101 protein-coding genes, 1 rRNA gene, 4 pseudogenes and 1 riboswitch are annotated in these 87836 nt (G+C 70.5%); of the genes and pseudogenes, 29 read left to right on the top strand and 77 right to left on the bottom strand.

What is annotated here, in order from left to right; translation table 11 throughout:
- Positions 1 to 188: 188 nt before the first annotated feature.
- The 31 genes from AC067N_RS36425 to AC067N_RS36275 all read right to left on the bottom strand — a co-directional run bounded on the left by AC067N_RS36425 (position 189) and on the right by AC067N_RS36275 (position 18472).
- Entirely contained in the window at positions 189 to 578 is a 390-nt protein-coding gene (locus AC067N_RS36425; RefSeq protein ID WP_478683231.1) for a hypothetical protein, read from the bottom strand.
- Positions 579 to 634: 56 nt separating this feature from the next.
- A complete protein-coding gene (locus tag AC067N_RS36420; protein ID WP_478683230.1) occupies positions 635 to 961 on the bottom strand; it encodes a hypothetical protein in 327 nt (108 codons plus the stop codon).
- A gap of 85 nt (positions 962 to 1046) precedes the next feature.
- Positions 1047 to 1589 (bottom strand): hypothetical protein, encoded by a 543-nt coding sequence (locus AC067N_RS36415; RefSeq protein ID WP_478683229.1) that lies wholly within the window; start codon positions 1587 to 1589, stop codon positions 1047 to 1049.
- A gap of 42 nt (positions 1590 to 1631) precedes the next feature.
- On the bottom strand, positions 1632 to 2036 hold the full coding sequence (locus tag AC067N_RS36410) for a hypothetical protein (protein WP_478683228.1): 405 nt from the start codon (positions 2034 to 2036) through the stop codon (positions 1632 to 1634).
- A 13-nt stretch (positions 2037 to 2049) separates the two neighbouring features.
- The gene (locus tag AC067N_RS36405; RefSeq protein ID WP_478683227.1) at positions 2050 to 2289 is read right to left on the bottom strand and encodes a hypothetical protein; all 240 of its coding nucleotides are present in this window, start codon (positions 2287 to 2289) and stop codon (positions 2050 to 2052) included.
- The gene (locus tag AC067N_RS36400; protein ID WP_478683226.1) at positions 2286 to 3650 is read right to left on the bottom strand and encodes a replicative DNA helicase; all 1365 of its coding nucleotides are present in this window, start codon (positions 3648 to 3650) and stop codon (positions 2286 to 2288) included. The genes AC067N_RS36405 and AC067N_RS36400 overlap by 4 nt, the downstream gene beginning before the upstream one ends.
- Positions 3651 to 3694: 44 nt before the next feature.
- Complete coding sequence (locus AC067N_RS36395; RefSeq protein ID WP_478683225.1) at positions 3695 to 4306, bottom strand: DnaA ATPase domain-containing protein; 612 nt, start codon at positions 4304 to 4306, stop codon at positions 3695 to 3697.
- Positions 4290 to 5141: a hypothetical protein gene (locus AC067N_RS36390; protein WP_478683224.1), complete on the bottom strand. Its 852-nt coding sequence runs from the start codon at positions 5139 to 5141 to the stop codon at positions 4290 to 4292. The genes AC067N_RS36395 and AC067N_RS36390 overlap by 17 nt, the downstream gene beginning before the upstream one ends.
- Positions 5142 to 5223: 82 nt before the next feature.
- Positions 5224 to 6012: a hypothetical protein gene (locus AC067N_RS36385; RefSeq protein ID WP_478683223.1), complete on the bottom strand. Its 789-nt coding sequence runs from the start codon at positions 6010 to 6012 to the stop codon at positions 5224 to 5226.
- Positions 6009 to 6650 (bottom strand): HNH endonuclease, encoded by a 642-nt coding sequence (locus tag AC067N_RS36380; RefSeq protein ID WP_478683222.1) that lies wholly within the window; start codon positions 6648 to 6650, stop codon positions 6009 to 6011. Before AC067N_RS36380 ends, AC067N_RS36385 begins: the two co-directional genes overlap by 4 nt.
- A complete protein-coding gene (locus AC067N_RS36375; protein ID WP_478683221.1) occupies positions 6647 to 8431 on the bottom strand; it encodes a DNA cytosine methyltransferase in 1785 nt (594 codons plus the stop codon). The genes AC067N_RS36380 and AC067N_RS36375 overlap by 4 nt, the downstream gene beginning before the upstream one ends.
- A complete protein-coding gene (locus tag AC067N_RS36370) occupies positions 8431 to 8688 on the bottom strand; it encodes a WhiB family transcriptional regulator (RefSeq protein ID WP_478683220.1) in 258 nt (85 codons plus the stop codon). The genes AC067N_RS36375 and AC067N_RS36370 overlap by 1 nt, the downstream gene beginning before the upstream one ends.
- Positions 8685 to 9536, bottom strand: coding sequence for a hypothetical protein (locus tag AC067N_RS36365; RefSeq protein WP_478683219.1), 852 nt, complete (start codon positions 9534 to 9536; stop codon positions 8685 to 8687). The genes AC067N_RS36370 and AC067N_RS36365 overlap by 4 nt, the downstream gene beginning before the upstream one ends.
- Positions 9533 to 9712 (bottom strand): hypothetical protein, encoded by a 180-nt coding sequence (locus AC067N_RS36360; protein ID WP_478683218.1) that lies wholly within the window; start codon positions 9710 to 9712, stop codon positions 9533 to 9535. Before AC067N_RS36360 ends, AC067N_RS36365 begins: the two co-directional genes overlap by 4 nt.
- Positions 9712 to 10098, bottom strand: coding sequence for a hypothetical protein (locus tag AC067N_RS36355; protein WP_478683217.1), 387 nt, complete (start codon positions 10096 to 10098; stop codon positions 9712 to 9714). The genes AC067N_RS36360 and AC067N_RS36355 overlap by 1 nt, the downstream gene beginning before the upstream one ends.
- 60 nt (positions 10099 to 10158) lie before the next feature.
- The gene (locus AC067N_RS36350) at positions 10159 to 10932 is read right to left on the bottom strand and encodes an ATP-binding protein (RefSeq protein WP_478683216.1); all 774 of its coding nucleotides are present in this window, start codon (positions 10930 to 10932) and stop codon (positions 10159 to 10161) included.
- An 11-nt stretch (positions 10933 to 10943) separates the two neighbouring features.
- Positions 10944 to 11771 (bottom strand): PD-(D/E)XK nuclease-like domain-containing protein, encoded by an 828-nt coding sequence (locus AC067N_RS36345; protein WP_478683215.1) that lies wholly within the window; start codon positions 11769 to 11771, stop codon positions 10944 to 10946.
- Positions 11768 to 12478 (bottom strand): 3'-5' exonuclease, encoded by a 711-nt coding sequence (locus AC067N_RS36340; RefSeq protein ID WP_478683214.1) that lies wholly within the window; start codon positions 12476 to 12478, stop codon positions 11768 to 11770. The genes AC067N_RS36345 and AC067N_RS36340 overlap by 4 nt, the downstream gene beginning before the upstream one ends.
- The gene (locus AC067N_RS36335; protein ID WP_478683213.1) at positions 12475 to 12729 is read right to left on the bottom strand and encodes a hypothetical protein; all 255 of its coding nucleotides are present in this window, start codon (positions 12727 to 12729) and stop codon (positions 12475 to 12477) included. The genes AC067N_RS36340 and AC067N_RS36335 overlap by 4 nt, the downstream gene beginning before the upstream one ends.
- A 137-nt stretch (positions 12730 to 12866) precedes the next feature.
- Complete coding sequence (locus tag AC067N_RS36330) at positions 12867 to 13292, bottom strand: hypothetical protein (protein WP_478683212.1); 426 nt, start codon at positions 13290 to 13292, stop codon at positions 12867 to 12869.
- Positions 13289 to 13645 (bottom strand): DUF6197 family protein, encoded by a 357-nt coding sequence (locus AC067N_RS36325; protein WP_478683211.1) that lies wholly within the window; start codon positions 13643 to 13645, stop codon positions 13289 to 13291. Before AC067N_RS36325 ends, AC067N_RS36330 begins: the two co-directional genes overlap by 4 nt.
- A 151-nt stretch (positions 13646 to 13796) precedes the next feature.
- On the bottom strand, positions 13797 to 14837 hold the full coding sequence (locus AC067N_RS36320) for a DUF5131 family protein (RefSeq protein ID WP_478683210.1): 1041 nt from the start codon (positions 14835 to 14837) through the stop codon (positions 13797 to 13799).
- On the bottom strand, positions 14834 to 15190 hold the full coding sequence (locus AC067N_RS36315) for a hypothetical protein (RefSeq protein WP_478683209.1): 357 nt from the start codon (positions 15188 to 15190) through the stop codon (positions 14834 to 14836). Before AC067N_RS36315 ends, AC067N_RS36320 begins: the two co-directional genes overlap by 4 nt.
- Positions 15187 to 15414 (bottom strand): hypothetical protein, encoded by a 228-nt coding sequence (locus tag AC067N_RS36310; RefSeq protein ID WP_478683208.1) that lies wholly within the window; start codon positions 15412 to 15414, stop codon positions 15187 to 15189. Before AC067N_RS36310 ends, AC067N_RS36315 begins: the two co-directional genes overlap by 4 nt.
- On the bottom strand, positions 15411 to 15995 hold the full coding sequence (locus tag AC067N_RS36305; RefSeq protein ID WP_478683207.1) for a hypothetical protein: 585 nt from the start codon (positions 15993 to 15995) through the stop codon (positions 15411 to 15413). The genes AC067N_RS36310 and AC067N_RS36305 overlap by 4 nt, the downstream gene beginning before the upstream one ends.
- Positions 15992 to 16600 carry a hypothetical protein gene (locus AC067N_RS36300; RefSeq protein WP_478683206.1) on the bottom strand — a complete coding sequence of 203 codons (609 nt, stop codon included), beginning with the start codon at positions 16598 to 16600 and terminating at the stop codon, positions 15992 to 15994. Before AC067N_RS36300 ends, AC067N_RS36305 begins: the two co-directional genes overlap by 4 nt.
- Positions 16597 to 17322 carry a hypothetical protein gene (locus tag AC067N_RS36295; RefSeq protein ID WP_478683205.1) on the bottom strand — a complete coding sequence of 242 codons (726 nt, stop codon included), beginning with the start codon at positions 17320 to 17322 and terminating at the stop codon, positions 16597 to 16599. The genes AC067N_RS36300 and AC067N_RS36295 overlap by 4 nt, the downstream gene beginning before the upstream one ends.
- Entirely contained in the window at positions 17319 to 17582 is a 264-nt protein-coding gene (locus tag AC067N_RS36290) for a hypothetical protein (protein ID WP_478683204.1), read from the bottom strand. Before AC067N_RS36290 ends, AC067N_RS36295 begins: the two co-directional genes overlap by 4 nt.
- Positions 17579 to 17860 (bottom strand): hypothetical protein, encoded by a 282-nt coding sequence (locus AC067N_RS36285; RefSeq protein WP_478683203.1) that lies wholly within the window; start codon positions 17858 to 17860, stop codon positions 17579 to 17581. Before AC067N_RS36285 ends, AC067N_RS36290 begins: the two co-directional genes overlap by 4 nt.
- Before the next feature lie 90 nt (positions 17861 to 17950).
- Positions 17951 to 18232: a helix-turn-helix domain-containing protein gene (locus tag AC067N_RS36280; protein WP_478683202.1), complete on the bottom strand. Its 282-nt coding sequence runs from the start codon at positions 18230 to 18232 to the stop codon at positions 17951 to 17953.
- Positions 18233 to 18235: 3 nt separating this feature from the next.
- Positions 18236 to 18472, bottom strand: a complete 237-nt coding sequence (locus tag AC067N_RS36275; protein WP_478683201.1) for a hypothetical protein — start codon at positions 18470 to 18472, stop codon at positions 18236 to 18238.
- A gap of 268 nt (positions 18473 to 18740) precedes the next feature.
- Here AC067N_RS36275 and AC067N_RS36270 point away from each other — a divergent pair, with 268 nt between their 5' ends.
- The 3 genes from AC067N_RS36270 (at position 18741) to AC067N_RS36260 (ending at position 21121) form a co-directional block, all read left to right on the top strand.
- A complete protein-coding gene (locus AC067N_RS36270) occupies positions 18741 to 19199 on the top strand; it encodes a hypothetical protein (RefSeq protein WP_478683200.1) in 459 nt (152 codons plus the stop codon).
- 157 nt (positions 19200 to 19356) lie between these two features.
- Positions 19357 to 19806: a hypothetical protein gene (locus AC067N_RS36265; RefSeq protein ID WP_478683199.1), complete on the top strand. Its 450-nt coding sequence runs from the start codon at positions 19357 to 19359 to the stop codon at positions 19804 to 19806.
- A gap of 16 nt (positions 19807 to 19822) precedes the next feature.
- Entirely contained in the window at positions 19823 to 21121 is a 1299-nt protein-coding gene (locus AC067N_RS36260; protein WP_478683198.1) for a tyrosine-type recombinase/integrase, read from the top strand.
- Between the two features lie 71 nt (positions 21122 to 21192).
- On the opposite strand, the gene AC067N_RS36255 is transcribed toward AC067N_RS36260, so the two are convergent.
- Positions 21193 to 21630 carry a DUF4442 domain-containing protein gene (locus AC067N_RS36255; protein ID WP_478683234.1) on the bottom strand — a complete coding sequence of 146 codons (438 nt, stop codon included), beginning with the start codon at positions 21628 to 21630 and terminating at the stop codon, positions 21193 to 21195.
- 256 nt (positions 21631 to 21886) lie between these two features.
- Here AC067N_RS36255 and AC067N_RS36250 point away from each other — a divergent pair, with 256 nt between their 5' ends.
- The 3 genes from AC067N_RS36250 (at position 21887) to AC067N_RS36240 (ending at position 25438) form a co-directional block, all read left to right on the top strand.
- Positions 21887 to 22891, top strand: a complete 1005-nt coding sequence (locus tag AC067N_RS36250; RefSeq protein ID WP_478683197.1) for a DUF8017 domain-containing protein — start codon at positions 21887 to 21889, stop codon at positions 22889 to 22891.
- Between the two features lie 59 nt (positions 22892 to 22950).
- Positions 22951 to 24000, top strand: a complete 1050-nt coding sequence (locus AC067N_RS36245; RefSeq protein WP_478683196.1) for a DUF8017 domain-containing protein — start codon at positions 22951 to 22953, stop codon at positions 23998 to 24000.
- Between the two features lie 136 nt (positions 24001 to 24136).
- On the top strand, positions 24137 to 25438 hold the full coding sequence (locus AC067N_RS36240; RefSeq protein ID WP_478683195.1) for an MFS transporter: 1302 nt from the start codon (positions 24137 to 24139) through the stop codon (positions 25436 to 25438).
- Here AC067N_RS36240 and AC067N_RS36235 read toward each other — a convergent pair.
- The 3 genes from AC067N_RS36235 to AC067N_RS36225 all read right to left on the bottom strand — a co-directional run bounded on the left by AC067N_RS36235 (position 25400) and on the right by AC067N_RS36225 (position 27893).
- On the bottom strand, positions 25400 to 26245 hold the full coding sequence (locus AC067N_RS36235; RefSeq protein WP_478683194.1) for a spermidine synthase: 846 nt from the start codon (positions 26243 to 26245) through the stop codon (positions 25400 to 25402). The genes AC067N_RS36240 and AC067N_RS36235 overlap by 39 nt on opposite strands.
- A gap of 120 nt (positions 26246 to 26365) precedes the next feature.
- On the bottom strand, positions 26366 to 27547 hold the full coding sequence (tuf, locus tag AC067N_RS36230; RefSeq protein ID WP_478683193.1) for an elongation factor Tu: 1182 nt from the start codon (positions 27545 to 27547) through the stop codon (positions 26366 to 26368).
- 130 nt (positions 27548 to 27677) lie between these two features.
- Entirely contained in the window at positions 27678 to 27893 is a 216-nt protein-coding gene (locus AC067N_RS36225; RefSeq protein WP_478683236.1) for a hypothetical protein, read from the bottom strand.
- A 165-nt stretch (positions 27894 to 28058) separates the two neighbouring features.
- On the opposite strand from AC067N_RS36225, the gene AC067N_RS36220 reads away from it, so the two are divergent.
- Positions 28059 to 28841, top strand: a complete 783-nt coding sequence (locus AC067N_RS36220) for a TVP38/TMEM64 family protein (RefSeq protein ID WP_478683192.1) — start codon at positions 28059 to 28061, stop codon at positions 28839 to 28841.
- A 110-nt stretch (positions 28842 to 28951) separates the two neighbouring features.
- On the opposite strand, the gene AC067N_RS36215 is transcribed toward AC067N_RS36220, so the two are convergent.
- Positions 28952 to 30121 (bottom strand): thiolase family protein, encoded by a 1170-nt coding sequence (locus AC067N_RS36215; RefSeq protein ID WP_478683233.1) that lies wholly within the window; start codon positions 30119 to 30121, stop codon positions 28952 to 28954.
- A 90-nt stretch (positions 30122 to 30211) separates the two neighbouring features.
- Here AC067N_RS36215 and AC067N_RS36210 point away from each other — a divergent pair, with 90 nt between their 5' ends.
- A complete protein-coding gene (locus tag AC067N_RS36210) occupies positions 30212 to 30682 on the top strand; it encodes a winged helix-turn-helix transcriptional regulator (RefSeq protein WP_478683191.1) in 471 nt (156 codons plus the stop codon).
- A gap of 57 nt (positions 30683 to 30739) precedes the next feature.
- On the opposite strand, the gene AC067N_RS36205 is transcribed toward AC067N_RS36210, so the two are convergent.
- From AC067N_RS36205 to AC067N_RS36195, 3 genes are read right to left on the bottom strand one after another with little or no spacing between them, the layout of a single operon-like run.
- Complete coding sequence (locus AC067N_RS36205; protein ID WP_478683190.1) at positions 30740 to 31453, bottom strand: cupin domain-containing protein; 714 nt, start codon at positions 31451 to 31453, stop codon at positions 30740 to 30742.
- Entirely contained in the window at positions 31447 to 32382 is a 936-nt protein-coding gene (locus AC067N_RS36200) for a DUF6807 domain-containing protein (RefSeq protein ID WP_478683189.1), read from the bottom strand. Before AC067N_RS36200 ends, AC067N_RS36205 begins: the two co-directional genes overlap by 7 nt.
- Positions 32379 to 33581, bottom strand: a complete 1203-nt coding sequence (locus tag AC067N_RS36195) for a Gfo/Idh/MocA family protein (protein ID WP_478683188.1) — start codon at positions 33579 to 33581, stop codon at positions 32379 to 32381. The genes AC067N_RS36200 and AC067N_RS36195 overlap by 4 nt, the downstream gene beginning before the upstream one ends.
- Positions 33582 to 33942: 361 nt before the next feature.
- On the opposite strand from AC067N_RS36195, the gene AC067N_RS36190 reads away from it, so the two are divergent.
- Positions 33943 to 34818 carry an undecaprenyl-diphosphate phosphatase gene (locus tag AC067N_RS36190; RefSeq protein ID WP_478683187.1) on the top strand — a complete coding sequence of 292 codons (876 nt, stop codon included), beginning with the start codon at positions 33943 to 33945 and terminating at the stop codon, positions 34816 to 34818.
- Positions 34819 to 35318: 500 nt separating this feature from the next.
- On the opposite strand, the gene AC067N_RS36185 is transcribed toward AC067N_RS36190, so the two are convergent.
- From AC067N_RS36185 to AC067N_RS36175, 3 genes are all read right to left on the bottom strand, one after another.
- Positions 35319 to 35456 (bottom strand): hypothetical protein, encoded by a 138-nt coding sequence (locus AC067N_RS36185; protein ID WP_478683186.1) that lies wholly within the window; start codon positions 35454 to 35456, stop codon positions 35319 to 35321.
- Positions 35457 to 35670: 214 nt separating this feature from the next.
- Complete coding sequence (locus AC067N_RS36180; protein ID WP_478683185.1) at positions 35671 to 37254, bottom strand: ATP-binding protein; 1584 nt, start codon at positions 37252 to 37254, stop codon at positions 35671 to 35673.
- A 223-nt stretch (positions 37255 to 37477) separates the two neighbouring features.
- On the bottom strand, positions 37478 to 37771 hold the full coding sequence (locus AC067N_RS36175) for a hypothetical protein (protein WP_478683235.1): 294 nt from the start codon (positions 37769 to 37771) through the stop codon (positions 37478 to 37480).
- A 181-nt stretch (positions 37772 to 37952) separates the two neighbouring features.
- On the opposite strand from AC067N_RS36175, the pseudogene AC067N_RS36170 reads away from it, so the two are divergent.
- The 3 genes and pseudogenes from AC067N_RS36170 to AC067N_RS36160 all read left to right on the top strand — a co-directional run.
- Positions 37953 to 38090: pseudogene (locus tag AC067N_RS36170) on the top strand (undecaprenyl-diphosphatase); the annotation flags it as partial.
- 160 nt (positions 38091 to 38250) lie between these two features.
- On the top strand, positions 38251 to 38430 hold the full coding sequence (locus AC067N_RS36165) for a hypothetical protein (RefSeq protein ID WP_478683184.1): 180 nt from the start codon (positions 38251 to 38253) through the stop codon (positions 38428 to 38430).
- The gene (locus AC067N_RS36160) at positions 38427 to 39023 is read left to right on the top strand and encodes a chloramphenicol phosphotransferase CPT family protein (RefSeq protein WP_478683183.1); all 597 of its coding nucleotides are present in this window, start codon (positions 38427 to 38429) and stop codon (positions 39021 to 39023) included. Before AC067N_RS36165 ends, AC067N_RS36160 begins: the two co-directional genes overlap by 4 nt.
- 85 nt (positions 39024 to 39108) lie before the next feature.
- On the opposite strand, the gene AC067N_RS36155 is transcribed toward AC067N_RS36160, so the two are convergent.
- Positions 39109 to 39849, bottom strand: coding sequence for a glucose 1-dehydrogenase (locus tag AC067N_RS36155; protein WP_478683182.1), 741 nt, complete (start codon positions 39847 to 39849; stop codon positions 39109 to 39111).
- Between the two features lie 359 nt (positions 39850 to 40208).
- Here AC067N_RS36155 and AC067N_RS36150 point away from each other — a divergent pair, with 359 nt between their 5' ends.
- On the top strand, positions 40209 to 41399 hold the full coding sequence (locus tag AC067N_RS36150; protein ID WP_478683181.1) for a serine hydrolase domain-containing protein: 1191 nt from the start codon (positions 40209 to 40211) through the stop codon (positions 41397 to 41399).
- A gap of 31 nt (positions 41400 to 41430) precedes the next feature.
- On the opposite strand, the gene AC067N_RS36145 is transcribed toward AC067N_RS36150, so the two are convergent.
- Positions 41431 to 42057, bottom strand: coding sequence for a DUF4291 domain-containing protein (locus tag AC067N_RS36145; protein ID WP_478683180.1), 627 nt, complete (start codon positions 42055 to 42057; stop codon positions 41431 to 41433).
- A 112-nt stretch (positions 42058 to 42169) separates the two neighbouring features.
- Between AC067N_RS36145 and AC067N_RS36140 the strand changes: the two genes are divergently transcribed.
- Complete coding sequence (locus AC067N_RS36140) at positions 42170 to 42664, top strand: nuclear transport factor 2 family protein (protein ID WP_478683179.1); 495 nt, start codon at positions 42170 to 42172, stop codon at positions 42662 to 42664.
- Between the two features lie 127 nt (positions 42665 to 42791).
- On the top strand, positions 42792 to 44366 hold the full coding sequence (lnt, locus tag AC067N_RS36135; RefSeq protein WP_478683178.1) for an apolipoprotein N-acyltransferase: 1575 nt from the start codon (positions 42792 to 42794) through the stop codon (positions 44364 to 44366).
- Here the strand turns inward: lnt and AC067N_RS36130 are convergent.
- Positions 44278 to 45195 (bottom strand): Gfo/Idh/MocA family protein, encoded by a 918-nt coding sequence (locus tag AC067N_RS36130; protein WP_478683177.1) that lies wholly within the window; start codon positions 45193 to 45195, stop codon positions 44278 to 44280. The genes lnt and AC067N_RS36130 overlap by 89 nt on opposite strands.
- 79 nt (positions 45196 to 45274) lie before the next feature.
- Here AC067N_RS36130 and AC067N_RS36125 point away from each other — a divergent pair.
- Positions 45275 to 45786, top strand: a pseudogene (locus tag AC067N_RS36125) (DinB family protein).
- Between the two features lie 227 nt (positions 45787 to 46013).
- Complete coding sequence (locus tag AC067N_RS36120; protein WP_478683176.1) at positions 46014 to 46508, top strand: hypothetical protein; 495 nt, start codon at positions 46014 to 46016, stop codon at positions 46506 to 46508.
- 124 nt (positions 46509 to 46632) lie between these two features.
- Here the strand turns inward: AC067N_RS36120 and AC067N_RS36115 are convergent, their stop codons facing one another.
- The 12 genes from AC067N_RS36115 to AC067N_RS36060 form a co-directional block, all read right to left on the bottom strand.
- Positions 46633 to 47121, bottom strand: a complete 489-nt coding sequence (locus AC067N_RS36115) for a hypothetical protein (protein ID WP_478683232.1) — start codon at positions 47119 to 47121, stop codon at positions 46633 to 46635.
- A 186-nt stretch (positions 47122 to 47307) separates the two neighbouring features.
- Complete coding sequence (locus AC067N_RS36110) at positions 47308 to 47991, bottom strand: uracil-DNA glycosylase (protein WP_478683175.1); 684 nt, start codon at positions 47989 to 47991, stop codon at positions 47308 to 47310.
- A gap of 215 nt (positions 47992 to 48206) precedes the next feature.
- The gene (locus tag AC067N_RS36105) at positions 48207 to 49787 is read right to left on the bottom strand and encodes an ABC transporter substrate-binding protein (RefSeq protein ID WP_478683174.1); all 1581 of its coding nucleotides are present in this window, start codon (positions 49785 to 49787) and stop codon (positions 48207 to 48209) included.
- Positions 49788 to 50012: 225 nt separating this feature from the next.
- Positions 50013 to 50780: an SDR family oxidoreductase gene (locus AC067N_RS36100; RefSeq protein ID WP_478683173.1), complete on the bottom strand. Its 768-nt coding sequence runs from the start codon at positions 50778 to 50780 to the stop codon at positions 50013 to 50015.
- A gap of 12 nt (positions 50781 to 50792) precedes the next feature.
- Entirely contained in the window at positions 50793 to 51554 is a 762-nt protein-coding gene (fabG, locus tag AC067N_RS36095) for a 3-oxoacyl-ACP reductase FabG (protein WP_478683172.1), read from the bottom strand.
- A 180-nt stretch (positions 51555 to 51734) separates the two neighbouring features.
- Positions 51735 to 52145, bottom strand: coding sequence for a DUF3037 domain-containing protein (locus AC067N_RS36090; protein WP_478683171.1), 411 nt, complete (start codon positions 52143 to 52145; stop codon positions 51735 to 51737).
- Entirely contained in the window at positions 52142 to 52897 is a 756-nt protein-coding gene (locus tag AC067N_RS36085) for a HipA family kinase (RefSeq protein WP_478683170.1), read from the bottom strand. The genes AC067N_RS36090 and AC067N_RS36085 overlap by 4 nt, the downstream gene beginning before the upstream one ends.
- A 178-nt stretch (positions 52898 to 53075) precedes the next feature.
- Positions 53076 to 53369, bottom strand: a complete 294-nt coding sequence (locus tag AC067N_RS36080; RefSeq protein WP_478683169.1) for a DUF7701 domain-containing protein — start codon at positions 53367 to 53369, stop codon at positions 53076 to 53078.
- Entirely contained in the window at positions 53366 to 53833 is a 468-nt protein-coding gene (locus AC067N_RS36075) for a RipA family octameric membrane protein (RefSeq protein ID WP_478683168.1), read from the bottom strand. The genes AC067N_RS36080 and AC067N_RS36075 overlap by 4 nt, the downstream gene beginning before the upstream one ends.
- Positions 53834 to 54014: 181 nt before the next feature.
- Positions 54015 to 54533 carry a hypothetical protein gene (locus tag AC067N_RS36070; protein WP_478683167.1) on the bottom strand — a complete coding sequence of 173 codons (519 nt, stop codon included), beginning with the start codon at positions 54531 to 54533 and terminating at the stop codon, positions 54015 to 54017.
- A 23-nt stretch (positions 54534 to 54556) separates the two neighbouring features.
- A complete protein-coding gene (locus AC067N_RS36065) occupies positions 54557 to 55207 on the bottom strand; it encodes a hypothetical protein (protein ID WP_478683166.1) in 651 nt (216 codons plus the stop codon).
- On the bottom strand, positions 55207 to 56130 hold the full coding sequence (locus AC067N_RS36060; RefSeq protein ID WP_478683165.1) for a toll/interleukin-1 receptor domain-containing protein: 924 nt from the start codon (positions 56128 to 56130) through the stop codon (positions 55207 to 55209). The genes AC067N_RS36065 and AC067N_RS36060 overlap by 1 nt, the downstream gene beginning before the upstream one ends.
- Before the next feature lie 231 nt (positions 56131 to 56361).
- On the opposite strand from AC067N_RS36060, the gene AC067N_RS36055 reads away from it, so the two are divergent.
- From AC067N_RS36055 to AC067N_RS36045, 3 genes are all read left to right on the top strand, one after another.
- A complete protein-coding gene (locus AC067N_RS36055) occupies positions 56362 to 57453 on the top strand; it encodes a hypothetical protein (RefSeq protein ID WP_478683164.1) in 1092 nt (363 codons plus the stop codon).
- 28 nt (positions 57454 to 57481) lie between these two features.
- A complete protein-coding gene (locus tag AC067N_RS36050) occupies positions 57482 to 57871 on the top strand; it encodes a helix-turn-helix domain-containing protein (RefSeq protein WP_478683163.1) in 390 nt (129 codons plus the stop codon).
- 235 nt (positions 57872 to 58106) lie between these two features.
- A complete protein-coding gene (locus AC067N_RS36045; protein WP_478683162.1) occupies positions 58107 to 58592 on the top strand; it encodes a Rieske (2Fe-2S) protein in 486 nt (161 codons plus the stop codon).
- Between the two features lie 52 nt (positions 58593 to 58644).
- Here the strand turns inward: AC067N_RS36045 and AC067N_RS36040 are convergent, their stop codons facing one another.
- A complete protein-coding gene (locus AC067N_RS36040) occupies positions 58645 to 59301 on the bottom strand; it encodes a cysteine hydrolase family protein (protein ID WP_478683161.1) in 657 nt (218 codons plus the stop codon).
- Between the two features lie 107 nt (positions 59302 to 59408).
- On the opposite strand from AC067N_RS36040, the gene AC067N_RS36035 reads away from it, so the two are divergent.
- Positions 59409 to 59876, top strand: coding sequence for a pyridoxamine 5'-phosphate oxidase family protein (locus AC067N_RS36035; RefSeq protein WP_478683160.1), 468 nt, complete (start codon positions 59409 to 59411; stop codon positions 59874 to 59876).
- A gap of 72 nt (positions 59877 to 59948) precedes the next feature.
- Here the strand turns inward: AC067N_RS36035 and AC067N_RS36030 are convergent, their stop codons facing one another.
- Complete coding sequence (locus tag AC067N_RS36030) at positions 59949 to 60854, bottom strand: LysR family transcriptional regulator (protein ID WP_478683159.1); 906 nt, start codon at positions 60852 to 60854, stop codon at positions 59949 to 59951.
- A gap of 75 nt (positions 60855 to 60929) precedes the next feature.
- Here AC067N_RS36030 and AC067N_RS36025 point away from each other — a divergent pair, with 75 nt between their 5' ends.
- Positions 60930 to 61859, top strand: a complete 930-nt coding sequence (locus AC067N_RS36025) for a DMT family transporter (protein ID WP_478683158.1) — start codon at positions 60930 to 60932, stop codon at positions 61857 to 61859.
- 105 nt (positions 61860 to 61964) lie between these two features.
- Here the strand turns inward: AC067N_RS36025 and AC067N_RS36020 are convergent, their stop codons facing one another.
- Positions 61965 to 63296 carry an aminotransferase class I/II-fold pyridoxal phosphate-dependent enzyme gene (locus AC067N_RS36020; protein ID WP_478683157.1) on the bottom strand — a complete coding sequence of 444 codons (1332 nt, stop codon included), beginning with the start codon at positions 63294 to 63296 and terminating at the stop codon, positions 61965 to 61967.
- A gap of 35 nt (positions 63297 to 63331) precedes the next feature.
- Here AC067N_RS36020 and AC067N_RS36015 point away from each other — a divergent pair, with 35 nt between their 5' ends.
- Positions 63332 to 64018, top strand: a complete 687-nt coding sequence (locus tag AC067N_RS36015; protein WP_478683156.1) for a pyridoxamine 5'-phosphate oxidase family protein — start codon at positions 63332 to 63334, stop codon at positions 64016 to 64018.
- Entirely contained in the window at positions 64018 to 64719 is a 702-nt protein-coding gene (locus AC067N_RS36010; protein ID WP_478683155.1) for an FMN-binding negative transcriptional regulator, read from the top strand. The genes AC067N_RS36015 and AC067N_RS36010 overlap by 1 nt, the downstream gene beginning before the upstream one ends.
- A 102-nt stretch (positions 64720 to 64821) precedes the next feature.
- Here the strand turns inward: AC067N_RS36010 and AC067N_RS36005 are convergent, their stop codons facing one another.
- Positions 64822 to 65838 carry an EamA family transporter gene (locus AC067N_RS36005; RefSeq protein ID WP_478683154.1) on the bottom strand — a complete coding sequence of 339 codons (1017 nt, stop codon included), beginning with the start codon at positions 65836 to 65838 and terminating at the stop codon, positions 64822 to 64824.
- 46 nt (positions 65839 to 65884) lie between these two features.
- Positions 65885 to 66394 carry a peptidase gene (locus tag AC067N_RS36000; protein ID WP_478683153.1) on the bottom strand — a complete coding sequence of 170 codons (510 nt, stop codon included), beginning with the start codon at positions 66392 to 66394 and terminating at the stop codon, positions 65885 to 65887.
- A gap of 252 nt (positions 66395 to 66646) precedes the next feature.
- On the opposite strand from AC067N_RS36000, the gene AC067N_RS35995 reads away from it, so the two are divergent.
- A complete protein-coding gene (locus AC067N_RS35995) occupies positions 66647 to 67075 on the top strand; it encodes a type II toxin-antitoxin system Rv0910 family toxin (RefSeq protein ID WP_478683152.1) in 429 nt (142 codons plus the stop codon).
- Between the two features lie 115 nt (positions 67076 to 67190).
- On the opposite strand, the gene AC067N_RS35990 is transcribed toward AC067N_RS35995, so the two are convergent.
- A complete protein-coding gene (locus AC067N_RS35990) occupies positions 67191 to 67841 on the bottom strand; it encodes a PadR family transcriptional regulator (RefSeq protein WP_478683151.1) in 651 nt (216 codons plus the stop codon).
- Positions 67842 to 68164: 323 nt separating this feature from the next.
- On the opposite strand from AC067N_RS35990, the gene AC067N_RS35985 reads away from it, so the two are divergent.
- Positions 68165 to 68974: a PhzF family phenazine biosynthesis protein gene (locus AC067N_RS35985; protein ID WP_478683150.1), complete on the top strand. Its 810-nt coding sequence runs from the start codon at positions 68165 to 68167 to the stop codon at positions 68972 to 68974.
- A gap of 100 nt (positions 68975 to 69074) precedes the next feature.
- Here AC067N_RS35985 and AC067N_RS35980 read toward each other — a convergent pair whose 3' ends face one another.
- Together AC067N_RS35980 and AC067N_RS35975 are read right to left on the bottom strand one after the other, a co-directional pair.
- Positions 69075 to 69875, bottom strand: a complete 801-nt coding sequence (locus AC067N_RS35980) for a CPBP family intramembrane glutamic endopeptidase (protein WP_478683149.1) — start codon at positions 69873 to 69875, stop codon at positions 69075 to 69077.
- Positions 69876 to 70082: 207 nt separating this feature from the next.
- Entirely contained in the window at positions 70083 to 71600 is a 1518-nt protein-coding gene (locus AC067N_RS35975; protein ID WP_478683148.1) for a glutamate-cysteine ligase family protein, read from the bottom strand.
- A 568-nt stretch (positions 71601 to 72168) separates the two neighbouring features.
- Here AC067N_RS35975 and AC067N_RS35970 point away from each other — a divergent pair.
- Together AC067N_RS35970 and AC067N_RS35965 are read left to right on the top strand one after the other, a co-directional pair.
- Positions 72169 to 72753 carry a hypothetical protein gene (locus AC067N_RS35970; protein ID WP_478683147.1) on the top strand — a complete coding sequence of 195 codons (585 nt, stop codon included), beginning with the start codon at positions 72169 to 72171 and terminating at the stop codon, positions 72751 to 72753.
- Between the two features lie 400 nt (positions 72754 to 73153).
- A complete protein-coding gene (locus AC067N_RS35965) occupies positions 73154 to 73360 on the top strand; it encodes a DUF5999 family protein (protein ID WP_478683146.1) in 207 nt (68 codons plus the stop codon).
- Positions 73361 to 73481: 121 nt separating this feature from the next.
- Here the strand turns inward: AC067N_RS35965 and gcvP are convergent, their stop codons facing one another.
- Positions 73482 to 76367 (bottom strand): aminomethyl-transferring glycine dehydrogenase, encoded by a 2886-nt coding sequence (gene gcvP / locus AC067N_RS35960; protein WP_478683145.1) that lies wholly within the window; start codon positions 76365 to 76367, stop codon positions 73482 to 73484.
- 171 nt (positions 76368 to 76538) lie between these two features.
- Positions 76539 to 76635: riboswitch (glycine riboswitch) on the bottom strand.
- A gap of 62 nt (positions 76636 to 76697) precedes the next feature.
- Between gcvP and AC067N_RS35955 the strand changes: the two are divergent.
- A pseudogene (locus AC067N_RS35955) lies at positions 76698 to 76913 on the top strand (PRC-barrel domain-containing protein); the annotation flags it as partial.
- A 140-nt stretch (positions 76914 to 77053) separates the two neighbouring features.
- On the opposite strand, the pseudogene AC067N_RS35950 reads toward AC067N_RS35955, so the two are convergent.
- The 11 genes and pseudogenes from AC067N_RS35950 to rrf form a co-directional block, all read right to left on the bottom strand.
- Positions 77054 to 78587, bottom strand: a pseudogene (locus AC067N_RS35950) (DNA polymerase IV).
- Between the two features lie 117 nt (positions 78588 to 78704).
- Positions 78705 to 79388 carry a MerR family transcriptional regulator gene (locus AC067N_RS35945; protein WP_478683144.1) on the bottom strand — a complete coding sequence of 228 codons (684 nt, stop codon included), beginning with the start codon at positions 79386 to 79388 and terminating at the stop codon, positions 78705 to 78707.
- Between the two features lie 421 nt (positions 79389 to 79809).
- On the bottom strand, positions 79810 to 80283 hold the full coding sequence (locus AC067N_RS35940; RefSeq protein ID WP_028797289.1) for a bifunctional nuclease family protein: 474 nt from the start codon (positions 80281 to 80283) through the stop codon (positions 79810 to 79812).
- Positions 80284 to 80367: 84 nt separating this feature from the next.
- Entirely contained in the window at positions 80368 to 81123 is a 756-nt protein-coding gene (ftsR, locus tag AC067N_RS35935; protein ID WP_478683143.1) for a transcriptional regulator FtsR, read from the bottom strand.
- A 44-nt stretch (positions 81124 to 81167) separates the two neighbouring features.
- Complete coding sequence (locus AC067N_RS35930; RefSeq protein ID WP_478683142.1) at positions 81168 to 82139, bottom strand: FHA domain-containing protein; 972 nt, start codon at positions 82137 to 82139, stop codon at positions 81168 to 81170.
- 61 nt (positions 82140 to 82200) lie between these two features.
- Entirely contained in the window at positions 82201 to 83076 is an 876-nt protein-coding gene (locus AC067N_RS35925; RefSeq protein WP_478683141.1) for a DUF881 domain-containing protein, read from the bottom strand.
- A gap of 5 nt (positions 83077 to 83081) precedes the next feature.
- Positions 83082 to 83414: a small basic family protein gene (locus AC067N_RS35920; protein WP_009343209.1), complete on the bottom strand. Its 333-nt coding sequence runs from the start codon at positions 83412 to 83414 to the stop codon at positions 83082 to 83084.
- A complete protein-coding gene (locus AC067N_RS35915) occupies positions 83411 to 84316 on the bottom strand; it encodes a DUF881 domain-containing protein (protein ID WP_478683140.1) in 906 nt (301 codons plus the stop codon). The genes AC067N_RS35920 and AC067N_RS35915 overlap by 4 nt, the downstream gene beginning before the upstream one ends.
- A 96-nt stretch (positions 84317 to 84412) precedes the next feature.
- Complete coding sequence (locus AC067N_RS35910; RefSeq protein WP_478683139.1) at positions 84413 to 86908, bottom strand: sugar phosphate nucleotidyltransferase; 2496 nt, start codon at positions 86906 to 86908, stop codon at positions 84413 to 84415.
- 115 nt (positions 86909 to 87023) lie between these two features.
- Entirely contained in the window at positions 87024 to 87632 is a 609-nt protein-coding gene (gene clsA, locus AC067N_RS35905; protein ID WP_468099044.1) for a cardiolipin synthase ClsA, read from the bottom strand.
- 109 nt (positions 87633 to 87741) lie between these two features.
- Positions 87742 to 87836 (bottom strand): 5S ribosomal RNA (gene rrf, locus AC067N_RS35900); the annotation flags it as partial.

Raw genomic sequence — 87836 nt, 5'->3', positions numbered from 1 at the left:
GTAGGCGGCGAGTTCGGACTCCAGCCGCTGGGCGCGCGCGTTCAGTCGCTGGTTCGTAGCGCGGGCCACGGCGAGTTCGGCGGTCTCGTGGTTGGTCACAGCTTCTCCTCGGGGATGATCAGGGGGCCGGACGCCGGGACTAGGCCTCCCGGCGGCCGGCGTTCTGGTGTGCGGGGTAGCCGGATGCGTCACACCGCGGGGTCGACCTCGGGATGCGTGAACCGCACGGGCTTGCCCAACTCGCGGGCGTAGTCGATCTCCGCCGTGGTCGAGGCGCCGATGTAGTCCCCGACGACGAGCACCTCGTCGGCGAGCCGGATCTTCGCCCGGTGCAGGTCGTCAAGCGTCGTCTTCAGGCGCTCGGCCTCGACGGGGTCGGCCCACAGGGGGTGCGGGGTCTTCATGTCGCAGCCAGGCTTGACGACGATCCGGCCGGCCGCGGTCTCCTGGAGGTCGGCTTCGGCCATCTCGGGCATGAAGCGGGTGGATCCGCAGATGGCGACGATGGTGGGGATGTTGAGGCGCTTCTTGCCGTCGGTGAGCTTCTCTTCGGGGGTGAGCAGTTCGGGGTAGGTCATGGCTGGGCCTTTCTCGGTGTCGGTGGTGGTGTGGGTGGTCGTCGGGTGATCGCGGGCTACACGACGGGGGCGGTGGGCGCGGGCTTCGGGGTGCGGTGCTCCTCGCACTCCCACTGGGTGCCGATGTGGTCGCGGTAGTGCGTCATCGTGATCAGCTCGGTGGTGAGCCCGGCGCGGTCGGCCTTGGCCCGGTCGCGCTTGGTCGGGTTGAGGTGGCGGTGGGCTTGGTCGGCGGTCGCGAGGACCCAGCCGCTGTCGTCGACGGTCTCCACGACGGCGACGACGGCGGAGACGATGCAGCCGCAGGGCCGTCGTTGGAGCCAGCCGCATTCGTCGAGCGGGACGGGCTGGTCGTTGACGGTGACGGTGAGTCCGGTGGTCATGTCGTGTCCTGTCTGGTTGCCGCCCCACCCTTGGCGAGACGGTGCGGTTCGTGTCGATGGCGGGAGGTCGAGATGGACGGGACCGTCACGCGACGGGGCAGCCGGGGCAGTCGTCGATGTGCTCGGGGTCGTCGCTGTCGTCGGCGACGACGTGCGTCTCCTCGACTGCCTTGAATCCGCCGCGGGCAACAGCGCGGCGCACGGCGGCGGCCTGGTGCTCCCAGTAGGCGCGCTGCCCGTCGTCGATCCGGTCCCAGGCAGGCATGCCGTGAATTACGGCAAACCGCTGATACAGCCAGGCGGGCAGCGTGTCCTCGTCGGCAGGCTGGATGGCGTCCAGTTGGTCGCGGAGGCGGCGGATCTCGGCGATCAGTGCGGCGACGTCTGCCGGTGCGTGGGCGATGAAGCGGGCGTTGGCGTAGGACTCGGTGTCCGTCCGGTCGGCGGTCAGGGTGGCGATGTCGCCGTCGGTGTTCATGCCGGTGGTCGTGGTGCGGGGTCGGGCTTGGATGGTGTAGGTGCCGTTGAGGTCGCGGTGGGTGCCCCATGGGCCGGGGGTGGCGGCTGTGTGGCGGGCTTCGATCTCGGCGAGCTGGTGGTCGGTGAGGGGCTGGGGCTTGGTGTCCACGGTCGGTCCTTTCGGGTGGGGTGTGGTTGTGGTGGGGGCCGGTCACACAGCGGCGGCGGCGAGGCAGGCGGCGACAATCACGACGGTCGGGGTGCTGCCGGGGAACTCGATGACCGCGCCGTTGGGGCAGTCGAGGCCGGAGTCGTCGGACTCGTTGACGACGGCCCAGACGGCTCCGGACGGATGGCGGGCGATGCTGAGCGGCATGTCGTCGTCGGCGGTCCAGCCCGCGGCTTCGAGGGCTTCGAGGACGTCGAGGCGTCCATACCAGTCGCCGGGGCCGGGGCGGTTGATGATCAGGTGCAGGTCGCCGGTCTTGGCTGTGCTGGTCATGGGGTGACTCCTTGGTGGCGGGGCGGGGTGGGTGGCGTTCCACGAGTCGGCGATGCGGGCGGCTGTGGCGTCGTCGATCTCGCCGTGGGCGCGGACGGTGGCGGCGGTGAGCATGGGTCGGGTCCTTTCAGGCGGCGGGGAGGCCGCACTTGGGGCAGGTGCATTTGCCGTGGGTTGGGGTGGGCCCGCTAGGGGCGGTGCCGATGGGCCAGGCGCCGCGGTGGGGGATGACGTAGTCGGGTTCTTCGGGGGCTGCCGCTTCGGCGGGTGCCGGCTTGGGCGGGGGCGTTCCGGTGAGGGAGCGCAGGTAGCTCTCGAGGTCGCCGTCTTTCCGGAGGGCGGCGATGTCCTCCGGACTGAGACTCACGTCTGACTCATGTCTACAAATCGGGCATAGTGCCCTTGGAAGGCGCAGGTGATCGTCGCCGTCGGCCCGCCGCGATGCTTGCCGACGATCATGTCGGCCTCGCCCGCTCGCGGAGACTCCTTCTCGTAGGCGTCCTCGCGGTGCAGAAGGATCACGATGTCGGCGTCCTGCTCGATCGCCCCCGACTCCCGCAGGTCCGAGACCATCGGCTTCTTCTCGGTGCGCTGCTCCGGGCCGCGGTTCAGCTGACACAGGATGATCACCGTGATGCCGAACTCCTTCGCCAGGAGCTTCAGCGACCGGGACAGGTCGGCGATGGCCTGCTGCCGGTTCTCGGCCTTGGCGACCTGCATCAGCTGCAGATAGTCGACAACCACCAGGCGCAGCCCGATCGTTCGCACCAAGTGGCGCACCTGGCCCCGCAGCATCGGCATCGACAGGATCGGCGAGTCGTTGACGTGCAACGGCGCGGCGGCGATGTCCGGGGCCCGCCGGGTGGCACGGGCCATGTCGACGTCGTTGACCTTGCCCTGCTTGAGGTGGTGGTGCGGGATGCGGGCCTCGGCGCACAGGATGCGGTCGGAGAGTTCTTCCTTGCCCATCTCGAGCGATTCGATGAGCGTCGGGATCTTGTTCTTGATGGCTGCGGCCCTGGCGAAGTCCTGTGCCAGCGTGGTCTTGCCCATAGCCGGGCGCGCTCCGACGACAACGAGTTGGCCCGGCGCCCAGCCGCCACACAGGAGACCGTCCAGGTCGATGAACCCGGTCGGGATGCGGTCTTCCGCAGTCGGCTCGGTGATCGCCCGGATCAGGGAGTCGCTGAGGAGTTCGCCGATCGTGGACAGTTCTGACTGCTCGCTCGTGCGGACGACTCCGTCGAGTTCTGCCTGGATGGCGGCGATGTCGTCGTCGGGGTCGAAGGCTGCGGACCGGCCGCGGAGGATCGCGTTGTGCCCGTGGGCGATGAGGCGGGCGGCCACTGCGGCCCGTGTGATCTTTGCGCCGTACCAGGGGGCCGCGCCCGGGTTCGCCGCCAAGTACAGGTCCGCTAGCTGCGGCTCGACCGGCAGGGGGATCGGGAGGTAGCCGGATGCGTGCCAGGCGGCGAGCTGCTTGTGGACGGCCTGCCAGCGAATCTCGCCCTTGGTGAGTGTCTGGCGGATCTCGTCGGTTGCGTGCCAGGTCCAGCGGAGCCAGTCGGTGGTGATGTCGGCGGGGTCGAACTCGGCGGCCATCTCGTCGATGAGGTCGGGGCGGCTCATGGCGGAGGCCACGACTACGTGTTCGGCGTCGAGGTCGGCGGGGCGGGCGGCCTGCTCGGGCTGGTCGTCGAGCGGGGTCTCCCACATGTCGGCGGTCACGCGTTGATCTCCTCAGGGTCGTATGCGGTGGCGGGTTGGGACTGTCAGGCGGCGGCGCGGCGGCGGTCGGCGCCTTGCAGGAGGACGACTCCGCCGCGGCACATTTCGGCAAGGCGGGAACGGACCCGGTCTCCGGTGACTTCGGCGAGCGCGGAGGGCAGCACGTCGCACGTGATGAGCACGGGCCGGCGGTTGATGTACCGCTCGTCGAAAATCTCGAACAGGCGCTCTTGGGTCCACGCCGACGGGCGGGCCGCGGCGAGGTCGTCGATGAACAGCAGGTCCACTCGCTGCAGGTGCTTCACCAGGGCACGCCCGGAGTTGTCGTGGGCGTCGGGTCGCAGAGCGTCGAACAGCGCCGTGGAGCGGTAGGCCTCGACGACGGGGGTGCCGCGGTAGCTGTCGCCGAATTGGGCGTGCACCCACTGGCGTGCTGCCTGCCAGGCACTGTGGGTCTTGCCGACGCCGATGGGTCCGGTGAGGAACAGGCTGGGGCAGTCGGCCCGGCCGGCGGCCCAGGCGGCGATGTGCTGTTCGAGTTCGATGCTCGCCTGGTAGATACCGGGGATCTTGGCGGTGAAGGTGGCGACAGCGGCGTCGCGGCGCTCGGCGATCCAGGACTGTCGGGGGGTGGGCTCGTCAGAACTTGAGGGCATCGCTGATCTCCTCTTCGGTCATTTCGCGGGGTGCGGTGGCGGGGCCTTGGGGTGCACGCTTGCGCTGCTGGGCCAGGGCTTGGCGGCGGAGGGTTTCGTACTTGGCCCGGAGCTTTCCGGGGCTGAGGATGTGCGCCTGCCAGAAGTCGTCGTCGTGGGCCCAGTCGATGGCGGCGATGGCCTGGTCGGCTGTGACGTCATCGACGTCGAGCAGCAGCCGGACGTCGTTGCGCCACGTCTTCGTGATCCGCGGCTTCTTGGTGCCGCCCTTTTCGATGACGGCGGCCAGGTGTTGGCAGACGCGTTCGACGTCGGGGCGGGGTGAGGTTTCGCCGGATGCCGAAGGCTCCGGATTTCCCTCTATTCCTTTTCCCTGCTCCCTGCTCCCTGCTCCCTGCTCAGGGGCGTCATCCTCCGGAGGGCTCTGGAGGTTCTCCGGAGGACTCCGGCGGTCCTCCGGAGTGTCGGAACGTCGCTGGTCAGCGGCCTGCGGGACCTCGTCCGGGGTGGGGAATCGCGGCTTCCGCGGGTGGCTGACTTTCTGGTGCTCGTTCCAGCTGTTGACGTACACGAGAGGCCGTCCGGAGGCCTCGTACAGGGTGATGAGGCGGCCTTCCTGAAGGCTCTGGAGATCCTCGCGAGTCCTCTGGAGGATGTCCGGAGCCTCTTCGAGGGGCCAGATGGCGGCCCGGATGAGACGCGGGTCCGCCTGGCCGACGCCGTTGTCGTCGACGTAGGTCCACAGGCCGATGAAGGTGAGGCGCGCGGACAACGGCTGCTCGGCGATCGTCAGGGAGGTGAAGAACTCCGGCTTGATCGAGCGGATCCGTGCCATGGGGTGGTCTTCTTTCGAAAGCTGCGGATGGGGTGTCGGTGTGTTGCTGGTCAGGGCCGGTCGCGCGGCCGGCGGCCCGCGGTCACGCGGCGGACCGTTGTCGGGCGCACGCATTTCGGCATGACGCGCAGACGGGGATGCCGATGCGGTAGTGGATTGATCGCCCCTTCGGGGTGCCGCACCAGCCGGTCCAGTCGGGGAATGCGTCCGGGTCGTCGATGCGGTCGTCATCCCAAGCGCCGATCGGGGCCCAGCCTCGGGATGTAGCGATCTGCCTGGCTGCTGCCGCCCGCCACGCCGGGACGCCGGCTTCGACGGGATCAACGCGCCAGAGTTCGTCGTACAGGCGACGCGTCGTCTTCAGCGTGGCCACCTCGACGAGGCCACTGACGATGGTCTTTGCGAAGTTGGCGCGGTTCACCTGGATACGTCGGGCCAGCTCTGACTGGGTCCAGCCTGCGTAGACGAGGGCTTGGAGCCGTCGCCGTGTTCCGGTCCCGTCGACTGCTGTCCGGTCGCCGAGGTTGTCCAGGGTCGGTTCGACTGCCAGCAGTTTCAGGGCCGTCTCGGGGCGCACTCGCCGTGATGGGGCGAGGCCGCGTAGCCGGTCGCCGTACAGCAGCTTGGAGACGCCGCCGGTGGAGACGCCGGCGAGCTTGGCGGCGCGCATCCAGCCGATGCCGAACTCGCCGAGCGCCCGGACGTGCTGGCGGACGGGTTCGGCGTCCACAAACGGCTGCCAGCGGCCGTAAGCGATGGCCCGGTAGCGGTTGTTCTCGTAGTCGCGGGCCGCCTGGGTACAGAGGGGGCAGCGGCAGTGTTCGAGGTGGTACTTCGCGTTGCCGTGCGGGCGGGCGGTCGGGGCGCTCATGCTGCGGCCTCGAACTGCGGCTCGGCGTGCCGGTCGATGTCCTCGCCGGTGACGTGGCGCCAGGTCTTTCCGCTGACGATGTTGGTGATCGTGACGCGGCTGACTCCGTAGTCCGCGGCGAGGACGCGGTGCAGTTCTCCGGCTGCCTGGCGGGCCCGTATTTCGGCTACCTGGCTTTCGGTGAGCTTGCTCGCGCCGCTTCGGCTGCCCCGGGGCGACCGGCCTCTGGCCACCATGTCGGCGGAGTTGTCCGCCTTGGTGCCGACGGACAAGTGCGCGGGGTTCACGCAGGGCGGGTTGTCGCAGGAGTGACGGATCACTAGGCCGTCGATGTCCACGCCGGCCAACATCAGAGAGACCCGGTGCGCCTTGACCGTTGGCCCGGAGCGTTGCCCCGCCGGTCGCATCACGCCGTAGCCGTGCTCGTTCGTCGCCGCAGTCCACGGCCAGCAGTCGTCGGCGCCGCGACGCTCGACCTTGGACCAGAAACGGTCGGCGAGCGTCTTCTTCGGCGGATCGTCCGTCGTGCCGGTGCGCTTCAAGCGGCTGTCATGCAACTCGCAAAGCCCGTTACGGCGAACTCGGCGGTCGCAGGTCCCGACGGCGCATACCGTGCTGCTGCCCTTGATGCCCCTCATGCCGCCACCGCCAGGTCCGGCTCGGCGTAGCGATCCAGTTCCTCGCCGGTGATGGCCTCGACGAGGGCCGCGACGATGACCTCGGCGGCTGGCGGAGTAACAGCATTGCCAAGTTGCCTCACCTTCTCCCGCTTGTTGCCGAGCACGATGTACGTGTCGCCGAAGGACATCGCGCGGCCGATCTCGTGGGGTTCGAGCATCCGGAAGAGGACGTCGTTGATGTCGACATCGCCGCTGACCAGGGCGTAGCGGTCGCGGGTCGACAGGGTGCCGACGGGTTCCCGAACGGTGCGGGCCTGGCCGTTGCCGTAGTACGGGACGAGGAGGTGTTCCCAGGTGACGAGCGACTGGTGGCCGGCCGTGGTCATGGTGCGGAAGTACTCGTCGGCGCTCGTGCACATCTGCCCGGCGTCGCCGCGCGGGGTGTTGTTTCGCATCACGAACGCGGGGATGTTCGGGGTGACGAGGCCGTGGTGGTTGCCGTTCGCGGAGACGGTGCCGACGGGCTCCTCGATGGAGCGTCCTCGGAGCTGGTCGCCTCCTCCGCGCATGGTGACCATGAACGGCAGCCAGGCCAGGCCGGTCTCGTTGCGGGCGGTCTGGGTGCGCAACGGGTTGTTCGCGGAGGCGGGCTCCTTGCCATCGCGCCCCTCGACGGGGATGAGAAGGGGCGGTATGGCAAGGCCGTCGTTCTCGCGGGTGGTGCGGCAGGCCATCGGGTCGAGGACGCTGGACGGGTCGTTGCGCCAGGTACCCCCGGCCGGGACCATGAACGGCTCGTAGGCGACGGCCTTGGTGGCGGTGGTCGTTTGGGTGGTGATCGGTGCGTCGACGGGCCAGGTACGGACGCCGGGGCGCCGCTCGAAGGTGTTGCCCGCTGCCTCCAGGGTGATCGGTCGGGCGAACTTGTCGAGGCCGGCCTGGATCCGGGCGAGCGTCTTGTCCGCGAGGGGCTTCGCACGGTCGCCGATCCGCTGCCCCGGCAGGGTCCAGTCGATCGCGACGGCCGCGGGGAGGGTCTCGGGCTCGACGACCTGGTTGCGGCACTTCGTGTTCGGGCAGCGGTAGACGTACTGCTGCCGGTAGCGGCCCATGTCCCGGCCGGGCTGCTTGAACCGCTGCACGGCGCGCACCCACGTGTCGCAGCCGGGGCACCAGGCGCGCGGGCGAAGCCACTTGTCCCAGTCCGGGGTACGGCGCAGGCTCTCGTGCCAGTAGGCGACGTACAGCCGGTCACGGGACTGCGGGGCCTTGTGCACGGTGCGCGGGTCGGCATGCATGCTGTTGAGGGCGATGACCCGCGTGCGGTAGCCGAGCTTGCGGATCTCGCCGAGCCAGCGGTCCCACTGGTCCCAGGCGCGGACGTCGACGACGTTCTCGACGACGCCCGCCTTGACGCCGCGCAGGTACATGGGGACTTCCTCCATGAGGGCGCGGGAGCGCTCGACTTCCTCGCTCGGGCCGAAGCCGTCGAAGAGGTCGCCCTGGAGGGAGGCGTCGAAGTCGCGCTTCTTGCCGCGGGCGTTGGACCACTGCGGGCATTCCGGGGAGGCCCAGAAGATGTCGGTGACGGGCCACTTCTCGACGGGCGCCTCGCGGATGTCGCCGCGGTAGTGGTCGACCTCGGGGAAGTTCGCGGAGTGTGACTCGATCGCCCGCTCCCAGTGGTTGGCAGCGCGGGCCATGCGGACGCCGGGGATGGAGTGCATGCCCTGGCTGGAGCCGCCAGCACCGCAGAACCAGTCCATGACGGACAGCGAGTCGTTGTCGTGGCGGTACATCAGGCGGCTGCCCTTTCGGTTTCGGGGTGGTGGGTGGTGTGTCGCTTCCGTGGGGACACGCCGGCCCACATGCCGTGGAGGCTGATGTCGGCCTGCTGGGCGAGCGTGTCGGCGTGGGCCTCGCATTCGGCCCGGACGGGGCAGCGTTCGCAGATGAGGCGGGCGTCGCGGTAGGTGTTGCCGGGCCCGTCGGGGGTCCACAGGTCGGGGTCGATCTGGGCGCAGCGGGCGTCGGTCATCCAGTCGTAGCGGCTCACGCGGCCACCTCGATCGCGTACTGGGGGTGGTCGCGGAAGGCGTGCTCGATGTACGACTTGCTGACGCCGAGGCGTTCGGCGGCGGCAACCTTGTTGAGGCCGCTGATCCGCATCAGCTCGTTCGCGTCCTGGGCGACGATCTCCCTGCGGGTCACCCCGTACAGGGGCTCGAAGTCGGGGTCGTCGATGACGTCCATCCGCTCGGCCCAGTAGGCGATCGTGGGCCAGTTGTTGCGCTGTGCGCGCAGCCGTGAGCGGTTTGCGGAGGTGGGGCGTACACCGCAACGCTCTGGCCGCTTGCTGCTGAGTTCGTCGTAGAGGTCGGCGATGGCGTCGGCGGTGCGGGCGTACAAGTGGGTCTGCCGCGGCAGTGTGTGCAGCGGCCGGTTTCCGTGCGGCAGGAGCGTGACGAGGTGGGCGTTGGGCCAGCCTGCAGCGTTCAGAGCCTGGACGCGCCGGAGGGATCCGATGGCGTGGGTGACGCCGGGGGTGATGCTGTCGGGGTCGAGGGCGAGGATTTTGGCGGCGACTTCGGGGCGGACTTTGTGCTTGCGGCCGAAGCGTCGGCCGTCGCCGCTGCCGTAGGGGCGGGTGAAGCCAGCGATGGTTTCGACGGCGAGCCCGGTGAGGGTGGAGATGCGGCGCGGGCCGATGTTGGCTGCTGCGAGGAGTTGCAGGTGCTGGCGGACGGGTTCGGCGTCGACGAGGGCGAGGTTGCCTACTCGGTTGCGGCGCCATGCCGTCTGGTAGGCCCTGACCCGGTCGAGGCACTCGACGCGCTTGCAGCCGTAGTGCTTCACGCACGTGACGGTGTTGTGGTGGGGGGCTTCGCGGACGGCGGTCGTCACGGCTTCTCCTTCCGAGTGCGGTTGGCGGGGTGGTTGGCGTAGGGCTCGAGGTGGCGGATGTCGCGGCGGGTGAGGTGCCGGTCTCCGCGGATGGCGTGGGCGACGGCCCAGACGGCGGCGGTGAGCATGGCCCCGGCGTAGGCGAGGGCGGGGAGGGCGGTGATGAGGCGGCCCATCACGCCGCCTTCGGCTGCTTGGCGCGGGCGGCGCGGCGGTCGGTGATGAACTTCCGGCCGGCGCGGGTCAGCAGGTAGACGTTGACCTTTTTGCCGTGGGCCTTCGGGTTGATCGACGGCTCCTCGCCCACTTTGCGGAGCAGCTGCGGCTCGTCGGGGTGGAGAGCGTCATGGCCAGTGAGGGCGGCGAAGTACAGGCCAGCCTTGCGGCACTCGTCCTCGGGGGCGATCAGGCGTATGTCGTTCATGCCGAACGGGCGGCCGGTGTCGGCGAGATGGAGGACTGCCTGGTCGAGGACGGCGGTCGTCCACTGGGTAACAGTGGGCTGCAGGGCGGCGAGGATCTGGGCGGCGCGGGCCTTGGCCTCGGCGGGAGTCAGCTGCATGTGGTGTCCTTGAGGTGAGGGGCCGCCCCGATTCCCGCGGGGCGGCCTTCGGCGTGCGGGCTACTGCTCGGTGGTGGTCTCGGGTTCGGCGGCGAGCCAGGCGAGGAGTGGGGCGGCGATGTCGCGGGCCCCGTTGGGCCGGTCGATGACCTTGCGGTGGAGCGACGGGCAGCGGGACTTGAGGACTTCGAGCCGGTTGTCGAGGTCCATCGCCACCGCGAGGTCGAACTCGTACTCGATCCCTTTGCGCTGCTCGGGCCGCATGCCGACCCGCTGCGGCTTGCCGTTCTCCAGCACCCACTCCGTGTAGGAGCGCATCGAGCAGACGACGTGCCCGGGGTAGTCGAGGATCGCGGCGACCATGTCGTTCTGCATGGGCGTGCCGTCTTTCCAGCCGGCGAACTTGTTGCCGCCGTACTTGGCCTTGGCCTTCTCGACCTGGTCGAGCGTGCCGTCGGTGCCCTTCCAGTAGTGGGAGAGGCTGTCGACGAACACGGTGGGGTAACCGGCCTGGGCGGCGGCGTCGAGAGCACGGCCGAGGTCGCGGGGGTCATAGCGGGTCATCGGCAGGGTGTCGAACTGGATGCCGAGGTGGCCGGCGTACAGGCTGGCGGCTCCACGCTCGGTGTCGATGACGGCGAACCTTCGGCCCTCGGAGAGGCCGTGGCAGATGCTGAGGCCGGTCCACGTCTTGCCGGAGCCGGACATGCCCTGGATGGACAGGCGGGCCTTACGGCCGGCCTTGGACGCGGGCCGGAACGCGAACTGCGCGGGGGCGCCGTTCTGTTCGGCGGCGGGCCGTCCGGTACGGACCGGCGGCGGGAGCTGGGACATTGGGGGTTCTCCTAGGCGTACTGGCGCTCGACCCAAGAGGGCAGCGCGGTCATCGGGTTGGGCAGGTAGCCGTGCCACTCGTCGCGTTCGCGGCAGACGGCGTAGGTGTTGAGGGCGACCTCGTTGAGGTGGCGGCCGATGCTGCGGGCCATCGGGTCGCAGGTGGTGACCACCACGAGGTAGGGCGGCTCTTTCTCCTGCAGCACGAACTGGAACGGTTTCTCAGGGTCGACGAGGTCGAGGGCGAGGCCGCCGTCGAGGTACCACTCCTGCTGCTGGTGGTAGCCGTGCTCGTTGAACGCCTTCTCCAGGTCTTCGCGGCGGCAGGATCGGGCGGTCTTGTAGTCGACGATCTGGCCGTCGTGGCGAAGCCAGTCGAAGCGGCAGCGACGCCAGATGCCGTTGTCCTCCCAGAACGCGGACTGCTCGGCGACGCCGGAGCCCGGCTCCAGCAGCCGGGCCGCTGCGGGCTCGGCGCGGAGAGCGGCGGCCATGGCCTCGACCTGGTCGAGTTCGTGCCGCTTGAGCGGGATGTTGCCCGCTGCCCTTATGTCAGCGACTTCGGCCCTGATGGCGTCGGTGTCCCAGCGGGCCGCGTCGACGAGGACCAACTCCGGGCCGTCATCGAGCACCAGCTTGTGGGCGGCGGTGCCGAGTTCGAGGGCCTTGTTGTGGGGTTGGGGGTTGTCGAGCCAGTGCTTGAACTTGGCGGGGCAGTCGGTGATGAGCTTGCGGGCGCCGGTGGAGGAGAGGCTGCCGCCGGGGATGGGGTCGGAGTGGTACAGCTCGGCGGGAATGTCGTACAGGCCGGGCTCGACCTCGACCGGCGCCGCGGTCACTGCTGCCCTCCGTGCATCCGCGACAGGGCCTCGCCCGCCATCTGCGCGAGCTGCTCATCGGAGGCGGAGTAGAAGGCGTCCGGGATGGTGACGGCGTCCCACACGTCTCGGGCCCATCGGGCGTCGCCGAGCGCGGTGTGCGCAACGTCCTTGGCCGGCGGCTCGACCTCGACGTGCCGGGAGACGTCGTAGGACTTCCAGGGCCAGCCGACAGCCTTGGCGACCTTGCCGTACCAGGCGGCGTCGCAGTCTTTGCGGGTCCACTCACTGGCCCGCCCGTAAAGGGCGCCGACGGCGAGTGTGGCGATGTCGACCGGGCGGTAGTGCCAGGGCAACTTGCGGCCGTGCGCCTGCAGCAGCTTGGTCAGGAATGCCACGTCGAAGCCCGGGTTCGATCCGACGATGACGGAGCTTTGGAGTGCTTCCTGGAGATCGAACAGCATCTCGGGCAGCGTCGACTTCAGCGGCGGGCCACCAGCCGGGAAGAACTCAATGGCGTCCCAGCCGTCGGGGACGGCGAAGCGCTCGTGGAAGCGGCCGATCTTCAGGGCCTCGGGGTCTGCCTCGGCGAGGTCAGGGCGGACCTGCCACACGTACTCGCAGTCGACGCCGTCTTCGCGGCGGCGGATGACGGCGATCTCCCACGCGTCGCCGTGGCGCGGGTCGAGGTGGGTGGTCTCGGTGTCGACGAAGGCGATGGTGGTCATGCGGCCACCTCGCCCGCCGCGATGGCCTGGAGGGTGGCGATGCCGTTCTCGTCGTACTTGGCGAGGGTGATGGCGGCCCCGTAGTCGGGGAACGCGCCGAGCAGCCGGGCCCGGTGGGTCATGTCGGCGCGGTCGATGAGGCTGATGAGGGATTCGGTCCAGTCGCCGGCCGGGTAGCCGCCGGGACGCCCGAAGTGGGAGAGGACGTGGGCGGCGACTTCGCGGCTGATGGTGGGGCTGCTGGGGCTCATGTTGCTCTCCTGGGCGTGTTCAGGGTGTGCGGATGGATGGGCCTCCGCCCCGCCGGGGGGTGGTCGGGGCGGAGGCCCTCGGGTGGCGCCTGGAGCTTGGGGGAGGCTCGACAGGCGCCCGCTATGGGGGATGTGGGTCAGGCCGCGGGTTCGGGGTCGTCTCGCTGCGCCCAGGCGGGCACGTGCGTCGGATCCCGGCGGGCCTGCGGCGACAGGTGGAGCGGCACCGGCGTGATGCAGTGCTGCCGGATCTCGTCGACGCTCAACTCCTGCGTCGCCGTCACCGCGGTCTCCGCCTTGCAGGCGATGTCGAGGCGGCGCTGCAGCTCGTCGATCTGCCGCTGCATGCCGTCCACGACTTCCGCGTGCCGGGCGTCGATGCGGGCGATCGCTTCGGCGTGCGCGAGGTCCTGGTCGTCGAGCTGGACCCGCATGATCTGGATGCGCAGTCGCGCGCCGGCCAGCTTGCACTGCAGCAAGTCGACGGTGTCGTCCTCCCGGTGCTTGCCGGAAGGCTTGTCCCGCAGGCTGATGCGGATCGGCAGCAGGTCGGTGATGCTCACTGGTCCTCCCGGCGGAGCTCGGCCGCGGTGTTCTGCAGGAGGCTGATGGCCGTGTCCTTGCCGTTGCCGGGGTAGTCGCACCAGGCCGCCACCGACGGTGCTGCGATGCGTGCCTCCAAGGCCTGCTCGGTGAGCCGGGTCAGGGGGTCGCCGCCGACGTGCCGGGGTGTGCCGTGCACGGCCACGTTGATGGCGCCGATCAGGTCGACCTGGCACTGGTTGAGGGGCAGCCCGTTCGCGGCCTGGCGGGCGTTGTACAGGTACTTCTTGCAGTAGCCGACTGTCTCGATGTGCTTGGCGGCTTTGTCCAGCACTTCGGCGATCGTGGTGTCGGCGGGTGCGGTGGTGGTCACGGCGCTCCTCCTTTCGTCTGTTGGTGTGCGGCGGTTTCGATGGCGATCTGCGCTTCCAACTCCAGGGCCCGCGCGGTGAGGCGGAGGTTGAGGAGCCGGAGGAGCGTGATGAACAGGCCCGCGGTCGGCGACAGACGGGGTGGCGGGGTGGTCATGCCACAGCCGCGGGGAACTCGTCCCAGGTCCGCCCGTCCAGTTCTCGGCCGGCCTTGCCCTTGCCGACGCGGCGCATCTCCCAGCGGTGGCCGAGGTCGTCGATCGGGTCGCCGACGAGGACGTTGCGCCGGTCGGACGGGCGGCCGATGACCTTCCAATCCGTGGGCTGGTACTCGCCCCACTGCTTGAACAGGTAGGGCACGCCCGCCGCTTGGGCCTGATCCCGGATGCTGCGCGCCCAGTCAGGGCTCATCGGTCGGGCTCCGCGCCCGGACTCGCCGCCGGCGATGACCCAGCCGATGGGCTGCCCGTTCGGGCGTCCGTTGCCGGTGTGGGTGCCGCTCCAGTGGCCTTCGCGCCCGCAATCCGGGCAGACGGGCTGGAGAGGGCCGCTGTAGAAGCGTCGGCAGTCGGGACCCTGGCAGCGCCAGCTGGCGTGGCCTTCCGGCATCCATGCGGTGAGGTCGACCGGCCCGAGGAGTGGTTCGCACGACAGGAAGCGGACTGCAGCCGCCGTGTCGACTAGGGCGGGGATGCGCAGGTCGGCACGCTTCTGGTCCTCGACGCTCACGCCCAACCACACATTCGGAAGCGGCCAGACGGTGTCGTACAGGGCCAGTGCGGTCTCCTCGTCGGGCGCGGCTTCAAGGAGACTCTGACCGCCGTCGATGAGGCTTCCGACCAGCGAGCGCATCCGGCCGTGGCGCTTCGTCAGCACCTGGTAGGTGTGCTGTGGTGTACGGGCCATCACAGCGAAAACCCGGGCGATGTACGAGTCGGGGATGCCCTTGTGGAACAGGTCGGACATGCTGTTTACGAAGATCCGCTTGGGCTTGCGCCAGCGGAACGGGATGTCCAGCCGCTCGGGGCGGAGGGTGACATCGAAGCCCGTCTCGAAGTGGTGGCCGGGGACGCCACGCCAGCGCTCGGCGAACGTCTCGGCGTAGCAGTTGTCGCAGCCGGGCGACACCTTCTCGCAGCCGGTGACGACGTTCCACGTCGCATCCGTCCACTCGATCTTGGAGGACTCACTCATGCCGCCACCCGCCGTTCCTGCTGCTGCCAGGTGGTGAGCTGGTTCGTCTTGGCGTGCCACGTCTGGGCCTGGTTCCAGTCCGCGCCCGGGAACGCACCCTGCAGCAGGGATGCGATCTGGCGGGAGCCGCCCGGCTGGATTCGCACGGGCTCACCGTTGGCGTCGAGGGCGCGGGCCACGAAGACGCGCTCCTGCGGGCCCTGCGTGTCCGTCCACACCGGGGCGAGGAGGATCGATGCGGCGGCCGGAGCGTGCTGGTGGAGCCGGTACGGGAGCCGGGAGTGGTGGCGTCGGCGCCGGGCCGCGGAGGCCTTACGCGGCCGAGCCGGCAGGTGTTCGGCGACGAGCATCACGACGTCTTCTCCTTGGTCGTCGGGGTCCAGCTCGGGTAGTCGGCGGCACACGAGCAGCCGTCGGGGCAGGCGCAGGCCAGCGCGGCGAACGCGCGGTCGGCCGAGTCGAGGAGATGCCGCTGCTCGGCCACCGCACCCGCCCGCAAACGCAGGGCGGCCAGGGCCTGAATGTCGGCCTCCAGACGCGCCAGGAGCACATCCAGGTCGGAGATCGGACGCGTCATCGGTCGACCCCCTGAACGGCGTCGTCGTAGCCCTCCCAGTTGTCCACGCCGGCCGCATGGAGGGCGGCCAACGTGCGGGAGTCCTTCTCCAACTCGGCGACGCGTGCCTCAGCGCTCCGCATGCGCTTGAGTGCACCGGTGAGGGAATCTGCGCCGTAGGTCGCCCGCCACTGCTCGACCTCTGCGAGCAGCAGGAGCATCGACTCCTTGGCGCGAGCGCTGTGGAACGAGATCGACGTCTCGTACCGCAGCAGGCTCCGGATCTCCGCGAGTCGCGCTTCGTCGAGGGTCTTCGGTTCCCGCCCGGCAGGCATCGGCAACGCGCCCTCGCGCTTGACCGTGTCCGCCAGCAGCGCCTCCTCGAACGCCGCCTCCGACACCACGTCCACGTGCGATAGGGCGATGCAGGCGCTATGGCCGTCCACCCAGACGACGTCGGTGTGGCCGCCCAGGACGGACGCCTTGCTGCGGGTTCGGGTGACGAGGCGGGTGGCCTTCGGGAAGTCCTCCGGACGCGCGCCCGGGTAGGCGAACACCGGGACACCGACCTCGTACAGGGCGTTGAACTCGGCGGCGTTCACGCGTCCACCGCCTTGATGAGTCGGCGGATGTCGTTGGCGGCGCCGCGCATGACGCGAGCGCGGTAGCCCTGACTCGGTTCGAAGTCGGCCATCCGGTCGAAGCTGTCGGCCGCCTCGTTCAGGGCCTTCTCCCGCGCCACGGCGAGTTCCGCACGAAGCCGGGCGTTCTCCGCCTTCAGCTCGGCGACCTCCTCCTGCTGCCGCTTCTGTGCCGTCTCCGCCTCGTGCTGCGGGGTGAAAACCTTCGTGCCGTACTTGATGGCAGTGGCGCACGGCCACCCGACGACGACGCCGTCCTCCCAGCAGACCGCGCACAGCCACGAGTTCGGCACACCGCAGTCGTCGAAGACCGGGACGTGGAATCGGGCCGGGAGCTGCTCGTTCTCCGCCAGGGAGAAGCCGGCGAGGATCTCGTAGTGCGGGTGGTCGGGTGCCTGCAGGAGCGTGGCCCGCTGCTGGCATTCGTCGTGCTTGACCGGCTCGCCCGCCTCGGCGTTGCTGCGGCAGGTGCCGCACGCGGACGGGTCTGCGACGGTGCTCCTCTCGGCGAGATGCTTCGCGCGCTGCTCGACCCAGAACGGGTCGCGATCCATGGCCGTGCTCATGCCGCCACCGCCTTCCGGGCGGCGTCGTACTGGGCGATGGCCCAAGAGGCGGCGTGGCACTGGTAGGCGAAGTGATAGTTCACCTTGTCCAAGGCCCAGTCGCCGACATCGGAGAAAGCGAAACCGCCGATCTCGCGAGTCCGGACCTCGTGTCCGGTGCGCGTGTGGCCGTTGTAGATGCCCCACATAGTTGCGTCGTGGCTGGAGTCGTGGTCCTTGGACGCGCCGCACGAGCACTCGGAGCGGTAGATCACGCCGTGCTCGAAGTCGTAGACCATCTGCATGGCCCAGTCCCGCGAGTGCAGCCGGTCACTCTCCAGGATCTGCTCCCGGACCGCAGCCCGCAGACCACGCGGAGCACCGTCCTTCACAGCCTCGGCAACCTCGGCCTTGACCTGGGCAACCAACCGCTCCCGGTCATACTCGCGGACGCTGTCGGCGCCGTTGACCAGCTTCGATGCCCACCGGTCCGGCTCGACGCGGATGCCGCGCAGCCAGTCGAACATGTCCTCGGTGTCCTTGCCGAACCGCTCGAAGTGGTACGAGCCGTGCGAGCCGGCGACCAGCAGGTTGTACGGCCACGTGACCAGGATGATTCGGGACCAACCCTGCAGGGCCTTGAACTCGGCGTGCCGGTACAAGCCGTCCCCGCGGAGCTCGACCAGCTTGCCGTCCTTCACGTCACGGGCGACGTGGGCGGCGATCTCGGGGTAGTCGCTCATGCGGCACCGTCCTGGATCGCGGCGCGGGTCTCGCGGTCGGCCATCGTGGCGGCCCAGTACGTGTAGAACAGCTCATCCAGCGCGGCAGCCTTCTCCGCCTCCGGGAGCTCCTCGAACGCCAGCCGGCCCATCTCCTCGACCTCGAAGCCATCCGGCCGGGTCGCCAGTAGAAGCTCCTCCGCCTCGTTCCACAGCGTGCGGAACGGCGTGAACATCGGGACGCCGGAGGTGATGCGGTCGAACTCCGTCAGCTCGTTCATCGGGCTACCGCCTGCGGTCCTCCAGTGCGTGCCGCGTGAAGGGCTTCGCGGTGGTCGTCCATCGCCGCCTCACGGGTGCTGGCGCGCTTCGAGGACTTGTTGATGACGTAGCCGCCGATGAGCCAGCCGTCGTGCCGCTTGTCGGTGCTGTCGTCGAAGACGACGGTGTCGTAGTAGCGCGGGGCGATCTGAACCGTGGACACCGTCAGCGCCATCTCGTCGCCGTGTTTGACGGGCGTCTGGCGAACGATCTTCGGGAAAGTGGTGCGTGAGAACATGGTGGTGGTCCACCTCTCTGTTCACGGATGGTGTGGGTGGATCGAGGTCGCCCGGACTTGGCCGTTGGGGCGGCCTCTTCGTTTGCCGCGTCAGGCGGCGAGGCGGGGCTCCGGCGGGCGGGACTCGTGGGCGCGGGAAGCGTCGGGGGTCACCGCCGCCTGGTACTGGCCTTCGAGGTAGGCGTCCAGGTCGGTGATCTTGTATGCGACGTATCGGCCAACCTTGAAGCCGGGCATCTTGAGGGCTACGTCCTTGCCGAGGAGGCGCCACTTGCGGAGCGTGGTGAGCTCCAGCCCGAGGTGGGCGGCGGCATCCTCGATCCACAGGCAGCCCTTCGGGGGGCCGGGGCGGGGCCCCTTCCTGTTGTGCACGGTTTACTCCTTCTTGGTGGGGGGGTCCTCGGGAGACACATCGTCCATTTCTGGAGACGCACTGGGCGCGAAGAGGACCAGCACGGCGACACCGAGCGCCTCCACGAGGGAGTGCGCGTCGTTGACGTCTGCGGTCTTCTGTCGCCCGGTGGCGAGCTTCTCGATGAGGCCGGATCCGCAGCCGCTGGCCTCGGCCAGGCTGTCGTACCCGTAAGGGGCGCCTCGACCTGGGTTCTTCATGACCCACTGGAATATCCGGGCGCTCTTCAGCGTGTATCTGCGGCTCAATGGTTCCCCCGTGGTGCGGAGCGGCCTTGATGAGACGAGTTAAGCACACGAGAGACGAATCGTCTACGGAACTGGACGCCCTCGGGTCGAGAACCGGCAAAGATCTTGGCGGGATACCATTGATCTGTAGACGATCCGTCTCCAACCCGAGATGGTTGTACGGACTGGCCTGCTATTTTTCGGGCGCCACCCCCTACACGTAGAGACAGTCGGTGCGAACGTGACGCGAGAGGACGAGGACATGACGGCCCCGGCCACAGTCCCGGAGCCTGGCGCGACCGAGGCTTCCTCAGCCCCGGGCGCCCTCTCCCGGCTCATCCAGGAGGCACTCGACAAGGGCGACTCCTACCAGCGCATCGCCGACCGGGCACGCGATCCGGAAACCGGCGAGACCGTGTCCAAGCCGTACCTGCAGCGAGTCGTGAAGAAACCGCCCACCAACCCGCCCAGTGTGCCGATGATGCGCGCCATCGCCGCTGCACTCGGCAAGCCCTTCCGGCACATCCAGGAAGCCACCGCCGAACAGTGGCTCCTCTACGAGTCCACCGAGCTCGCGGGCTATGACGAGGAAGTGCGCATCATCGTCGGCCACCTCGCCGGCAAGTCCAAGGCGGAGCTGATGAAGTGGCGGTACATGATCGAGGCCGAAGAACGCGCCAGGCGCGAGGCGAGCGAGTAGCACGGATCCCCGTCCCGCACCATCCAACGATCGCGATTGTCCGTAAGTAGACATTTAGGCAATCGATTGTCCGCGACTCTCAGTAGACGTACTCTTCACCAACAGTGCACTTCCGGCCGATCTGGCCGGAGTGCATCGCTGTACGCGGGGAGGATGCATGCTGGACGTCGCCTACGAAGCCGTCAGTGACCTGCCGCCGGGGAGACTGGCAGAGATCGACGAAGACCGCGGGCGGATACGCGTCCGTCTGGAGAAGGCCAAGCCTCTCGCCGACATCGTGCGGCAGTTGAACATCGAGATCGACAAGCTCATGTCCTCCGCCCGCTGGTTCCAACTGTGGGGGGACGAGATCGTCTGCAGCAATACCCCAGGCAGCCCGCTGCGGATCGAGTACGTCTTCCGCTCTTGGGTTCCGCGCGACATAGGCGCGTGCGTGGCAGAGCATCGAGGCACTGTCCGTGTCTACATCTGCCCCGACCTGGACCCGGAACAGTTCGCTGCCGCCATGAACCCGGCCACCGAGGACTTCCTCTCCGGTGGCCGCTGGTTCCAGTTGTACGCGGGTGAGATCATCGACAACAGCCCGGAGCCCATGAGCCAGGTGTAAGTGAACGGGGGCCGCCTTGCCCGGATACATCGAAGACCGGTGGTACAAAAAGGGCCCGCCTGATCCCGAGGACCCGAAGAAGCGGCCCACACGGATCAAGACCGACCTCCATGAGAAGTGCAAGAGGTACCGGGTCTGCGGCATCCCCGGGGTTCGTAAGCGGTCCTTCGATCGCAAGGCCGATGCCGAGCAGTGGAAGGCCAAGGTCCAAGCCGACCTGCTGAGGGGCGAGTTCGTCGACCACCGCGACGGCAACATCACGCTCGCCCAGTACATCGCCGAAGAGTGGTGGCCGACGAGGACCGGGGACCCGGGAACCCTGCAGACCATCGAGTCCCGCATCAACAATCGGATCCTTCCCTATCTCGGGGAGCTCAGCCTCAACGCCATCAAGGTGCCGCAACTGCGCAAGTACCTTGCCGATCTAGACGGTTGCTACCAGCCTGCGACCATCATCGAGTCCTGGGGCACCCTGTCTTCGATCCTCCAGGCGGCTGTCGACGACGAAAAGATTCCGCGGAACTACTGCCTCGCCAAGACGGTGAGGCCTCCGTCGAAGCCCGAACGCAAGGCCCGCGCTTGGAGCCGTGATCGAGTCATGGCGGTGCGCGAAGGGCTCGACGACTGTTTCCGAATCATGGTCGACCTCGGCGTCGGCGCCGGCCTGCGGCAGGGCGAAGTGCTCGGGTTGGCCATCGAGGACGTGGAGGAGGACGTCCTCCATGTCCGTCGCCAGCTGCGCGTGGTCCGGAACAGGCTTGTCTTTGCGCCCCCCAAGGGCGGCAAGACGCGCACCGTGCCGCTACCCAAGTACCTGGCTGAGCGCGTCGCGGAGCACGCGGACCGCTATCCGCCGCTCGATGTGACGCTTCCGTGGGTGAACCCGGCCGTACCTGAGAACGACAAGCAGGCCGCAGAGCGGGCGCCACGGACGCACAGGCTGGTCGTGGTGGGGCAGCAGCGCAAGGGTCCGCTGCGGCGTAGCGTGTTCAACGAGGGCCCGTGGAAGCGCGCCCTGGTGGTGGCAGGCGTGATCCCTCCGCCGCCGCCGAGGGAGCCCCTACCGCCGCGTTCTGACGGCACCAGGCGCCGACCGAACACCAAGTACGCGGCGGCGCCGGATGATGGCTTCCACGCGCTGCGGCACACCTTCGCTTCGGTGCAGCTGGATGCCCGCGAATCGGTGGTGGCGGTGTCGAAGTGGCTGGGGCACTCGGACCCGTCGATCACGTTGAAGATCTACGCGCACATGATGCCGGAGGCGGACGGGCGCGGCCGGGCGGCAATGGATGACTGGTTCGCAGGCGGCTTGTAAAAGATCTCCCTGAGCGCTCCCTGGCGCTTAGATTCGTCGGTCAGGGAGCGGCAGGTATGCAGGTGATCGGGTCAGCCGTTGGGGCGCAGGGTCCAGACCACGGTCATCTCGCCGGTCACGGCGCCGTCCGCGCGCCGGATGGCGACGGAGACGGGGAACTCGGGGCGCTCGCCGGCGTCGAGTTCGGCGACGACCTCGGCGGCGGGGCGGCCGAGGGTGGCGGTGGCCGTGACCTCGCCCATCGCGAGCTTCTTGTACGCGATCTCGGCGCTGACCGCGAGGGGCACGGCGCGCGCGAGCTGGTCGCCGAAGGCGGCGAGGACGATCGCCCCGCTCGCCGACTCGCCCAGCGTGAACATCGCCCCGGCATGCGGCCCGCCGACGTGGTTGTGGAAGTCACCCTGGTCCGGCAGCGACACCACGGCCTTCTCCGGCGTGGTCTCCAGGAACTCCAGGTTCAGCGTCCTGGCCATCGGCACCGTGGCGGCGAGCATCTCGCCGATCGACATCTGGTCTGCGCTCATGCCGCGATGTTACCCACGAGTAGGAACCTCTGGCCAGGGGTGCCGCCGTGTGGTGGGCGCAACAGAAGGAGCCCGGACGCGAACCACCGGGCGGACGCGGAACCGCGCCCCCGCCCCCTGGCCGTACACCTCCCCGACGCCCCGGCCGCGTCCCGCCCCTCACGATCTCTCCACCTGACCAGTACATGCCTGAAGGCGCGCGGTGACCGAACCGTGGCACGGCCTCACTACGTTTGCCGGCATGTGGCCAGGACAGCAGCAGCCGCCCGGGGGCGAGCAGAATCCGCAGCAGAACCCGTACCGGCAGCCGGGGTACCGGCAGCCGAATCCCTGTCAGCAGCCCGGTTACGGGCAGCCGGCGCCGCAGGGACCGTACGGGCATCAGTGGGGCGACCCGGCGCCCGCGGGCGCGCCGGAACCGCCGGGCGGAGGCGGCGGAAACCGGACCAGGATCGTCGCGATCGTCACGGCCGCGGCCGTCGTCGTGGCCGCCGGGGTGACCGGGTTCCTCGTCCTCGGCGGCGACCGGGACGAGGAGGCGAAGGGCGGCGCCAAGGAGGGGAGGGCGTCGGCGAGCGCCTCGCAGGAGCCGAGCGCCTCAGCCTCGGCCGACGACGGCCGGAGCGCGGACGGCCCGAAGCCGACCGTCGAGGGCTGGAAGGTCGTGGTGAACCCCAAGTGGGGCACCGCCTTCGACGTCCCCGCCGACTGGGAGATCGCCTCGCCGACCACCATCACCGGCTTCGAGGACGTCAAGGGCGAGGCCGGCGACCCGCCGCTCATCACCATGTCGGCACCGGCGTACCTCAAGTCCGAGTGGTGCACCTCGGACGACGACAAGGACGGCCGCGAGGACCACACCGAGCTCGCCGCCGCCGGCACCAAGGGTGCGAGCGGCGCCAAGAACACCGACGAGGTCGCCCTGAACCAGGTGCCCTGGTACGTGTACGGCGGGTACACGCAGCCCGACCGCAAGAGCCTCGTCGTGGACGAGAAGGCGCGGCCGTACACGACGGCCTCCGGCGTGGCGGGCAGTGTCGCCTGGGCCCGCTCCGAGAACACTCCGCAGAAGGGCAGGTGCGCGAGCGACGGCAAGGCCGTGACCTTCGGGTTCAAGAACTCAGCGGGTGACTTCGTGGCGTGGAGCCTGTACGGCGCGACCGGTGTCGACGACGAGGTGCCGGACTCGACCGTCGAGAAGATCCTGAGCACGGTCCGGCTCCACGGCGAACCCACGGGCGGCTGACCGCCGTGTCCCGGGGGCTCCGTGGCGCCCCTTCTGCGGCACATCTATGGTTACGAGCCATGTGGCCAGGACAGCAGCAGCCGCCCGGGGGCGAGCAGAACCCGCAACAGCCGAACCCGTACCAGCAGCCCGGGTACGGCGGCCCGGGGCAGACGGGATACCAACAGCCGGGGTACCAGCAGCCGAACCCCTACCAGCAGCCCGGGTACCAGTCGACGGGTCAGCAACCGCAGTACGGGCAGCAGCCCCAGTGGGGTGCCCCGGCTCCCGTGGGCGCGCCGGAACCGCCGGGCGGAGGCGGCGGCAACCGGACCAGGATCGTCGCGATCGTGGCGGCCACGGCCGTCGTCGTGGCCGCCGGGGTGACCGGGTTCCTGGTCCTCGGCGGCGACAAGGACACGAAGGACGAGGCGAAGGACGACCCCAAGCCGTCGGTCTCCCCCACGCCGAGCGCCTCGGAGAGCCAGGACAACCCGCGCGGCGAGGACGCGGGGGCCCAGCCGACCATCGACGGGTGGAAGGTCGTCGTCAACCCCAAGTGGGGCACCGCCTTCGACGTCCCGCCGGACTGGGACGTCAAGACGCCCGGCACCTTCATCGGCTTCGAGGACGACTCGAAGGACGACGCCTCGGTCCTCATCGGCATGTCGGCGCCCGCCATCCTCAAGGAGAAGTGGTGCGAGTCCGATTCCGACAAGGACGGCTACAAGGAGGATTCCTCCCTCGCCGCGACGGGCACCAAGGGACAGCAGGGCGCGAAGAACACCGACGACGTCGCCCGCAACGACTCGGCGTGGTGGGTCTTCGGCGGTTACACCGACCAGAAGGACTCCTCCAAGAAGCTGATGAAGGTCGGCAAGCCCGCGGCGTACACGACGACGTCGGGCGTCAAGGGCAGTGTCGCGACCACCTACTCGACCGGTGTCCCCAAGAAGGGCAAGTGCGACACCGACGGCAAGGCGACCACCTTCGCCTTCAAGAACTCCAAGGGCGACTTCGTCTCCTGGACGTTCTACGGTGCCAAGGGCGTCGACGACGAGGTGCCGGACACGACGGTGAAGAAGATCCTCAGCACGGTACGGCTGTACGGCGAGCCCACGGGCGGCTGAGCCGGACACGGCGACGGGGGCCGGCGGGTGTCGGCCCCCGAGCCGGCCGAGGCGCACCTCCGCGGTGGCCTGATCTGGCCGGACACCAAGGGGAAACGGTTTGGCAGGAGCTCCCCGCGGCAGCGATAGTCGGCCGGTGACCACTCCCGCCGCCTTCCGCCGCCGCCCCGCGTGGGCGGGCCGCAACTACACGATGCTGACGGCCGCCGCCGTCGTCACCAATCTGGGCAGCCACGGCGCCCTGATCGCGGCCGCCTTCGCGGTCCTGGAGTCGGGCGGCGACGGCGGGGACGTGGGTCTGGTCGCGGCGGCGCGCACCCTGCCTCTGGTGCTGTTCCTGCTGGTCGGCGGCGCGGTCGCGGACCGGTTGCCCCGGCACCGTGTGATGGTCGCCGCGAACGCCCTCAACTGCCTCTCCCAGGCCGTCTTCGCCGTGCTCGTGCTCACCGGGGAGGCACGGCTGTGGCAGATGATGCTGCTGTGCGCCCTCGGCGGCACCGGGCAGGCGTTCTTCAACCCGGCGGCCGAGGGCATGCTGTTGTCGTCGGTCACCGCCGAGCAGGCGGGGCGGGCCTTCGCGCTGTTCAGGTTCGCCTCGCAGGGCGCGACCATGACCGGGGCGGCGCTCGGCGGCGCGCTCGTCGCCGTGATCGGCCCCGGCTGGGTGCTCGCCGTCGACGCGGCGGCGTTCGCGGTCGCGGGAGCGATGCGCGCCTTCCTCGATGTGAGCCACATACCGGACCGCGAGCCGGGCCATGGCATGCTCGCCGATCTCCGCGACGGCTGGCGGGAGTTCACCGGCCGGCCCTGGCTGTGGGCGATCGTCGTCCAGTTCTCCCTCGTCAACGCGGTCATCGTCGCCGCCGATGCGGTCTACGGCCCCCAGGTGGCCCGTGACCACCTGGGGGGTGCGGGCCCCTGGGGTCTGGCACTGGCGCTGTTCGGGGCGGGCAACGCCGTCGGGGCCCTGCTGATGACCCGCTGGAAACCGCGCCGGCTGCTCCTCGTGGGCGTGCTGTGCGTCTTCCCGTTCGCCCTGCCGTCCGCGGCGCTCGCCGTGCCGGTCCCGGTCGCCGTGCTGTGCGTGGCGATGTTCGTCAGCGGGGTGTCGATCGAGGTGTTCGGTGTCTCCTGGATGACCGCCCTGCACCAGGAGATCCCCGAGGAGAAGCTGTCCCGCGTCTCGGCGTACGACTGGTTCGGCTCCGTTTCGCTGGTGCCGCTGGCCGCCGCGCTGGCGGGGCCCGCGGAGAGCGCCTTCGGACGTCCGGCGGCCCTGTGGGGCTGCGCCGGGCTGTGCGTCGCGGCGACGGCCGCTGTGCTGTGCATCCGGGACGTACGGACCCTGACCCGGCGCGGCAGGGCCGTCGCCCTCGGCAAGCCGGACGCCGAGCCCGGCTCAGCCGATGCCGAAAGCCCCGTCGGGCGGCTCGGGTGACGGCACCGCGTCCTCCTCGCCGACGGGCGCTGCCCCGCCGATGAAGTCGCGCAGCGCCGCCCCGTGTTCGACCCGCGCGGGGAAGGCGTCGGCGGCGGCGCGCCGGGCGAGGACGGCGACGTCGAAGGGCCGGTGGGAGGCGAGCAGCACGGCGTTCCCGAACCGCCGGCCGCGCAGCACCCCCGGTTCGGCGATCAGCACCAGCTCCTCGAACACCGTTCCCAGCGTCGCCAGTTGGGACCGCAGGAAGGCGAACGGCGCGGCGTCGGCGAGGTTCGCGAGATAGACGCCGTCCGCCCGCAGCACTCGTGCGGCGGCCCGCGCGTACACCTGGGTCGTCAGGTGCGCCGGGACCCGCGAGCCGCCGAAGACGTCCGCGACGATCACGTCGGCCGAGTCCGCCGGAGCGCCTTCGAGCCATTTCCTGGCGTCCGCGCCGTGCAGCGCGATCCCCGCCTCCGCCGGCAGCGGCAGCCGCTCCGTGACGAGGTCCAGCAGCGCCCGGTCGTACTCGACGACGTCCTGCCGGGAACCCGGCCGGGTGGCGGCCACGTACCGGGGCAGCGTGAGCGCGCCCCCGCCGAGGTGCAGCACGTCGAGCGCCCGCCCCGGTTCCGCCACCGTGTCCAGCGCATGCCCGAGCCGCCGCGTGTACTCGAACTCCAGATGGGTGGGCTCGTCCAGGTCGACGTAGGACTGCGGAGCCCCGTCCACCGTCAGCAGCCAGGCCCGCTCCCGGTCCACGTCGGGCATGAGCTTGGCGGTGCCCCGGTCGATGGCACGGGAGACGGGTATGGCTTCGTTCACGGGACCCATTCTGCCGGGCGCGGCCTCGGCCGAGGCACCACCGGAGCGCCCCGGAAGGGGGCGCGGGGAACCGCGCTGCCGGCCACGACGGCCCGTGGTCCCCCGCGCACGCCGGCCTGCCTACCGAACGGCCGTCACGGTCCCCGCCCCCACGGTCCGGCCGCCCTCACGGATCGCGAACCCGAGGCCGGGCTCCAACGGAACCTCCCGTCCGAGCTCCACGCTCATCGTGACCCGGTCGCCCGGCCGGGCGACGGCCGCCTCCCCGAGGTCGACGTCACCCACCACATCCGCCGTACGGATGTAGAACTGCGGCCGGTACCCGGTGGACACCGGAGTCGTACGCCCGCCCTCGCGCGCCGACAGCACATACACCTGCGCGGTGAAGTGCCGGCTGGGCACGACGCTCCCCGGCGCGGCCACCACGTGCCCGCGCCGGACGGTGTCCCGCGCCACTCCGCGCAGCAGCAGCGCCACGTTGTCCCCGGCCTGCGCCTCCGCCATCGGCCTGCCGAAGGTCTCCAGCCCGGTGACGACCGTCTCGACGCCGGCGCCGAGCACCTCGACCCGGTCGCCCACGCGGATGGTGCCCCGCTCGACCGCGCCGGTGACGACGGTGCCGCGCCCGGTGATCGTCAGGACGTTCTCCACGGACAGCAGGAACGGCGCGTCCAGGTACCGCTCGGGCATCGGGACATAGGTGTCCACCGCGTCCAGCAGCGCCTCGATCGACGCCGTCCAGCGCGGGTCCCCTTCGAGGGCCCTGAGCCCGGAGACCCGTACGACGGGGACGGAGTCGCCGCCGTAGCCGTGCGCGGTGAGCAGTTCGCGGACCTCCAGCTCGACGAGGTCCGCCAGGACGGTGTCCTCGCCGTCGTCGACGGCGTCGGCCTTGTTGAGCGCCACCACGATGTGGTTCACGCCCACCTGGCGGGCGAGCAGGACGTGTTCGGCGGTCTGGGGCATGATCCCGTCGAGCGCGGAGACGACGAGGATCGCCCCGTCGAGCTGCGCGGCCCCGGTGACCATGTTCTTGACGTAGTCGGCGTGGCCGGGCATGTCGACGTGCGCGTAGTGCCGGGTGTCGGTCTCGTACTCGACGTGCGCGATGTTGATGGTGATGCCGCGCGCCGCCTCCTCCGGGGCGCGGTCGATGCGGTCGAACGGCACGAACGTGCCGGCCCCGCGCCCGGCGAGGACCTTGGTGATGGCGGCGGTCAGGGTGGTCTTGCCGTGGTCGACGTGGCCCATCGTGCCGATGTTGAGATGCGGTTTCGTGCGGATGTACGCGGTCTTGGCCATGGCGATACCTCGAAGCCTCTTCAGCGGTACTGAGTGATGGCCCCGGCGCCGGGAAGGCGCGGCCGGGACGGGGACCCCGAGGTTCTGCCGACCCTCCCCCTGCGGGGTCCGCCGGAATCTCCGGGAAGGGTCAGCTTCGGGCGCCGTCTGCGGCGGCCACGACGATCAGAAGGGCAGCCTTCGGCGCATCCGCGACGACCGCGGATGCTGCGAGAACGAAGGCGTACCGGAACATGACGCCGATCCTCGCGGACGCGCCGCCGCGCGTCGAATGGTTTTCCGCGCGGGCGGGTTCGGGGATCGGGCCGAAGAGAGATGCTTCACAGGCCGGCCCGCGGGTGAACACGGGCCCCGCGGTATGCGTGTTCCCGAAGGCGCAGGCCGCGCGGTGTGCGGTGCCCGGCCGAGCGCCCGGCGGGAGATGCCGGACGGGGCCGTCGTCCCGGTTCCTGTGACCGCGGTGAGACGATCCGTACGGCATACCCTCACATCGGTCGGTTACCGTCGTCGAATGCTCGATGCCACCACCCGCTCTGGAGGCACCGCCTCGGTCCTTCCCCGGGCCGCCGCCACGGAGCTCGCCGTCGCCGCCCCCGCGGCCGTCCCGGCCGTTCCCCCGAACGGCGCCGCCCGCTGGGGCAGAGCGCTGCTCTCGCCGTGGGCGCGGTTCTCCCTGCTGGTGGCGCTGCTCACCGGCGCCGTGGTGACCGTGCTGCTCTTCGAGCCGCAGCGGCTGCTGGCCGACGGCTGGCCGCCCCAGCTGAGCGGCGGCGCGGCGGCCGTGGTGTTCGCGGTGGCGTACGGGCTGTGCACGGTGGCGTTCGTGCCGCGGCCGATCCTCAACATCGCGGGGGGCGCGCTCTTCGGCTCGCAGCTGGGGCTGGCCTCGGCGCTCGCGGGAACCGTCCTCGGTGCCGGGATCGCGTTCGCGCTGGGCCGGATGCTCGGGCAGGACGCGCTGCGGCCGCTGTTGCGGCACCGTTGGCTGAAGTCGGCGGACGGCCAGCTCAGCCGCCACGGCTTCCGTTCGATGCTGGCGGCCCGGCTCTTCCCCGGCGTGCCGTTCTGGGCGGCGAACTACTGCGCCTCCGTCTCCCGCATGGGCTACCTGCCGTTCCTGCTGGCGACCGCCCTCGGCTCCATCCCCAACACGGCCGCCTACGCCGTCGCGGGCGCCCGCGCCTCGACCCCGACCTCCCCGGCCTTCCTGCTCGCGATGGCGTGCATCGCGATCCCGGCCCTGATCGGCGCGGCGGTGGCCTGGCGCAAGCGCCACCACCTACGGGCCCGCTGACCTGACCCGGGTGAGGGGAGAGGCGCCCGAAGGCCTCCTCCTCAGGGGGCGCCGGGAACCGCGCGGGAAAGCCCCACCCACCGGCACCCGGCGTACGCCCCCCGGCCCCCTCACACCGCTTCGAGCACCATCGCGTTGGCCGGCCCGCCCGCCTCGCACATGGTCTGCAGCCCGAAGCGAGCACCGCGTTCCCGCATGGCGTGCACCAGTGTGGTGGTGAGCCGGGTGCCGCTCGCGCCGAGCGGGTGCCCCGGGGCGATGGCCCCGCCGTGCACGTCGACCTTGCCGAGATCGGTCCCGGTCTCCTGCTGCCACGCCAGGACGACGCCGGCGAACGCCTCGTTCACCTCGAACAGGTCGATGTCGTCGATCGTCAGCCCGGCCCTGCGGAGCACCTTCTCGGTGGCCGGGACGACGCCCGTGAGCATGAGCAGCGGGTCCGACCCGGTGACGGCGAAGCTGTGCAGCCGGACGAGGGGCCGCAACCCCAGCCGGGCCGCCGTCTCGGCCGATGTGACGAGCACGGCGGAGGCGCCGTCGTTGACGGGGCTCGCGTTCCCCGCCGTGACGTTCCACTCGATCTGCGGGAAGCGTTCGGCGAAGCCGGGGTCGTGGTAGGCGGGCCTGAGCCCGGCGAGGATCTCCGGCGTGCTCCCGGGCCGTACGCACTCGTCGCGGGTCACGCCGTCCAGGGGCGCGACCTCGGCGTCGAAGAGGCCGCCCTCCCAGGCCGCCGCGGCCTTGTGGTGGGAGGAGGCCGCGAAGGCGTCGATCCGCTCCCGTGAGAGGGACCACTTGGCGGCGATCAGCTCGGCGCTGATGCCCTGCGGGACCAGGCCCTCGGGGTGGCGCGCGGCGACGCCGGGGCCGAAGGGGTCCGTGCCGGGCGGCACGTTGGACCACATCGGCACCCGGCTCATCGACTCCACACCGCAGGCCACGACCATGTCGTACGCCCCCGACATGACGCCCTGGGCGGCGAAGTGCACGGCCTGCTGGGAGGAGCCGCACTGCCGGTCGACGGTGGTTGCGGGCACGGTCTCCGGGAAGCCCGCCGAGACGACGGCGTAGCGGGTGGTGTTCATGGCCTGCTCGCCGACCTGGTCGACGGTGCCGCCGATGACGTCCTCGACGAGCGCGGGGTCGATACCGGCGCGGTCGACGAGGGCGCGCAGGGTGTGGGCGAGGAGTTCGACGGGGTGGACGTGGGCCAGGGCTCCGTTGGGCTTGCCCTTGCCCATCGGGGTGCGTACGGCTTCGACGATCACTGCGTCACGGATGGGGCGGGCCTCCGCCACCAGTGAGTAGGAAATCCATACTCACCATGGCTCCGTGAGTTGGAAAAGCAAACCCTCACCTAGACTGGGCACATGCCCGCCTCCGGAGATCCGCGTCCCTGCTCCATCGCCGACGCCCTGGCGATCGTCGGCGAGAAGTACTCATTGCTGGTCCTGCGCGAGGTGTGTCTCGGCAACGGCCGCTTCGACCGGCTCGTCCGCAACATCGGGGCCCCGCGCGATGTGCTGGCCACGCGCCTGCGGCGCCTCGTGGACGCGGGCATCCTGCAGAAGCACGCCTACAGCGAGCGCCCGCAACGCTTCGAGTACCGGCCGACCCGGGCGGGCCTCGAACTGGAGCCGGTCCTGATGACGCTCATGGCGTGGGGCGACCGCCATCTCCGGAAGGACGACGATCGCCCCATGGTGATCGAGCACGGCTGCGGCCATGAACTGGTCCCGGCGGTCACCTGCACGGCCTGCGGCGCGGAGGTCCGCCACGAGGACCTCACGGCACACCCGCAGACCCCGGGCTGGACGGTGACGGGTCCCGCGGCGCCCTGACGGGACAACCCTTGGAACAGGAGGCTCACACACCCCTGTTCCCGAACGCGCCGCGGCTCAGTCCCCCTGGTAGACGTCCAGCCGCCCGCACATCCCGAACCTCCCGTACGCCGAGGGCTCCTCGGCCCGCACCACGGCGCCGGCCAGATGGGACACGTCCCCCTGCTCCAGCCGCTCCAACTGCTCTCCCGTGGCCGCGGCGGCGGCCCGCGCGCCCCGCTCCCAGCGCGCACGCCACTCGGCGAGCCGGGGCCGGACCAGCGCGGCCGCGGCCCGGTGGAAGGCGGCGAGCGGCTCGGGGCCGTCCGCGTCACGCAGTGCCCGGTAGCCCTCCAGGGCGAGGTCGCGGCGCGCCCGGGCGACCCGCTCCTGCTCCTCCTCGGGCGCGTCCACCGGGATACGGGTCGCGGCGGCGTACGTCTCCGGGTCGGTCAGGTACTCCGGCGGCAGCGTGAGCACGGCGTCGCCCGCCTCCGGCAGCCCGCTGTTCTGCATCAGGACGGTGATGCGCAGCTCGTCCTCGTTGACCAGCCGGTGGATGGTGCCGGGCGTGAACCAGGCGACCGTCCCCGGCGCCAGCGGCGTGACCTCGTACCCTGACGCCGTCAGCGTCTGCACCGCGCCACGCCCGCCGGTGACGACGTACCCCTCCGAACAGGTCAGGTGCATATGGGGGGTTCCGCCGCACACGCCGTCCGTCGCGGGCCAGTCGTACACGGACAGGTGCGAGACGGCGACCCCGCCGGGCAGTCCCTGGTGGCCGTTCACCACGGATGCGCCTCCAGGTACTTGGCGATCTCCTCCCGCTCCCAGGCCCCGTCCGCCACGACGACCCGGTAGCGGCGGGTGAGCGTGTCACCGGGGGCGAGTTCCAGTTCGTCGAAGAACGCCCAGGAGGGCGCCACGGCCGCGAACGGCTCGTTGCGGACGAACCAGTGGGCGGGGTGGGTGCCCTCGGCGCCCGTGTGGTCGTTCTCCGGCGCGTGGACGAAGACGAGCGTGGCGTGCCCGTCGGTGCCGTCGTGTTCGCCCGAGTACGCCAGCCACGGAGCCTGCCCGCCCATCAGCTCCGGCCCCTCGGCGTCGGGGCCGATGATCCGCCCCTCCCTGAAGGCGCGCGGGCCGCGCCAGAACAGACCGGTGTAGCCGGCCATCTCGCGCCCGGCTGTGGTGGGGCTGCCGAACAGCAGCGGCTCGTCACGGCGGTTGGTGATCGCGCTGGTCCAGGTCAGCGCCCACGACCCCGCCGCGGTGTCGACGTCGTGCACCTCGATCCGGCGCTCCTCGTCGGCCCACAGCTCCCCGGTGTACGGATGCCAGGTCAGCCGCTCGGCGATCACCACCCGGTCACCGTCCGAGACGACCTCGTCGAAGCCGGCGTGGGCCATCGAGCCGACCCGCTCCGGGATCGGCAGGTACCCCTCGCCGTGGACGTAGGAGTTGCCGCCCCACAGGTTCTGCCCCGACAGGTGCGAGGCCGTCAGCTGGAGGCCCTTGTGCCAGCGGTGGTCGTTGGGCCGGTAGTCGGTGACGACATCGCCCGCGAGGGTCCGGACCGGGTGCAGATACGGCTTCGGAGCCTCCCAGGCCGCCTCCGGCCGGTACACGTAGCTGAACAGCTCGACACCGCTGGACGGCTCGGTGACCGTGATCCGGTCGCCGTGGGCGTGGACGACGCGCAGCCCGTCGTGGAAGGTCATGCGGGGATCTCCTCACTCGTGGCGGGCTCCTGGGCGGGTGCGGGCGCCCAGCCGGGTGCGCCGCCGTGCATGGCCGTGTAGTACGGGTCTCCCGGACCGATCTCGCCACGCCGCACGGTCGTGTCCGTGAACGCCGACTTGTACAGCGCGGCGATCAGCTCCAGGCTCGTCCGCCCGTCGGCGCCGCTGCTGCGGGGCCGCTCGCCGGCGCGCATGCTCGCGACGAGTTCGCGCAGCTGGGCCAGGTGGGAGCTGGGCACATCCGGGCCGAAGTCCCGCCAGGCCGCCGCGTCCGCCTCCGGGGTGCCGGGGGCCGGGGTGATGGACCAGTCGGCGTTGGAGTGGCCGTACAGATGGGTCAGTTCGATCGTGGCGCGCTCGCAGTCGATGCGGATGCGGCTGACCTCGTCGGGGCTGAGGACGCTGTTCACGACGGTGGCCAGGGCGCCGCTCTCGAAGCGCACGAGGGCGGTCGAGACGTCCTCGGTCTCCACGTCGTGGACCAGACGCCCGGCCATGGCCCGGACCTCGCTCCACGGGCCGAGCAGGTCGAGCATCAGGTCCATCTGGTGGATGCCGTGGCCCATGGCCGGGCCGCCGCCCTCGGTCGCCCAGCGGCCCCGCCAGGGCACCGCGTAGTAAGCGGTGTCCCGGTGCCAGGTTGTCTGGCAGTGCGCGACGAGGGGCCGCCCGACCGCCTGCTCGGCGATCAGCTGCCGAACATGCCGCGCGCCCGAGCCGAAGCGGTGCTGGAAGACGATCGAGGCGTAGGGCCCGCCGCTGTCCGCGCCCTCCTCCGCCTCCACCGCGTCGAAGTCGGCGAGCGTCGGCACCGGCGGCTTCTCGCACCACACCCAGGCGCCGGCCCGCAGGGCGGCCACGGTCTGCTCGCGGTGCAGGGTCGGCGGGGTGCACACGCAGACCAGGTCGGGGCGCTGCTCGGCCAGCATGCGGTCCAGATCGGTGTAGCCGTGCGGGATGCCGTGCTCGGCACAGAACGCGCGCACCGCGTCGGCATCGATGTCGACCGCCGCGACGACCTCTGTCTCGCCCTCGTCGGCGAGTCGCGCGAGGGCGGGAAGATGGGAGCCGCCGCCGATGGCGCCGACGCCGACGATCGCTGCGCGGACACGGCGGTCCCTCAGGGGGGCCGGCGACCGGTCCGGCGTCGGGCTCGGGTCGCTGCTGGGTGTGGGCATGGACGTGATCAGCACTCCATCGAACGGGACGTCGGACAGTGGCGCCAACGCCTGGCGGCCAGGGCTCCGGTGCACCGGGGGCTCTCACTACGGCAAGCGCTTTCTCCAGTCAGCAACGTATGTGCGGACATAGTGACCGGTCAACACCATGGATTCGGCCGTTCCACCTCTTGGAACGCGAGGCGGTCACCTCCCCCTCGCAGCCCTGCCAAACCCCTGTGGCCGCCCCGTCACCAAGGGGCGCTAGGCTGCCCCCCGTACCTGTGATCACCCGCCCCGCACGGCCGCCCGGCGGCCGGGTCGGCGGCGTGTCACGTCACCCGTCGGCCCCTCACGATCAGCGCTTGGACCACGTAACTTCATGTCTTGGTTTGAATCCCTCATCCTCGGACTCGTCCAGGGGCTGACCGAGTTCCTCCCCATCTCCTCCAGCGCGCATCTGCGCCTGACGGCGGCCTTCTCCGGCTGGGAGGACCCGGGAGCGGCCTTCACGGCGATCACCCAGATCGGCACCGAGGCCGCGGTGCTGATCTACTTCCGCAAGGACATCGTCAACATCATCTCGGCCTGGTCGCGCTCCCTGTTCAACAAGGAGATGCGCAGCGACCGCGACGCCCAGATGGGCTGGCTGGTGATCGTCGGCTCCATCCCGATCGGTGTCCTCGGCGTGACCCTCAAGGACCAGATCGAGGGCCCGTTCCGCGATCTGCGGATCACCGCGACCATGCTGATCGTCATGGGCATCGTCCTGGGCGTCGCGGACCGCCTGGCCGCCCGCGACGAGACGGGCGGCAAGCACCGCGCCATCAAGGAACGCAAGACCCTTGAGCAGCTGAGCGTCAAGGACGGCCTCATCTTCGGCCTCTGCCAGGCCATGGCCCTGATCCCGGGCGTCTCCCGCTCCGGTGCCACCATCAGCGGCGGCCTCCTCATGGGCTACAAGCGCGAGGCCGCGGCCCGCTACTCCTTCCTCCTCGCGATCCCCGCCGTCCTCGCCTCCGGTGGCTACGAGCTGAAGGACGCGCTGGAGGGCGGCCATGTCTCCTGGGGCCCGACGATCTTCGCCACGGTCATCGCCTTCGTGGTCGGGTACGCCGTGATCGCGTGGTTCATGAAGTTCATCTCGACCAAGAGCTTCATGCCCTTCGTCTGGTACCGCATCGCCCTCGGCATCGTCATCATTGTGCTGGTCAGTGTGGGTGTGTTGAGTCCCCACGCAGCTGAATCGGCGGGGTGAACCAGGGCCGCACAGGTAGCGCTATCCAGCATTTCCCAGCACCTGATTGCAGCACCACACCATGATCATCTCCCACTTGTCTCCCACCTGGGAGGCGGGATACGCCGCACCTAGGACGTGCGCGCCCGCAAAGCAGGGAATGACGCGGAAGAGCCCGCACGGCGTGGGCGGTTTCTAGGGGCCCTTCCATACAGAGGGTGGAGCGGGTCAGCAGGCGCCGCCTCACCTTGTTGACTCGTCAGTAGGTAAGGCAGTGGCCGGATGCGGTCTTCGGCGCAGCCTTCCCAACGCGCGCCGAAGACCGCCGGTCACTGCGCGTACCCCGTCTGGAGCGACAGCGCGCCACCCGTTTCACTCGAGCAGCGCAGCATCAAGAGCCCGCGCAGCAACCTCCAGGGCCCGCGTCACCACCGTCCCCGCACGACAGTTCGGAACACTGACGAGGGTTGGCGTACTCCTGACCGTGGTTCCGGGGACGAGGTAACGGGCGCTCTGCCGCCTCATGGCTGGTCGAGCGACGCGACCCCGGCTGCCATGGCCTTCTGGGCACCGGAGGCGAGGCTACCTGTGGCGCCGATGCGGCCCAGGGCGTCCCGCTGCTCGGGGGTGACCAGAACATCGATCTTGATGTCCTGCACGGGACCGAAGGTGCCGTCGGCGCGCTTGTCGAAGAACGTGCCGCGGCCCGCCCCAGGGTTTCATGTGCTGACACGGTGCTGACCTGTCAGCACCGAACTGCCGTGATTCCTGGCTGCCGAGCCCCTCCAGCTCCCGCACCGAACCCGTGCTGCTCCGGGAACACGGCCACGGGAGGAAGATCCGGGGGCGCTCCTGGCTGAGGTCTCCCGGCCGTCAGGCGCGCAGCAGGGTGATGGTGCGCCCGGAGGGCGTGGTCTGCTGCGAGAAGGCGGTGCGCTCGTGGACCGGGGCTGCCTGCGGGCGGGTGTCGAAGACGACGAGGGTGCCCGTGGACAGCTCCATGCGGTCCAGGTAGTCGTCCAGCTGTGCCAGCCCCTCGGCGAGGGGGTCGGTGCGGCCCTGGCGCCACACCTTCAGCTCCAGCGCCTCGCGCTGCACCGCCCGCGAACCGTCGGCAGCGGTGTACGGCTGGCGAATCAGCAGGTCCACGCGCCGCCGGCCGACCCCGTACTCCCGGTCGATGAAACCCGCCCCGTTCACGATCCGGTGCAGGTAGGCCATCATCACCAGCTGTGCTGCGGCCTCCGGGTAGGTCGAGGCGGTGGCCAGGATCTCGCCGTTCTCCCGCCAGAACTCGGCGAAGGAGCACAGCAGCTTGTCCATGTCGATCCGGCCGTCCGGCAGCCGGAAGCTGCTCGGGGCGGCGACGACCTGGCCCTCCGTGTTGTTTCCCAGGACCCGGACAATGACCTCCTGGTAGATCGGATTGGCCACCCGCACCGGCGCGTCCGGAGCGACCAGCCCCAGGTCACGCACGTACGCCAGATCGTCGTCGTACGTGTCCGTCGGCAGGAGCAGCTCGCCCGCGATCAGCGGCTGGATCACCCGCCGCACCCGGTCCTCGCCCAACCTGGCGGCCAGCGAGTCCAGATGCGTCGCACGCGCCAGGATCAGCCGCTCCTTCGCCTCCTCCATGTGCTCGGCCGTGATCGGCGTGTCCGACGGCACCCCCATCTCCTCGACGACCTCCCGGGCCAGCGCGTTGACCAGCCACGGCTGTCCCTGGGTAAAGCTGAAGGCACGCTCCAGCGCATCCACCGTGAAATCCTGGCCCGTCTGCGTGGTGTGCTGCCCGTACAGCTCGGCGACCTCGGCCTCGGTGAAGTCGCCCAACCGCAGCGACGCCACCTTGATGTTGAACGGACTCGACGTACCAAGGCGCCCCGGATCCCCGCCCGAGGCAGCCTTGTAGTCACGCACATCCCGCAGCCCGCACAGCACAACCGCATGCGGGAAGCCGCCACGGCTGACAGTGAAGCCATCGCGCAACTGGCGCAGCACACTGCGCAGGCTCTCCCCCCGCAGCGCGTCGATCTCGTCGAAGAACAGCACCAGCGGACGCGGACAGCTTCGCACCCACTCAGCCAGCCCCCGCGTGAGCCGGGACCCGGGCACCGCGTCGGGCCAGGAGGCGGGGGGCGCGAGCTCATCAGGAAGCCCAGCGGACTCCGCGGACCGCCGAATCGCCTCCAGCACCAGCAGCTCGGCCTGGCCGTAGTCCTCCCCGGCCACCTCCGCGCTCTCGCACGAGAAGTGCAGCGCCGCGTACCGGCCCGAGGCCGTCAGTTCCCGGGCCATCGCCGCCAGCACCGTCGTCTTCCCGGTCTGTCGTGGCGCGTGCACCACGAAGTACTGACCCTGCTCGATGTACCCGCGGGCCCTGGGCAGCCGCTCCTGGGCCGGCACCATGTAGTGACGCGTGGGGACGCACGGCCCGGCCGTATTGAAGTAGCGCATACCGCGCACGCTAGCCGACGGCACCGACAACCTGAGGCGACCGTGCACCCGACCACCGGCTACACCGCCCCGTACGGGCACGAGTGCCAGAGCAGCGGTGCCCCGGTGCGGGGATCACCCGGCGGGCAGACGCAGAAACGCGGCCAGCCCCCGCTGGGGTGCGGTGACCGCTGGAGCGCCTCCGGTGACCGCCAGGGCACGCAGGTCACCGCGGCACAGCTCTTCACGTGCCGATCAGCTCATCCGGGGCACCGACGTCGTCCCAGTCGGCCTCATGCATCCTGTCCATGCCGAAAATCTCATCCGGGCTGGTGAGCGACCGGGGCGCGCACTGCGGCCAGTGCCTTGTTGGACAGTTTGGCCGCGGGGCAGGGGCCGGTTCCCCGCGACCACGAACGCCGGGAAGCGGCTGTACCTGCTTCGTCACGGCGGCAAGGAGTGGCTGGATGAAGATCGACGCAGTCACATCGCCGTGGAGACCCGCATGGGCCGCGAGATCGCCGGCGTGGAAGGTCATCTACTCGCACGTTGCCCTTGCCATGGAGCAGGAGATTGCCGATTCGCTGCAAAGCAGGTGGCTGCGCCGTTCGTGGTCGGCGAGGAAGGGCACTGGAAAGGCGCCATCTCCCACCGCTCTACCATTCGATCTTGAAAAGTGGTGGAAACCAGCAGGTCAAAGCCGCTCAGGACACGTCGACATAGTTTCGTTCATGAAGTTCATCTCGACCAAGAGCTTCATGCCCTTCGTCTGGTACCGCATCGTCCTCGGCATCGTCATCGTCGTCCTCGTCTCGATGGGCGTGCCGAGCCCGCACGCCGGCGAGTCGGCGGGCTGACGGCGAAGCGTGCCTGGGCCGTCGCGGGGCGGCCTCGACGACCTGATCAGGGGCGTCCGCGCATCAGCGGACGCCCCAACTCCCTTTAGTGACCAAGCACATACGGGATCCGTAGCCGCGTTGTAGCGCACCGTCAGTTCTTGCGCCTAGGCTTGCCCGCATGTCCCCCGATTCCCTTGCCTGTGGTTCCGTGCGGTCCGCTGCCGATGTGAACGACCAAATCCGTGCCCTGTGGCGGCGCGCGGGAGGTTCGCTGTCGGCCCAGGAGCGCGCGGAGTACGAGCTGTTGGTGGTGCAGTGGGCCGCGGCGATACGCGAAGACGTCATCGAGGCCGCGTGAGGACTCCCGAGCCGAGTGCGGCCGAGCCCGACGGCGGCTCCGGAGGGCTGATCATCTTCCTGAACGGCACGTCCAGTTCGGGCAAGTCGAGCATCGCCGTCGAGTTGCTGAGGATCCTGGACGAGCCGTTCTTCCACCTGCCGGTCGACGCGTTCCACGCCATGCGGACCCGCCAGGAGATGGAGCCCGAGCGGCTGGCCACCGTGCTGCACCGCACCTGGCGGGGCTACCACCGCGCGGTCGCGGGCATGGCCGCCGCGGGCAACAACGTCGTGGTGGACCACGTCCTCAGCGAGGAGTGGCGGCTGCGCGACTGCCTCGACCTGTTCGCGCCCCAGGACGTCGTGTTCGTCGGCGTCCACTGCGCCCGGGCCGAGCTCGAACGCCGCGAACGCGAGCGGGGCGACCGGCCCCCGGGGCTGGCGGCGCGGCAGTTGGAGCGGGTGCACGCCCACGGGATCTACGACATCGAGTGCGACACCGGCCTCGCGGACCCGCTGCTCTGCGCGCGGCGCATCCGGGAGTTCCTGCCCCACCGCCCCGCTCCGACCGCCTTCCAGCGGCTGCGCGAGAAGCGGGGCGGCCAGGTGTGACACCGCGGAGCCGCCCTCCGGGCGACGACGCGAAGTGTCTGACACGGCCCGGGGCCCGTACGCCCCGAGCGACAGGCACCGGCGCCTACCGCCCTCCGGCAACCCGCAGCACCGCGCCGGTGGTGTACGAGGCCTCCGGCGACATGAGCCAGGCGATGGCCGACGCGATCTCGTCGGCGCGACCGGGGCGTCGCAGCGGGATGGACGCGGCGATCCGCTCGGGGCGCTCCGGATCACCGTTCCTGGCATGGATCTCGGTGTCGATCACCCCCGGGGCGACGGCGTTGACCCGGATGCCGTCCGGGCCCAGTTCCTTCGCGAGCCCCGTCGTGAGCGTGTCGACCGCCGCCTTGGTCGCCGCGTAGTGGACGTACTCGCCGGGGCTGCCCAGCGTGGCCGCGGCCGAGGACACGTTCACGATCACTCCGCCGCCCTCGCCGGCCATGGTGCGCGCCGCGCGGCGGGAGCAGAGCAGGACACCCAGGAGGTTGACCTCCACGACCTGACGCAGCACGGCCGGGTCCGTGTCGGCCAGCCTGCCGAACGGGCCCGTCACTCCGGCGTTGTTGACCAGCCCGGTCACCGGGCCGAGGCGTTCCGCGGCCGTCTCGAAGAGCCGGTCGACGTCGGCCTCGACGGAGGTGTCCACCTTGACGGTCACACAGCGGGCCCCGTTCGCCCGTACCCCCGTCGCGACCCACTCGGCGGCGGCACCGTCGCTCACATACCCGACGACCACGTCATGGCCGTCCGCCGCGAGCCGCAGACTCGTCGCGGCGCCGATCCCCCGGCTTCCCCCCGTGACCACCGTGACCGGACGTCTCATCCCAACCTCCCTGTATCCGGCGGCTCTCCCACCCCGCCCGATGATCGATCATTCCAGGGACGCCGGTCCGGCCACCAGGGCAGACAGGATTCTCTCCCGGTTCCCGGCCCCGGTCCCCCGGAGCCACGCGAAACCGACGGCAGCCTTTCCGCACCCGGCGACCACCGGTGCCACCGGAACCCGCCGGCCCGGCTGGAGGTGAGCGCCGGCAGCGGCCGGACCCAGCGCCCCCGCACCCGGCTCCGGGAGCCGGGTGTCCGGGGCCCGCCGATCCGCCGGACAGAGCAAGCTCGCGAGCGCGCGGCCGCCGGTCCTGCCCATGCTGAGTGGGCCCACCCCCTACGTTCCCCGGGACCGCCATGCCGCTCACATCCCGCCGTCTTCCTCGCGCCCGTGTCCGTCTGGCGCTCGTCGTCCTGCTCGGCTCCTCCTGTCTCGGCGGTCTCCTCGCCGCGCCGACAGCGGGGGCCGCCGCCGGCGGCGGGGACGAGCGCGCCCTGCGCCGGCAGCTCGAACAGCTGGTGCACACGCCGGGAGGGCCGCCCGGCGTCATCGTCGTCCTCGCACGCGAACACAGGACGCAGGTGCTGCGGGCCGGCGTCGCCGACCTGGCGACCGACCGCCCTGTCCGGCCCACCGACCACATGCGCATCGCCAGTACGGCCAAGGCGTTCAGCGGTGCCGTCGCCCTCCGTCTGGTGCAGCAGGGCGCCCTCGGCCTCGACGACACGATCGGCCGGTGGCTGCCGCAACTCCCGCACGCGTGGCGGAATGTGACCCTCCGCCAACTGCTGAACCACACCAGCGGAATGCCCGACTACAGCGAGGACCCGGAGTTCCTGGAGCTGCTCCTCGAGGACCCGCGCCGCACCTTCGACCCCCGCCGGCTGCTGGACTTCGTCGCCGACGAACCGCTGCGCTTCCCGCCGGGCTCCCGGTACCAGTACTCCAACTCCGACAACATCGCCGTGGCCCTCATGGCGGAGGCGGCCACCGGGAGGACGTACGAAGCCCTGCTGCACCGCCTCGTCATCAGGCCGCTCGGCCTGCGCGACACCAGCCTCCCGCTGGGCTACGAGCTGCCGGAGCCGTACATGCACGGCTACGACGTGCGCACGCCCGGGGCGCCGGAGGACGTCAGCGAGGTGCTCAGCGCCTCGGGGGTGTGGGCGTCGGGCGGCATCGTCTCCACCCCGCGCGACCTCACGCGGTTCATCCGTGCCTACGCCGCCGGGGAACTGACGTCCCCGGACCTACGGGAGGAGCAGCGCCGCTGGATCGAGGGCGCCTCCGAACCGGCCGGCCCCGGCCGCAACTCGGCGGGCCTGGCCGTCTTCCGCTACCGCACCCGCTGCGGGGTGGTGCTGGGACACACCGGGAACTTCCCCGGCTACACACAGCTGATGGCCGCGACACCCGACGGGCGGAAGTCGATCACCTTCTCGATCACCACGCAGGTGAACAGGGCGTCGGACCCCGCCCTGCTGGCTCGCCTCCGCACGATCCAGGAGAACGCCGTCTGCGTCCTCCTCCACCGGCGCCACCGCTGACCCCGGCGGGCACCCGGGCGGGCATCCCGGCTCATCCGCGCAGATGGGCGGGCATGTCGCCGTCGAGCGGGTACGGTCGTTCCCCGGGCAGCAGCTCCGCCGCCCGCTCCAGCTCGCCGGCCCGGACGAGGCCGTGCACCTCGCGGGCGAGCGGGGTCACGTCCTCGATCCCCACGATCCACTCGTCGGCATAGCGGGCGGCCGCCTCACCGGCCAGCCCCAGCTGCAGCGAGCGGTACGGCAGCGGGTTCAGCCGCAGGTCGCGCTCGGGGTCCCACTGCACCCGGGCGGGCGACCGGCGCAGTTCCCGCTGCCAGGCTGCCTGGCTCTCGTGGAGCGCCGGAACGTAGTGCGACAGGCAGGAGTGGCGCAGTGCCCAGGCGAAGCCCTCACGGCGGATCTCGACGGCCAGCACCGTCTCCTGGCCCTCCTTCAGGCCCCAGCCGCAGCGGTACATCATCCACAGGAACGACGGCTTGATCCACGTCATCCGGTCCCGCTTCCACGCGGGCGGGAAACGACCGTCGCGGGCGGCCGGGCCGCCGATCTCCGGCCGGTAGGCCTGGTACACGGTGACCGTGTCCGCCGTGTGGCGGGCCCGGACGCGGTATCGGGGCTCGGTCGTCTGCTCTCTTCGTTCACGTTCGCCTTCCTTCACGGGAGCAACATTCGATCAGCAGGGGCCTCCGGAGCCACCGAATATCGGCCGGTCGTATGTCGTCACCGCACGCCCCTTGGCGTGTCGCGCCCGCTGCCCCAAGACTGAGCCGATGACGCAGCGTGTGGAGCTCGCGACCGTGATGGACCGGCTCGCCGTCGACGGCCTGATCACCGAGTACGCGGTGGCGGTGGACGACGGCGACTGGACGGCGTACCGGGAACTGTTCGCCCCCGGCGGCCGCGCCGACTACCGCTCGGCGGGCGGCATCGAGGGCGACGCCGCACAGGTCGCCGGCTGGCTGGCCCGCAGCATGGAGCTGTTCCCCGTGCGGCAGCACCTGATCGTCAACCGCCGGGTGCGGTTCGGGTACCTGGAGCACGACACCGGTGACACCGCCGAGGTACAGGCGGACTACGTCAACCCCATGCGGTTCGGCGGCCACGACGGCACGGCCACCGCCCCCGACTTCGTCTGCGGCGGACGCTACGGGTTCGGCCTGATCCGCACGGACGACGGCTGGCGGCTCCGCGAGGTCGTGGTCCGGGAGAAATGGCGCCGCGCCCCCGAGGGCCTCCCCACCGACCAGCACCCCCACCCGGCCTGACCCGCCAACGCCCACCACCTCCCCGCGGTGCCGTCGCGCCGCACCCGTCCCTCCCCACGCCCCCTGTCGGAGATCGTCTCCGAGGCGCACACTGGAAGACACGGATCACCGGGGAGGGAGGCGCTGGATGACGACGCCCGAATGGCTGGCCTCCCCGTGGCGGCGTGGTCTCGGGGCCGCCGCAGCCGGCGCGCTGCCCGTGTTCGCGTTCCCCGGACCGGCCCTGTGGTGGCTCGCGTACGTGGCCCTGGTGCCCTGGCTGCTGCTGGTCCGCACGGCCCCGACCGGGCGGCGGGCGGCGTACGACGGCTGGCTGGGCGGTCTCGGGTACATGCTGGCCCTGCACCACTGGCTGCTGCCGAACCTGCATGTCTTCACCTTCGTCATCGCCGGCCTGCTGGGCGCGCTCTGGGCGCCCTGGGGCTGGCTGGTGCGCCGTCTCCTGGCCGGCGCACCCCCGCCCCGACGGGTCGCCGCCGCGCTGCTGGTCGTGCCGTCGGGCTGGCTGGCGATCGAGCTCGTCCGTTCCTGGGAGGGGCTCGGCGGCCCCTGGGGACTGCTGGGGTCCAGCCAGTGGCGGGTGGAAGCAACGCTGCGGCTGGCCTCGGTCGGCGGGGTCTGGCTGCTCAGCTTCCTGGTGGTGGCGGTCAACGTGGCGGTCGCCGTCCTGGTCTCGGTACGGCGGGCCCGGATCCCCGCCGTCGCGGGGCTCGTCGCGACGGCCGCCGCGACCTCGGCCGCATGGGTGTGGTCACCCCGCCCCGGAGTGGACGGCGCGGTACGGATCGCCGTCGTCCAGCCCGGTGTCACCGAGGGGCCCGACAACCGGTTCGCGCGGGAGGAGGCGCTCACCCGCCGCCTCGTGGGCAGGGACGTCGATCTCATCGTGTGGGGCGAGAGCAGTGTCGGCCACGACCTGGTCGACCGCCCCGACCTCGCCGACCGCATCGCCGCGCTGTCCCGCGCCACGGGGGCGGACATCCTCGTCAACGTGGACGCCCGCCGCTCCGACCGCCCCGGCATCTACAAGAGCTCGGTGCTCGTCGGTCCCGACGGCCCGACCGGTGACCGCTACGACAAGATGCGGCTGGTCCCCTTCGGCGAGTACGTCCCGGCGCGCTCCCTGCTCGGCTGGGCGACCTCCGTCGGCGAGGCGGCCGGAGAGGACCGCAGGCGCGGCACGGAGCAGGTGGTGATGGAGGTCGGCGACGGGCTGCGCGTCGGGCCGATGGTCTGTTTCGAGAGCGCGTTCCCCGATATGAGCCGCCATCTCGTCGAGGACGGCGCCGAGGTGCTGCTCGCCCAGTCGGCCACCTCCACGTTCCAGCAGAGCTGGGCGCCGGAGCAGCACGCCTCGCTGGCCGCGCTGCGGGCCGCCGAGACGGGCCGCCCGATGGTGCACGCGACCCTCACCGGCGTCTCCGCCGTCAACGGCCCGAGCGGCGAGCGCGTCGGCCCGTGGCTCGGCACGGACGAGAGCACCTCTGTGGTGTACGACGTGCCGACCGCGAGCGGTACGACGCCGTACGTCCGCTTCGGTGACTGGCCGGTCCACGGGGCACTGCTGGTCCTGGTGGGGTGGGGCGCCGTCGAGGGGCTGCGTACGGTGCGGCTCAGGAGTCGCCGGGACGGGAGCGGTCCTCCACCTCGCGTACGACCCGCTCGCACAGCTCATGGGTCGCCAGCGCGTCCCGTGCGCTGAGCACCTTGCCCGCGCGCACGGCGTCGAGGAAGGCGAGCACCGCCTGTTCGATGCCGCGCTGCCGGGCCACGGGCACCCAGTCCCCGCGCCGCCGCAGGGACGGCTGGCCCTTGTGGTCGATGACCTCGGCGAGGTTCACCACCTGACGTTTGGTGTCCTGCCCGGAGACCTCCAGGATCTCCTCCGCGGAGCCGCTGAGCCGGTTCATGACGCCGAGCGCGGTGAACCCCTCCCCGGACAGCTGGAGGACGACGTGGTGCAGCAGCCCGTTCTCGGTCCGGGCGCGCACGGTCGTGTCCTCGACGGCCCCGGGGGCCAGGAACCGCAGGGTGTCGACGACGTGGATGAAGTCGTCCAGGATCATCGTGCGGGGCCGCTCCGGCAGGCCGATGCGGTTCTTCTGCATCAGGATCAGCTCGCGCGGATGGTCGGCGCACTGGGTGTATCCGGGCGCGTACCGTCGGTTGAAGCCGACGGCGAGACCCACGTTCCGCTCCTCGGCGAGCCGCACCAGGCGCTCGGACTCGGCGAGTTCGTAGGCGAGGGGCTTGTCGACGTAGGTGGGGACGCCCGCCTGAAGCAGCCGGGTCACGACCTCGGGATGGGCGCCGGTCGGTGCGTGCACGAAGGCGGCGTCGAGATCCTGGGCGAGCAGCGCGTCGAGGTCGGCGTGGCGTCGTCCCGGCGGGAGGTGGAGGCTGTCGGCGACCCGGGTGAGTGTGGCGGGCGTCCGCGTCTGCAGATGCAGTTCGACGCCCGGCTGGGCGCCGAGCACCGGCAGGTACGCCTTCTGCGCGATGTCGCCGAGTCCGATGCAGCCGACCTTCACAGGGGTCTCCCGTCCGCCGTGTGCCGAGGCCCCAGCATAGGGCGTGGCCGTGCGGGATCAGGTAGGCGAGGATGCGGACATGACATCTCAGCGCACCGAACCCTCCGTCACCGCCGGCGAACGGGCCATGCTCGAAGGATGGCTCGACCACCACCGTGCGACTCTCGCACTCAAGTGCGAGGGCCTGGACGACGCCCGGTTGAGAACCGCCTCGGTGCCGCCCTCCGAGCTGTCCCCATGGGCCTTGTGAGGCACATGGCGGAGGTGGAGCGCATCTGGTTCCGCAAGGTGCTCGCCGGTGACGACCAGGGGCCGATCTACTTCAGCGACGAGGACCCGGACGGCGAGTTCCACGTCACCGAAGGGGACACCTGGGAGGAGGCGTACCGCGTCTGGCAGGGCGAGATCGCCGTCGCCCGGCGCAACGCCGAGCGCGCCGCCCTGGACGACGTGGCCGAGTCGGCGCACGGGCGCGGGGGCGAGGCCCCCAGCCTCCGGTGGATCTACACCCACATGATCGAGGAGTACGCCCGCCACAACGGCCACGCCGATCTCCTCCGCGAACGGATCGACGGGGCGACGGGACACTGAGGCGGACGGCGGCCCCGGCTCCTGGGGACGGGGGGTCGTCCTGGGGACGGATGGTCGTCCGGTTGGCGGATGGTCGTCCGGTTGGCGGAGGCCCGGGATCGGGCGCCCGGAGTTCTCCCCGCACGCGGGGATGCAGGCGCCGCCCGGGGGGCCCGGGGTCACCCGTGCGGGGGCATCCACCGCCCATCCTCTCCCGGAAGCGGCGCGGACACAGCAGAGTTGCGCGCGTGCATCGACCGACCACCACCGCAACGCTCCTGGTCACCGTGGCCGTCTCGGCTCTCGCCGGCTGCGTGACCGTGCACCGCCCGCTTCCGCCCGGAACACCGCCCACTCCGTCGCAGTCGTCGGAGCCCCGGCCGGACGGCACGACCGAGACCCGGGTCGTGCAGGCCCCGGCACGGGAGGCGCTGGCGCTGATCGGCCCGCCGCGGCGTCCCACACCGAGCACGTCCTCGGCACCCCGGCCCGCCGCCACCTCGGCTCCGGCCGCCGCGTCCACACCCACGGCACCGGCTCCGCGCCGGAAGCGGACCGACCCGCCACGATGGCCGGGCCCGCCGCCCAGGTCGAGGCCGCACATCGAGATCCCGCAGATCCCGGAGACCAACCGGGCGAAGCCGCCGAGGAACGGGGACGTCTGCGCGCTCGGTCACAAGTACGGCGGCTGGGGTGAGGACACCCCTCAGGCCGTCATCTGCGAGGACGTCTACGGCCGTTGAAAGCCCTCCGGACGGCCTGGTGCGGCGTCGGGGCGACCCGGGTCTGCGTTCGACGCCCGGGCCGCGGAGCGTGGCACGCACCGGCGGCCGCCGGCCGCGTCCCCGACCTCTCAGGGCCACACACCTACGGCCTCTGTCTCGGCGGCCCCGGTGTCTCCTCTCCGGAGGACGGGCTCTCCTCGTCGAGGCGGGCCTCCAGTCGTGCGAGGGCGGCCCGGACGCCGTCGCCGTAGCCGTCGTCCGTCAGTGCGCCCAGCGTGCCCTTGGCGAGGGCCAGATGGCTGCGTGCGGCCTCGTGGCGGCCGAGCCTGGCGTAGTCGGCGGCGAGGTTCAGGTGCAGCGAGGGGTAGAAGCCGCGCACCGCGAGGCCCTCGTGGTGCGCGGCCACCCGCTCGTCGGTCAGCTCGTCCGCCGCCGACAGGGCCCTGAGGTCCCACGCCAGCTCGTCGACCGGATCGTCCTGGGTGTCCGCCATGTAGTGCGCCAGGGTGCAGCGGTGGAACGGGTCCCCGTCCTCGCCGACCTCCTGCCACAGCTGCAGGAAGCGGCCCCGGGCCTCCTCGCGGTCACCGGCGTGGTGCAGCATGACCGTCTGCCCGATGCGAGTCATCATGGCGTCCGGCGCCGCCTGCTCCTGTCGCTCCACCGCGTCCTCCACACTCGTCGCCCCGGTGCCGTCTGTCCCCGCCGACGCTAACCGCAGGCACCGGCAATCCAGGTCAGGCTGCTCCGTACGGCCGCCGGGGCGCCCCGCCGCCGAACGGAGGACGGCCGGTGGCCGCCGGAGCGACGACTCGGGTCAGCCGAGGTTCGGGATGGTCCAGTCGATCGGCTCGTGGCCCTGGCGGGCGATCGCCTCGTTGATCTGGGTGAACGGGCGGGAGCCGAAGAACTTCTTGGCCGACAGCGGCGAGGGGTGCGCGCCCTTCACCACGATGTGGCGCTCCTCGTCGATCAGCGGGAGCTTCTTCTGCGCGTAGTTGCCCCAGAGCACGAAGACGGCCGGGTCGGGCCGGTCGGCGACGGCGCGGATCACGGCGTCGGTGAACTTCTCCCAGCCCTTGCCCTTGTGGGAGTTGGCCTCACCGCCACGGACCGTGAGCACCGCGTTGAGCAGAAGCACGCCCTGCTCGGCCCAGGGCATCAGATAGCCGTTGTCCGGGATCGGGGTGCCCAGCTCGGCCTGCATCTCCTTGTAGATGTTCCGCAGGGAGGGCGGGGTCTTCACACCGGGGCGCACGGAGAAGCACAGGCCGTGGCCCTGGCCCTCTCCGTGGTAGGGGTCCTGGCCGAGGACGAGTACCTTCACCCGCTCGTACGGGGTGGCGTCGAGGGCGGCGAAGACCTCTTCGCGCGGGGGGTAGACGGGACCCTTGGCTCGCTCCTCCTCGACGAACTCGATGAGTTCCTTGAAGTAGGGCTGCTGCAGCTCGTCCCCCAGGACCCCGCGCCAGGACTCGGGCAGCATGGCGATGTCGGTCACGTCAACTTCCTCCGGTGTGCGCTCACTTCACGGCCGCGCCTCGCACGGCCATGGGCGGCCGCGCGAGGCGCGGCCGCCGTCAGAGCACAGAACCTACAGGCGCCCACTGACAATCGGGGCCGCCCACCGGAAGTACCGGCCGCACCACCGGGGCCACCGGCCCGCCTCGGGGACGGGCGGGCCGGCACGGGGGACGGGCGGATCGGACCCGGGACCTACCAGCTGGTCTTCCAGGAGAGTTCCCACATGGTCATCATCGTCGCCGGGTCGATGAGCTTCTCGAGGCCCGCGACCTCCTCGTCCGCGGCCACGTACAGCTTGCCCTGCCACAGGGGGATCAGCCGGGCGTCGTCCAGCAGGATCTGCTGGGCCTCCTCGAACTCCTCGCCGACGGCACCGCGGTCGCTCTCCGCACGGGACTCCGGCAGCAGCTCATCGGTGATCTCCGGCGACTCGTACGGGGTGCCGAGGGCGTTCTGCCGGCCCACGAAGGGCGCGATGAAGTTGTCGGCGTCGTTGAAGTCGGGGTTCCAGCCACGCCCGAACACCGGGTACTCGCCCTTCTGGTAGCCCTTGAAGTAGGTCTTCCAGGGGCGGCTCTTCAGCGTGACCGTGAAGAGGCCGGACTCCTCCAGCTGGCGCTTCAGCTCCTCGAAGGCGGGCTTGGTCTGGGAGCCGTAGCGGTCGCTGGTGTACCAGAGGGTCAGCGGGACGGGCTCGGTGATGCCCGCGCCCTCCAGGATCTTCCTGGCCTTGGAGGCGCTGGGGTTGCCGTAGTCGTCGAAGAATCCCGTGGTGTGGCCGACCAGACCCCTAGGGATCATGGAGTACAGCGGCTCGACGGTGTCCTTGTAGACGTTGTGGGCGAGCGCCGGCCGGTCGAGGACCTGGGCGACCGCCTTGCGGACGGCGGGGTTCTTGGCCCACTCGTACTTCGGGTTGAACACCAGGTAGCTGATCTCGGTGGTGGGGTTCTCGACGATCTGGAGGCCCTCCTCCTCGCGGTTGGCCTGGATGTCCACCACGTCCGCGGCGCCGAGACCGCGGTAGACGACGCCGATCTCCTTGGCCTTGAGGGCCTTGACCAGCTCGTCCGACTGCTGGAAGTACCGGATGGTGACCGCGGAGTTCTTGCGGTCGGCGATGCCCTTGTAGTTGCCGTTGCTGACCAGCTCGGCCGACTTGCCCTCCTCGTAGGACTCCAGGTTGTACGGCCCGGAGCCGGTGATCTCGCCGTCCTCGCGGAGCTTGTCCGCGGGGTACTCCGCCGGGTCGACGATCGACATGGCCGGGGTGGTGAGCACGAGCGGGAAGGTCGCGTCGGGCTGGCTGAGGTGGAAGACGACCTCGCGGTCGCCCTTCGTCTGCACCCGGGAGAGGGTGGTCAGCAGACCCGCGGGGCCACCGTTGACGTTGATCTTCTTGATCCGGTCGAAGGAGTACTTGACCGCCTTGGCGTCCAGTGTGTTCCCGTTGGAGAACTTCAGGCCCTCGCGCAGCGTGCAGGCGTACACCGTGCTGGAGCTGTCGGTGAACTCGCAGCTCTCGGCCGCGTCCGGCTCGGGGTCGGACCCGCCGGGGGTGTAGTTCAGCAGGGGCTGGAAGACGTTGCGCATCAGCTCCCAGGAGCTGTCCCAGGCGGCCGCGGGGTCCAGCGTGCTGGGCGCGCTGGTGGTGCCCACGATGATCGGCGCCTGCTCCTCCGAGGCGTCCGAGGAGAACACACCACACCCGGCCACCATGGATATGGACGCGACCGCCGCGAGAGGCGGCAAGTATCGGTTCCGGTTGAACACGTGCATGCTCCTCGAAATGCCGTACCAAGAGTGGCCGAACGATACCGCAGGCCCCGCCGGACGCCACCGCCCGGCTGGCAGAACCCTTGATCAGCTCCTTGTGACGGCTTCACGGAGCCCCTGTGAGGGCCTGTGGCGGGCACCGGGGACATTCGGCGAAGGCCAAGGGTGAAGCCGTCGGAATGCCACCGGTGCCCGCCCGCGGGCCGGGCGCCCGGCGCCGGGTCAGCCGACCCCGGCGTTGAGGAAGATCCCGCCGTCGACCACGAGCGTCTGGCCGGTGATCCAGTCGGACTGCTCGGAGGTGAGGAACGCGGCGGCGCCGCCGATGTCGGAGGGCACGCCGAGCCGGCCGAGCGGGTAGGCGGAGGCGGCCTCGGCCTCCCGGCCCTCGTACAGTGCCTGGGCGAACTTGGTCTTCACCACGGCGGGCGCGATCGCGTTGGCCCGCACCTTCGGCGAGAACTCGTGCGCCAGCTGGAGGGTCAGGTTGATCATGGCGGCCTTGCTGATGCCGTACGCGCCGATGAACGGCGAGGCGGAGACACCGGCGACGGAGGCGATGTTGACGATCGCGCCGCCGTTGTCCTTCTGCCAGGCGTGCCAGGTCCGCTGGGCGAAGCCGAGCGCCGAGACGACATTGGTCTCGAACACCTTGCGGGCCACGTTCAGGTCGAGGTCGGCGATCGGCCCGAAGACCGGGTTCGTGCCGGCGTTGTTGACCAGGAAGTCGACGCGTCCGAACGCCTCCATCGTGCGCTCGACGGCCTGGGCCTGGTGCGCCTCGTCGTGGGCCTTGCCAGCGACGCCGATCACGCGGTCGGCGCCGAGCGTCTCGACGGCCTCCTTGAGGGCGTCCTCGTTGCGGCCCGTGATGCACACCCGGTCGCCGCGCGCCACGAGGGCCTCGGCGATGCCGTAGCCGATGCCGCGGCTGGCGCCGGTGATCAGGGCGACCTTGCCCGAAAGCTCGGGGAGTTCCACCGAAGTCATGTTCCCGGTCCTCTAGTTGAGCGGTCCGCCGGCGACGTACAGCACCTGGCCGGAGACGAATCCGGCGTCCTCGCCCGTGAAGTAGGCGATGGCGCCCGCGATGTCCTCCGGCCGGCCGACGCGCTGGACCGGGATCTGGGTGGCGGCCGCGGCCTGGAACTCCTCGAAGCCCATGCCGACACGGGCGGCGGTGGCGGCGGTCATGTCGGTGACGATGAAGCCGGGGGCGACCGCGTTGGCGGTGACGCCGAACTTGCCGAGTTCGATGGCGAGGGTCTTGGTGAAGCCCTGGAGACCGGCCTTGGCGGCGGAGTAGTTGGCCTGGCCGCGGTTGCCGAGCGCGGAGGACGAGGACAGGTTGACGATCCGCCCGAACTTGGCCTCGACCATGTACTTCTGGACGGCCTTCGCCATCAGGAAGGCGCCGCGCAGGTGCACGTTCATGACCGTGTCCCAGTCGGCGGCGCTCATCTTGAACAGCAGGTTGTCGCGGAGCACGCCCGCGTTGTTGACCAGGATCGTCGGCGCGCCCAGCTCCTCGGCGATACGGGTGACCGCGGCCTCGACCTGGGCCTCGTCGGAGACGTCGCAGCCGACCGCGAGCGCCTTGCCGCCGGCGGCGGTGATCTTCTCCACGGTGTCCTTGCACGCGGCCTCGTCGAGGTCGATCACCGCGACGGCCCGCCCCTCGGCGGCCAGTCGTACGGCGGTCGCGGCGCCGATGCCGCGCGCGCCACCCGTGACCACGGCGACACGCTGCTCAGTGGTGGACATTGCTGGTTCTCCTCGCCCTTGGGATGCGGCTCCTGCGGCCCGCCCACCCGGTGAGCGACCGCTTAGTACCTTCAGCACCCGTGACGCTAGAAGTCCTGGCACCCGGTGTCAACGCCCCACCAGGTGTGATCCCTTACGCCCGGCCGATCGGCGGTGTGTCGCCACCCGGCCGCCGGGGTGTCATCTGACCAGCAGGTCGAGCAACCGCGCGGCCTCGGCCACCGGGTCGGAGGTGAGCCCGGTGTGCACGGGTCCGGCCTGCACGACCGTGGACCGCGGCGCGACCAGCCACCGGAACCGCCGTCCGGCGTCGTCACGGGCGGCCTGCCCCGCCGCCTCCCCGCCGGCGCACACGCCCTCCACGGCCCGCAGCGCGGCCCGCACGCCCGCCACGTCCGCCCCGGGGTCCAGGGCGAGCAGCTTGGTCTCGTCGAGATGCGTGCGGGCCGCCACGACGGCCCGGGAGCGGCTGTAGACGAGGACGCCGGCGTTGAAGCACTCGCCGCGCTCGATCCGCGGCACGACGCGCAGCAGCGCGTACTCGTAGACGTCCTGCCCGGTCGCCCCGGTGGCCAGGAAGCGGTCGCTCACTCGATCCCCTCGATGCGTTCGTGAATGCCGGCGGCCCGCGCGAGCAGTGGTTCCGCGTACGCCCGGCGCAGGGCGTCCGGTGTGTCGAAGCCGGGCTCGTCCGTCAGCCACACGTCCGGGATCTCGGCGGTCACCTCGGCGAGGAGGTCCTCGGTGATCAGGGGCGCGAGCGCGGCGGCGGCCGTCGCGACATCGGGGCCGAAGCGGGCCAGGGCGTGGTCGGAGGCGTCGTACGGCTTGGCCGCGGAGGTGCGGGCGCCGGGCCAGTGGTGGTGCCAGATCATGGTGGCGCCGTGGTCGATGAGCCACGGTTCGCCGTGCCACATGAGCATGTTCGGGTTGCGCCAGGACCGGTCGACGTTGTTGATCAGCGCGTCGAACCAGACGATCCGCCCGGCCTCCTCGGGGCTCACCTCGAACGCGAGCGGGTCGAAGCCGATCGCCCGGGTCAGGAAGTCCATGCCGAGGTTGGTGCCGCCGCTGGACTTCAGCAGTTCCTGCACCTGCTCGTCCGGCTCGCCGAGCCCCAGCACGGGGTCGAGGTCGACGGTCACGAGGCGGGGGACGCGCAGGCCCAGCCGCCGGGCCAGTTCTCCGCAGACGACCTCCGCGACGAGGGTCTTGCGGCCCTGTCCGGCGCCGGTGAACTTCAGGACGTACGTCCCGCGGTCGTCGGCCTCGACCAGTCCGGGGAGCGAGCCGCCCTCCCGCAGGGGTGTGATGTAGCGGGTCGCGGCGACCTCACTCAGCATGTTCTCCGGCCACCCACTTCATCCGCTTCCGTCAACGGCCGTCCGCCCCTTGCTTCGGCCTCCGGCACGAAGTGAGCAGTGTAACCGGGGGTGATCACCGGTGAGGTGTGTCCGAGCCGCCGCGCCGGGGGACGGCCGGGGCCTGCCTCCGCCGGCACGACGGAGACGTGGCTGCGGGTCAGCCGGCGCACAGTCTTCTGGTGGCCGCGCGGATCGCCTCCGCATAGGGAGCGTCGAACGCGCGGATCCCGGGATCGAGGTCCCCGAAGGGAACAAGCGCCGCATGGGTGCTGTCCACCGACTGCATCCAGGCCGACCACGCGTCGTGGACATCCTCGTCGGTGACCTGCTCCCCTTTCGCCTTCAGAAGCACCGCGTACATGCGGAACAGGTCGTCGGAGTCCTCGGGGGGCTCGGCCTCCGCGGGGAGGCAGGACCGGATCAGGTCGGCGAGGGAATCGAGATAGGTCATACGGTCAGTGTGCCCACGAAAAGGATCAGGTGGGCGGCGACGAAGACCAGAGGGACCGTGCGTTCGGACACGCCCAGTTCGGCGTAGCGCTTGCGCCATGAGGGGACGGGCTCGCCCTTCAACTCCTCCCACTCCTCGGCGAAGACGTTCACCGGGAGACGCTTCTCCAGCCTGGTGATGACCTTGAACTTCGCGGCGTTGAGTGCCCGATAGCTACGGAGCTGCATCCACCAGGTGGCTGACAGGGTGATACCGGCCAGCACCGCGGCGAGCGAGACCCACCAGGGCGACTGGGAGAGCCTGGGGATGCCGTAGCTCATCAGGGCGACGAACGTGGTCTGCACCGAGAGGAAGAAGGCGTTGGCGGTTCCGCGCCGTGCGGACACCCGGTCTGCCATCTCGACGGAGAGCTTGTAGAGCTCCAGTAATTCGGCCCGCTGCCCCGGTGGGGTGGCTTCACTCACCCGAAACCCTCCGACGAAGACTGCTGACGAGGACTCGTCCCGACATGCCGGTGCCCACTCCGGATCAAGGCGCCCGCGCACCTTCGGCGAGGGCCGGAGGTCAGGGGGCGCCGCACGACGGACGGCCCGCCGTGCCGCGGATGCCCGGACGGATTCCCGGACGCGCCGCGCATGCGATCCGTCACAGCAACTCGTAGCGCTCCTTGAGGTCGGTGGTGCGAATCCGGCCGAGGACGACAAGCGTGTGGTCCTTGGTGTAGTACCCCTCCACCGGCCGCTTCGCGAAGTCCTTGAGGTCCTTCCACATCATCCCGACGGTCAGCCCTCCCTTGGTGAACCGGGCCAGCGCCGAGGGCTCCGCGACATCCACGGGCGCCGTCCGGTAGATCACGCCCTGCGCCGAGTAGACCCCGTTGCGCGCGCTCTGCCGGGACATCCACATGGCGGCCTGGGCGGCGGCGCTCACCCCCGCCTTCTTGGCCATGCGCACCGCGGACGCTCGTCGGCCGGGGCTGTAGCGCAGCCATGGGACGTCCGGCAGGCCGGGCAGGTCGAGCCTGATCTCCCGCAGCACCCCGGTGCCGCCTACGGTGTCCTTCGTCTCCAGCACCGAGAAGACCTCGCCGCGGTCGCCGTCCCCGGCCAGCCGGTACGTCGCGCCGTCCCTGCGCAGGAGCAGGGCTTTCGGGTCCGGCACCATGTCACACCTCCGTTGATGACCACTCAGATGAGCCAGTCGGGAACGTCTCCGGGATCCAGGTACTCCCACCATCGCTGCGCCCTGCCTGCCGTGGTGTCGACGCCGTTCGCCCAGTCCGCCACCGAGGGCCTGCCCTCCCGGTGGGCGAGGACCGTGTCGTAGAAGTCCAGGGCCAGCTCACCGACCTGTACGGTCGTCAGGGCGCCGGCAGCCGTGCGCAGTCCGATGTCGCGCCACCACGGCTCGGAGTAGAAACCTCTCGGCACGACCACGTTGAGGACGAGACCGCCCGGGAAGTAGTACGGCGTCTGCGGGGTGAGTTCGGGCGAGACCGTGTGGCCCCCCTGCGCGCGGGGCTCGGTGACCGCGCCCGCGCTGTCGGCCAGTGGCAGCTTCCGCGCCGGTTCCGTACGCGGGGTGCCGAGCGCGGCCAGGATCTCGGCCATCTGCTCGGAGGCGAGGACGAAATTGTCCGCCGCCCTGTTGGCCAGGGCGACGGCCGACTCGCCGGCCAGCACGGACTCGGCCAGCTCGACGGACCTCTCGGCCGCCTCTGCCGCGACCTCCACGGCCGCCCGGATATGGTCGGGCAGGTCGCCACGGGCGACGTGAGCGATCTCGCCCTGCAGTTGTCCGGCCCGCTCCGCCACCCGGCGCACCGCGTCCCGATTCATCAGTGCCTCCCCGGCGTCCAGGCTTCGATCGTGGTCCGCGCGTCGACCAACGCGGCCTGCAGCAGGACACAGAGCAGCCGGGTGCGCTCGGGCAGGCCGTCCCTGTGGCGCAGATCGGCCACTGGGCGCATCAGCGTGTTCAACGCGCTTCTCGCTTTGCCGGCGACGGCGGAGAACTCCCTGCCGGCCGGTGCGTGCGCGGCCGCGAGGTCGTCCATCTCCCAGAGGGCGTCGGCGAACGCGGTGGCGGAATCGAGCAGTCCGGACACTCCGGTGTGGATGTCACCGGCCCGCACCCGCCCGGCGAACCTCGGGGAGGCCTCGGTGAACGTCTCGAGCGCCTCCGTCAGGACGGCGAGCGGAACGGACGGCTCGGAGGCGGTGAACTCGGGGACGGCGGGCTCGACGGCGGTGGGCTCGGCGACGGGGGCCCCGGCAGCGGGCGGTGCCGCCAACCGAGCCAACCGGGACGCCACCGCGTGCACGGCGCGGCGGTGCGCCTCTCCGTTCGGCTCGGACAGGCGAAGTGCGGTCCAGTCCTCCCAGTGGTATCTGTCCAGCACCGGTGTCATCGGGTGGTCCGGGTATCCCGACCCGATGTAACGGATGGGAATCAGCACTTCGGAGCGACCGAGATCACGGGCCTTGCGCAGGAAGTAGCCCAGCTCTCTCTGGCATTCAGGGCTCCAGTAGTAGAGCGGGCTGACGACGGAGACGAGGAACTTCGAGATGCGCAGGCTCTCATTGATCTTCTGCCGCCAGTCCACGCCCAGTTGATTGCTGTCCACATCGAGATAGAGGTCGAGGCGCGTGCCGGTGAGATTTCGATATTCGTCGGCTACCAGCCGGGCCAACTCGGCGACCCTCCCACGGTCGGCGTCGTCGGCCTGGCGCGAGTACGACCAGAAACCGCTGACACTCATACCCCACACCCCCGGGCTGTTGCCTCCCCGAAGCCGAACCGCGGGAAACACTCGAACAGTCGTACTTCGCACGTACGTGGGTCAGCCGTGGGCCGGGGCGGCGGAAAGCCGGGCACGAGGGTGAAGAGCCATACGCCGTACAGCCGTTGGGTGTCCACGGCACCGGCGTAGAAACCCGCTCGAGGCACCCGGTCCATGTCATCAGCCAGTTGGCGCGTGCCAAGATGCAGCATGCTCCGGGTAATGCTCTGCGGTGCCGCCGACACGGAACAGGTCGAGGACCAGTTCGCCGAGATCGTCAATGATTTCGGCGGCGTTCCCTTTCATTTCCTCTCGGGCACGGTGCACTACATCAACTCCATCACGTCGAACTGGGAGGAGAACTCCCGTGCGACGGTTCAGGAAGCGGATGTCTGCGTCTTCGTCATCGTCGAGCACATCGGCCGCATCACATGGGAAACAGAGGTGACCGAGGCCCTGCTGGCCGGGAAGCCGTTTCTGGTGCTGTGTCTGGAGAAGACGTACCGGAGATACCTGGTCCTCGATTCGTTGTTCCCGCCCCAGACCGACGTCAGCGCCATTCCGGAGAACGAAAGGGACCTGGTCACCACACTGCGGGAGATAGAGAAGGAGCGCAGACTGACCGCCGTCCCGTACAGTCCGGGCAACTTCCCCCAGGTTCTCCGCCGTGAACTCTCGAAGCTCTTCTACATCGCTCTCGGACAGATGGCGGACCGCAACCTGCGGAAGGCGACCAGGCCGCTCCTGAGCGACCCCTCCAGGCTGACCGGGACCGACCTCAGAGTGGCGCAGGCCATCGCCGTGGACGAGTGGGAGGACAAGACACTCCGCAAGGCGGCGCTGCGGTCCCTCGCCGCCCGCGGCGCACTGGACGAGGACGCCCTGTACACGCTCCTTTCCAGCGCCGAGCAAGGAGTGCAGCGCATGACCGTGGAGCTCCTCGCCGACCTGTACCGGACCCGCCCCGTCGACCCGGCGCTCTTCGAGCATGTCGTCGCCGTCGCGAACGGCACCGACGACGTCGGGGTACCGCGTCGCCTGATTCCGGTTCTCCTGAACATGGACCTGTCCGCGGCGATCGAAGCCCTGGCGCTGCTCGACATGGCGGACTCGGGCAGCAAACGCAGGCTCGCGGACGCCCTGGAGAAGCAGGAGGCGGCCATCATCGATGCGGGACTCCAGACAGCGGCCGGGCACCTCCTGGAGAAGTGCCTGTCCAACACGGTCGACGCCGACTGGAAGGCCCGCTGTCGCGCCTATCTGGCCCGCCTCGGCTTCGCACCCCCCGCCTCCACCACCTGACCGCCACAACCACTCAGCCGGAGCCGCCGTGCCCCTCTTCGGACGCCGCAAGCGTCAACCCCGGTCAACGGGGTCGCCCACCTACATAGGACGCAAGTTCCACTCGGACGCCGGCATCGAGGCGTCACTGACGAACTTCCGCGCCGCACTCGCCCGACAACTGGGCCACCAGCCGTCCTTCACCACGACGTCCTGGACCGGCCCCGAGCCGGCGCCGGAGCGTGTCATCGCCACCCGCACTCCCGAGGGCATCGCCTACCTCGCTCTCTGGCCTGATGGCGCCATGCACTTCGTGGCCCCCGACTATCGGCAACGGCCGACCCCGCCCCTGGTCGGCATGTGGAAGATGCGCGACAACTCCCTCCGCAGCACCGGCAGTATCGAGCCGCATGAATTCGGCTCCACCACTCCGGCCTGACGGGGGCCATGCCACCACCCACTCCGCGGCTTCGCGCGTCCGGGCGGCCGCCGGAGCCTTGACGGGCCCGCTCCGCCCACAGCGCCGGTGCGCCGGACCGACAGCTTCACGACAGGTCCAGCTGACGCGGTCGTGACGCCGGACAGGTCAGGATGTGCACCGTGTCTGAACGTTCAAGCGCGCACTCGCCGTATCCATGGGTGGAAGCGCAGCAACACCGGAGGGATTCGTCCGTATGACCAGCGAAACGATCAAACCCGCTTCGGCCCCGGCCCGTCGCACCGTGGTGGCGGCGGCCGGCGTGGCGGGGCTCGCCGTCGCGCTGACCGCGTGCGGGTCGGACGACGACGCGTCCGGCTCGTCGGGCGCGGGCAGCAGCGGGAACAGCGACACGAGCGGCGGCGGCACCGGCGGTGCCGGCTCGGGCTCGGGCGGCGCCGAGCTCGCCAGGACCACGGACATCCCCGAGGGCGGAGGCAAGATCTTCGCGGACGAGAACGTGGTGGTCACGCAGCCGGAGGCGGGCACGTTCAAGGCGTTCTCCGCCACCTGCACCCACCGCGGCTGTGCCGTGAAGACGGTCGCCGACGGCGTGATCAACTGCCCCTGTCACCAGAGCAACTTCTCGATCGTCGACGGCAGCGTGAAGAGCGGCCCGGCGACCGAGGCACTGCCGGCCAAGAAGATCAGCGTCAGCGGCACGTCGATCTCGCTGGCCTGACCCGCGGCGGGCGTCCGCGACCCGCCCGACGGCCGTCAGGGTCTCGGTGCCGTCACCGGACGCCCTCGAGGAAGCCCAGCACCTCGTCCGTGGTCGCGACCGTGGCGACCAGTGCGAGGGTGTGACGGATCATCGCGGTGGTGTATTCGGCAGGCACCCCCGCGATGGCGTCCCCGGGCACCACGACGCGGTATCCGAGGTTCACCGCGTCGAAGACGGCGTTGGGGACGGCCACGTTGGCCGAGACACCGGTGACGATCAGGGTGCGGCAGCCGATGTTCCGCAGCAGCGCGTCGACATCGGTGCCGGCCAGCGGGGACAGTCCGTGCAGCCGCCGGACGACCAGGTCCTCCCGGGCGACCTCGATGGGCGGTGCGACCCGTACGGCCCTGGTGCCCGTGAGCTGCTGCACGGGAAGCCTCGCGGCGGCCTCGAAGAGGCGGGCGTTGTGGTTGGCGGCCCGCCCGTCGGGCCGCCGCTCGGCGACGGCGTGCAGGACCTGGACCCCGTGCGCGTGGGCGGCGGCGACCAGCCGGGCCACGTTCGCGAGCGCCCCCGAGGAGCGGGCCGCCTCGGCGAGTTCGGGAAGCGCGCTGTCCGGTCCCACGACGCCCTGCTGGCATTCGACGGTGAGCAGGGCGGTGGTGGCGTGATCGAGGAGCTCGCCCAGCTCCCGCCGCCCATTCGACTCACTCGGGTACGACTCCACGGTGACCTCCGTCGCCGGTGGCAGGGGCGGGCGAGCGTAACGCCCCTTGCGCACGGGCGGAAGACGACCCATGCTCATCTGACGCCACGTCAGCGGAGGGGAGTTCCATGGCCGTCACTCAGCGCCGGGGCCGGAAGATCATGATGGAGCCCGGTGAGATGGACGAGTTCCTGAGCGCACAGCGGACCTGCCGGGTCGCGACGGTCTCGGCCGACGGCGCGCCGCACGTCAGCCCGCTCTGGTTCGTCTGGGACGGCACCTCGCTCTGGCTGTACTCGATCACCCGCAGCAAACGCTGGTCCACGCTGCGCCGAGATCCGCGCTGCGCCGTCGTCGTCGACGCGGGCGAGGACTACGGCGAGCTCCGGGGGGTCGAACTGTCCGGCACTGTCGAGGTGGTCGGCGAGGTTCCCCGGACCGGCGAGCCGCTTCCCGAACTCGTGGAGGTGGAGCGCCTTTTCGCCCGCAAGAACTTCGGCATCGACGACATGCCGCACGACGGCAGACACGCCTGGCTGCGCCTGACCCCGGAAGCGATCGCCTCGTGGGACTTCCGCAAGCTGGGCTCCCCGTGACCATCGGGGGCCGGGGGTGCGAGCCGGATCCGGCACGTGACCTCTCGTCCCCGGGCGGCGCCCCGAGTCGCCCTACGCCCCGCACGCGGCCCCGGCCGTCCTGAGTGCCTCGACCGCCGCCCTGATGGACGGCCTGCGGTCGGCGTCCGCGCGCCACACCGCGTAGACGGTGCGGTGGACGCGGTGCCGTACGGGCACGGTCCGCACGCCGGCCGGCATCGGGTCGCGCCCCAGCCGGGGGGCGATGCACACGCCCAGCCCTGCGGCGACCAGGGCGAGTTGGGTGTGGTGTTCGCCGGCCCGGTGGGCGATGTGGGGCTCGATGCCGTTGGCGCGCAGGGTGTAGAGCAGCCATTCGTGGCAGAACTCGCCCTCGGGCCAGGCCACCCACGCCTCGTCCGCCAGTTCCTCCAGGTCGATCTCGTCCCGTCCGGCGAGCGCATGGTCCTCGGGCAGCGCGACCTCCACGGGGTCGTCGAGGATGGAGGCGCGGGCCAGCCCCTCGGGTACGGGCAGCGGCTTGTTGTACCAGTCGAGGACGACGGCCAGGTCGGCGTCGCCGCGGACCACCGCGTTGATCGCGAGTTCCGGCTCCAGCTCCCGTGACCGTACGCGCAGTGCCGGGTGGTCGGCCCTGAGCGTGCGGAAAACGGCGGGAAACAGCCCCCGTACCGCTGTGGGGAACGCGGCGAGCCGCAGTTCCCCGACGACCTGTCCACGCTGGGCCTCCAGGTCCGACTGGGCCAGCTCGACCTGGGAGAGGATCCGTGCGGCATGGTCGGCGAGGAGCCGGCCGGCGTCGGTGAGCCGCACCCCGCGTCCGTTCCTCGCGAGCAGTTGCTGCCCCACCTCCCGCTCCAGCTTCGCCATCTGCTGCGAGACGGCCGACGTGGTCACGTGCAGGCCGTCCGCCGCGCCGCTGACCGAGCCGTGCCGTGCCAGGGCGTCGAGGGTACGCAGGCGCTCCAGGTTCAACATATAAGGAATGCTACGAGAATCGCCTCACAAATTCTCGCTTGTGCTACGAGATCACAAGGGGACATCGTGTCAGGCATGACCATGGCGACGCCCACCCGAGCCCCTGTCCCCGCCTCCGAACGGCGCCGCGCCACCGTCGACTGGCGGCTGCGCTTCGGGTTCCTCTCCCTCATCTGGGGTTTCAGCTTTCTGCTGATCAAGGTGGGCACGGAGGCCTACGCCCCCTTCCAGGTGACCTTCGGGCGGCTGGCCTTCGGCACGCTGGTCCTGGCGGCGGCGATGGCGGTGAGGCGTGAGCGGCTGCCGCGCGGCGCCCGCACCTGGGCGCATCTGGCGGTGGCGGCACTCCTCCTCAACGCACTGCCGTTCTCGCTCTTCGCCTACGCCGAGCTGACGATCCCCTCCTCCCTGGCGGGCATCTGCAACGCGACCTCGCCGCTGTGGGGGATGGCCCTGTCCCTGGTCGCGCTCTCCGAGGACCGGCCGACGCGGGTCCGGGTCGCCGGTCTGGGCCTCGGCTTCCTGGGTGTGCTGACCGTCCTCGGCGCCTGGCAGGGCTTCGACGGCCTCGACCCCCGGGGCACCGCGTTGGCCCTGCTGGCTTCCCTGAGCTACCCGGTCGGCTGGATCTACGTCCGCCGTACCCTGGCCGGTACCGACCACTCCCCGCTCTCCCTCACCGGCGCCCAGCTGCTCCTGGCCACCGCCCAACTCGCTGTTGTCACACCGCTGTTCACCACCCTGCCCGGCCGCTTCCCGGTCCTGCCCCTGGTGGCCGTGATCGCGCTGGGCGCCCTCGGCACGGGTGTCGCGATGCTCGTCCAGTACGGCCTCGTGTCCGAGGTCGGCCCGACCACCGCCCAGATGGTCACCTACTTCATCCCGGTCATCGCCACGGCAGCGGGGGTGGCGCTCCTCGGCGAATCCCTGACCTGGTCGACACCGGTGGGAGCCGCGATAGTCCTGGCGGGCGCGGCACTGACCCAGGCGAAGCCACGCGGCTGAGGGGTCGGCGCCCGCCACCCCTCGACGCACAGCCCCATCCCCGCCGTCCGGCCCGGCCCTCGCCCCTCGACACTCAGCCGCACGCACCTCCGCCCGCCCGCCCCGTCATACGTATCCGCCCACCACCCCCGGCCCCACGGCCGACGCCACGGCCTCGGCGACCTGCTCGACCTCCTCGTCCGTGAGCGTGGAGACGGTGATCCTGATCCCCTGCGGGGCACTCATCCGGAAGCGGGCGCCGGGCGCCACGGCCCAGCCGGCGTGCAGCAGGCGGGCGACCGCACCGGTCTCGTCGGGGACATGGATCCATACGTTCATCCCACTGACACCACGCGCCTGGACCCCGCGCACGGCGAGCGCACGGATCAGCGCGTCCCGCCGCCGCCCGTATGCCGCCGCGACGGCCGGAGCGTCCACCGCCCCGTCGGCCCACAGACGCACGACGGCCCGCTGCGCCAAGCGGCTCACCCATCCGGGCCCGAGCCGCTGGCGGCCCCGCACCCGGTCGAGGGTGGCGGCGTCCCCGGTCAGGACGGCGAGCCGCAGATCGGGGCCGTACGCCTTGGCGACCGACCGCACGAAGGCCCAGCTGTGCGTGGTCCCGGCGAGCGGATGCAGGGGCTGGTCGACGATCCGGTAGCCGTGGTCGTCCTCGACGAGCAGGGTCTCCGGGTACTCCCCCAGGACGGCCCTCAGGGCACGAGCGCGTGCGGCGCTCACCGCCGCCCCGGTCGGGTTCTGCGCCCGGTCCGTGACGATCAGGGCCCGCGCCCCGGCCTCCAGGGCCCGTCGGACGTCGTCAGGGAGCGGCCCCTCGTCGTCGACACCGACCGGCACGATCCGCAGCCCCAGCGCCGGAACCAGATCGAGGACGCTGCCCCAACCGGGGTCCTCGACGGCCACGGCGTCCCCGGGCCTCAGGTGCACGGCGAGCACCCGCTCGATGGCGTCCAGCGACCCGGAGGTGACGGCGACGGGCCCGGCGGGGACACCGTCGGCGTCCAGGTCGGCCCGCGCGATCCGCGCCAACTCGGGCTCGACGGGCCCGGCACCGTACAGCACCGGCTCACGGTCGCCCTGCTCGGCGGCCGCCGCGAACACACCCGCGAGGCGCGGCAGCAACTCGGGGTCCGGATTGCCGTCGGCGAGGTCCCGCACCCCTTCCGGCACCTCCACCCGGATGTACTCGCGCTCGGTGGTGGCGGGCCTGGGCCGCACCCGGCTCCCCCGTCGTCCGGCGGTCTCGATGACCCCGCGCTCGCGCAGGGTGCGATAGGCGGCCGCGACGGTATTCGGATTCACCCCCAAGTGCACGGCCAACTCCCGCATCGGAGGCAGCAGTTGACCCGGCTCCAACTCCCCGGCCCCTACCGCGCGCTCGACGCTGGCCGCGATCTCGGCTGCGCGCCGACCGGTGATTGGGTATTCTCCTAGCACAAAGCCAAGTATGCACTAGTGCAATGGAGATCGCAATGACGGGGACCCCACAGTCGACGACACCGACACCGGCCGCCTACGCCGCCACCGACCGCACCGTCCCCACCCGGTCCCCGCAGCGGGCCTCGTACGACAAGGAGGCGGTGCACGCGATACTCGACGAGGGGTACGTCTGCCACCTCGGCTTCGTCCGTGACGGCGCCCCGGTGGTACTGCCCACGCTGTACGGCCGGGTCGGCGAGACGCTGTACGTGCACGGGTCGACCGGGTCGCGCCCGCTGCGGATGACGGGGAAGGCCGACCCCGGCCTCCCGGTGTGCCTGACGGTCACGCACGTCGACGCGCTGATCCTGGCCCGCTCCGGCTTCCACCACTCGATCAACTACCGCTCGGTGGTCGTGCACGGCATCGCCCACCAGGTCACCGACCCGGAGGAGCGGCGGATCGCCCTGGACGCCCTCGTCGACCACGTCGTCCCCGGCCGCTCCCGGGACTCCCGGCCCGCCAACGCCAAGGAGTTCGCCGCCACCGCCGTGATCAGGCTCGACCTGAACGAGGTCTCCGCCAAGGCCCGCACCGGCGGTGTCAACGACGAGCCCGAGGACCTCGCGCTCCCCCACTGGGCCGGTGTGGTCCCCCTGCGGAAGGGCTACGAGACCCCGGTCCCGGCGCCGGATCTGGCCCCCGGTATCGAACTCCCCGAGTACCTCAAGGCCCTGTGATGCTGATCCACCCCTGGGACGCCCCGCGCGACGACGGCGAATGGCGTCGCTGGCTCGCCGCCCACGACTTCGGCCAGCTCGCCGTCAACGGCCTGCCCGGCGACGCGCCCCACGTCCAGCCGATGCACTTCGCCTACGCCCCCGACGAGGGCGAACACGGTGTCGCCCTCGCCCATCTGGCCCGGCCGAACCCCCTGTGGCCGGCCCTGGAGGCCGACCCCGACGTCCTCCTGAGCGTCGTGGACGACTACGTCTACATCCCGGGCCCCTGGCAGACCCCACCGGGCGCCCCGCCGGAACACGGCACTCCGACCAGCTTCTACGCGGCCGTCCAACTCCGCTGCACGGCCCATGTCATCGACGACCCGGCGGAGAAGGCCGCTCTCCTCAACCGCCAACTGGCCCACTTCCAGCCTGAGGGCGGCTCCGCCACCGCGGCAGCCGACGAGGCACCCTACGGCCGCCTCCTCCCCGGCATCCGGGGCCTGCGCCTCGAAGTGACAGCCGTGCGCGCCAAGTTCAAGTACGCCGCCCATCGCCCTGAGGAGGTCCAGGACCGCGTCGTGGCGGGCCTCACGAGCCGGGGCGGGCCCGGTGACACGGAAGCCCGCCGCCACCAGCTGAACCGCCGGGGGATCTGGCCACCGGGCGGTCGACCGCGCCCTGAAGAGCCCGGCGTGAAGGAACGCACCCGCGGATAGAGGGACGGGGAAGCGGCGCGCTCGGCCACAGACGACCGGCAGCCCGCCACGCGCCACCACGCACCGGCACCGGGGCACACCACGACAACGCCCGGCACACCGTCAACGGTGTCCGGAGGCCACCTCGCCCCGGTCGACGCCCGCTCCACCGGACGCCACCACCTCCGCCGCCCCGGCCGCCCCCTGCCCCGGAGCGGACCGCTGCGCGACGAACGCCCCCACCAGCACGACGGCCCCTCCGACGAGCTGCGGCGCCGACAGGTGCTCGCCGAGCAGCACCCAGGCGAGCACCGTCGCGATGACCGCCTCCAGGCACGCGACCACTCCCGCCACCTGCGGGGACAGCCGCCGCACGGCCACCACCCCGGTGACATAGGCCAGCACCGTGGCGATCAGCACGACCCAGCCGAGCAGCAGCCAGGCCGGCACCGGCCTGCCGTCCATCCGCGCCGTGCCCCCGAGCACCGCCCAGTCCATGCCCCAGGGCCGGGCCACGACGGTGAGCACCGCCGCGCCGACGAGCAGCCCGTAGGCGATGACGCCCAGCGGATCCGGCGCCCCGTCCCCCGTGTCGCTCCCCTGGTCGGAGAGGACGAAGTAGCCGACCTGACAGCAGGCGGCCCCGAGCGCGAGCAGCAGACCCAGGGCGTCGAAGCTCAGCCCCGCCCACACCTCGACGACGCAGGCGAGCCCCCCGACCGCGAGGACGACCCCCGCGGCGGCGGCCCGTGTCACCGGCCGCCCCTGTACGAACCGCACCCAGCCGAGCACCAGGGCCGGAGCGAGGTACTCGACGAGGAGTGCGACCCCGACGGGGATCCGGGATATGGACGCGAAGTAGAAGGCCTGCACACCGGCCACGGCCAGCAGCCCGAACCCGGCCAGCAGAGCGGGCCGCCGTCGCACCAGGTCCCGGTGCCGCACGGCCGGCGGCAGCATGACCAGAGCGGCGCCCGCGACCCGCAGCCACACCACGTGCAGCGGGTCGAGCCCCGCCTCTATGAGTGGTTTGGCCGCGGTGCCGGACCCGCCGAAGGCGAGCGCTGATCCGAGCGCGAGCCCCAGTCCGACGCCGCGCCCACCTTGCCCCTGACTCCCCTGAGACCTGTGCACCGGCACATGATGACAGGAGCCAACAGGAGCGTCATCCGCGATTGCACCTGTCTCACCGCTCGGACACCGGACCCATGCCCCCGACATCGACCCCGGCGCCCCCGAGCACCTCCGCGGCCCGCGAAGCAGGCGCCGAGACGATCGCGGCGAGCAGATCGACCCCGTGGGCCCGGTCGGCACCACGTCGTACGGCACGCTCGTACGCCTCCGTCACGGCCCCGGCCGCCACCGGCGACCAGCCCGGCACTCCCGGTGCCACGGCCCCGGTCCCCGGGTCCTCGACACCGGTCTGCCAGCGCAGCCCGTAGCCGATGCTCCGCTGCACCAGGTAGCCGAGCAGGCGGGCGATCTGGGGCGGTTCGAAGGCGGCCCGCACCTGCGGGTCGGCCTCCAGGAGCGAATGCAGCAGATGGGCGGTGTCGATCTGCCGGTCCCCGTCCCGCAACGCCCGTCTGCGCGCGCCAGCGACCACCGAGGCCAGCTCGTCCGTGAGCCTGTTCTCGAGCTCCGCGTGGTTCGGGCCATGCCCGACGGCCGCCTGCCGGGGAATCCGGGATCGCACGCCCTCCACCCCATCAGCCGCGGCGGGCGGAGTCATCCACGGGAGGAACCATCTTCGAGTCCGACACAGGTTGCGCAAGGACGACCCTCGCCTCCTCCCTGCGGATGAGAGGCGGCCCGGCCGTCCCGGGGGTGTGCGTGCGCGCCCGGCGCTGATCACACACACTCCTCCTGACAGTTCATCAGTATTGAATGTTCCGGCTCTCGCGGCTACGTTCCGCGACACCACCGTCCGAGACGAAAGGGTTGTCGCATGGCCGATGTCAGCGCGGAGGCACGCATCGGGGCATCCGCCGAGCAGGTCTGGGCCCGGCTCGTGGACTGGCCCTCGCACGGCGAGTGGAACACGACCCACAGCGGCTTCCCCAAGGGCGGCCCGGAGACGCTCGCGGTGGGCGGCACGTACCAGGAGAACCTGAGGCTCATGGGCTTTCCGGCGGAGGTCGTATGGACCATCGCCGAGCTGGAACCGGCCCGGGTGCTGGCCATCCGCGGCAAGGGCCCGATGGCGGTCGACCTGGCCACCCGCTACACCCTCACCCCCGACGGCGACGCCACCACGGTCCGCATCGACGGCAGCTTCACCGGCGCGGCCGTCTCCTTGATGGCGGGCAAGCTCAAGGACTCCGCGACGGCGGCCCTCGGCGAGTCACTGCGCAAGCTGGACGCCCTGGTGAGGTGAGCGCGCCGCACGACCCCCGTCCCGCCGCCGGAACCCGGGCGACCGGCACACACGGGAAGTGCCCCGCGGAACCACGCCCGCGGGGCACTTGGAGCCGCACCGAGGAAGACCCGTCTCAGTCCTCGTCGGCGAGGATCAGATACAGCTTCTTGCGGGCTTCGTTGATCACGGCCAGCGCCTTGTCGCGCTGCTCCTTGTCACCGGTCTTCCAGACCTGACCGAACGCCTCCATCAGACCGAACCCGGCCTGCCGGATCTCGCTCAGCGCCTCCCAGTCGACCCCGCGCGAGGCCTCTTCCCAGGGCGCGTCGGGACCGTCCTCGGCCGCCGTACGGCCGGCCTCGGTGAGCGAGAACAGCTTCTTGCCACCCTCGCTCGCGCTGGCGATCAGCCCCTCGTCCTCCAGCAGCTGGAGGGTGGGGTACACCGAGCCGGGGCTGGGCTTCCACGCCCCGCCACTGCGCTCGGCGATCTCCTGGATCATCTCGTAGCCGTGCATGGGCCGGTCCTTGAGGAGGGCCAGGATCGACGCGCGTACGTCTCCCCGCCGCGCCCTGCCCCGGGGACCGCCCCGGCCTCGCCCACCCCAGGGTCCCGGACCGAAAGGCCCGAAGGGACCGGGGCCGCCATGGCCCGGCCCGAACGGCCCGAAGGCGGCACGCTGCGCCTCGCCGTCACCCCGGGCGAACGCATGGCCGCCGCCTCGGCGCGCATGCCCCCGCTCGAATCCGAAGCCCTGTCCGTAGTCCTGTCCACGGGAACGCATCACGATCACTCCATTCCATCGTTGATCTGTCGCGATGCCTCAACGATATATCGGAACACTCCCATCGACAAGCCCCCTCCCATGCGCCGCGCCCAGGAGAACGGACAGCGGGACGGTGTTCACGGCCACCGGCCACCGTGCCCCGGCCATCAGCGCGCGGGCCGGTTCCGGCAGACGCCGTGGTGGCGCGAGGGTGGCTCGCCGACGCGAGCCCGACCCGCCGACCCGGGGCGTTCCCGACCTCGCGTCCGATCCGGTGATCGGTCCAGTGCTCAGGGATTGGCCTTGGCCCGGGCCTCCACCGGCCCCCTAGCGTCACCCCTATGCGAATTCGTATCGTCGACGCCTTCACCGACCGCCCCTTCCACGGCAACCCGGCCGGTGTCCTCCTCCTCGACTCGTTCCCGGCCGACGCCTGGCTCCAGAACGTCGCCCGGGAGGTCAACCACGCCGAGACCGCCTTCGCGCACCCGCTCCCCGAGGGCGGCGAGGCCGACTGGGCGCTGCGCTGGTTCACCCCCGTCACGGAGGTGGACATGTGCGGCCACGCCACGCTGGCCACCGCGCATGTCCTGACCAGCACGGGCCGGCATGAGGGCCAGGTACGGTTCGCCACCCGCAGCGGCATCCTCACCGCCACGCCCCGCCCGGACGGCTCCCTCACGCTCGACTTCCCGACCGCGCCCCTCACCCCGGTCACCGCCCCGGACGGCCTCGCCGAGGCCCTGGGCGCCGAACCGCTCACCGTCCTCGACACCGGCCCTCACGTCGGAGACCTGCTGGTGGAGCTGTCCGGCGAGAAGACGGTCCGTGCTCTCACCCCCGACCACAAGGCCCTCGGCCGTCACTCCCGGCGCGGCGTCATCGCCACCGCCCGCGCCGAGGACCCCGCGGCCGGCCACGACTACGTCTCGCGCTGCTTCTTCCCCAACGTCGGAATCGACGAGGACCCGGTCACCGGCAGCGCCCACACCGCGCTCGCCCCCTTCTGGTCCGAACGCCTGGGCAGCCCCACCCTCACCGGCCTCCAGGCCTCCCCCCGCTCGGGCCTCGTCCGCACCGAACTCCGCGGCGACCGCACCCTCCTGAGCGGCCGGGCGGTCACCGTCATCGACGGCGAGCTGCTGGCCTGACCCCACCACAAAGGGGCGTACGGCATTCGCCGTACGCCCCTGCCCGCGCCCTGGTCGCGAAGCCGCCGCCGTTCCCCCTCGGCCGCCCGCGTCACCCCGGTCAAGCCGTCGGCAGCCACCCCACCTTGCCCGCCAGCAGCCCGTACCCCACGAACGCCCCGATGTCGAGCAGTGAGTGCGCCACGACCAGCGGGCCGACGCGTCCCCACCGCCGGTACAGGTAGACGAACACCACGCCCATCACCATGTTGCCGACGAACCCGCCGATGCCCTGGTAGAGGTGGTACGACCCGCGCAGCACCGAGCTGGCGGCCAGCGCGCCGCCCGGGGACCAGCCCAGCTGCTGGAGCCGGCGCAGCAGGTACCCGACCACGATCACCTCTTCGAGCACCGCGTTCTGGATCGCGGAGAGGATCAGCACCGGGTACTTCCACCACACTTCCGGCAGCGCCTCCGGCACCACGGTGAGGTTGAAGCCGAGACCGCGGGCCGCCAGGTAGAAGGCGATGCCCGTGCTGCCGATCACCGCGGCGATGGCCGCGCCCCGACCGAGGTCCGGCCACGGCTTCGTCCGGTCGAACCCGAGCGTCCGCAGCCCCGCTCCCTCCCGCATCAGGAAGTGCGCCACCAGCGCCACCGGCACCAGCGCGGTCGTGATCCCGAACAACTGCCACGCGAGGTCGAGCCACGGCCTGCCGGGTGCCGCCGAGGCGTTCATCGTGGCCGCCTGGTCCTTCAGCCCGCCCGGCCTGGTGACCGAACCGATGAAGCTGATCAGCGCGGACACCCCGCTGGCGCCGAGCGAGAGGCCCAGCACGAGCAGGGTCTCGTCCCTGAGTATCCGCCGGGTCGGCCGCTCCCGCGGCAACGCACCGTCCACCGACTCCGCCTGCCCCTGCACCCACGCCTCCACTGGTCCGTTCCCACCGGGGGACCATCATCGCCTGCGGCGCTGCGGGACTTGCCGGGGGCGTGCCTTCAGGGCCTCGGCCCGCACCCGGCCCGGGCACCGGGCCACGCGCGGGTCAGCCGGACACATTCACCGCCCGGGGGCGCGGGAACGGCGTGACCAGCCGTGACGGCGCCCGCGCCCGCTCACCCCGCGCCCTCAGCCCATCGGCACGGGCTCCGGCAGCCCCACCGGCCAGGTGTGCACCGGCTCCCCGGCATGCATCAGCTCGCAGTACCTCCGTGTGGTGGCGGCCAGGGCCGCGTCCCGCCCCAGGCCCTTGGCCAGCGCCTGATGGAACGTTTCGACCTGCCAGGACGCCCCGTTGACCCGGCGTCGGCAACGTTCCTCGACGACCCCGAGGTAGAAGTCCCGGTCGACCCGCTCTACACCCCACGCGTCCAGCCCCGCCTCGGCGAGCGGCAGCAGTTCCTCCCGTACCAGGTCGACCGCGTCCACCGGCCCCACCCCGCCGTACCGTCCGCGTCGCGGCCACTGCAACCGCGCGTCGATGCCGTGCCGGCACGCCTCCTCGAAGTTGGCGGCCGCGGTCTCGAACGGCATCCGCGTCCAGACGGGCCGCGACTCCTCGGCGAGGGCGCGCACGACCCCGTAGTAGAAGGCCGCGTTCGCGATCACGTCGGTGATGGTCGGTCCGGCGGGCAGCACCCGGTTCTCGACCCGCAGATGCGGAACCCCCTCCGCGATGCCGTACACCGGCCGGTTCCAGCGGTAGACCGTGCCGTTGTGCAGCGTCAGCTCCGCGAGCCTCGGAACGCCGCCCGCGTCGAGGACGGCGAGCGGATCCTCGTCGTCGCAGATGGGCAGAAGCGCCGGGAAGAAGCGCAGATTCTCCTCGAAGAGGTCGTACGCCGAGGAGATCCACCGCTCCCCGAACCAGGTGCGCGGCCGCACACCCTGGGCCTGGAGCTCCGGCGGCCTGGTGTCCGTCGACTGCTGGAACAGCGGCGGCCGCGACTCCCGCCACAGCTCGTGCCCGAACAGGAACGGCGCGTTGGCCCCGATGGCGACCTGCGCCGCCGTGACCGCCTGAGCCGCGTTCCACACGTCCGCGAAGCGCTCGGGAGTGACCTGGAGGTGCAACTGCACCGAGGTGCAGGCGGCCTCCGGCGCGATCGACTTCGATGTGCACACAAGCCGCTCCACACCGTCGATGTCGAGCGTGAAGTCCTCACCGCGGGCGGCGACGATCTGATCGTTGAGGAGCGTGTAACGGTCGCCCGCGGAGAGGTTGGACGAGACCAGGTCGTCCCGGTCGAGCGTCGGCAGAATGCCGATCATCACGATGCCGGCATCCACCTCCCCGGCTTTCCGGTCGGCGTACGCCAAGGACGTCCGCAGCTCCTCGGAAAGCCGGTCGAATACCCGGCCGCCCAGCCGGTGGGGAGCGATGTTGACTTCCAGATTGAACATGGCGAGTTCTGTTTGAAAGTCTCGGCTCGCAATCCGTTCCAGTACTTGCGCATTCATCATTCTCGGCAGGCCGTCGGCCCCGACGAGGTTCAGCTCGATCTCCACGCCCATCAGGTTCTTCGGGCGGTCGAACCGCTTCTCCTCCAGCAGGCGCTCCAGTCCCGTCAGACACTGCCGCAGTTTGTCACGGTAGAGCTGACGGTCGGACAGGCCGAACGACCCCGCCACGACCTTCTCCCCCATCGAAGTGTCCCTCCTCGGATGGGCAGGCCGACGAGCCGGCCACGACTGTCCCGGTTCACGGATGATGATGCCCAGGCAGAGCCGCCGATAACGTCCCGCGCGAGACCTGCGCCCGCTAGGCTGAGCCCGTTCACCCTCGGCCCTTTTGCGTAGGCGTGCTTCTGGCACATTCACGCGGCACGAAAGAGCACGCGCTTTCCACGCCTGGATTCGTGAAAAGCGCCGACGAGAACCGGCCGACCGCTACGCGTCGGTAATCCGAGGTCATCTCCTCATCCCCGACAAAAAATCGGGATGATTCCCGCGATTCAGCGACCGGATACCGCCTTGCTCTTCATATCGAAGACAGCTAGCCGAAACACCGATTGAACACGCGTCGTATAAACTCCGCAAACGAGGCTGAGAGTCGGCACTCGCGGTCCTCGGTCCTGCCGTCGGAGCTCGCACGGCGGACCCCCAACCCACGCACCGGACCCCGGGCACCCGTCTCTTCGATCCACGAGAGCTGACAGCGCCGTCCGCCCCCGCCCTCGCGCCACCGTGCCTGTCGAATGAGAGGCGACCCACCATGCCGCTGCTTGTCCCCCCGGCTCCCGCGCCCGCCCTGCGCACCGTCCTCACGGCACTCGGATCTCCCACCGCCGTCAGGGAGGACCGAACCCCTTCCCTGCGAAACGCCCAAGGTCCCGCCACGCCCGAACTCCCGCTGCCCGTCCACGTACTCGACCGGATCACCTCCGAGGGCGCCGGCAGCACCCGGCTCGCGGGCTGGCGCTTCCTGATCCGCTCCGGCGACCGCGCCCTGGCCGCCGCCGAGACCCGCCTCACCCCCGACGGGTGGGCGTTCTCGCACTTCTTCGAGGGTCCGTACATCGCCTCCACCGAACACGCCCTGCGCCAGGCCGACGTCATGCAACAGCCCTACCAGCCCCGTCTGCTGTCCGTACCCGAGCTGTACATGCTCACCCTCTGGCTGCATGCGGACACCACCGCCGACGGGACCACCGGCCACCCGGCACCGACCGACCTCCTGGTCCCGCTGGCCCCCGCACCACCCGGAATCGCGGCCCACCGCCCGCACCGGGTCGCCGATCTCCTGCCGGTCCTGACCACCCGAGTGACCCCCGCGCCCCTGATGGGGTCGCCCGCCTGAGCCGAGGTCGCCGCCTCACTCGCCTCATCGAGTACCCCGCTGCCGATATACCGGCAGCGGGGTACTCGGCTGTCATCGGCACACCATGCCGCTCTTCCGCGCGGCAATACGCTCGTACGAGCTATTCCCCGCCCCTCACCCCCGTCGGACTAGCCCCATCCGACCATTGCGAACCACCCGAATGGACAGTGGAGTTGCGATGAACCGTCCGCGCGGGGGATGCGTCATCAACCTGTGAGAAGCGGTGCTGCGAAATGCCTGCGGATTGACGCCCGTGGGGCAACACTGGGACCGGACCGAATTATCACAACGGGGGGCGGCCATGAGCGAGGCTTCACGCCGCGGAACAGACACGACAGCCATCTCACCACTCACGACAGAGCGAAAGATCCCAACAACCATGTGCCAGCACCAGCCACCGTGCCCGACCGCCGCATCCGCCGACCGGGAGGGCGCCCGACTCGTCGCGCACCACCCGGAGCAGGGATGGAGCCTGCTCTGCAACGGCGTTCTGCTCTTCGAGGACACCGGTGAGCTCCTTCCCGACGGCCGGATCATCGCCCCGCACCGCCCGCTGGACAGCGGCACGGTGATGACGGCGGCCTGAGCCGCGCGAGGTGCGCACAGGGCGGGCGTCCCCGCAGCGGCGTCCGCCCGGACACAAGCAACAAGAGGGGCCGGCCGGAGAATCACTCTCCGAACCGGCCCCGAGGCGTATGCGCGGATGACTACTCTTCGTAGGCGTCCAGCGGCGGGCAGGAGCAGACCAGGTTACGGTCGCCGAAGGCCTGGTCGATCCGGCGCACCGGCGGCCAGTACTTGTCGGCGGGCTTGACCCCGGCCGGGAACACGGCCTCCTCACGTGTGTACGCGTGGTTCCACTCGCCGCCGAGCGCGGCCGCGGTGTGCGGCGCGTTCCGCAGCGGGTTGTCCTCGGCGGGCCACTCGCCCGCGCCGACCTTCTCGATCTCGGCGCGGATCGCGATCATCGCGTCGCAGAACCGGTCCAGTTCGGCGAGGTCCTCCGACTCGGTCGGCTCGATCATCAGTGTCCCGGCCACCGGGAACGACATCGTCGGCGCGTGGAAGCCGTAGTCGATCAGCCGCTTGGCGATGTCGTCGACGCTCACGCCGGTCGTCTTCGCCAGCGGCCGCAGGTCGACGATGCACTCGTGCGCGACGAGCCCGCCCGGGCCGGTGTAGAGCACCGGGTAGTGCGGCTCCAGCCGCTTGGCGATGTAGTTGGCGCTGAGCACGGCGACCTGCGTCGCCCGCTTGAGGCCCTCGCCGCCCATCAGCCGGACGTACGCCCACGAGATCGGCAGGATGCCCGCCGAGCCCCACGGGGCGGCCGAGATCGGACCCACACCGGTCTCCGGGCCGGCCGCGGGCTGCATCGGGTGGTTCGGCAGATACGGCGCCAGGTGCTCCCGGACCGCCACCGGGCCGACACCGGGGCCGCCTCCGCCGTGCGGGATGCAGAACGTCTTGTGCAGGTTCAGGTGCGAGACGTCACCGCCGAAGTGGCCGGGCTTGGCGAGGCCCACCAGCGCGTTGAGGTTGGCGCCGTCGACGTACACCTGGCCGCCCGCGTCGTGCACCTGGGCGCAGATGTCGGCGACGTGCTCCTCGAACACCCCGTGGGTCGACGGGTAGGTGATCATCAGTACGGACAGCTCGTCCCGGTACTGCTCGATCTTCGTCCGGAGGTCCTCGACGTCGATCTCGCCGTCCTCGGCGGTCTTCACCACGACGACCTTCATCCCGGCCATCACGGCGCTCGCGGCGTTGGTGCCGTGCGCGGAGGACGGGATCAGACACACCGTCCGCTGGTCGTCGCCGTTGGCCCGGTGGTAGCCGCGTACGGCGAGCAACCCGGCCAGCTCGCCCTGCGATCCGGCGTTCGGCTGGAGCGACACCTTGTCGTATCCGGTGACCTCGGCGAGCCGCTCCTCCAGCTCACGGATCAGCGTCAGATAGCCCTGCGCCTGCGCGGCGGGCGCGAAGGGGTGCAGCTGCCCGAACTCGGGCCAGGTCACCGGCTCCATCTCGGTGGTCGCGTTGAGCTTCATGGTGCAGGAACCCAGCGGGATCATGCCCCGGTCGAGCGCGTAGTCCCGGTCGGCGAGACGCCGCAGGTAGCGCAGCATCGCCGTCTCGGACCGGTTCTCGTGGAACACCGGGTGGGTGAGGTACTCGTCGGAGCGCAGCAGCGCCTCGGGCAGCGTGTCCTCGGCGACGGCGTCGAGGTCCTCGACGCTGCCCTCCACACCGAACGCCGTCCACACGGCACCCAGCTGCGCCCGCGTCGTGGTCTCGTCGCAGGCGACGGACACCTGGTCGGCGTCCACGAGGTGCAGGTTCACACCGTGCTCGCGCGCGGCCGCCACGACCTCGGCGGCCCGTCCCGGCACCCGCACGGTCAGCGTGTCGAAGTACGCGCCGTGCACGACCTCCACCCCGCCCGCGGCGAGTCCGGCCGCGAGGACGGTGGCGTACCGGTGGGTGCGCCGCGCGATGGTCCGCAGGCCCTCGGGCCCGTGGTAGACGGCGTACATGCCGGCCATCACGGCCAGCAGCACCTGGGCGGTGCAGATGTTGCTGGTCGCCTTCTCGCGGCGGATGTGCTGCTCACGCGTCTGGAGGGCGAGCCGGTAGGCCTTGTGCCCGTCTGCGTCCACGGAGACGCCCACGAGCCGTCCGGGCAGGCTGCGCGCGAACTTCTCGCGCACGGCCATGTAGCCCGCGTGGGGCCCGCCGAAGCCCATCGGCACACCGAACCGCTGGGTCGTACCGATCGCGATGTCGGCGCCCAGCTCACCGGGCGGGGTCAGCAGCGTCAGGGCGAGCAGGTCGGCGGCGACGGTGACGAGTGCCCCGAGTCCGTGGGCCTGCTCGATGACCGGCTTCAGATCGCGTACGGCTCCGGAGGCGCCCGGGTACTGGAGGAGCACGCCGTTGATCTCGCGTGAGGCGATGTCGGCGGGAATGCCGTCGCTGAGGTCGGCGACGACGACCTCGACCCCGGTGGGCTCGGCGCGCGTCTCGATCACGGCGATGGTCTGCGGCAGCGCGTCCGCGTCGACCAGGAAGAGACCCTTCTTGTTCTTGCCCATGCGCCGGGAGAGCGCCATGGCCTCGGCGGCGGCCGTGCCCTCGTCGAGCAGGGATGCGCCTGAGGTGGGAAGGCCGGTGAGGTCGGCGACCATGGTCTGGAAGTTGAGCAGCGCTTCGAGCCGCCCCTGGGAGATCTCGGGCTGGTACGGCGTGTAAGCCGTGTACCAGGCGGGGTTCTCCATGACGTTCCGCAGGATGACGGGCGGCGTGAAGGTCCCGTGGTAGCCGAGTCCGATCATGGAGCCCAGCACCTGGTTGCGGTCCGCGAGCGACCGCAGCTCGGCGAGCACCTCGGCCTCGGTGCGCGCGCCCGGCAGCTTCAGTGCCTCGGCGTTCTTGATCACATCGGGGACCGCGGCGGCCGTCAGCTCGTCGAGCGAGCCGTAGCCGACGTGGGCGAGCATCTTGGCCCGGGCCTCGGCGTCGGGTCCGATGTGACGCCGCTCGAACGGGATTCCCTGTTCGAGCTCTGCGAGCGGAATGCGGTGGGCGGTCATTGCGGAGGCCTCCTGGTCTGACGCGACCTTCGAGGGCACCACGGCACGGGTGCCCGGACGGCCTCCCCCTCTGTCATCTCGACCTGAGAGCTTCACCGGCCCGGGTAGGACCGGCTTTCACCGTCGGTGAGAGCGGAAACCGTCGACACCCGCTCTGCTTTCCAGAGTGACCTCGTCCGTGCGGTACGTGAGCCTGAGAGATTCCGGGGAGGATTTGCTCCTTCGGCGCCTCCGGATGGTGTCCGGAGGACTCTCCCGCACGGGTTCAACAGCCGCTGCCAGCGTATCAGCGCGGTCAACGCACGTGTCTTCGAGTGGCCGCCATCCCCGATGTGCCTTTTCGTAGTGGTGAGGAACGATTTGCAACCCTCATGGCGACCACTTGGAGGGCCCGTGCAGACCGACATCGATCCGCGCAATCTGATCGGCCGCAAGGCGTTCGACCGCAAGGGCACCAAGATCGGCACAGTGGACGAGGTCTACCTGGACGACGCGACCGGCGTCCCCGAATGGGCTGCCATACGCACGGGCCTCTTCGGCCGCGACGCCTTCGTTCCCCTTGAGCCCAGTGAACTCGTCGAGGGTTCCCTCCGCGTCCCCTTCGACCGCGCCCTGATCAAGGACGCCCCCGACTTCGGCGTGGGCCGCCACCTCTCCCCCGAACAGGAACTCCAGCTCTACCACCACTACGGCCTGGACATCGCCCCGCCTCCCCCTCTGGACCACGACTTCGGCGACGTGACAAGCCCGGAAGACCCCTGACCTGCCATTTCATCGCGATCGTGGCGGCAACCCCGGCAGCTGCGGCCCGGCGAATGTCTGCCCGACCCCTCCCTCATACTCGGCTCCGGGACCCGGCACGGTCACCGCCTCCGACGGCCGCACCGGTCCGCCCGGCACCAACGGCAGCGGATCCACCGCCTCGAGATCGGGGTCGTCCGTGCGGAACGTCCGCACCCGGCCCGGTTCCGCGTCCCCCGGCGTCTCGAACCGCACCGTGACCCGGCCGAGCCCGCTCCCCTGCACCCACCCGTGCCCGTACTCGATGTGCCGGACGTCGTGCCCGGCCGACCACCGCCGTTCGACGGGGGCGCTCTCCTCCGCGACGACCTCCTCCACCGTCTCCTCCTCCGGAAGCTCCGGCTCCCCCGCAGCCTGCGCGAACAGATCCTCCTGCGTGTAGTCGGCGAGCCCGCTGACCCCCACCCCCAGCAACCGCACCCCGCCGGTGGTGTCGACGGCCTCCAGCAGCCGTGCCGCGGCCTCCCGCACCACAGCCGGGTCGTCCGTCGGCCCTCGCAGCGTCTCCGACCGCGTCAGCGTCGAGAAGTCGTACCGCCGCACCTTCAGCACGATCGTCCGCCCCGACAGCCCGGCGCTCCTCAGCCGCCGCACACACCGGTCGGCGAGCCTCTGCACCTCCAGGCGGACCCGCACCCGGTCATGGATGTCCACGTCGTACGTGTCCTCCACGGACACGGACTTCGCGTCCCGCTCGGCCACCACGGGCCGGTCGTCCCGCGCCAGCGCCATCGCGTACAACCCGTGTCCGTGGGCTTTCCCCAGCAGCCGTACGACCTCGTCCTCGCCCGCCTCGGCGATCTCCTCGACGGTGGTGATCCCGGCACGCCGCAGATGGTCCCCGGTGGCCGGCCCCACACCGGGCAGGATCCGCACCGACATCGGCCCGAGCAGCGCCCGCTCGGTACCGGGCTCGATCAGCACCAGCCCGTCCGGCTTGGCCTGCTCGGAGGCGATCTTCGCGAGCATCTTGGAGGCGGCCAGCCCCACGGACCCGGTAAGCCCGGTCACCGCTCGTATCTCCTGACGCAGCCTCACCCCCGTCGCCCGCGCCGACGCCTCGTCCCAGGCCGCTCCCCCGGCCTCCAGGTCCACGAACGCCTCGTCCAGGCTCAGCGGCTCCACCAACGGCGACAGAACGTGCAGAAGCCCCATGACCTGCTGGCTTATCGCCCGGTAGAACGTGAAGCGCGGCGTGAGATACGCGGCGTTCGGCGCGAGCCTGCGTGCCTGCGCCGTGGGCATCGCCGAGTGCACCCCGAAGACCCGCGCCTCGTACGAGGCGGTGGCGACCACACCCCGGGGGCCCAGGCCGCCGACGATGACGGCCTTCCCGCGCAGACTCGGCTTGGACGCCTGCTCCACCGAGGCGTAGAAGGCATCCATGTCGAGATGCAGAATCGTGGGCGCGGTTCTCACATCTCCGATGCTGCCCTACGCCACTGACAATGCCCTGCCACGGCCGATGGCGAGCCGGTGTCGCCGACGACGAGCGCTGCCGCGGGTCCGACCGCTCGGGCCCCCGTCGTGCTCCGCTCAGACCGCCCGGTTGCGCCTGCGCGCCAGTTCGTCCGCCGGGTTGGGGCGGACCAGGGTCTCGCCCGTGTCGATCCGCTCCCCGTGCAGCTGGGAAAGAGCGCTTTCCACGTCCCGCCAGACGACCCCCACGGCGATCCCGAAGATCCCCTGACCGCCTTGGAGCAGGGCGTGCACCTCGTCCGGCGAGGTGCATTCGTAGACCGTGGCGCCGTCGCTCATCAACGTCATCCGCTCCAGATCGCTGAAGCCCCGCTCCCGCAGATGCTGGACGGCTGTGCGGATGTTCTGCAGGGAGACACCGGTGTCGAGGAACCGTTTCACGATCTTGAGGACGACGACGTCCCGGAAGCTGTAGAGCCGCTGCGTCCCCGAGCCGTGAGCGGGTCGCACACTGGGCTCCACAAGACCGGTACGGGCCCAGTAGTCGAGCTGCCGGTAGGTGATGCCGGCGGCGGCACACGCCGTGGGGCCGCGATATCCCACGTTCTCGTACGGCTCGGGCTCCGCCTCCGCGCCGTCCTGGACGGCCGTCGGCAACTGCGGGACGGGACCGGCCGCGCCGCCGGAATGGGGGTAACCCCTGCTCGAGCGGAGCCGAGCGCTCGGGGGAGGGTACGAGCCGCTCTCCCCCAGACTGCGTCCGGGGGCACCCCCAGCCGTACCGTCGCCGCTGCTTCTCACGCCGACCTCCGTCCTTGACCTGCCTTCTCGACGGTAGGCAGCCACCAGGGGTGCGTCAACGACCGCCACACTCGGCACGCCGAGTGATAATCACCCTGAGAGTGGTTTCCCGTGCCCTTCCGCGGGGAAAGGCTAGCCGAATGTGCTAAACGGAACCGCAGGACGCCATATCGGCACGTCAGGCGCACCGGCCTCCAGGGCCACCGTCTCCTTGACCGGCTGCGACTCGCCTCGGCCCGACCGGCCTTCACTCCGGTCGGCCGCTGCCGGCACCCCCTGCTCGTCCCGCAGGTCGCGACCGGGCCCCATGACGGAGCGGCCCGGAGGTCAACCCGCTCCCGGCCGCGCGACGGGACCTCGGGCCCCTGACACGGGCCGGAGACCCGCCGGCCACCCGGCCCGGCACCACCGCACCCCGGCCTCACTGGCTGCTCGTACCGAAGTCCTCCGGCGAGATCTGGTCGAGGAACTCGCGGAACTTCTCCACCTCGTCCTCCTGCTCGTCCGGGATCGCGATGCCGGCGTCATCGAGCACCCCGTCACTGCCGAAGATCGGCGTCCCGGTGCGCAGCGCCAGCGCTATGGCGTCGGAGGGCCGCGCGCTCACCTCGACGCCGCTGGCGAAGACCAGCTCCGCGTAGAAGACGCCCTCACGCAGATCGGTGATGCGTACTTCCGTGAGCTCCTGACCGACGGCCTCCAGCACGTCCTTGAACAGGTCGTGGGTCAGCGGTCGCGCGGGGGCCATGCCCTGCTGGGCGAAGGCGATCGCAGTCGCCTCCCCGGGCCCGATCCAGATGGGGAGGTAGCGGTCGCCTCCCACTTCACGCAGGAGCACGATCGGTTGGTTGGAGGGCATTTCGACCCGGACACCTACGACATCGAGCTCGTTCACACAGCAACCCTAGGCCGTGCTCGGGATGTTTGGGTAGTCGAGCACGGATCGGCCCGGCGATCCGCCACAGGCGAACACTCCGCCTCAGCGGAGCCGGACGCCCAGCGCACTCTGCACGAGAGCGGCGTGCAGCTTCACCGTGAGCCCCGCCAGTTCTCTCGTACGGTCCTCCGCATGCGCCCTGGTCTGCGGATTGCGGTGTCGTCGCAGCGGGGCGACCACCTGCTCCACGAGGCCGGCCTCACGGTCGGCGGCGGCCCTCATCACCCGAAGATGCCTCGGCTCGATACCGAACCGCCCCAGTTCCACCACAAGCGTGGCTACCGTGAGGGCCTCGGCGTCGTACGAACCGTCCGGCAACGGCGCCAGGAGCCCGTACGACTCCCACTCGGCCAACTGCTCGTCCCCGATCCCGGCGCCGGCGAGCAGCTCGGCCCGCCCGATCCGGGCGGCAGTGGGCTCGTCGGGCTCCCCGAACAGCTCATTCAGACGCTCTCCGTCACCGAGGTCGCGCTGACGGCCCACCGACGGCAGCCGGACGTCCTCACCCCGTTCCAGGGCCTCAAGGTGCTCACGGATCACCTTGAGCGGCAGATAGTGGTCCCGCTGCATCCTCAGCACGTGTCCGAGGCGCTCGATGTCCTCGGCACTGAACTTGCGATACCCCGAGGGGGTCCGCTGCGGCTCGATCAGCCCCTCCGACTCCAGGAAACGGATCTTGGAGATCGTGACCTCGGGGAACTCCTCGCGCAGCAGGTTCAGCACCGTGCCGATGCTCATCAGGCCACTGTTCGCGGCGGTGGTGCCGTGCCCGGCACCACCGCTCGTTGTTCGAAGCATGGACCTTCCCTGGGGTTGCCCCCCGGAACGAGTCCGGGGGCGGGTCAGTAGCCCCGCTGGCTCGCGTAGAAGACCAGCCGGTACTTGCCGATCTGCACCTCGTCGCCGTTGTGCAGGGCGACCTGGTCGATCCGCTCACGGTTGACGTACGTGCCGTTCAGGCTGCCGACGTCGGCGACCGTGAACGAGCCGTCCTGACCCCGGCGGAACTCCACGTGGCGCCGGGAGACGGTGACGTCGTCCAGGAAGATGTCGCTCTGCGGGTGACGGCCCGCCGTCGTCAGGTCACTGTCGAGCAGAAAGCGGCTGCCCGCGTTAGGCCCGCGGCGCACGACGAGGAGCGCCGAGCCGAGCGGCAGGGCGTCTACGGCGGCCTGGGCCTCCGGGGACAGCGCCGGCAGCTGGGTCTGCCCCGTCGTCTCGGAGTCGTAGGCCTCGAGGCCGGAGATCGAGATCGTGGAGGTCGTCTCGGACGGACGCTCCGGGACCGCGCCGGGACGCAAGGGCGCGCCGCAGTTCGAGCAGAAGCGGCTGTTCTCCGCGTTGCGGTTACCGCACCTCGTACACACCAGGGCCGACATCGACGGATCCTCCTGCCGCGGCTGCCCCGCCGGGGCATGGGACGCATACGGGTCGGTGGCAAACCCTCCACCCGTACCTGAGGTTGACGGGTCCCCGAAACCTATGCGGCCCGACTGGGCAGGGTCAACAGACGGCGCGCCCTGACCTCCGGAAATGTCACCGCCCGGACCAGCGACCTGGTCGCGGAACAGCGGGCGCTCGCCGCCCTGGCCCTCCGCCTCCGAAGGCTGCGCGCGATGGCGGGAGGTCGCGTTGTCGCTGTCCTCTCGCGCGCTCTTGCCGAACAACTTCGCAAACAACTTCACGGGCGATTCCCCTTGACCGAAACAGACCCGCCCGTGGGGCAGGACGAACCCTGACTGAACACACCGGCCGACCCGGACATCCTGACAACGTCCGTTTCCACCAGACAGTTTCCACCACGCACCACCCATTCGGTGCGCCGACCCCCCGCAACCTCATGCCCTCGCCTGACGACCCCTATGCACCTGCGGTTCACCGGGAGGACGACCGAGCGTAGTCAGGCCGCTTCGCCGCTCGCAAGGCGTCCACGACGATCTTGTCAGCCCGCTCCACCGTCACGGTGGCCTGCTCCTTCTCCAGTGTCTGCACCACGCCTCCGGGGATGTTCAGTGCGGGCTCGAGGTCCTGCGGGTTACCGATGACCTTGAAACGAAAGGGCTGGGTGATCTTGTTCCCGTCGACACTGATTCCCCCGCCGGAATCGGTGAGATAGGTGCTGGCCACGACGCGAACGCCGTTCACCTGGATCGCCTCCGCGCCTGCTGCGCGCAGCTCCTGGATCGCGTCGAGCAGCATGTCCGCCTCGACCGTCCCCTTCGTGTCGTTGATCGTCAGCGTGATGCCGGGTCCCTGCGCCGCCACGGTGCCCGCCAGAACGCCGAGTTGCCTTTCCTTCTCGACCGTCTGCTTGCGCGCCTCCTCGGCCTGGTCCGAGCTGTTCTCCAACTCGGTGCGCTGATCCTCGAGACCCTGCTTCTCCTCCTCCAGACGCTGAGTACGGTCATCCAGTTCATCGAGGATGCGTACGAGATCTTCCTGACGTGCGCCGCGCAGCGCGCTGTCGTCGTTGTTGGAGGCCACCTGGACGGCCAGGCCGAAGCCCAGGCCGAACAGCAGTACTGCCACGATGAGTTGGGCCCGTGTGAAGCGCAGCGGCCACAGCCCCTGGGCCAGCCGCTGCCGCCCGGTCAGCCGGCTCTGCTCATCCTGCGCCGCACTGCCGGGCTCCTCGGCGGCCGTGACGGGGACCTCCTGCGGGAGTTCCCGGCGCAACCGGGTCGTGGGTTCGTCGTCCTCTTCCCGGCCCTCGCCCGCCATCGGCCTCGGCTTCTCGTCGCTCTCGCTCATCGGCCTCACGCCCGGAACACGTGCCGGCGGATCGCCGCGGCGTTGGAGAAGATGCGGATGCCGAGAACGACCACCACACCCGTGGACAGCTGGGCACCCACCCCCAGCTTGTCGCCGAGGAACACGATCAGGGCGGCCACCACCACGTTGGACAGGAACGACACTACGAAGACCTTGTCGTCGAAGATGCCGTCCAGCATGGCGCGCAGACCGCCGAACACGGCGTCCAGAGCCGCGACGACGGCGATGGGGAGGTACGGCTCGACCACCGCGGGTACCTCGGGCCGGACCAACAGTCCGGCCACGACTCCGAGGACGAGGCCCAGTACGGCGATCACGATGTGCCCTTCCTAGTGCTCGGTTCTGCTGTTCGTACGATCACGCTCGGCGCGGCCGGCACCCTGACGTCGTCCTCGACGGAGATGCTGGTCCGGATCCCGAAGTTCTCCTGCAGGACGTGCAGATACAGCCCGTCGGGGCTGTTCTGGAACCTGGTGCTCAGCCTTTGCCCGTCCCCCACCGCGAGGACCGTGTACGGCGGCACCAGCGGTTTGTTGTCGACCAGTATGGCGTCGCCCGCCGCCCGGATCGCCGACAGCGCGGTGAGCCGCTGTCCGTTGATCGAGACGGCCTCGGCTCCCGACTGCCACAGTCCGTTGACGACCCGCTGCATGTCCCGGTCACGCACTCGTCCGGTGTCGGAGAACCCCGAGGTCTCGCGCGCGTCACCGTCACCGCCCTGGCTGGCGTTCTTGGAGTCGTTGACGATGAGCTTCACCCCGGGGCCGTGGACCTCGACGGCGCCCGACAGGACGCCCACGAGTTCGCCCTGCTCGCTGTCGCCGCCGTTCTTGAGCGCCTCTCGCTGGCGCGCGCTCACGTCGTCACGGAGATCGTCGACGGAGTCCTCGAGCTTGTCCGCGGCCGCGGTCTTCTGCTGGATGCGGTCGATGAGCTCCTCGCGCTCCTTGGCGACCACGGGGGCGCTGATCCGTGCCTGCGCCGCGCCCACGGTCACGACCAGGGCGGCCAGCACCAGCCCGGCGGCGAGGCCGAGCTTCGCCCGTACGGTTTTCGGCATGCCTCCGGTGCCGTCGGCCTTCTTCCGGGCGGCGGCCTCGGCGTACCCGTCGTCGAGGCTGTGTTCCATGACGTTGGTGAGCAGCGACATGGAGGCGTCCGGACGCGACGGGCGCGTGGGTGTGCTCCGAACGGGGGGCTGCTGCGGCATGCCGCACATCGTCGCACGTCGCGCCCGCTACCTCCGAATGGCCCCACCGACGTGCCGGACAGGCCCCGTTGGGGGCACTTGTCCGGCACGTGTGTGTGGGGTGGTTCAGCGTCCGGCGCTGTCCACCACCGACGACCACTCGTCCAGCAGGGCTTGCGCCGAGGCGTCATCGGGTCCCTCGGCCCACAGATGCGTGACGGCTTCCGCCGGGTCCGGCAGGACCATCACCCACCGCCCGTCGGTCTCGACGACCCGTACACCGTCGGTCGTGTCGACGAAGCGGTTGCCGGCGGCCTCCACGACGCGGCGCATCACCAGCCCCTTGACGGCCCACGGAGTCGCCAGATCCCTCTTCAGGACATGAGCCCGCGGAATCCGCGCGTCGATCTGGCTCAGCGTGAGCTGCGTCCGCGCCACCAGCCCGATGAGCCGTACGAAGGCCGCCGTCCCGTCGAAGACGCTGCTGAACTCGGGCACGATGAACCCACCGCGACCGTCACCGCCGAAGATGGTCGTCTCGTCCCCGCCGACCCGTGTGAGGTCGTCCGGCGAGGTGGTGGTCCACTCGACCTGTGTGCCGTGGTACGCCGCGACCTGCTCCGCGATCCGCGTGGTGGTCACCGGCAGCGCCACACGCCCGCTCCGTCGCTCAGCGGCCACCAGGTCGAGCATCACCAGCAGGGCGCGGTCGTCCTCGACGATCCGCCCCTTCTCGTCGACCAGGGACAGCCGCTCACCGACGGGATCGAACCGCACTCCGAACGCGGCCCTCGACGACGCCACGATCTCACCGAGCCGTACAAGCCCCGAGCGCCGCATGTCGCCCGTCTCCGTCGGCCTCGACTCGTCGAGACCGGGGTTGATCGTCAACGAATCGACGCCCAGTTTGCCGAGCAGACTCGGCAGGACGAGGCCGGCGCTGCCGTTGGACGCGTCCACGACGACCTTGAGCCCGGATTCGGCGATCCCCGTCGTATCGACGTTCCGCAGCAGTGAACCGGTGTACGAGTCGAAGACGCTGGCCGGGAAGTGCAGATCGCCGATCTCGCCCGGGAACGCGCGCCGGTACTCCTGCCGCGCGAAGACCCGGTCCAGCTTCCGCTGGCTGCCCTGCGACAGATCCGCTCCCTGGCTGTCGAAGAACATGATGTCGACGGAGTCCGGCACGCCGGGCGTGGTCCGGATCATGATCCCACCCGCACTGCCCCGAGCGGTCTGCTGCCGGGCCACCGGCAGCGGTACGTTCTCCAGGTCCCGTACGTCGATGGCGCTGGCCTGCAGCGCCGAGATGACCGCCCGCTTGAGGGCACGGGCGCCTCGGGAGTGGTCTCGTGCGGTGGTGACCGTCGAGCCCTTCTTGAGGGTCGTCGCGTAGGCCCCGGCCAGCCGCACGGCCAGCTCCGGGGTGATCTCCACGTTCAGGATCCCCGACACACCACGGGCGCCGAAGAGATGTGCCTGTCCGCGGGACTCCCAGATCACCGAGGTGTTGACGAACGCACCGGCCTCGATCGTCTTGAAGGGGTAGACCCGTACGTTCCCCTGGATGATCGATTCCTCGCCGACGAGGCACTCGTCACCGATCACGGCGCCGTCCTCGATCCGCGCGGCCCGCATGATGTCGGTGTTCTTGCCGACCACGCAGCCACGCAGATTGCTTTGCTGTCCGATGTAGACGTTGTCGTGGACGACGGCCTTGTGCAGAAAGGCCCCGCTCTTCACGACCACGTTCGAGCCCACGACGGTGTGTTCGCGGATTTCGACACCGGCCTCGACCTTGGCGTAGTCCCCGATGTACAGCGGTCCGCGCAGTACGGCGTCGGGGTGTACTTCGGCGCCTTCGGCGATCCAGACGCCGGGCGAGAGCTCGAACCCGTCGAGCTCGACGTCGACCTTGCCCTCCAGGACGTCGGCCTGCGCCTTGACATAGCTCTCGTGTGTGCCGACGTCCTCCCAGTAGCCCTCGGCGACAAAGCCGTAGATCGGCTTGCCTTCCTTCATGAGCTGCGGGAAGACGTCGCCGGACCAGTCGACGGGAACATCGGCCTCGACATAGTCGAAGACCTCGGGCTCCATCACGTAGATGCCGGTGTTCACGGTGTCGGAGAAGACCTGTCCCCAGGTGGGCTTCTCCAGGAACCGCTCGACCTTGCCCTCCTCGTCGACGATCGTGATGCCGAATTCCAGCGGGTTCGGCACCCGTGTCAGACAGACGGTGACGAGCGCGCCCTTTTCCTTGTGGAAATTGATGAGCTCGGTGAGGTCGAAGTCGGTCAGGGCATCACCGGAAATGACGAGGAAGGCATCGTCCTTCAGTGCCTCCTCGGCGTTCTTCACGCTCCCGGCAGTACCGAGTGGCTTCTCCTCGTTGGCATAGGTGAGCTCCATCCCGAGCTCCTCACCGTCACCGAAGTAGTTCTTGACGAGTGACGCCAGGAACTGGACGGTAACGACGGTCTCATTGAGCCCATGCCTTTTGAGCAGCCGAAGAACGTGCTCCATGATCGGGCGGTTCGCCACGGGCAGGAGCGGCTTGGGCATGCTCGAGGTCATGGGGCGAAGGCGTGTGCCTTCGCCTCCGGCCATCACGACGGCCTTCATGTCGGAAGCGTCCTCCTTGAAGAGACGACGGTCTAGCCGACTTCACCCGTCCAGATTGTCCCGCACTTTTCCGACGCGGGCCATCGAGCCACTACGGCCGTCCCATCGGACGGGCTCAATCGGCCATGGCGTCCGCCGCGACAAGTCGGCGGACCTGAACCACGTAGAGGATTCCTGCCCACCAATACAGGGTTGTACCCCATCCGGCGAACGCCCATCCGAAAATAGCAGCGAGTGACGAGATCCACCCACTTCCGTCACTGAGCAGCAGCAAGGGGAAGGCGTACATCAGGTTGAAGGTGGCCGCCTTCCCGAGGAAGTTCACCTGCGGCGGCGGATAGCCGTGCCGACGGAGGATGCCCACCATGACTAGCAGAACCAGTTCCCGCAGGAGAAGTACAGCCGTCAACCAAAGGGGCAGAATCTCGCGCCAGGTGAGACCCACCAAAGTCGACAGAATGTAGAGCCGGTCAGCGGCGGGGTCGAGTAGCCGGCCGAGGCTGCTGATCTGGTTCCAGCGTCGTGCCAGCTTGCCGTCCAGATAGTCGCTGACGCCGCTCAGGGCGAGCACGAGGAGCGCCCAGCCGTCGACCTTGGGGCCGCCGAACTCGGGCCAGAGAATCAGCCACAGGAAGACGGGCACGCCAAGGAGCCGCGCCATACTGAGGATGTTCGGGATGGTGAGGACCCGGTCCGTCTGGACCCGGGTCTCCTGGACCTCCACCCGGGGGCCTCCTGTGCAAAACGAGCCAATGATGCTCCCTGACCCTACCTCAACGCAAAAAAGCTCTGGCTCCCGGGCAGAGTGCCCAAGAGCCAGAGCTGTAAAAGGAGTTCGGCGGCGTCCTACTCTCCCACAGGGTCCCCCCTGCAGTACCATCGGCGCTGTAAGGCTTAGCTTCCGGGTTCGGAATGTAACCGGGCGTTT

This window comes from Streptomyces sp. NPDC042364 (genome assembly GCF_056437585.1).
Note: the sequence above shows the minus strand (reverse complement) of the source record. Positions and strands in the feature narration are given on the sequence as shown.

What these genes read in the sequence shown, in the direction of transcription:
- AC067N_RS36425 (WP_478683231.1), bottom strand. Translation starts at nt 578, where the DNA reads ATGACCTACCCCGAACTGCTCACCCCCGAAGAGAAGCTCACCGACGGC.
- AC067N_RS36420 (WP_478683230.1), bottom strand. Translation starts at nt 961, where the DNA reads ATGACCACCGGACTCACCGTCACCGTCAACGACCAGCCCGTCCCGCTC.
- AC067N_RS36410 (WP_478683228.1), bottom strand. Translation starts at nt 2,036, where the DNA reads ATGCTCACCGCCGCCACCGTCCGCGCCCACGGCGAGATCGACGACGCC.
- AC067N_RS36395 (WP_478683225.1), bottom strand. Translation starts at nt 4,306, where the DNA reads ATGCCCTCAAGTTCTGACGAGCCCACCCCCCGACAGTCCTGGATCGCC.
- AC067N_RS36390 (WP_478683224.1), bottom strand. Translation starts at nt 5,141, where the DNA reads ATGGCACGGATCCGCTCGATCAAGCCGGAGTTCTTCACCTCCCTGACG.
- AC067N_RS36385 (WP_478683223.1), bottom strand. Translation starts at nt 6,012, where the DNA reads ATGAGCGCCCCGACCGCCCGCCCGCACGGCAACGCGAAGTACCACCTC.
- AC067N_RS36380 (WP_478683222.1), bottom strand. Translation starts at nt 6,650, where the DNA reads ATGAGGGGCATCAAGGGCAGCAGCACGGTATGCGCCGTCGGGACCTGC.
- AC067N_RS36375 (WP_478683221.1), bottom strand. Translation starts at nt 8,431, where the DNA reads ATGTACCGCCACGACAACGACTCGCTGTCCGTCATGGACTGGTTCTGC.
- AC067N_RS36360 (WP_478683218.1), bottom strand. Translation starts at nt 9,712, where the DNA reads ATGGGCCGCCTCATCACCGCCCTCCCCGCCCTCGCCTACGCCGGGGCC.
- AC067N_RS36355 (WP_478683217.1), bottom strand. Translation starts at nt 10,098, where the DNA reads ATGCAGCTGACTCCCGCCGAGGCCAAGGCCCGCGCCGCCCAGATCCTC.
- AC067N_RS36350 (WP_478683216.1), bottom strand. Translation starts at nt 10,932, where the DNA reads ATGTCCCAGCTCCCGCCGCCGGTCCGTACCGGACGGCCCGCCGCCGAA.
- AC067N_RS36340 (WP_478683214.1), bottom strand. Translation starts at nt 12,478, where the DNA reads ATGACCACCATCGCCTTCGTCGACACCGAGACCACCCACCTCGACCCG.
- AC067N_RS36335 (WP_478683213.1), bottom strand. Translation starts at nt 12,729, where the DNA reads ATGAGCCCCAGCAGCCCCACCATCAGCCGCGAAGTCGCCGCCCACGTC.
- AC067N_RS36320 (WP_478683210.1), bottom strand. Translation starts at nt 14,837, where the DNA reads ATGAGTGAGTCCTCCAAGATCGAGTGGACGGATGCGACGTGGAACGTC.
- AC067N_RS36310 (WP_478683208.1), bottom strand. Translation starts at nt 15,414, where the DNA reads ATGACGCGTCCGATCTCCGACCTGGATGTGCTCCTGGCGCGTCTGGAG.
- AC067N_RS36300 (WP_478683206.1), bottom strand. Translation starts at nt 16,600, where the DNA reads ATGAGCACGGCCATGGATCGCGACCCGTTCTGGGTCGAGCAGCGCGCG.
- AC067N_RS36295 (WP_478683205.1), bottom strand. Translation starts at nt 17,322, where the DNA reads ATGAGCGACTACCCCGAGATCGCCGCCCACGTCGCCCGTGACGTGAAG.
- AC067N_RS36290 (WP_478683204.1), bottom strand. Translation starts at nt 17,582, where the DNA reads ATGAACGAGCTGACGGAGTTCGACCGCATCACCTCCGGCGTCCCGATG.
- AC067N_RS36285 (WP_478683203.1), bottom strand. Translation starts at nt 17,860, where the DNA reads ATGTTCTCACGCACCACTTTCCCGAAGATCGTTCGCCAGACGCCCGTC.
- AC067N_RS36275 (WP_478683201.1), bottom strand. Translation starts at nt 18,472, where the DNA reads ATGAAGAACCCAGGTCGAGGCGCCCCTTACGGGTACGACAGCCTGGCC.
- AC067N_RS36265 (WP_478683199.1), top strand. Translation starts at nt 19,357, where the DNA reads ATGCTGGACGTCGCCTACGAAGCCGTCAGTGACCTGCCGCCGGGGAGA.
- AC067N_RS36255 (WP_478683234.1), bottom strand. Translation starts at nt 21,630, where the DNA reads ATGTCGATCGGCGAGATGCTCGCCGCCACGGTGCCGATGGCCAGGACG.
- AC067N_RS36250 (WP_478683197.1), top strand. Translation starts at nt 21,887, where the DNA reads ATGTGGCCAGGACAGCAGCAGCCGCCCGGGGGCGAGCAGAATCCGCAG.
- AC067N_RS36245 (WP_478683196.1), top strand. Translation starts at nt 22,951, where the DNA reads ATGTGGCCAGGACAGCAGCAGCCGCCCGGGGGCGAGCAGAACCCGCAA.
- tuf (WP_478683193.1), bottom strand. Translation starts at nt 27,547, where the DNA reads ATGGCCAAGACCGCGTACATCCGCACGAAACCGCATCTCAACATCGGC.
- AC067N_RS36220 (WP_478683192.1), top strand. Translation starts at nt 28,059, where the DNA reads ATGCTCGATGCCACCACCCGCTCTGGAGGCACCGCCTCGGTCCTTCCC.
- AC067N_RS36210 (WP_478683191.1), top strand. Translation starts at nt 30,212, where the DNA reads ATGCCCGCCTCCGGAGATCCGCGTCCCTGCTCCATCGCCGACGCCCTG.
- AC067N_RS36200 (WP_478683189.1), bottom strand. Translation starts at nt 32,382, where the DNA reads ATGACCTTCCACGACGGGCTGCGCGTCGTCCACGCCCACGGCGACCGG.
- AC067N_RS36195 (WP_478683188.1), bottom strand. Translation starts at nt 33,581, where the DNA reads ATGCCCACACCCAGCAGCGACCCGAGCCCGACGCCGGACCGGTCGCCG.
- AC067N_RS36190 (WP_478683187.1), top strand. Translation starts at nt 33,943, where the DNA reads ATGTCTTGGTTTGAATCCCTCATCCTCGGACTCGTCCAGGGGCTGACC.
- AC067N_RS36180 (WP_478683185.1), bottom strand. Translation starts at nt 37,254, where the DNA reads ATGCGCTACTTCAATACGGCCGGGCCGTGCGTCCCCACGCGTCACTAC.
- AC067N_RS36175 (WP_478683235.1), bottom strand. Translation starts at nt 37,771, where the DNA reads ATGACCTTCCACGCCGGCGATCTCGCGGCCCATGCGGGTCTCCACGGC.
- AC067N_RS36165 (WP_478683184.1), top strand. Translation starts at nt 38,251, where the DNA reads ATGTCCCCCGATTCCCTTGCCTGTGGTTCCGTGCGGTCCGCTGCCGAT.
- AC067N_RS36155 (WP_478683182.1), bottom strand. Translation starts at nt 39,849, where the DNA reads ATGAGACGTCCGGTCACGGTGGTCACGGGGGGAAGCCGGGGGATCGGC.
- AC067N_RS36150 (WP_478683181.1), top strand. Translation starts at nt 40,209, where the DNA reads ATGCCGCTCACATCCCGCCGTCTTCCTCGCGCCCGTGTCCGTCTGGCG.
- AC067N_RS36140 (WP_478683179.1), top strand. Translation starts at nt 42,170, where the DNA reads ATGACGCAGCGTGTGGAGCTCGCGACCGTGATGGACCGGCTCGCCGTC.
- lnt (WP_478683178.1), top strand. Translation starts at nt 42,792, where the DNA reads ATGACGACGCCCGAATGGCTGGCCTCCCCGTGGCGGCGTGGTCTCGGG.
- AC067N_RS36115 (WP_478683232.1), bottom strand. Translation starts at nt 47,121, where the DNA reads ATGATGACTCGCATCGGGCAGACGGTCATGCTGCACCACGCCGGTGAC.
- AC067N_RS36100 (WP_478683173.1), bottom strand. Translation starts at nt 50,780, where the DNA reads ATGACTTCGGTGGAACTCCCCGAGCTTTCGGGCAAGGTCGCCCTGATC.
- fabG (WP_478683172.1), bottom strand. Translation starts at nt 51,554, where the DNA reads ATGTCCACCACTGAGCAGCGTGTCGCCGTGGTCACGGGTGGCGCGCGC.
- AC067N_RS36085 (WP_478683170.1), bottom strand. Translation starts at nt 52,897, where the DNA reads ATGCTGAGTGAGGTCGCCGCGACCCGCTACATCACACCCCTGCGGGAG.
- AC067N_RS36080 (WP_478683169.1), bottom strand. Translation starts at nt 53,369, where the DNA reads ATGACCTATCTCGATTCCCTCGCCGACCTGATCCGGTCCTGCCTCCCC.
- AC067N_RS36070 (WP_478683167.1), bottom strand. Translation starts at nt 54,533, where the DNA reads ATGGTGCCGGACCCGAAAGCCCTGCTCCTGCGCAGGGACGGCGCGACG.
- AC067N_RS36065 (WP_478683166.1), bottom strand. Translation starts at nt 55,207, where the DNA reads ATGAATCGGGACGCGGTGCGCCGGGTGGCGGAGCGGGCCGGACAACTG.
- AC067N_RS36060 (WP_478683165.1), bottom strand. Translation starts at nt 56,130, where the DNA reads ATGAGTGTCAGCGGTTTCTGGTCGTACTCGCGCCAGGCCGACGACGCC.
- AC067N_RS36055 (WP_478683164.1), top strand. Translation starts at nt 56,362, where the DNA reads ATGCTCCGGGTAATGCTCTGCGGTGCCGCCGACACGGAACAGGTCGAG.
- AC067N_RS36045 (WP_478683162.1), top strand. Translation starts at nt 58,107, where the DNA reads ATGACCAGCGAAACGATCAAACCCGCTTCGGCCCCGGCCCGTCGCACC.
- AC067N_RS36035 (WP_478683160.1), top strand. Translation starts at nt 59,409, where the DNA reads ATGGCCGTCACTCAGCGCCGGGGCCGGAAGATCATGATGGAGCCCGGT.
- AC067N_RS36030 (WP_478683159.1), bottom strand. Translation starts at nt 60,854, where the DNA reads ATGTTGAACCTGGAGCGCCTGCGTACCCTCGACGCCCTGGCACGGCAC.
- AC067N_RS36025 (WP_478683158.1), top strand. Translation starts at nt 60,930, where the DNA reads ATGACCATGGCGACGCCCACCCGAGCCCCTGTCCCCGCCTCCGAACGG.
- AC067N_RS36015 (WP_478683156.1), top strand. Translation starts at nt 63,332, where the DNA reads ATGACGGGGACCCCACAGTCGACGACACCGACACCGGCCGCCTACGCC.
- AC067N_RS36010 (WP_478683155.1), top strand. Translation starts at nt 64,018, where the DNA reads ATGCTGATCCACCCCTGGGACGCCCCGCGCGACGACGGCGAATGGCGT.
- AC067N_RS35995 (WP_478683152.1), top strand. Translation starts at nt 66,647, where the DNA reads ATGGCCGATGTCAGCGCGGAGGCACGCATCGGGGCATCCGCCGAGCAG.
- AC067N_RS35990 (WP_478683151.1), bottom strand. Translation starts at nt 67,841, where the DNA reads ATGCGTTCCCGTGGACAGGACTACGGACAGGGCTTCGGATTCGAGCGG.
- AC067N_RS35985 (WP_478683150.1), top strand. Translation starts at nt 68,165, where the DNA reads ATGCGAATTCGTATCGTCGACGCCTTCACCGACCGCCCCTTCCACGGC.
- AC067N_RS35975 (WP_478683148.1), bottom strand. Translation starts at nt 71,600, where the DNA reads ATGGGGGAGAAGGTCGTGGCGGGGTCGTTCGGCCTGTCCGACCGTCAG.
- AC067N_RS35970 (WP_478683147.1), top strand. Translation starts at nt 72,169, where the DNA reads ATGCCGCTGCTTGTCCCCCCGGCTCCCGCGCCCGCCCTGCGCACCGTC.
- AC067N_RS35965 (WP_478683146.1), top strand. Translation starts at nt 73,154, where the DNA reads ATGTGCCAGCACCAGCCACCGTGCCCGACCGCCGCATCCGCCGACCGG.
- gcvP (WP_478683145.1), bottom strand. Translation starts at nt 76,367, where the DNA reads ATGACCGCCCACCGCATTCCGCTCGCAGAGCTCGAACAGGGAATCCCG.
- ftsR (WP_478683143.1), bottom strand. Translation starts at nt 81,123, where the DNA reads ATGCTTCGAACAACGAGCGGTGGTGCCGGGCACGGCACCACCGCCGCG.
- AC067N_RS35930 (WP_478683142.1), bottom strand. Translation starts at nt 82,139, where the DNA reads ATGGGTGGTGCGTGGTGGAAACTGTCTGGTGGAAACGGACGTTGTCAG.
- AC067N_RS35925 (WP_478683141.1), bottom strand. Translation starts at nt 83,076, where the DNA reads ATGAGCGAGAGCGACGAGAAGCCGAGGCCGATGGCGGGCGAGGGCCGG.
- AC067N_RS35915 (WP_478683140.1), bottom strand. Translation starts at nt 84,316, where the DNA reads ATGTGCGGCATGCCGCAGCAGCCCCCCGTTCGGAGCACACCCACGCGC.
- AC067N_RS35910 (WP_478683139.1), bottom strand. Translation starts at nt 86,908, where the DNA reads ATGAAGGCCGTCGTGATGGCCGGAGGCGAAGGCACACGCCTTCGCCCC.